Origin of the sequence: Streptomyces flavotricini (genome assembly GCF_020639365.1) — a bacterium.
Taxonomy (GTDB): domain Bacteria; phylum Actinomycetota; class Actinomycetes; order Streptomycetales; family Streptomycetaceae; genus Streptomyces; species Streptomyces flavotricini.
In genome coordinates, this window is the sequence record NZ_JAINUL010000001.1 from 6,622,867 (window position 1) to 6,738,209 (window position 115,343).

Below are 115,343 nucleotides of genomic sequence, written 5' to 3' on the forward strand. Positions count from 1 at the left end.
GACGACGACCGCGGCGGTTTCCGCGGCGGCCGTGACGACCGTGGCGGCGACCGCCCGTCCTACCCCCGCCGCGACGACCGCGGTGAGCGTCCCTCCGGCGGTGGCGGCGGCTTCCGCCGTGACGACCGCGGTGGCGACCGCCCCTCGTACCCCCGTCGCGACGACGACCGCGGTGGCTTCCGCGGCGGCCGTGACGACCGTGGCGGCGACCGCCCGTCCTACCCCCGCCGTGACGACCGCGGTGAGCGTCCCTCCGGCGGTGGCGGCGGCTTCCGCCGTGACGACCGCGGTGGCGACCGCCCGACCGGCGGCGGCTTCCGCGGCCGCGAGGACCGTCCGTCCTACCCGCGCCGTGACGACCGTGGCGGCGACCGCCCGTCCTACCCCCGCCGTGACGACCGTGGTGAGCGTCCCTCCGGCGGTGGCGGCGGCTTCCGCCGTGACGACCGCGGTGGCGACCGTCCGTCGTACCCCCGTCGTGACGACGACCGCGGCGGGCGCCCCTCGTACCCGCGTCGCGACGACGACCGCGGCGGTTTCCGCGGCGGCCGTGACGACCGTGGCGGCGACCGCCCGTCCTACCCCCGCCGCGACGACCGCGGTGAGCGTCCCTCGTACCCGCGTCGCGACGACCGGCCTGCCGGTGGCGGTTTCCGCCGTGACGACCGGGGCGAGCGGCCTGCCGGTGGCGGCTTCCGCCGCGATGACCGCGGTGGCGACCGTCCGTCGTACCCCCGTCGCGATGACGACCGCGGTGGCTTCCGCGGCGGCCGTGACGACCGTGGCGGCGACCGCCCGTCCTACCCCCGCCGTGACGACCGCGGTGAGCGTCCCTCCGGCGGTGGCGGCGGCTTCCGCCGTGACGACCGCGGTGGCGACCGCCCCTCGTACCCCCGTCGTGACGACGACCGCGGCGGGCGCCCCTCGTACCCGCGTCGCGACGACGACCGCGGTGGCGACCGCGGCGGTTTCCGCGGCGGCCGTGACGACCGTGGCGGCGACCGCCCGTCCTACCCCCGCCGCGACGACCGCGGTGGCGACCGTGGCGGGTTCCGTGGCCGTGACGACCGCGGTGGCGACCGCGGTGGCGACCGTGGCGGCTACCGTGGCGGCCGCGACGACCGCGGCGGCGACCGTGACTACCGTGCGGACCGCGACCGGGACCCGGTCAAGCGCCTTCCGATCGACGAGGACGTCACCGGCCTCGAGATCGACGCCGACGTGCGCCAGGAACTCCTGAGCCTGCCCAAGGGCCTGGCCGAAGAGGTTTCCAAGAACCTCGTCATGGTGGCCCGGCTGATCGACGAGGACCCCGAGCAGGCGTACGCGTACTCGCGGATCGCCCTGCGCCTGGCCTCCCGCGTCGCCGCCGTCCGCGAGGCCGCCGGCTTCGCCGCGTACGCCACGCAGAAGTACAGCGAGGCGCTCGCGGAGTTCCGCGCCGCCAAGCGCATGACCGGCTCCGTCGAGCTGTGGCCCGTCATGGCCGACTGCGAGCGCGGCCTCGGCCGCCCCGAGCGCGCGCTGGCCATGGCCGGCGAGCCCGAGGTGCAGAAGCTGGACAAGGCCGGCCAGGTCGAGATGCGCCTGGTCGCCGCCGGTGCGCGCCGGGACATGGGGCAGCTGGACGCCGCCATCGTGACCCTGCAGAGCCCGGAGCTGGCCTCCAACTCCGTCCAGCCGTGGACCGCGCGTCTGCGGTACGCCTACGCGGACGCCCTGCTGGCGGCCGGCCGTGAGGACGAGGCGCGCGAGTGGTTCGCCAAGACGGTCGAGGCGGACAAGGACGGGGCGATGGACGCCTCCGACCGGCTCGCCGAGCTGGACGGCGTCGAGTTCGTCGACGCGCTCGGCGGCGATGAGCCGGACGAGATCGACGAGATCGACGACGAGGACGACGAGGACGACGAGCAGGACTCCGCTGAGGTGGCCGCCGCCGAGCGCGCCTCCGACCAGGCCGAGTACTACGACGAGGACGACGAGGAGTACGAGCCTCTGGAGCGGTCCGCCGAGGCGGACGCCGACGTCGACCTCACCGACGAGATCGTCGTCGTCGAGGACGAGGACGACGCGCAGGCCCGCGACAAGGCCTGAGCGCTGAACCGGCTCTCATGAGAAAGGGCGGTACCCCGGCCGGGGTACCGCCCTTTCTCGTGTCCGCGATCGGCCCGGCCCGGCCGATCGCGTCAGTCGAGGCTGCGCAGGACCAGGCCCGTGGCCGGCTTCGGGCCGAAGGACGTGGACTTGCGGGGCATCGTGACGCCCTGGCGGGCCAGGTTCCGGACGACTTCCTCCCGTACGGGGTGCAGCAGGACCGCCGTGCCGCCGTGCCGCTCCGCCATGGCGACGGTGGCCGCCGCGTCGTGGATGTACGTGATCTGGTCCGGGGTGTCCGGGATCTGCCACAGGGCGTCCAGCAGCGTCGCGTGCAGCACCGTCGCGTCCAGCCGGCGCCAGGCCTCGGGGCGGTCGTGCCGTACGGTGCGCTCCAGGAGGTCCAGGTCCGGGTCGGTGACCAGGTGGAAAGTGCCGTCGCCGGCCAGGAGGAAGGCGTTGCCGCGCTCCGCGGCGTCGCCGAGCGCCTCCAGGGCGAGCGGCAGCGGGCCGTCGACCGGGCGGACCAGGAAGTGGCCCGTCACGGCGGCCAGGGCGTCCGCGACCGGGAGGCGGCGCAGCATCCGGTGGATGGCGCGGACCTGGAGGGGGTAGCGGGCGGTGTCGACGAGGAGGACCAGGCCGAAGTCCCAGTCGGTGGGGGACTGGTGTTCCTCCTGGAGGCGCAGGTACGTCGCCCAGCGGTGGTGGCCGTCGGCGATGAGGGCCTGGCGGTGGCCGAGGTCGGCGGTGACGGCGGCCAGGTCCGCGGGGTCGGTGATGGCCCACAGCCGGTGCCGGAAGCCGTCCTCGGTGGTGGTGGCCAGCAGGGGCGGGCGGGCGGCGGTCCGCTCGACGACCGCCGTCGCGCCGGCCGCGGGGTCGCCGCCGAGGTAGGTGAGCAGGAGGGGCTCCAGATTGGCCGAAGCGGCCCGCATCAGGCCGGCCCGGTCGGTGACCACGTCGGGCATGACGTCCTCGTGCGGGAGGACGATGCCGGCGTCGGGCTTCGAGAGGGCCAGGGCGCCGATCAGGCCGCGCTGGAGCACGCCGCCCTTGCGCTGCTCGTAGACGTACAGCGCGGGCTCGGGGTCGGCGCTGAGGACGCCCTTGGAGAGCCAGTCGCGCAGGGTGTGCGCGGCCTGTTCGTTGCGCTCGGCGGGGGTGCCGGCCTGCGGGAGGATCAGGCGGACGATGTTGTGCGGGTCGGCGGACTCCAGGTGGTCGACGCCGTCGGGCCGCACGACCACGTCGTACGGCGGTGAGGTGACGGCGGCCAGGCTGCCGACACGCTCCGGGACGTAGCGCAGTCCATGGAAAGGGATCAGGCGCAGCCCGTCGTCCGCGGTACCAGATGTGGTCATTGGTGCATGGTAAGACGCGTCTCGCGATGCGGGATGATCGGGTGAGGAAGACCGCAAGTCGCATGCGTTCGGTATCGGTCACGGGCGGACGGATGCGACGGACGGACCGTCGAGGATCGAGCGGACAGGGAGCCGACAGGATGACCCGGCAGAGCAGGACGAGTCCGGCGGGCAGCGAGCGCAGCCTGCACCAGGCGTACGACACGGCCCTGCTGGACCTGGACGGCGTGGTGTACGCGGGCGGCGAGGCGATCGGGCACGCCGCGGAGTCCCTGGCCGCGGCCCGGGCCGACGGGATGCACCTCGCGTACGTCACGAACAACGCGCTGCGGACACCGGAGGCGGTCGCCGAGCACCTGGGCGAGCTGGGGATCCCCACCGAGGCCGGCGAGGTGATCACCTCGGCGCAGGCGGTGGCCCGGCTGATCTCTGAGCAGGTGGCGCCGGGGTCGAAGGTGCTGGTGATCGGCGGGGAGGGGCTGCGGGTCGCGCTGCGCGAGCGGGGGCTCGTACCGGTGGAGTCCGCCGACGAGGAGGGTCTCGCGGCGGTCGTCCAGGGGTACGGGGGCCCGGATCTGCCGTGGTCGCGGTTCGCGGAAGCCTCGTACGCGATCCACCGGGGGGTGCCGTGGTTCGCGTCGAACACCGATCTGACGATCCCCGGGGCGCGGGGAATCGGGCCGGGCAACGGGGCCGCGGTGGAGGTCGTACGGATCGCCACGGGCGCGGAGCCGCAGGTGGCGGGGAAGCCGCTGCCCCCGATGCACCGGGAGACGGTGCTGCGGACCGGGGCGGAGCGGCCGCTCGTCGTCGGGGACCGGCTGGACACGGACATCGAGGGCGCGTTCAACGGGGACGTGGACTCGCTGCTGGTGCTGACCGGGGTGACGGACGGGGCGCAGCTGCTGCGGGCCGAGCCGGCGCACCGGCCGACCTACGTGGACCGGGACCTGCGCGGGCTGCTGACGGGGCAGCCGGAGGTCGTGGCGTCGGGGGAGGGCTTCCGGTGCGGGGGCTGGACCGCGGTGGCGGCGGCGGGCGTACTGGAACTGCGGGGCGAGGGCGATCCGAACGGCTGCGTCGACGCGTTGCGGGCGCTGTGCGCGGCCGCGTGGACGCAGGCCGGGGACGGCTCGTGCACGCTGGACGCGGGGAAGGCGCTGGCCCGGATCGGGCTGTAGGGGGTCTTCGCCACACAGCGCCGTCCGCCCGGAGAGCGGCCGTGCCGGGCGGCGCGGGGAGGGTCGTTCGCGGGTCCTCCCCGCGCCGACCCGACCCGGGCCCCCCGCCGCGGCCGCGCCCGGGACGCCGTCGTGCGTGGTTCGAGGGGATCCCCGGATCCTCAGGGCCAGTTCGGGCGCAGGGTAGGCTAACCTAACTTTCGTGTTGGTCGAGAGTCCCCCTGAACAGAGCGCGGCGCCGGTCGCCGCCATCCGCCCGCGGCACGCCGCGCGCGCCGCCGGTCTGCTCGGCGCCCTCGCGGTGCTGGCCCTGATCGCGGTGGCGAGCATCGCCGTGGGCGCCAAGCAGATGCCCCTCGACCAGGTCTGGCACGGCCTGTTCCACTACGCGGGGACGCCCTCCGACGTGGTGGTGCGCGATCTGCGGGTACCGCGCACCCTCCTCGGGCTGATGGTCGGGCTCGGCCTCGGCCTCTCCGGCGCCGTGATGCAGGCGCTGACCCGCAATCCGCTGGCCGAGCCCGGCATCCTCGGCGTCAACGCGGGCGCCGCGGCCGCCGTGGTCTCGGCGATCACCTTCCTCGGTGCCTCCACGCTCAGCGAGTTCGTCTGGTGGGCCTTCCTCGGCGCCGCCGTCGTCTCCGTCGTGGTCTACGTACTCGGCGGCAGCCGCGGCGCGACGCCGGTGCGGCTCGCCCTCGCCGGTACGGCGGCCAGCGCGGCCCTGGTCGGCTACATCAACGCCGTGCAGCTGATGGACAGCAAGGCGCTGGACAAGCTGCGCTTTTGGACCGTGGGCTCCCTGGCCTCCGCGAACATGGACACCGTCCGGCAGGTCGCTCCGTTCCTGCTGGTGGGCGCGGTGATCGCGCTCAGCCTGGGCAGGCCGCTCAACGCGATGGCCATGGGCGACGACACCGCGCGGGCCCTCGGCGCGCACCTGACGCGGACCCGTATCGGCGCGATGGTGGCCATCACGCTGCTGTGCGGGGCGGCGACCGCAGCCTGCGGGCCGATCGTCTTCATCGGGCTGATGATCCCGCACCTGGTGCGGATCATCACCGGTCCCGACATGCGGTGGGTCCTCGCCTACTCGGCGGTCCTCTCCCCGGTGCTGCTGCTGGGCGCGGACGTCATCGGCCGGGTCGTCACCCGGCCCGCCGAGCTCCAGGTCGGCATCGTCACCGCGCTGATCGGCGGACCCGTCTTCATCCACCTCGTCCGGCGCAAGAGGATGGCCCAGCTGTGACCGTCGACCTTCGGGCGGACAAGCCCGGATCCCGTGCCCTGCGCGGCCCCGGCGGGCTGTCCCTGCGGATGGAGCCGCGTGCGCTGGCGGTCGGGCTGCTGCTCACCGCTGCGGCGCTGGCCATGGCCGTCGTCCTCATCGGCACCGGCGACTTCGAGATCGCGCCGTGGGACGTCGTGCAGACCCTGCTCGGCAACGGCTCCCCGGCGAACGACTTCATCGTCAACGACCTGCGGCTGCCGCGGGTGCTGGTCGCCGTGTTGGTGGGCGCCGCGCTCGGCATGGCCGGCGCCGTCTTCCAGTCCGTCTCCCGCAATCCGCTCGGCTCCCCGGACCTGCTCGGATTCAGCTACGGCTCGGCGGTCGGCGCGCTCACCGTGATCGTCCTGTTCAAGGGCGGCGCGACGGCGGTCGCCGCGGGCGCGCTCGTGGGCGGCCTGCTCGCGGGCGCCCTCGTCTACCTGCTGTCGTACCGGCGCGGCATCCACGGCTACCGGCTGGTGCTGGTCGGCATCGGCACCTCCGCGATGCTCGTCGCCGTCATCAACTACCTGCTGACCAAGGCCCAGCTCGTCGAGGCCACCCGCGCGATGGTCTGGCTGACCGGCTCGCTCGCCGGCCGGGACTGGAGCCAGGTCTGGCCCCTGCTGGCGACCTGCGCGGTGCTGTTCCCGCTGGTCCTCGGACAGGGCCGGGCCCTGCGGATGATGGAGATGGGCGACGACGCCGCGTACGCCCTCGGGGTGCGGGTGGAACGTACGCGGATGCTGCTGATGCTGGCGGCGGTCCTGCTGACCACCGCGGCCGCCGCGGCCGCCGGCCCCATCTCCTTCGTCGCCCTGGCCGCGCCCCAGCTGGCCCGGCGCCTGACCCGCTCGCCCGGGTCGAACCTGCTCACCGGCGCGCTGATGGGATCCGTCCTGCTGCTCGTGTCCGACTGGGCCTCGCAGCGCGCCTTCGGCGCCGACCAGCTGCCGGTGGGCGTGGTGACCGGGCTGGTCGGCGGCGTCTACCTGCTCTGGCTGCTCGTCACCGAGCGCAAGGCGGGACGTATATGAGCACGGACACGAGCAACTCAAGGAGTACGCAGGTGCAGCGGCTGACCGCGCAGAACGTGACCCTCGGCTACGAGCAGCGGGTCATCGCCGAGAACCTGTCGGTGGAGATCCCGGACCACTCGTTCACGGTGATCGTCGGGCCCAACGCGTGCGGGAAGTCCACGCTGCTGCGCGCCCTGTCGCGGATGCTGAAGCCGTCCGCGGGGCAGGTGCTGCTGGACGGGCACGCCATCGGGTCGATGCCGGCCAAGAAGGTCGCCAAGACGCTGGGGCTGCTGCCGCAGTCCTCGATCGCGCCGGACGGGATCACGGTCGCCGACCTGGTCTCCCGCGGCCGGTACCCGCACCAGGGGCTGCTGAGGCAGTGGTCGGCGGAGGACGAGCGGATCGTCCTGGAGTCGATGGCCTCGACCGGGGTCGCCGAGCTCGCTGACCGCTCGGTGGACGAGCTGTCGGGCGGGCAGCGCCAGCGGGTGTGGATCGCGATGGCGCTGGCGCAGCAGACGCCGCTGCTGCTGCTGGACGAGCCGACCACGTACCTGGACATCCAGCACCAGATCGACGTGCTCGACCTGTGCGCCGAGCTGCACGAGGAGCAGGGGCGGACCCTGGTGGCCGTGCTGCACGACCTCAACCACGCGGCCCGCTACGCCACGCACCTGATCGCGATGCGCGGCGGCGAGGTCGTGGCGGAGGGGCCGCCGGCCGAGGTGGTCACGGCGGAGCTGGTGGAGAAGGTCTTCGGCCTGCGCTGCCAGATCATCGACGACCCGGAGACGGGCACCCCGCTGGTGATCCCGGCCGCGCGCAAGCCGAAGCCGTCGGCCGGGCTGCTGACGGGGACTACAGCAGGCTCTTGAGGCGGAGCAGGTCGCGGAAGCCGGCCTCCAGGCGGACCCGGCCGGAGGCCCAGGCCTTGGCGAACTTGAGCTCGCCCGCGACCATCGCCACCAGGTCGTCGCCCGTCATCGCGAGCCGGATCTCGGCCTTCGCGGCGGGCGGGCCGGGGGAGACCGCGTCCACCCGGATCCGGCCGTCTTCGAGGCGGCCGGTGAAGGTCCGGTCGAGGTCGGTGATGTGACAGCTCAGGGAGCGGTCCATCGCGGCGGCGCCGCGCACGCCGCCGTCGGCCCGTGCGAGGTTGCCGGAGAGTCTGTCGAGTGCGGCTCGGCACTCATCGATCGTAGCCATCGTGATCTCGACCGTACCGCAGAGCCGTGCGTGGCCGCCCGGGTGCTTCGGGGTAGCGTCGGGGCATGACCGACGACATGGCCGAGGTACCGCAGGCGGGGGACGCGGCGGACGTACCGCGCGCGGCGGAGGCGGCGGACGCACCGGAGGCCTGCGGGGAGGCGGCGCCCGAGCCCCTGGGCCTCGTCCGTACGCCCACCGGCCACGCCGGAGTGGACGCGCACCTGGAGCGGCTGGCCGACGCCGACCGCCTCACGGCGGACGGACACGTCGCGGTGTACGAGGATGTGCACAGGGGGTTGCGTGACGCGCTGACCGCGCTGGACGCACCGCCCGTCCCCGGACCGTACGAAAACAGGAGCTGAACCGAACGTGGCAGGAGTGGCACGCCGCCGCCTGGACGCCGAACTGGTACGCCGCAGCATGGCCCGCTCGCGCGAACACGCCGCCCAGCTGATCGCCGCGGGCCGGGTGACCGTCGCAGGCGCCACCGCGACCAAGGCGGCCACCCAGGTCGAGACCAGCGCGGCCCTCGTCGTCCTCAAGGACGACAGCGACCCCGACTACGTCTCCCGGGGCGGCCACAAGCTGGCCGGCGCGCTCGCGGCCTTCCAGCCGCAGGGGCTGGCCGTGGAGGGCCGCCGCGCGCTGGACGCGGGCGCCTCCACCGGCGGGTTCACCGACGTGCTGCTGCGCGCGGGCGCGGCCCACGTCATGGCCGTCGACGTCGGCTACGGGCAGCTCGCCTGGTCGCTGCAGAGCGACGACCGGGTCACCGTCAAGGACCGTACGAACGTCCGCGAGCTGACCGTCGAGCAGCTCGACGGGGTTCCGGTCGACCTCGTGGTCGGCGACCTGTCCTTCATCTCCATCGGCCTGGTGCTGCCGGCCCTGGTGCGCTGCTGCGCGCCGGACGCGGATCTGGTGCTGATGGTCAAGCCGCAGTTCGAGGTCGGCAAGGACCGGCTCGGCAGCGGCGGCGTCGTGCGCAGCCCGGAGCTGCGGGCGGAGGCCGTGCGCGAGGTGGCGGCCCGGGCGGCGAAGCTGGGGCTGGGCGTGCTCGGGGTGACCGCGAGTCCGCTGCCGGGTCCGTCGGGGAACGTCGAGTACTTTCTGTGGCTGCGGGCGGGGGCACCGGCACTCGACCCGGCGGATGTGGACCGTGCAGTGGCGGAGGGGCCTCAGTGACTGATTCAGCGGACAGGTCGTCGGACACTACGAACAACTGGAACAACGCGCACGACGCGGACCCGGGCGTTCCGGGGCAGGGGCGGACCGTCTTCCTGCTCGCGCACACCGGGCGGCCCGCGGCCATCCGCAGCGCCGAGCTGGTCGTGCAGGGACTGTTGAAGAACGGCCTGGGCGTACGGGTCGTCGAGTACGAGGCGCGGGACCTTCCGCTGCCGCCCGAGGTGGAGCTGGTGTCCGAGTGCACCCCCGCGGTGCTCGAGGGCTGCGAGCTGCTGATCGTGCTGGGCGGCGACGGGACCCTGCTGCGCGGCGCCGAGTTCGCGCGCGGCTCGGGGGTGCCGATGCTCGGCGTGAACCTGGGCCGGGTGGGGTTCCTCGCGGAGGCGGAGCGGGACGACCTGGACAAGGTCGTGGACCGGGTCGTGACGCGGGAGTACGAGGTCGAGGAGCGGATGACCCTCGACGTGCTCGTACGGACGAACGGCGACGTGATCCACCGGGACTGGGCGCTGAACGAGGCCGCGGTCCAGAAGGTGTCCCCCGAGCGGATGCTCGAAGTGGTCCTGGAGATCGACGGGCGCCCGGTGTCCGGCTTCGGCTGCGACGGGATCGTCTGCGCGACCCCGACCGGTTCGACGGCGTACGCCTTCTCCGCGGGCGGGCCGGTGGTCTGGCCGGAGGTGGAGGCGCTGCTGATGGTGCCGATCAGCGCGCACGCGCTGTTCGCGAAGCCGCTGGTGACCTCGCCGGACTCGGTGCTGGCGGTGGAGGTGCAGCAGGGCGTCCCGCACGGGGTGCTGTGGTGCGACGGCCGCCGGATGCTGGAGCTGCCGGCCGGGGCCCGGGTGGAGGTCCGGCGGGGTGCGGTGCCGGTGCGGCTCGCCCGGCTGCACCACGCGTCGTTCACGGACCGGCTGGTCGCGAAGTTCGCGCTGCCGGTGTCGGGGTGGCGCGGGGCGCCGCACTGAGAGCCCACCCAATAGCACACGTGTTCGGGAAACTCCCCGCGGGTGACGTCACATGGCATAGGTGAAACCTCGGTATCGTCGTCCCGTGCTTGAGGAGATGCGGATACGGTCGCTCGGGGTCATCGACGACGCGGTGGTCGAGCTGTCGCCCGGTTTCACCGCGGTGACCGGCGAGACCGGCGCGGGCAAGACGATGGTCGTCACCAGCCTCGGCCTGCTGCTCGGCGGTCGCGCCGACCCGGCCCTGGTGCGGATCGGGGCCAAGGCGGCGGTCGTGGAGGGCCGCATCGTCTTGCGCCCCGGCGCGCCCGCCGCCCTACGGGCCGAGGAGGCCGGGGCCGAGCTCGACGACGGGGCCCTGCTGATCAGCCGGACCGTGTCCGCCGAGGGGCGCTCGCGCGCCCACGTCGGCGGCCGGTCCGTGCCCGTCGGCCTGCTCGGCGAACTCGCGGACGACCTGGTCGCCGTACACGGGCAGACCGACCAGCAGGGGCTGCTGCGCCCGGCCCGGCAGCGCCAGGCCCTCGACCGGTACGCGGGCGACGCCGTCGCCGTACCGCTGGAGAAGTACGGGTCCGCCTACCGGCGGCTGCGCGCGGTCGCCGTCGAACTCGACGAGATCACCACCCGGGCCCGGGAACGGGCCCAGGAGGCCGACCTGCTGCGCTTCGGCCTGGAGGAGATCGCGGCCGTGGAGCCGCTGGCCGGCGAGGACGCCGAGCTGGCGGCCGAGGCCGAACGGCTCGGCCACGCCGAATCGCTGGCCTCGGCGGCGCAGATCGCGCACGCGGCCCTCGCCGGGGACGTCGAGGACCCGGAGGGCGTCGACGCCAACACGCTCGTCGCGGGCGCGCACCGGGCCCTGGACGCCGTACGGTCGCACGACCCGGCGCTCGGCGCGCTCGCGGAGCGGATCGGGGAACTCGGGATCCTCCTTGCCGACGTGGCCGGGGAACTGGCCGGATACGCGGACGACCTGGACGCCGATCCCCTGCGGCTGGCCGCGGTGGAGGAGCGGCGGGCGGCGCTGACCCAGCTCACGCGCAAGTACGGCGACTCGATCGACTCCGTCCTGGAGTGGGCCGAGCGCGGTGCGGCGCGGCTGCTGGAACTCGACGGCGACGACGAGCGGATCACCGAGCTGACCGCCGAGCGGGACGGTCTGCGGGCCGAACTGTCCCTGCTGGCACAGGCGCTGACGGACGCGCGGGTGGAGGCGGCGACGCGGTTCGCCTCGGCCGTCACGCAGGAGCTGGCGTCGCTGGCGATGCCGCACGCGCGGGTGACGATCGACATCCGGCAGGTGGAGGACCCCGAGGGGGTGGAGGTCGACGGCCGTCCGGTCGCGTACGGGCCCTCGGGCACGGACGAGGTCGAACTGCTGCTGGCCCCGCACCCGGGCGCCCAGCCCCGGCCGATCGCCAAGGGTGCCTCGGGCGGTGAGCTGTCGCGCGTGATGCTGGCGGTGGAGGTCGTCTTCGCGGGCTCCGACCCGGTGCCGACGTACCTCTTCGACGAGGTCGACGCGGGCGTCGGCGGCAAGGCGGCCGTCGAGGTCGGGCGGCGGCTCGCGAAGCTGGCCAAGTCGGCTCAGGTCGTGGTCGTCACGCACCTGCCGCAGGTGGCCGCCTTCGCGGACCGGCAGCTGCTGGTGGAGAAGACCAACGACGGATCGGTGACCAGGAGCGGCGTCAAGGTCCTGGAGGGCGAGGACCGGGTCCGCGAGCTCTCGCGCATGCTGGCGGGCCACGAGGACTCGGTCTCGGCCCGGGCGCACGCCGAGGAACTCCTGGCGGCGGCGCGCGCGGACGCGTAGGACTCGTGCGGGGCCTTCTCCGGCGTGCCGCCGCGGAAGGCCCCCACCGTCACTCCTCGCCGGCGATCCGTCTGCGGGCCATGTCGTAGGCCCAGGCGTAGGTCGACGCCTTCTTGTCGACGGAGAAATGACGGCCGGTGGCGGTGTCGAGCACCACGTGGAACTCCTCCATGAGGCGGGGCCAGTCCGCCTGCGCGAAGTCCTCGTCGGACCACCCGTACAGCCGCCGCAGCTCGTCCTTGACCTCGGCGAAGAACGTCCGCGCGGGGCGCGGGGGCAGCCCCACCTTCACACCGAGCGCGCGCAGGCGCGCCTGTTCCTCCTCCGAGGCCTGCAGCCACTTGGATCCGCCGTCCCGCAGCTCCGCGTAGTCGACCCAGGCCCAGAAACTCTCGGCGTCGGCGACATCGGGCGCCTCCTGGTGGTGCTCGCGGCACAGCAGCGCGAAGTTCCTGACGTCCATGGAGCCGCCGAGGGAGGCGGGGACCACGTGCGCGCGCTCGACCGGGGTGGCCCAGCAGATCAGGCAGCAGGCCTCGCTCATGCCGAGGTACTCGGCTATGGCCTTGACGCCGGGCGGTGACCTGCGGTCGGCCGGGGCGTGCTCACGCGGCCTCAGGGGAAGGCCGGCGTGATCGTACTCGTGACTGGTGCCGTCCTCCGGCGGCCCGATCAGCAGGGCCTGCGGAAGGTCGTCGCGCTGCGGCCTCGGGTTGGCGACATGGAGGAGCGGGGTCCGCGCTTCGGTGAGGAACGGCATCAGATAGCCGAGGGTGAACTCCTGCATCAGCTCCAGGGCGTCGCCGTCGTAGCCCCCCGCGGCGTTCCGGTGACCCTGGACGTCGAGGTAGAGGATGCGGGGCGTGCCGGGGAAGCGGAGCCGGGCGGACCGGACCATGAGGAAGATCCGCTGCGCGGCGCGCTCGAAATCCTCGTACACCGCCATGTCGTGGTAGATCGCGATCGGCTTGCCGGTGCCGGTGCCGGTGCCGGTGCCGCTCCGGCTCCCGCCCCGCCGCTTCTTCCCCGTCTTCTTCTTGCTCATCCGCCGCATCCGCCCGGGGTTCGTAAGTTTGTGTCCATGGCGTCCAGGGTTTCAGGCACCACTGACAACCGGTCCCGGAGGGCGGGGCGTTAGGCCGTGTGGGTGAGGCTCGGGGGCGTGTGGCGGTATCTCGCGCGGGATCCGTACCCGTATGGTCCCGGAACGTGCGTGCGGACTGGCATCCTGGGCGACGACTCTGCCTCCCTCACCCACCCTGGAGCCTCGGCCCGTGAGCAGCTCCCCGGTCTCGATCCCGGTCCCCCCGCAGCCGTACGGGCGGCCGCCGCTCCGCACCGTCCAGGTACTCGGCGGCGCGGGCGCGGGCAGCAGCGCGCACGTACGGTCGCTGACCACCGGGCTCGCCGCGCGCGGGGTGCGGGTCACGGTGTGCGCGCCCGTGGAGGCGGAGGGGGAGTACGACTTCACCGGAGCGGGGGCGCAGTTCACACCGGACGCGGTGAGCGCGCTGCGGGCCGTGTGCGCCGGGGCGGACGTGGTGCACGCGCACGGGGTGCGGGCCGGGGCGAGGGCCGCGCTGGCGCTGCGCGGGCGCCGGGTGCCGCTGGTGGTGACCTGGCAGGGCGGCGGGCCGGCCGCCGAAGGGACGTTCGGACGGCTGGGGCGGGTGCTGGAACGGCACGTGGCGCGGGCGGCGGCGGTGGTGCTGGGCGCCTCCTCGGACCAGGTGGACCTGGCACGGGCGCGGGGCGCGCGGGACGCGCGGCTGGCGCCCGTGGCCGTACCGGTGGCGCCGGCCGGACCCGACGCCGGGACGGACCCCGGCAAGGTGCGGGCGGAACTCGGAGCGGTGGAGCGGCCGTTGCTGATCGCCGTCGGGAGCCTGGTGGAGCACCGGGGCTACTCGGTGCTGCTGGACGCGGCGCGGGCGTGGCGGGTGCTGGAGCCGCTGCCGCTGGTGGTGATCGCGGGGGAGGGCCCGCAGCGGGCCGAACTGGCCCGGCGGATCGAGGCGGAGGGGCTGCCGGTGCGGCTGCTGGGGCGGCGCCGGGATGCCGCGCAACTGCTGGGGGCGGCGGACGTGGCGGTCCTGCCGAGCCGGTGGGAGGCCCGCTCCCTGCTGGCGCAGGAGGCCCTGCGGGCGGGGGTACCGCTGGTCGCCACCGCGGTCGGTGGCGTACCGGAGCTGATCGGGGACGCGGGGGTGCTCGTCCCGTACGGGGACGCGGCCGCACTCTCCTCGGCGGTGACGGACCTCCTCGCGGACCCGCCCCGCCGCGCCGCCCTGAGTGCCGCGGGCCGCGCCCAGGCGACCACCTGGCCATCGGAGGACGACACGGTGGCCCAGATCCTGTCGGTCTACGACGAGTTGATGGACCGCCGCAGATAGCCCCCGGGGCCGGCTTCCGCGTGCCGCTCGGCACCCCGTGGCGGCGCGGCCCGGCGGAGCCCGGGAGGGCCGCCGGGCCCGAGCGGTGCGGGGAGGGCGTCAAGAGGGCGTGTGGCGGCGGGCGCGGAGGGCCAGGCTCAGGGACAGGACCGTCTCCGGATCGTCCAGGTCCGTGCCGAGGAGCTCCGAGATGCGGGCCAGCCGGTTGTACAGGGTCTGGCGGTTGAGGTGGAGCTCGCGTGCCGTCTCCGCCTTGCGGCCCGCGTGGGCCAAGTACGTCTCCAGGGTGGGCAGGAGCGGGGGGCGGGACGCCGCGTCGTGCACGCGCAGGGCGCCGATCGCGCGGTCCACGAACGCCGCCAGGTCGGGGTGCTCGCGCAGCCGCCACAGGAGCAGGTCGATGTCCAGGCGCCGCGCGTCGTACCAGGGCCGGGCCGGGAGGCCGTGCGCCGCCGTGGCGGTCTCCGCAGCGTGGCGCAGGCCTGCAGAGGCGGCGGCCCAGCCGCCCGCCACGCCCACCACCACCGCCGGCGGGGCCGCCGCGCGGTCCAGGCCGGCCCGTTCCACACCGGCCCGCAGGGCGGCGGCCACGCGGTCCGCCACCGTCGTGCGTTCCGATTCCGAGCGGAGCGAGACCAGGAGCGGGACCCGGCCTTCCACCGGGCGCACGCCCAGGAGGACCGGGACGCCCACCGAGCTCAGCTCCTCCAGGACCGCCCTCGCCAGCACCGCCCAGTCGCCCGACGGGCCCAGGGAGGAAGACAGCCGCATGACCACCGGCAGGAGAGGGCCCGCGCCCGGCTTGAAGCCCAGGACGCGGGCCTGTGCCGGGGCGTCCTCCGCCGAGATGCGGCCCTCCGCCAGGTCCGTCAGGAAATCGCCGCGGCCGCGTGCCGCCAGTTCGTCCTCCTGCCGCGCCTGCATCAGTACGACCGCCAGCACCCCCGCCGTCCGTTCCGCCGCCATCCGGTGGACGGGCAGCAGCGGCGCCGACACGCCCAGCAGCACCACCCTGGCGCGGACCGAGCCCGTGCCGTGGCCCCCGCCCGGGACGTCGATCAGGACCGCGTTGGCCGACGGCTCCGCCTCGCGCTGCCCCCGCAGCCCCTCCCAGACCTGCAGCGGGTCCGCCGCGGCCTCCCCGGAGACCGGGCCCGCCGCGTACAGGAGCTGCCCGTCGGGGGTCTCCAGGAACACCGGATTACCGGTGAAATCGGCCAGGATGTGCAGGACTTGGGGGATCCCACCACCGCTGAGCAGGGCCTCGGTACACCGCCGGTGCACCTCCTCGGCCCGCTGGAGCAGGGCGTAGTGGTGGTTGACGATCTCGGTGTGGACCTCCTCCGTGACCGCCACGAACGGCACCTCGCGGTGCAGTTGGACCAGGGGCAGACCGGCCGCCCGCGCCGTCTCGACGAGCGTCGCCGGGAGCCGGGTGAAGCGCGGACCCAGTTCGACCACCAGCGCGGCGATCCCGCGGTCCGCGAGGCGTCGTACGAAGGCACGCTGCTCGGCGGGCCGGGTCCCGAGGCCCAGCCCCGTGGTCAGCAGCAGCTCCCCGCCCTTGAGCAGGGACGCGATGTTCGGCACCTCGCCCGCGTGCACCCAGCGCACGGTCCGGCCCAGGCGGTCGGCGCAGGCCACCACCTCCGGCAGCCCGCTGCGCAGTCCGGGCAGCTCCAGCGCCCGCTGAACGGTGATCCCGCCCTGGTTGTCCATGTCGCGGGACGCTACCAGGGGGTCAGGCCGGCTTGATGTTGTGGTTGAAGCGGAAGACGTTGTCGGGGTCGTACGCCCGCTTCACCGCGCCCAGCCTGGCCAGATTCTCCGCGCCGAGACCGGCGGCCACACGCTCGGAGCCCTCGTCGCCGGTGAAGTTGAGGTAGACCGCGCCGCTGCTCCACGGCTGCACGTGGGCGCGGACGTCCTTCACCCACGAGACGGCCCGCTCGTCCTCGGCCGGGTCCTCCCAGATGCCGAACGGGTGCACGGCCCAGGGCGAGTCCCGGTACGGAACGGGGAACTCCGAGGGCCCGTCCGCGATGGCCCCGCCCAGCGGGAACAGCACGTGCTGGGTCCCGCCCGCCGGCATCACGTCGCCGAGCGCGCAGAAGACGCTGACGAGTTCGTCCGGCAGACCGGTCAGGTACTCCGCGGACCAGTAGTTCCGCAGCCCCGGCGGATCGTCCAGCATGCACTGGAAGTCCGCGTACGGGAGGGCGGTGAGCACCTCCACCTCGTGCGGCAGCGCGAGCAGCGGTGCGGCGAGCCCGCGCAGCGCCTCCTCGCCGCCGGCGTACGTGAGCAGCGCGCCCGCCATCAGGGTCCCCACCAGGTGCTCCGGTACGAAGGGCTCCGGCGGGGCCGTCAGGTAGATCATGCCGCCGCCCGCCTCGGCGGGACCGTTCTCGATGATCTCGCGGTAGGTGCGCAGGACTTCGGGGCCGGCCTCCACCGGGTAGAGCAGCAGGCAGATCGCGAACTCGGGCAGCTCGTGCAGGCGCAGCGTGATCGAGGTCGCGACCCCGAAGTTCCCGCCGCCGCCGTGCAGGGCCCAGAACAGCTCGGGGTTGTCCTCGGCGGTCGCCGTCAGCGTGCTGCCGTCGGCGGTGACCAGGTCCACGCCGAGCAGGTTGTCCACGGCCAGCCCGAACCTGCGGTCCAGCCAGCCGGAGCCGCCGCCGAGGGTGAATCCGGTGACGCCCGTCGTGGAGACCCGGCCGCCGGTGGTGGCGAGCCCGTACGGCTGGCAGGCGCGGTCCAGCATGCTCATCACCGCGCCGCCCCCGACGCGTACGGCCTTCGCCCCGGGATGGACCGTGACCTCCTGCATGCCGCGCATGTCGACGACCACGCCACCGTCGTTGAGGGACATCCCGGCGACGCTGTGGCCGCCGCCGCGTACGGCGACGGGCAGGTCCAGATCGCGGGCGAAGCGGACGGTGGTGACGACGTCCGCCTCGCTCTCGCACCGGGCGATGACCGCGGGGCGGCGGTCGATCATCGCGTTGAAGACCGACCGGGCCTCGTCGTACCCGGGATCGCCCGGGGCGAAGACCTCACCGGCCAGATCCTCGCGGAGCGCGGTCAGGGCCTGGCCGGCCTTTGACGGGGGAGCCATGGCTGAGGCCCTCCTTCCGGAGGAGGCACGGGACCTCTCCAGCGTAGGCGGGGCCGGCCTGCCGGGCGCGGGGAGCCGGGGGCGCCGCCCCCCGCGCCCCCGGCCCGCAGGAAAGACGTCGCCTAGCCCCCGTACGCCCCGCTCGCCGTCAGACGCAGCGCCGTGTCGATCAGGGGGACGTGGCTGAAGGCCTGGGGGAAGTTGCCGACCTGGCGCTGCAGGCGCGGGTCCCACTCCTCCGCCAGCAGCCCCAGGTCGTTGCGGAGCGCCAGCAGCCGCTCGAACAGCTGGCGCGCCTCGTCGACCCGGCCGATCATCGCGAGGTCGTCCGCCATCCAGAACGAGCACGCGAGGAACGCCCCCTCGTCGCCCTCGAGGCCGTCCACGCCTGCCTCGCCGCCCGTCGTCGGGTAGCGCAGGATGAACCCGTCGGGCGTCGACAGCTCGCGCTGGATCGCCTCGATCGTCCCGATCACCCGCTTGTCGTCCGGCGGCAGGAAGCCCATCTGCGGGATCAGCAGCAGCGAGGCGTCCAGTTCCTTCGATCCGTACGACTGCGTGAACGTGTTGCGTTCCTTGTCGTAGCCCTTCTCGCACACGTCCTGGTGGATCTCGTCGCGCATCTCGCGCCACCGCTCCAGCGGGCCGTCCGCGTCGCCGCTCTCGATCAGCTTGATCGTGCGGTCCACGGCCACCCACGCCATCACCTTCGAGTGCACGAAGTGGCGGCGCGGGCCGCGCACCTCCCAGATGCCCTCGTCCGGCTGGTCCCAGTGCTCCTCCAGGTAGCGGATCAGCTTCAGCTGGAGCACCGAGGCGTAGTCGTTGCGCGCCAGGCCCGTCATGTGGCCCAGGTGCAGGGCCTCGGTGACCTCGCCGTACACGTCCAGCTGGAGCTGGTGCGCGGCGCCGTTGCCGACCCGGACCGGCCGGGAGCCCTCGTACCCGGGCAGCCAGTCCAGCTCGGTCTCGCCGAGCTCCCGCTCGCCCGCGATCCCGTACATGATCTGCAGGTTCTCCGGGTCCCCGGCGACCGCGCGCAGCAGCCACTCGCGCCAGGCCTGGGCCTCCTCGCGGTAGCCGGTGCGCAGCAGCGAGGAGAGGGTGATCGCGGCGTCGCGCAGCCAGGTGTAGCGGTAGTCCCAGTTCCGGACGCCGCCGATCTCCTCCGGGAGGGAGGTGGTGGGCGCGGCGACGATGCCGCCGGTGGGGCCGTACGTGAGCGCCTTGAGGGTGATCAGGGAGCGGATCACGGCTTCGCGGTAGGGGCCGTGGTACGTGCAGTGGTCGACCCACTCGCGCCAGAACGCGGCGGTGGTCGCCAGCGCCTCCTGCGCGTCGGGGGTGTCCGGGGCGCCCTTGTGGGAGGGCTGCCAGCTGATGCAGAAGGCCTTGCGGTCGCCGGGGCCGACGGTGAAGTCGGAGTACGTCGTCAGGTCCTTGCCGTACGTCTGCGCGTCGGTGTCCAGCCAGACGGAGTCGGGGCCCGCGACGGCGACGGTGCGCCCGTCGACCTTGTGCACCCAGGGCACGACCCGGCCGTAGCTGAAGCGCATGCGCAGTGCGGAGCGCATCGGGACGCGGCCGCTGACGCCCTCGACGATGCGCACCAGTTGCGGTGCGTGGTCCTCGCGGGGCGGCATGAAGTCGGTCACGCGGACCGTGCCGCGCGGCGTGTCCCACTCCGATTCCAGGATCAGCGAGTCGCCCTGGTAGCGGCGCCGGGTCGCCGCGGGGGCCGCGGCGCCCCCGGGGAACGCCGGGCCGATGCGCCAGAAGCCGTGATCCTCCGTTCCGAGGATGCTCGCGAAGACGGCATGGGAGTCGAAACGGGGCAGACACAGCCAGTCCACCGATCCGTCCCGGCAGACCAGCGCGGCGGTCTGCATGTCCCCGATCAGTGCGTAATCCTCGATGCGCCCGGACACGTTAGATCTCCCAGTCGAACGGCCACGTCCGCCCCGAAGGGCGCTTGCATTGCGCGGTTGCGCGGTCCCGTGGGTATGGATCCCCGCACTGAGCTCATGATTCCGGATGCGGCCGGGTTACGCCGTCTGCCGGACTGCTCGGCGGCGATGTGATGCGATATCCGAGCAGGATATGACGGCACCCTAGTGATCTCCTGAAGTCTGAGGACAATGTGTCTAGTCCGAACGGGTGACCTGGGTGAATGAGGGCGTGACCGGCCCCGCGGCGATCGGTGGCGCTGCGTCGAGCAGTCGTGGCGGCGCGTGGCCGGAGGCGGACGGGCCCGGGCGCTGATAGGCTGGTACCCCGTGGACCGGTGGTCTGCCTGTGCAAATCAGGAGCCCCGAAACCGCAGCTTCGGCGCCCCCTGAGAGCCTCCGGTTCGACGGTGGCCGGCGCCGGACGCACCTCACCTTCGCGACCACGGGAGCCCCCTCTTGGCGACGCCGCCCGCTGCTTTTCGAAACAGCACAGCCATGACGACCAAGCACATCTTCGTCACCGGGGGTGTCGCTTCGTCCCTCGGCAAGGGCCTGACGGCCTCCAGCCTGGGTGCGCTGCTCAAGGCGCGCGGCCTGCGGGTCACGATGCAGAAGCTCGACCCGTACCTGAACGTCGACCCGGGCACGATGAACCCCTTCCAGCACGGCGAGGTGTTCGTCACCAACGACGGCGCCGAGACCGACCTGGACATCGGCCACTACGAGCGCTTCCTCGACGTCGACCTCGACGGCTCGGCCAACGTCACCACCGGCCAGGTCTACTCGCAGGTCATCGCCAAGGAGCGGCGCGGCGAGTACCTCGGCGACACCGTGCAGGTCATCCCGCACATCACCAACGAGATCAAGCACCGCATCCGCCGCATGGCGACCGCGGACGTCGACGTCGTCATCACCGAGGTCGGCGGCACCGTCGGCGACATCGAGTCGCTGCCGTTCCTGGAGACCGTCCGCCAGGTCCGCCACGAGGTCGGCCGCGACAACGTCTTCGTCGTGCACATCTCGCTGCTGCCCTACATCGGCCCCTCCGGCGAGCTGAAGACCAAGCCGACCCAGCACTCGGTCGCGGCGCTGCGCAACATCGGCATCCAGCCCGACGCCATCGTGCTGCGCGCCGACCGCGAGGTCCCGACCTCCATCAAGCGCAAGATCTCGCTGATGTGCGACGTCGACGAGGCGGCCGTGGTCGCGGCGATCGACGCCAAGTCGATCTACGACATCCCGAAGGTGCTGCACACCGAGGGCCTCGACGCCTACGTCGTGCGCAAGCTCGACCTGCCGTTCCGCGACGTCAACTGGACGGTGTGGGAGGACCTGCTGGACCGGGTCCACAACCCCGACCACGAGGTCAAGGTCGCGCTCGTCGGCAAGTACATCGACCTGCCCGACGCCTACCTGTCGGTCACCGAGGCGCTGCGCGCCGGCGGTTTCGCCAACCGGGCCCGCGTCCAGATCAAGTGGGTCACCTCCGACGACTGCAAGACCCCGGCCGGCGCCGCGGCGCAGCTGTCCGACGTGGACGCGATCTGCGTGCCCGGCGGCTTCGGCGACCGCGGTGTCAACGGCAAGGTCGGCGCGATCACCTACGCCCGCGAGAACAAGATCCCGCTGCTCGGCCTGTGCCTGGGCCTGCAGTGCGTGGTCATCGAGGCCGCGCGCAACCTGGCGGGCATCGCCGAGGCGAACTCCACCGAGTTCGACGCCTCCACCCCGCACCCGGTGATCTCCACGATGGAGGAGCAGCTGGCCTTCGTCGAGGGCGCGGGCGACCTGGGCGGAACGATGCGCCTGGGCATGTACCCGGCGAAGCTCGCCGAGGGTTCGATCGTGCGCGAGGTCTACGGCGACCAGGCGTACGTGGACGAGCGCCACCGCCACCGCTACGAGGTCAACAACGCCTACCGCGGCGAGCTGGAGAAGAAGGCGGGCCTCGTCTTCTCCGGCACGTCCCCGGACAACAAGCTCGTCGAGTACGTCGAGTACCCGCGCGAGGTGCACCCCTACCTGGTGGCCACCCAGGCCCACCCGGAGCTGCGCTCGCGCCCGACCCGGCCGCACCCGCTGTTCGCGGGCCTGGTCAAGGCCGCGGTGGAGCGCCAGCAGGCCGCGAAGGCCAAGTGACGGTCTGACCGCATAACGTAGACGGCCGGGGCACGCATCGTGCCCCGGCCGTCGCGTTCACGGCGCGTCTCGCGACGTGTCCTGCGCGCGTTTCTGTCTCGCTTTCGGAAGGCACGGGGTACGGGTCATGGCCATGGGCATCGCAGACGGCGGGGAGTCGTGGGAGGTCATCGCCTCACGGACCCCGTTCGAGGGCGCGAAGACGGCGGTCCGCTCGGAGCAGGTGAAGATGCCGGACGGATCGGTGGTGCGCCGGGACTACCAGGTGCACCCGGGATCGGTGTGCGTGCTGGCCCTCGACGAGGACGGCGGCGTGCTCGTACTGCGCCAGTACCGCCACCCCGTACGCCACAAGCTGTGGGAGCTGCCGGCCGGGCTGCTCGACGTACCCGGTGAGAACCCGCTGCACGCGGCGCAGCGGGAGCTGTACGAGGAGGCGCACGTCAAGGCGGAGGACTGGCGGGTGCTCGTCGACTTCTTCGCGTCCCCCGGCGGCTCGGACGAGGCGATCCGGATCTTCCTCGCGCGCGGCCTCTCCGAGGCGGAGGGGGAGCGGTACGAGGTCTCGGAGGAGGAGGCGGACATGGAGATCGCCCGCGTCCCGCTCGCGGACCTGGTCCGCGGGGTCCTGGAGGGCCGGCTGGGCAACCCGGGCCTGGTGACGGGCGCCCTGGCGCTGTCCGCCGCACTCGCCGCCCCGGGCGGCCTGGACGCCCTGCGGCCGGCGCAGCCCCCGTGGCCGGCCCGCCCGTACGAGGTGTGATCCTCCCTCTCCGGGCCCGTGGGAGCGTGGTGTGACGATCCGCTGATCCGATTGGGCGATGTGTCCGCCGCGCTCCACACGGGTCGTCGCTCTGCGTGAACTACGCTCGCAACCCGAAGGCAGGGAGAGGAGCGGATCCGTGACGGATTTCGTCGGGCGGCGGCGTGAGCTCAAGGAGCTGCGCGAGGACATCGCACGGACCGGGCTCGACACCCTCTCGGGACGCAAGGCCAAGTCGCCCAGGGCGCGCGTGCTGCTCGTCGCCGGGCGCCCCGGATCGGGGCGCACCGCCCTCGCCGAGGCGTTCGTCCGGGAGGTCGGCGAGGACTACCCCGACGGGGTCCTGCGCACCCGCCTCACCTCCCCCGGCGGGCAGACCGTCACCACGGAGCGGGCGATCCGGACCCTGCTGGAGGGGCTCGGGGAGCCCACGCCCCCCGGCGCCGCCGAGGACGAGCTCAGCTCCGCCCTGCGCGCCGCCCTCGCCCACCGCAAGGCGATCCTGCTCGTCGACGACGCCGCCGATCCGTACCAGGTCGACGCCCTGCTGCCGGACACCCCCGAATGCCTCGTCGTGATCACGGCCGAAGGGCCGCTCACCGGGATTCCGGATGTCCGCCCCTGCACCCTCGGCGGGCTCGACACCCCCTCGGGGGTCCAGCTGCTGGCCCAGCGCATCGGGGACACCCGGATCACCGTCGACCCGTGCGCCGCCGAGGCCCTCGCCGAGGAGTGCGGGGGCCAGCCCGCCGCGCTGGCGCTGGTCGGCGGCTGGCTCGCCGCGCACCCCAAGGCTGCCGTCTCCGACGTGGCCAAACAGCTCCACGACATGCCGCCGGGCACCAGCGGACCGCTCGGCCGCGGCTTCCGCCTCGTCTACGAATCGCTGCCGCAGCCCGCCCAGCGCACCCTCCGGTTGCTGCCGCTCGCCCCCGCCGGGATCGTCGACTCGCACACCGCCTCCGCCCTCGCCGGCTGCTCCGTGGCCGCCGCCCAGTCCACCCTGGACGACTTCGCCGGGCTGGGCCTCCTGCGCCCGGCCTCCGACGGGCTCTTCCTGCTGCCCGGCTGCCTCGTGCCGCTGATCCAGGCCCTGCTGGAGACCAAGGAGCGCGCCGGCGAGGTCGAGCTGGCCCGGGCCCGGATGCTGGAGCGCACCGTACGCCTGCTGCACTCCTGCCGGGTCATGGCCGAGCCCGACGACGACGGGGCGGACGGGGCGGACGTACGCGAGAGGCTGGAAGGGCTGCCGCGCGCGCTGCGCTTCCCCGACCGGCGGGCCGCCGCCAAGTGGCTCGACACCCGGCTGCCCGCGCTGTCCGCGGCCGCCTCCCTGGCCGTGGCCGACGGCGGGCTGGACACCCTGGCCCGCCGGCTGGTCGCGGCCCTCGTGCGGGCGCTGGCCGAGCACCGCGGCACCGCCGGGGCCGCCCCCGAGCTGTACGGGCTGCACCGGCTGGTCCTGGACGTGGCCGAGCGGCGCAGCCTGCACCGGGAACAGGCCGCGGCCCTGCTGAACCTGGCCGACCTGGACGCCGAGACCGGCCGCACCCAGGAGGCGCTGGAGCGCTACCGGGCCGCGCTGGACGCGGGTCGGGCGGCGAACGACCCGTACGCGACGGGCCGCGCGATGGAATCCGTAGGCGGTGCGTACCAGGAGCTCGCGGACTGGCACCGGGCCGCCGACTGGTTCGGCCGGGCCCTGTCCCAGGCGCTCGCGCGCGGGGAGCGGGCGGACGAGGCCCGGCTGTACGGACGGCTCGGCAACGTGCACACGTACGCGGGCCGCTACGGGGACGCGCTGCGCAGCTGGCGGACCGCGGCCGCGGGGTACCGGAAGCTGGCCGATGTACCCGGCCAGGCAAAGGCGTTGAGCGAGATGGCGCGAATCCAGGAGTACGCCGGGCGCCCCGAGGAATCGCTGCACACCTGCCGGGAGGCGGTGGAGCTCGCGCGCAGGGCCGGAGACCTGCGGCTTCAGGCCGCGCTCCAGGTGCGTCTCGCGGACACCCTCGACCGCCTCGGCGACCCGGCCGCGGCGAGGCTGCACCGGTCCGCAGCCGACAGATTGCTGGGAGACGACCCCGCAGCCTGCGAAATCCGTAGTGGTTCCGACTGAGATTATTGGTTTGCAAGGCTAGACAGCGCGTCGTCCTTCATTAGACTGGCTTCACCACGACATCCCGTGGTGCATCCCGTTGCGCGTTCTTGTGGGCGGGTATGTATGGAAGTGCCCCGAAAAATCCCCTGAGCCAAGGACCGTGATCGACGATGAAGGTCGGCATCCCCCGCGAGGTCAAGAACAACGAGTTCCGGGTCGCCATCACGCCTGCCGGCGTGCATGAGCTGGTCCGTAACGGCCACCAGGTCTTCGTCGAGCAGAACGCCGGTGTGGGTTCCTCGATCACGGACGCCGAGTACGTCTCGGCCGGCGCCGAGATCCTGGGCACCGCGGACGAGGTCTGGGCGACCGCCGACCTGCTGCTGAAGGTCAAGGAGCCCATCGCCGAGGAGTACCACCGCCTCCGCAAGGACCAGACCCTCTTCACCTACCTGCACCTGGCGGCCTCCCGCGAGTGCACGGACGCCCTCCTGGAGTCCGGCACCACCGCCATCGCGTACGAGACGGTCGAGCTCGCGAACCGCGCGCTCCCGCTGCTCGCCCCGATGTCCGAGGTCGCGGGCCGCCTGGCCCCGCAGGTCGGCGCCTACCACCTGATGCGCTCGGCCGGCGGCCGCGGCGTCCTCCCCGGCGGCGTGCCCGGCACCCACGCCGGCGAGTGCGTGGTCATCGGCGGCGGCGTCTCCGGCTGGAACGCCGCGCAGATCGCCATCGGCATGGGCTTCCACGTGACCCTGCTCGACAAGGACATCAACAAGCTCCGCGAGGCCGACAAGATCTTCGGTACGAAGATCAAGACGATCGTCTCCAACGCCTACGAGCTGGAGAAGGCCGTCGTCGAGGCCGACCTCGTCATCGGCGCCGTGCTGATCCCGGGTGCGAAGGCCCCGAAGCTGGTCACCAACGAGCTCGTCGCCAAGATGAAGCCCGGAAGTGTCCTTGTCGACATTGCGATCGACCAGGGCGGCTGCTTCGAGGACTCCCGTCCGACCACCCACGCCGAGCCGACCTTCCAGGTCCACAACTCGGTCTTCTACTGCGTCGCCAACATGCCGGGCGCGGTGCCGAACACCTCCACCTACGCGCTGACCAACGCCACGCTGCCCTACATCGTGCAGCTCGCGAACCTCGGCTGGGTCGAGGCGCTGCGCCGTGACCCCGCGCTCGCGCTGGGCCTCAACACCCATGACGGCCAGGTCGTTTACGGTCCGGTCGCCGAGGCGCACGGCCTGCCGACCCTTGAGCTGGGCACGCTGCTCGGCTGATCGGTCAGACCCCGTCAACGACTGACGTCAATCTCACGTATCCGGCCGGACCTTGCCCCCAAGGTCCGGCCGGAGGCGTTTGCGGGGTGCGGGCGGTCACGGCTCAACTCGCCTCGAACGTAACCCTTTAACCCTTTCGCACACCCGCGAAACTTCGCGGTGACGGCCTGGACGCCCTTGACAGAGTGGTGTTCGGTTGCCGACACATCGTTGCCGGTCCGACGGATTGTGTTGCCGCTGAGTGGTGACACGCCATAGAGTCGCCAACCGTCGGCATGGTGCCACGCTGACCTATCGATAAGTGTCCTGGTCACGTCCGAGGAGGTAAGACGACTTGTGAATGAGTCGACATTTGCTCCCGGGGGTGGTCGAGCAGGGACGCCAGACCGGGGCCAAGGATCCGGCGGGCTCGAAGCGGTCGGCTCCGTCGCGATCCGCACCTTCGCAAACCACCAGCACATGACGACGCCCCAAAAGAGCATGGACGGCCTAGACGTGAACTCCAGGGCCGGCGACCTGAGCGGCGAAAAGCCCGTGGGTTTCGCCGACTACGAAAACGTGCCCGAAGGGCACTTCTACGACCCGGACGCGGAGTACGAACCCGACCCCGAGTACGCGGCCACCCTCGCCCCCGACGCTGCCCGTCAGCGCCGGGAGCGGATCGGCCCGACCGGACGGCCGCTGCCGTACTTCCCGATCCCGGGTCCGCTGACCGACCACGGTCCGGCGAAGATCATCGCGATGTGCAACCAGAAGGGCGGCGTGGGCAAGACCACGTCGACCATCAACCTGGGCGCCGCGCTCGCCGAGTACGGGCGCCGCGTGCTGCTCGTCGACTTCGACCCGCAGGGCGCACTGTCCGTGGGCCTCGGCGTGAACCCGATGGAACTCGACCTGACGGTCTACAACCTGCTCATGGAGCGGGGCATGTCGGCCGACGAGGTGCTGCTCAAGACCGCGGTTCCGAACATGGACCTGCTGCCGAGCAACATCGACCTGTCCGCTGCGGAAGTGCAGTTGGTCAGCGAGGTCGCGAGAGAGTCGACGCTGCAGCGGGCGCTCAAGCCCCTGATGGCCGACTACGACTACATCGTGATCGACTGTCAGCCCTCGCTCGGCCTGCTGACCGTGAACGCCCTGACGGCGGCTCACAAGGTCATCGTGCCGCTGGAGTGCGAGTTCTTCGCACTGCGCGGTGTGGCGCTGCTGACCGAGACCATCGAGAAGGTGCAGGAGCGGCTCAACCCGGAGCTGGAGCTCGACGGCATCCTCGCCACGATGTACGACTCCCGTACGGTGCACAGCCGCGAGGTGCTGGCGCGCGTCGTCGAGGCCTTCGACGACCACGTCTACCACACGGTCATCGGCCGTACGGTGCGCTTCCCGGAGACCACGGTCGCCGGCGAGCCGATCACCACGTACGCCTCCAACTCCGTCGGAGCCGCCGCCTATCGCCAGCTGGCCAGGGAGGTGCTCGCCCGGTGTCACGCCGAGTGAGTCTGCCCGGAGCCGACGAACTGTTCCGTACGACCGGGGGGATGGCGCTCCAGTCGTCCTCGCCGCGGCGGGGCCCGGAGGAGTCGGGCGCCGGGGAGCACGCGGCGACGTCGGCGGAGGGCACGGCGGGCGAGGGCCGCAGCCGGGAGGCCGCGGTGGCCGGCCCGGAGTCGGTGGTCGCACCCCGGCGCCCGCAGGAAGGTTCTGTCAGCCCGGAGCCCCGGCGGGGCAAGGGCCAGGGCCGCGGGGCGAACCGCAGGCCCAGCGGGCGCGAACGGCACGACGAGAAGATCACGGTCTACGTCTCCGCCGAGGAGCTCATGGACCTGGAGCACGCGCGGCTGGTGCTGCGCGGCGAGCACGGGCTGGCCGTGGACCGCGGCCGCATCGTCCGCGAGGCGGTGGCGGTCGTGCTCGCGGACCTGGAGTCCCGCGGCGACGCGAGCATCCTGGTCCGCAGACTCCGCGGCCGCTGACCGCCTGACCGGCGGGGTGCCGCCCGCCTGACCGGCCGGGGCGGTGACCGCATGGCCGCGGGCACTGCCGGGATGCGGGAGGTGGGCGGTGCCGGGACGGTGGCCCACCGCGCCGGGCCGTGGTGACGGCGGTGCTTCCGGCGGGGCGGCGCCGGTGGAGTGCGGGGCACGACCCCGCGGGCAGGCCCGAAGCCGCCCCTGCCCGCCGGGCCTGAGGCCCGACACGGCCTGCCGGCCGTCCTCCCCGCGCCTCACGCCCCCGCCGTCGTTCCGCCCCGTGTGCCCGCCCTGCGCGTCGCTTCCGGGCCCGGCCGCCGTCGTGACGGTGGCTGACGCCGACCCGGCGGGGATTTCGGGCCGGTGGACCCTCCTACCCGTGGTGGCCGGGGGCACGGGCGGCGGGCGGGCCCGTGCCGGGCGGTCTCAAGGCGCGGAGGGCGGGCCACCGGGCCTGCCGCCCCCGGCACCCCGGTGGGGATTTCCCGCTCCCGCCCCCGCGTCTCCCGGCCCCGGCTCCGCCGGTTGCCACCGAACTTCCCCCGGCGGCTGTCGCCCCCGGCTCCGCCGGTTGACCTGTCGCTCCCGCCCCTGCCGCTCCCGCCCCTGCCGCTCCCGCCCCCGCGGCTTTCCTCCCCCGGGCGGGTCCGGGGGAGGGAGGTGGGCGGAGCGTGGCAGCCTTGGGGTTGGCTCCGGCCGACCGACACCCCTTCCGTACCGCCTTGGACCCTGATGCCCCTTCCCGCAGATCCCGGCCGCCCCGCCCGCCGCAGTCTGGGGCGCGGACCCGGCGCCCGGGCCGAGTCCGCGCCCCGAGAGGCTCACGTGCCTCCTGAGGGGCCCGCGGCGGGCGGGCCGGGCGGGGAGCCCGAGCAGCCCCCCGCGGCCGCCGACGCGCTCGCTGAGCCCCGTACGCCCGCCGCGGAGGACCCGGTGGCCACGGCGGGGGCCGAGGCCGGCCAGAAGGGCGTGGAGGCGCCTGCCGAGGCTCCTGCGGCCGCCGGGGTGCCCGAGGGAGGTCCCGGCGAAGCCGGCGGGCGGTTCACGTTGCGGCTGGCCAACTTCGAGGGGCCCTTCGACCTGCTGCTCCAGCTGATCTCCCGGCACAAGCTGGACGTCACCGAGGTCGCCCTCTCCAAGGTCACCGACGAGTTCATGGCGCACATCCGCGCCATGGGCCCCGACTGGGACCTCGACCAGACCACCGAGTTCCTCGTGGTCGCCGCCACCCTCCTCGACCTCAAGGCCGCCCGCCTGCTGCCGGCCGCCGAGGTCGAGGACGAGGCCGACCTCGCCCTGCTCGAAGCCCGAGACCTGCTCTTCGCCCGGCTGCTCCAGTACCGCGCGTACAAACGGATCGCCGAGATCTTCGAGCTGCGCGCCGAGAACGAGGGCCGCCGCTACCCGCGCACCGTCGGTCTCGAGGACCACCACGCCGAGCTGCTGCCCGAGGTGGTCATCAGCATCGGCGCCGAGGGGTTCGCCCGGCTCGCGGTCAAGGCCATGCAGCCCAAGGCCAAGCCCCAGGTCTACGTCGACCACATCCACGCGCCGCTCGTCAGCGTGCGGGAGCAGGCCGCGGTCGTGGTCGCGCTGCTGAAGGCCCGCGGCGAGGCCACCTTCCAGGAGCTGACCGAGGACGCCGACGACACCCTCACCGTCGTCGCGCGCTTCCTGGCCCTCCTGGAGCTCTACCGCGAGAAGGCGGTGGCCCTCGACCAGGAGGAGGCCCTGCGGACGCTCACCGTCCGCTGGAGCGGCGGGGACGGCGACGGGATGCCGACCGTCACCGACGAGTTCGACCGGATCGTGGAGGTCAAGGAATGAGCGACGTGGCCCGGCTCGCGCTGAAGCCCGCCCTGGAGGCCGTCCTCATGGTCGTGGACGAGCCCGCGACCGAGGCGCACCTCGCCAAGGTGCTGGACCGCCCCCCGCGCGAGGTCGCCGACGCCCTGCGCGAGCTGGCCGACGAGTACACCGTCCAGGGGCGCGGCTTCGAGCTGCGGCTCGTCGCCGGCGGCTGGCGGTTCTACACCCGGGCGGAGTACTCCGACGCCGTCGAGCGCTTCGTACTGGACGGGCAGCAGGCCCGGCTGACCCAGGCGGCCCTGGAGACGCTGGCGGTGGTCGCGTACCGCCAGCCGGTGAGCCGATCGCGGGTCTCGGCGGTCCGCGGAGTGAACTGTGACGGGGTCATGCGGACCCTGCTCCAGCGCGGTCTGGTGGCCGAGGCGGGCACGGAACCCGAAACAGGTGCGATCCTGTACAGGACGACGAACTACTTTCTGGAGCGGATGGGCCTGCGCGGCCTGGATGAGCTCCCGGAGCTCGCGCCCTTCCTCCCCGAGGCGGACGCGATCGAAGCCGAGACGCAAGAGGGTGTTCCGTCGTTCGATCCGGATGCACCGGATACCGATGAAGACGACAAGACGACGGAACTTTGATGCGAAGCAGCGGCAACGGCAACGGTGGCAACAGGAACAGCGGCGGCGGTGGCGGCGGCGGGCGTGGTAACTCCCGCGGCGGCAGCTCCAGCGGCGGCGGGGGTGGCTACCGCGGTGGCGGCTCCGGCGGCAGCGGCTCGGGAGGCGGCTCCCGCGGTGGCGGCTCCGGCGGCGGCTACCAGGGCGGCTGTGCCCGCGGCGCGGCCGACGGCAACCGCGGCGGCGCCCGCGGTGACGCGGCGCGCGGTGGCGCCAAGGGCGGTCCCCGCACCTCCAAGACCCCCGGCATCGGCGGGGCCGGCGGCCCGCGCCGCGGCCCCGGCAGCCGCAGCGGCCAGTCCCGTCCCCGCGAGCTGGACGCGCGGATCGAGGAGCGCGTGCGCGACCGGTACGCCGACAAGCCCGAGATCAAGACCCCGAAGACCTTCCCCGGCGCCGAGCAGGAAGGCGAGCGCCTGCAGAAGGTGCTCGCCCGTGCCGGCATGGGTTCGCGCCGCGCGTGCGAGGAGCTCATCGAGCAGGCCCGCGTCGAGGTCAACGGCGAGATCGTGCTGGAGCAGGGCAAGCGGGTCCAGCCGAAGGACGAGATCAAGGTGGACGGCCTGACGGTCGCCACCCAGTCGTACCTGTTCTTCGCGCTGAACAAGCCCGCCGGCGTCGTCTCCACCATGGAGGACCCGGACGGCCGCCAGTGCCTCGGCGACTACGTCACCAACCGCGAGACCCGCCTCTTCCACGTCGGCCGGCTCGACACGGAGACCGAGGGCATCATCCTCCTCACCAACCACGGTGAGCTGGCCCACCGCCTCACGCACCCGAAGTACGGCGTGAAGAAGACGTACGTCGCCGCCATCACCGGCCCGCTGCCGCGCGACATCGGCAAGAAGCTCAAGGACGGCATCGAGCTGGAGGACGGGTACGCCCGCGCCGACCACTTCCGCGTCGTCGACCAGGTCGGCAAGAACTACCTGGTCGAGGTGACCCTCCACGAGGGCCGCAAGCACATCGTCCGCCGGATGCTGGCCGAGGCCGGCTTCCCGGTCGAGAAGCTCGTACGGACCTCCTTCGGCCCGATCGAGCTGGGCGACCAGAAGTCCGGCTGGCTGCGCCGCCTGACCAACACCGAGGTCGGCATGCTCATGCGCGAGGTCGGTCTGTAGCCCTCGCCCAACGGCTGGGAGAAGCCCGCAGTGCCCACGTGGCACTGCGGGCTTTTCGCTTGTCAGGGACCCGTCCCGCTGTTTATAGTCAACGTGACTATTAAAGAACGAGGGGGGTCGGCCGTCATGAGCTGGACCGAAATCCTGGGCTTCGCCACCGGAGCCCTGTGCGTCTGGCTCGTCGCCCGGCAGCACGTCGCGAACTGGCCGATCGGCATCGCGAACAACGTCTTCTTCATCGTGCTCTTCGCCCGGTCCGGCCTGTACGCCGACGCCGGGCTCCAGATCGTCTTCATCGCCCTCGCCGCGTACGGCTGGTGGTCCTGGACCCACGGGGGTGGACCAGGAACCGCCGACGCCCTGCCGGTGCGCCGCACCACGCGCACCGAATGGGCCGTGCTGGCCGCGGCGGGGGCGGTGGGGGTGCTCGGGCTCACGCTGCTGCTGAGCCGGGTCTCCGACTCCACCGTCCCGTTCTGGGACGCGCTGACCACCGGGCTCTCGCTCATGGCCACCTACGGCCAGTGCCGCAAGCTCGTCGAGTCGTGGTGGCTGTGGATCGCCGCCGACCTCGTCTACATCCCGCTCTACGCGTACAAGGGGCTGTACCTGACCTCGGTCCTGTACGCCGGCTTCCTCGTGCTCTGCGTGGTCGGCCTGCTCGGCTGGCTCCGTACGCTCCCGGCGCGGGGCGCCCGTACGGCGGCGGAGGCGACGGCATGAGCGGCGCGAGCGGTACGAAGCGCTACGCCCACGGCCTGGTCCTCGGCAAGTTCTACCCGCCGCACGCCGGCCACCACCACCTCGTGCGCACCGCCCAGGAGCAGTGCGAGCGGCTGACCGTGCTGGTGTGCGCGGCCTCCGTGGAATCGGTGCCGCTCGCCGACCGGGTGGCGTGGATGCGCGAGGCGCACCCGGGGGCCGAGGTCGTCGGCGCGGTCGACGACATCCCGGTCGACCTGCGGGACCCGGCGGTCTGGGAGGCGCACATGGCGGTCTTCCGGGGCGCGGTGCCGGGGCGCGTCGACGCCGTCTTCACCTCGGAGGAGTACGGGACGGAGCTCGCCCGGCGGTTCGGGGCCGAGGAGGTCCGCGTGGACCCGGGGCGGACCCGCTTCCCCGTCTCCGGTACGGCGGTCCGGGCGGACCCGGTCGGGAACTGGGAGTTCCTGGGTCCCGGCGTACGCGCGGCCCTGACCCGGCGGATCGTCGTGCTCGGGGCCGAGTCGACCGGTACGACGACCCTGTCGCGGGCGCTCGCGGCGCACTACCGGGCGCGCGGCGGGGTGTGGGCCGGGACGGGCTGGGTCGCGGAGTACGGGCGTGCGTACAGCGAAGAGAAGCTGGCGGCGGCGCAGGCGGCGAACCCCTCCGCCACCTGGGAGGACGTGTCCTTCCGGTCGGATGAGTTCCCGCTCATCGCCCGCCGCCAGGACGCGGAGGAGGAGCGGGCGGCCCGGACGGGTTCGCCGGTGCTGATCTGCGACACCGACTCCTTCGCGACCGGCATCTGGCACGAGCGGTACACGGGAGGGCGCAGCGAGGAGGTCGAGAAGACCGCCGCGCTGACGCACCGGGACCTCTACCTCCTCACGGACCACGCGGACGTGCCCTTCGAGGACGACGGTCTGCGCGACGGCGAGCACCTGAGGCCGTGGATGACGGACCGCTTCCGTGAGGAACTCACGCGCACGGGCAGGCGTTTCCTGGTCGTGCGCGGGGACCGCGAGACCCGGCTGAAGACGGCGGTCGCAGCCGTGGACGAAGTGCTGGCCGAGGGACGGCACTTCGCGGACCCCCTCCCGGAGAACCGATGAAGGGGTACGATCCGCACGCGTTCGAACCGTTCGCGGTGACGGTGGACCTGGCGGTCTTCACGGTGCGGGGCGGCGCGCTGAACGTCCTGCTGATCCGGCGCGGCCAGGACCCGTACGCGGGGGCCTGGGCGCTGCCCGGCGGCTTCCTGCTCCCGCGGGAGTCGGCCGAGACGGCGGCCCGCCGGGAGCTGGCCGAGGAGACCGGACTGGCGGAGGCGGTCGTCGCCGCGCTGCACCTCGAGCAGCTGCGCACGTACAGCGATCCGGACCGCGATCCGCGGATGCGGGTGGTCTCGGTGGCCTTCGCCGCGCTGGTCCCGGACATGCCGGAGCCGGTGGCTGAGGGCGGCGGGGACGCGGCGCAGGCGCGCTGGGTGCCGGTGGGGGAGACCGGGCCGCTGGCCTTCGACCACGCGCGGATCCTGTCCGACGCACGCTCCCGCATCGGGGCGAAACTCGAATACACCTGCCTGGCCACGGGGTTCTGCCCGCCCGAATTCACCCTCGGGGAGCTCCAGTCCGTCTACGAGACCGTCTGGGACACCGCCCTGGACCGCCCCAACTTCCGCCGCAAGGTCCTGGCGACGCCCGGCTTCGTCGAGGCGGTGCCGGGGGCGGCCCGGCTGACCGGAGGCCGCGGCAAACCGGCCGCGCTGTACCGGGCGGGCCCGGCGACCGCCCTCCACCCGCCCCTGCTCCGTCCCACGGAAGGACACGCTCAATGACCCTGGCCCCGACATCGAGGAAGCGGCCGGCGACGGGGGCCCTGATGGGCCTCGCGCTGGGTGACGCACTGGGCTTCCCCACGGAGTTCAACGACGTCCCGTCGATCCTGGCGAAGACCGGCCCGTGGCGGTCCATGCCCCTGCCCCGCCCGGCGATCGTCACGGACGACACCCAGATGACCCTGGCCCTGGCGCGCGGCATACGGACGGCGGCGGAACGGGGGCCCCTGGACCCTGATCTCCTCGCGGGCCCGATCCGGGAGGAGTTCGTGGCCTGGTACCACTCCCCGGAGAACAACAGGGCCCCCGGCAACACCTGCTTGCGAGCCTGCAGCCTGCTGAACGACCCCTCCCGGGACTGGCGGGACGCGAGCCAGACCGGCTCGAAGGGCTGTGGGGCGAACATGCGGGTGGTCCCGGTGGGCCTGGTCCCCGGCTGGACGGAGGAGGAGCGCGCCGGCGCGGCCCAGCTCCAGTCGGCCCTCACCCACGGCCACCCGACGGCCCTCGCGGCCTCCGACCTGACGGCCCGGGCGGTCCACCTCCTCGCGCAGGGCACGGAGGTGACGGGCCTGGTCGGGCAGCTGCGCTCGTACGCCCTCGACAACCGCACCCGCTATCACGAGCGCTGGCTCGGCGACCTGTGGATGCGTACGGCCTCGGACGCCTCGCCGGAGTCCTTCATGGCCCGGGGCTGGGACGACTGCCTGGCGGTCCTGGACCGCCTGACGGCGGCCCTGCGCTCCCCCTCCCCGGAAACGGACCCGTGCCTGACGACGGGCGACGGCTGGATCGCGGAGGAGGCCCTCGCCACGGCCCTGCAGTGCTTCCTCCTCTTCCCGGACTCCCCCCTCACGGCCCTGCGCCGCGCCGCCTGCACGAAGGGCGACTCGGACTCGATCGCCTGCCTGGCAGGCGCCTTCGCGGGCGCCCACCTCGGCGCGTCCGTCTGGCCCGAAGACTGGACGTCCCGCATCGAATACCGCGACGACCTCCTCAGCTGCGGCACCCTCTGGGACGCGTGAGGCACCCGTAGCGCGGAACACACGGCGAGGCGAGGAATAGCGCACCCGCACACCGGAGTGCCCCGGTCCGGAATCCCGGACCGGGGCACTCATCCTCTTGTCAATTTATGGCGACGAAGTCGGGAACTCCAACCAAAGAATCCGGATCGTCGAACGATTTGAAATCGACGGACAGTGGTGCCTTGGTCCGCGAAACCCTGATTCCATGGAGGCAGTTACCGCACCAGGTCATGCTGAACCCGATTCTGGTTTCGGGATCCCCGACGTAGCGCAACTTCAATTGCGCTTCACCGCACCTCGGACAGCTCACGGCAGGGCTTCCGTCGATCAGCGCAGCCAAAGCCGACATCCATTGTGCGCGATCATTTTTTGGCATCGACTACTCCGACCCGATCCTCGAATTCTGTGTGCGGCGGGTGTCCGTCACGACGAGCCACCCTTCGACTTGAAATACTGCCAGAAGGAAGGTTCGATGGCGTGAGCGGTGTCCTCGTACGCTCGCCCGCCAACGGTGTCCTCCGCGCCCGGTCCGTAGAGTTCGAGCTGCATCACGTGCGTCCGTTCATGGCCGATCGTCTTGACCATGTTCTCCTCGGATGAGAACGCGTCCGGATAGAAAGTTATCTTCTTCGTGAGGGGATTCGTATGGCCGTAAAGGTCTTTCCCTATGAGCTCCGACTGCCTGTTGATGGTCCATTTTACTCCGGACAGGCTCGCGCCACCCAGCTCGGCGTATTGCTTCACGGTCCTACGCTGCATCGGGAGGGCCAGTCCGGAAAACTCGCCAATGTTTACCCCTCGTCGAAAGAGTGCAGCCTGCGAGAACTTCGCTGCGGCCGAGGCTTCCGGAGCGACCGGACCCAAGGGAAGACTCGCAAGGGCACCGCCCTGACCGACACCCATGTCGAAGGCTGCGCTGCTGACATCCACGCCGTCCGCTGCGAACTCCTTGCGCATTGCATCACCGGCGCACTCCACCTCTCCGAAGAGCTTGAAACCCTGGCAGGCGAAAGTTAGGCCCTCCACGATTCCGGTGAGGATGCCGTGCCCGTAATCGCGGTCATTGCCGAGGGGCTGATCCACCCACTTTCCGCTGCAGCCCGCACGATTGCAGGTGACCTTCCGGTGTCCGGTCTTCGAGGAGCCGCCAGAGGGTTTGCCGCCCTGCGGAGCCGTCTGCTGCCGCCGCTTTCGTTCGACGTAATCGGGGGCGAGGGTGCCGCCGACCGCCTCGACCTCGGTCTCGTAGCGGTTGCCGTAGTCGTACGGGTCGTTGCCGTTGTGGCACTTGTACATGCCGCTGGCGCACTCCTGGAGGGCCAGACCGGTGGGGTCCCAGTAGGTCCAGGGGTTCTGGTTGGCGTACGTGTAGCCGTGGAGTTGCTGGGAGTCCTTGAGGTCCATGATCGGGTCGACGGATATGAATCGGCCGATCAAGGGGTCGTAGTCGCGGGCTCCGATGTGCGTGAGGCCGGTGTCGGTGTCCTTGGTGCCCCCGACGAAGGTCTTCTCGCCCGCCCAGCCGGTCGGCTTGGTGCCGCGCTCTCCACCGAACAGTCCGGTCTTGCGGCGGGTGACAGCCTGCGTGGCGTCGGCGGTGATCTGGGTGGTTCCGGTGTTGTGGTGGTCTGCCAGCACGAAGGTGAGCTTGCCGCCGGTGCGCATCGCGGTGTCGCCGTAATGGCGGGTGCCCTTCACGGTGCCGGACTTGTCAAGGCGGAGTTCGTTGCCTCCGGGGAGGTAGAGGGTGGTGCCTGTGGAGTCCTTGCGGAGCAGCCGCTGGCCCGAGGGGTCGTACGTGAACGTGTTGCTGCCGGCACCCTGGTCGAGGGACTTGAGGCGGCCCTCGGCATCCCAGGTCAGGTACTGGGTGTCAGCGGTGCCGCTCTTGCGGGTCTTGGTGTTGCCGGACGCGTCATAGGTGAAGACCTCGTCACGGGGGTCGGTGCCGGTCTGGCTGACCTTGGGCAGGTCGTGCTTGCCTCCGGTCGGGGCGGCGTAGGTGCGGACCGTGTCCGCGACCGGGCCGGAGGCCGTCTTGTGCTGGGTCTCGGTCTTGCGGTTGCCCACGGCGTCGAAGGTGTACGAGGTCCAGTACGGGTCCTCACCACCGACCACCGATGAGTTGGGCGCGGGCGCGCACGTCTCGCCCTTGTTGGTCCAGGCCTCGACGATACGGTTCAGCGCACCGAGGCTGACGCACTGGGTGTCGGTCGTGCGGCTACTGTCCTGGCCGAAGGCTGTGGCGATCGAGGTCAGGCTGCCGGCCGCGTTGTAGCCGTACTTCGTGTCCTCGACGCGCTGCGGGGCCAGGTCGCGATCGGTATAGGTGCGGGTGACGGCGCCGGTGTGTTCGTCGTACTCCGTCGACCGGTATACGTGTTGGCCCAAGGCGCCCATTTCCGCCCGGGTGGTACGGCCGTAGTGGTCGTAGGTCATCGCCGTGACCAGCCGGCTGCTGCCGGCGGCCATGTTGTTGAGGAGGCCGGAGACCGACTTGTAGGTGCTGCCGACGGTCTCTGCAGGCAGGTCGCCCATCGCCGGCTGCTTCGTCGTCAGTTGTTGTCCGGTGATGTTGTACGTGTTCGTCCACTGGTAGGTGCCCGCCAGCGCGCCCGTGTCCGGGGTGGAAGGGATGGTCACCTTGGTCGTTAGTGGCTGGTACGCATCGTTGAAGAGCAGCACCTCGGACTCGAACGCTTTGCCGTCCACGTACCGGGTCGACTTCGTGAGCTGTCCCTTGGCGACCGTGTCGTAGACCGACGAGGTCAGGAGCGTGGCGCCCTGCTTGATCGCGGTGACGCGGCCCAGCTCGTCGTAGTCGCTGTGCAGCGTGACGCCTCGGGCGTCCGTGACGTCCGTCGCTCGACCGCCCAGGTCGTAAGTGGTCTTGGTGACTCCCTTGTCCGGGTCACTCGTCTCGATCTGCTGGCCGCGCACGTCATACGTGTACGTCCACTTGGCATTACTGGCGTCCGTTACCTGCCCCAGCTGTCCGAGCCTGTTGTACGTGTACAGCGTGGACTGCGAGGCCGTTCGCGCAGGGTCCGTGTACTCCTTGGTCTCGACCGTGCGCCCGAGGGCGTCCACCACGGTCGTGGTGGACGTGCCGCCCTGAGGGGGCACGACCGTGGTCGTGTCGCCGGTGTACGTGGTGGTGGTGCGCTTGGTCTCCGTGCCGAACTTCTTCGCCACGACAGCCGTCACCCGGCCCGCACCGTCGTACTCCGTGTCCGTGGATGAGGGGTACGCCGTCTGCTGACCCGTCACCAGGTCCGGTCCCGGGGCCCCTTCGGCGTAGAACGTGCCGGAACTGCGCCAGGCCTGGCCGAGGGTGTTGAAGAACGATTCCGTGATCAGACGCCCCGCCAGATCGGGTGACTGCGTCTGGGTCTGCCGCTGGCGCAGCAGACCGTCCAGGATCGCGTAGCTCTGGGCGTACTTGTAGTCGTGCGTGAGGGTCTTCGACGTCACCACGACCGGACCGTCATTGCGCACCAGGTACTCGAAGGACCGGCTCGGGGCCTGCGGGTAGGTCGAGGCCGGCCGGTTCGGGCTCCATGCCTTCGTCAGGCGGCCCAGTGCGTCGTACTCTGTGCTGCTGACCTTTCCGTTCGCGTCGGTGACCTGCAGAGGTTGTCCGCGGAGCGGATCGAGCACTGAGGAAGCCGTGTGGCCCTTCGGGTTGGTCGCGACCGTCGCCGTCGGGGCTTCACCGGTGGCCGGCGTGTAGCCGGTCGTCGTCACCTGCCCGTACGCGTCCGCGGAGGCCAGCTGACGCCCGTAGATGTCGTAGCAGAGCTGGTCCCGGTTGGCACCGCAGGTGCTGGGGATGTAGGAGCCGGTGTCGTAGTTGTCGCCCTTGGCATTGATCGCCTCGGTCTTGCTGACCCAGCCCGCCCCGGGGACGGTGCCCAAGGTGCCGCCGTCGAAATAGGTACGCACGTCCTTGATGACGTCGGTCGGCCGGTTGACCGCTGTGCCGCACGGCACCGCCACGGTTTCCACGCGACTGACGCGGTTGACGATCCACTTGTCTGTATTGCGGGCGTAGTAGGTGGTGCTGCAGCTCTCGTCGCCGACAACGGCCGTGTCACCGGTCTCGGAGACCGAGTCGATCATCCCGTAGTCGTCGAAGCGGTTGGTCGTTTCGAGAGTGTGGACGCCACCGGTCACCGTGGTGCGGCTGGCCTTCTTCTCGGTACCCGTCTTGTAGGACACCAGGTCCGGTAGCCCCGGGCGCTTCCTCGTGGCCACCGGGGAGGACCGCCACGGCGTGTAGGAAATGCTGGATACGGGCTTGGCGGTGTCGTCACCGTTGTACGTGGCCGTCTCGCGCGGGCTGCCCGCGAACTCCGGCCGGTCGGTGACGGCGAAGCCCGCCGAGTCCTTGACGTCCCGGCCGTCCAGGCCGCGGAAGTAGCGTGCCTCCGCAAGCGACTTGGGGTCGCCCGCCGCACCCATGCGGGTCTGGACCCGCTCGTATCCACGGGCGATGGAGTGCACGCGGTTCTCGGGCTTGGTGAACTCGTCCGTGCTCTTGTCCCAGGCAGCCCCGCCGAGGTAGGCGTACGAGGTCACGGAGTCGGGGGTGTCGGCCAGGTTGTCGCCCTCGACGACCTGCGTGACCACGTACGTGTTGAACCAGTCCAGCTTGGCCGTGTCACCCTCGAACATCCACTTCACCGGGTAACAGCGCGTGGTGTTCGTCTCGTCCGGCTTGGGCAGCGTCGCGGCGGTGCAGTCGGGCTGGGAGTAGGTGACACCGATGGTGCCGCCGGTCTCCGTGGTCACTTGGTACATCCGAAGCCGGATGAAGGGAGCGAGGCCGTCGCCGGTCTTGTCGACGCGGTTGGGCCGCTGCTCGCCGGCGAACGTGACCGGCGGGAGCGTGATGTCCGGGGCGTCGCCGGCCTTGCCCGTGCGCTGGATGGACTTCAGCCACATCGGGGTGGAGATGCCGTCACCTGAGGGAGGGAAGTTCTGGTCCAGCTTCCAGGAGTCGACGTCCTGGTACGCGCCGCCGGTGAGGATCTTGGTATTGATGCCGGTCAGACGGATACGGGACCAGAACGTGGGGGAGAACTGGTTCTTGCACTCGGTCGAGCCGTCCTTGCAGAACTGGTCGTACGGTGAGTCGGGCCAGTTCTTGGCATTGGCTTCGTCGAAGGTGCCGCAGGTGCTCAGGCACCGCTCGGCCACGTCGAACGTGACTTGCCCCATGGCCTTGGCCGTGTAGACGGAGTCCGCGCGCAGGCCGTAGTCGAGGTGGTCGAGCCAGCCGCCGCGGATGTACGGGGTGACCGTGCCCTTGCCCGTCGTCGAGGAGACGTTGCGGGTGTAGTTGTTGGTCTCGGTCTTCCAGTAGTACGCCATCGCGTCCCCGCCGGGGGCGACGACGTAGTCGAGCTGCCAGCGCCAGGCCTGCTGGCACCAGCCGCTCGCGAAGGAGGCGTTGTAGCAGGGCTCGCCCGCCTGGTTGCCGAACACCGGAACGGTCCACGCTGAGTTCGTCGTCGGTGTCGACGCGTCCTTCCAGCCCGGCAGCCGGTTCAGGCCGAAGAAGTACTGCGTACCGTCGGTCGTGGTGATCTTCCAGTGCTCACCGTCGTTGTCACCGTTGTTGGCACCGGTGAGCTTCTCGACCTTCTCACCCGAGTCCGTGGCCGGGTGCCAGCCCTTGCCCTGCTCGTACACCAACTCCGAGGACTTGCCGCCCAGCGACAGGGTCACGTTGTCGTTGAACCAGCACAGGTCCCCGACCTTCGTCGTGTTCGTGCCACCGGTCTTGTCGTCCTCGCAGGATTTGTACCGGCGCTCGATGAACCCCGGCTCCCACGACCAGCCGTCGCCGATCCACGAACCCTGCGTGTTCGACGCGGCCGTACGGCCGTCCACGGCCTGGGAGCTGTAGCCCAGGCCGATCGTCGGCCGGAGTCCGGCCGGCACGCTCGGTACGTCGACCTTGTACGACCAGGAGAACGCCCCGGTCGGGCTGCCGGAGGTCCACGCCCCGGACGGCTGGAGCGACGTCGCCTTGTAGTCGCCGGTCGGGCCGGACGCATCCGCCGTGGCCGCGAGGACCATGGCGCCCGGTGCGGCGGCCGCCGCGGACATCGACTTCTGGGCCGGCTTGCCTGCGTTCGCCGTCGTGCCGGGGGTGCTGATCTGGGCGGAGAGCCTGCCCGTGCGGGTGTCGTTCTTCGTCTTCAGCGGCTTCTGCGTACGGCACTCCGCGCGGTCGGGAGTGGTCAGCGCGCAGGCCGGGAGCTCCACCAGGTGCAGACGGGCGGCGTAGTCGCCGCCGTACGCGCCGCGGAAGGAGTCGTAGTCCACCTCGACCTTGGCCGGGACGGAGTTCGGCGAGCCGTCCGAGCGGCCGACCGACAGCAGTACGCCGTCAACGCCCGCCTTGCGAGCGGATTCCTTGTCTGCCACCGAGACCTTGACCCGGCCGGGATCGGTGACGCCGGTTGCCGGACTGCTCCGCAGCAGGGCCGACTTCGCCAGTCCTGCATCGGCAGGGGAGACCTTGACCGGCAGCTTGCCGGCCCGTCCTCCCGTGGACAGGGAGACCTCGGCCGAGCCGGGAGCCGGCCAGCTCGTCTTCGGCTTCTGCTTCTTCGCGGCCGCGTCCGGGCGCTTCGCACCACCCGTGGCGACCTTCGCCACCGGAACGGCCTTCGGCTGCTTGGGTCCCGGCAATGGCGGGCCGTTCTTGGCCTCTGCCGCTACTGCTGCGCCGGGCAGCGCACCAGCGAGAACCACGGCAGCCAATGCTGCCGAAAGCCCTCGCGTGCTAAATCGTCTCACACCCCACCCCAACTGCTCGATTGAAATTATCGGAGCGCAGGCTAACAGGGTTTATCGGTGATATCGGACGTACCGTCAGATCGCATTAATCAACACTGTTCACGCTGAATGAATGCAAAGGTGATCTTCCCGTGTCAAAGTGGACATGTCTGTGTTGATCAGGTGAAGTCGCAGGTGGTGGTGGGGGGTGGGGTCCTGAGCCGGGTAGTGTCGCGCCCGGTATCAGCCAAGTTTTAAGGCATGGGGAGTTTGCGTGGTGGAGGGGATATTCCGTCGGGGGCGAAGAGATAGGCGGCTTATTCGGGCCGGTATCTCTTTCGCTCTTGCGGGGGGAATGGCCGCGACGGGATTGTTGGTTCTCGAGCCGCGAGCGGCTGTCGCGGCGTCGGCGGATCCTGTCGCCGACGGCTCGATGAGCGCCGAGGACTTCGCGCTGAAGAAAGCCAAGGAGACCGGGCAGCCTTACGAACTGGTGAAGGCGCGCACGCAGTCCTCGGACACATGGGCCATGCCGACCGGCAAGTGGTCCGTGAAGCGGTACGGAACCCCCGTGCGCGTGCGGCGCGGCGGTGCCTGGGTGGCGACCGACCCGACGCTGCAGTTCACGGCGAACGGGGCGGTCGCCTCGAAGGCGGTCGCCGGTTCGGTGACGTTCTCCGGCGGTGGTACCGGGCCGTTCCTGTCGGGTGTGAAGGACGGCCGGACGTTCTCGCTGACGTGGCCGAAGGCCCTGCCGAAGCCGACGCTGGCCGGGAACGTGGCGACGTACGCGAACGTGCTGCCCGATGTGGACCTGCAGCTGAAGGCCGAGATCGAGGGCTTCTCCCAGCTTCTGATCGTGAAGACGGCCGCGGCCGCCAAGCACCCCGATCTCGCGACGCTGAGGTTCAAGCTCGACACGGTGGGCCTCAACGTCTCCACGGACGGGACGAGCGGGCTCATCAAGGCGGTCAACCCGGCCGGACAGGACGTGTTCACCGCGTCCGCGCCGATGATGTGGGACTCCACGACCACCGCGGGCTGGGCCTCCGCGGCCAAGAGCACCGGGGCCCGTGCGCAGGTGGCGGCGGAAGGCACCCCGCCGGCGCCGTCGGACGTGTTCGTGCCGCCGTCCGGCGCCAAGGACGCCCAGATGCCCACGACGGTGTCGGGCGGCAATCTGGAGATCAAGCCCGACCAGGCCCTCCTGACCGGCGCCGCCACGAAGTACCCCGTGTACATCGACCCCTCGGTCGCGTGGAGCGAGCACCACGACTGGGCCTGGGCCTACCGCAGCTGGCCGAACAACTCCTACTGGAACACCAAGCAGGACGTCCGCGTCGGCTACGAGAGCGAGACGAACGGGCTCTCCCGCTCCTTCTTCCAGCTCGACACCGCCAACATCAAGGGCGCCCAGATCACCAAGTCCACGTTCCGCATCAAGGAGACGTGGTCCTGGTCCTGCACGGCGACCCCGGTCGAGCTGTGGAGCACCGAGGCGATCTCGTCGGACACGACCTGGAACCACCAGCCCAAGCAGCGCCGCATGCTCGACACGGTGAAGGCCGCCAAGGGCCGCGCCGAATGCGCCGCGGGCAATCTGGAGTTCAATGCGACCTCCATCGCGCAGGAGGCCGCCTCCAACGGCTGGAACTCCCTCACGCTCGGCCTCTACGCACCGAACGAGAGCGACCAGTACCAGTGGAAGCGCTTCGACCCGAAGACGATCGTGCTGGAGACCGAGTACAACAACCCGCCCGCAACCCCGACCGGCCTGGGCACCTCGCCCGCCACGTCGTGCACCGAGGGCGGAGTGATCGGCAATACCCGCATCGCCCTGTACGCGAAGGCCGAGGACGCGGACGGCGGCAACCTGCAGGCCGAGTTCCAGCTCTTCAAGGCAGGCCAGAGCGCCCCGGTCGCGACGCAGGCGCTTCCCGCGCTCAGGGGACGCGTGGTGACGTGGTCCGTCCCTGACGCGACCTTGGTGAGCGGGTCCTACAGCTGGAAGGTCCGCATCACGGACCAGGACAACGCCTCCTCCGCCTGGTCCTCCACCTGCACGTTCGCAGTGGACCGGGACAGGCCCAGCCATCCGCCCGTGATCGGCTCCGCCCAGTTCCCCGATGGCTCGGCGGGATGGCCCGCCACGACCGGGGTGGCCCGTACGCCCGGTTCCTTCACCTTCGGCGCCAATGGCGAGACGGACCTGAAGGAGATCTGGTACTACACGGATGACCAGCCGCGGCTGAAGTCGGTGGCACCCGACGCCAGCGTCACCATCGTCCCGCCCGGTGCCGGTCCGCACCACGTCTACGCCTACGCCATCGACAAGGCCGGCAACCGCTCCGACACGGCCACGTACACGTACTACGCCAAGCGCTCGAACCTGTTGGACGGTCCGGGGGACCTCAACGGCGACGGCAACCGGGACATCTGGACCCTCGACGCCAAGGACCAGCTCCTCACCTACACCGGACAGGGGAACGGCACCTTCGTCCGGGCCAAGTCGGAAGACGGCGGTGCGGCGTTCGGCGGAGCCCAGATCGCCTACCAGGGCGACTGGGACGGCGACGGGGACAACGACCTCGTCTCCCTCCAGTACAACTCGGTCCTGGGCAAGAAGCAGCTGACGACGTACGCGAACACCGGTATGGGAACGGTGGACAACCCCACCGGTCTGGACGTGAGCAACCACGAGAACAACCACTGGTCCAACGCGGAACAGATCATCGCCTCCGGAGACCTCGACGGGGACGGGCTGCAGGACCTGCTGGTCAAGCAGGGCAAGCAGCTCTGGGCGTACTACGGCACCGTCTTCAACATCCTTGACGACAAGGAACCCGTGCTCGTCGGCAACGGCGACTGGGACAAGTTCACGGTCATCGCCGCGGGCGACCTGAACGGCGACAAGGTCCCCGACCTGTGGCTGCGGGAGAACGCCACCGGCGACCTGTTCCGCACCTACGGGAGCAAGGGGCCGGACGGCAACCTCGACCCCACCGCCTGGGGCAGCACCGCCACACGCGTCAAGGTCGGAACAGGGTTCGACGAAGCCACCTATCCGAGCCTGGCCTCGGTCGGTGACATCACCGGCGACGGAATCCCCGACCTGTGGGCGCGCAAGGGCGGCAAGGTCGTCGCGTGGCCGGGCAAGCAGCCCGACGCCAACGGGACGTCCTTCGGTGCCGAGTTCGTGGTCGCCGCCCAGCTCGGCGACGTGCCGGTGGCCGGCACCGAGGTCGGAAACGGCAACGACCGGGTCCGCTGGGCGGACTTCGACGGTGACGGCAGACTCGACTACACCCTGATCGCCGATGACGGGACCGTCTCGGTCTGGGTCAACAACGGCGGCGACGGGTCCGGCGGCTGGAAGCTGCTGGGCCAGGTCTTCAAGGGCGCCACCACCGACCGCTCGCAGGTCCGCCTCGCGGACTTCGACGGCGACGGCAAGTCCGACTACGTGATGATCAATGCCAACGGATCGCTGAGCGTCCGCCTCAACAAGGGCGGCGGCGAGGGCGGCTGGAAGGACATCGGCCAGGTCTTCGCCGGTACGACCACCGACCGTACGAAGGTCCGCCTCGTCGACTTCGACGGTGACGGCAAGTCCGACTACGTGGCCTACGGCGACGCCGGCGACGTGAGCGTCCACCTCAACAAGGGCGGCGACGGGAACGGCGGCTGGCAGGCCCTCGGCAAGGTGGCGGGCGGCGCGACCCCGGACCGTTCCCGCGTGCGCTGGGCCGACTCCAACGGTGACGGCAAGGCCGACTACCACGTGATCAACGACAACGGCGGCATCGAGTCCTACCTCAACCAGGGTGGCGACGGGTTCGGCGGCTGGAAGTCCCTCGGCCAGGTCACCACCGGCTTCACCACCAACCGTCAGCTCGTCCAGCTCGGCGACTTCACCGGTGACGCCAAGGCCGACTACATCCTCGCCGGGCCGAACGACAGCGCCACCGTCCACGCCTGGAACGGCGGCGACACCAGCAGCAGCAACGGCTGGATCGCGCTCGGCACCGTCATGGCGGGATCCGACGCCCACCCCGCTCCCTCATCGGCCTTCTTCCACTCCATCAAGTCGCCGACCGGTGGCTGGGCCCCCTTCAGCCCGCTCGCGGGTGTGGGCGGCGCCGGATACTTCCAGGGATCCGAGAACGCGATCACCTCGACGCCCGACGGGTCGGTCCAGGTACTGGGCACCGGCACGGACGGGAAGCTCTACCACGTCGCCCGGTACCCCAACGGCAGCTGGACCAAGTGGGGGGCGATCGACGGTGCGACGGCCGGCTCGACGTGGGCTTCGCGCGACGAGGCCATCGCGGGCATGCCCAACGGCGACGCGCAGGTCATGTCCATCGGATCCGACGGACGGATCTACCACAACGCCCGCTACAAGAACGGCTCCTGGCAGGGCTGGAACCCCGTCTCGACCTGGAGTGCCCGCGCGGTCGCCGCGACGGGCATGCCGAACGGTGATCTGCAGGTCGTGATCGTCGGTCTCGACGGCAAGCTCTACCACGCGGCCCGCTACGCCAACGGCTCCTGGCAGGCCTGGAACGCGATCGACGGCTATCAGGGAGCCGCCGGGTTCGCCGCCTCGTCGGTGGCCATCGCCGGCATGCCCAACGGTGACGCGCAGTTCGTCGCCGTCGGCAACGACGGGCGCCAGTACCACACCGTCCGTTTCGTCAACGGCTCCTGGCAGGGATGGAGCCCGATCGGCGGAGTGGACAACGCCACCAGCGTCGCCATCACCGGTATGTCCAACGGTGACGCGAACCTCGTGGCCGTGGCCCCGGACGGGATCACCTACCACAACGCCCGCTACGCCAGCCGCAGCTGGCAGGGCTGGGTCGCCCCGGGGTTCGTCGCGAACGACGCGGGAGTCACCGGAACGGGCAACGGAGAGGTCCACGTGCTCGTCAGCCATCGCTGAACCCGTGCGCCCCGTGCGCCCCGTCTGAAACCCGCCCGGCCCGGACTGCTCGCAGTCCGGGCCGGGCGGCCGTTGGCGGCCGGCTATGCCGAGGCGCTCGTGCGGCGGGCGCGGAGGAGGAAGTCCTCCACGCGGGCCAGGTCCGGTTCCGGGGGGAGGGGGGTGGTGGTCAGGGCCGTGTCCGACTCCTCGCGGAGGCGGGCCATCCAGGTGTCCACCTCCGGCCAGGCGAGTTCGCCGTGCTTGGCCGCGAGGAGGCGGTCGCGGTGCTCGGTGGCGTCGATCGTCAGGCGGCCCGTGCGCAGCAGGTCGCGGCAGGACAGGAGGAGGCGCACCAGGTGCATGGCGTGCTTCCAGCGCGGGGCGCCGTGGACGCGGACGTCCGCGAGCAGTTTGGCGTGCTGGGACGTGGCGTACCGGGTGAAGGTGGTGTGCGCCCGGCGGGAGAGGAAGGCCCCCCGCAGGGAGAGCAACTCCTCGCCCGGCGGGGTAAGCCGCTCCACCAGCGGGGAGTGCAGGCACTCCAGGACGTTCGGATTGGCGCGCAGGGCGAGTTCGCACAGGCGCTCCAGCTCCCAGGAGAACTCCTCCTCCCGCGGGCCCTCCACGTGCGTCGGCGGCTTCTCCAAGCGCCAGAACAGCGGCGTCGGGGCGAGGTAGACACCGCGCCGGTCGGTGTCGCTCGCCTCCGTCGCCAAGCCGAACGCCCGGGAGCCCATCACGCACGCGTAGATCGTGTGGTCGCGTACGAGGGCGAGGGCTTCCGGGGACGTGGTCGGCTCGTTCATCCCGGGAGCGTAGGCCGGGCGGACCGGGCTACGCGAGCGAGATATTCCCGTCCGGGGCCACCGTGATCTGCTTCTCCGCCAGGGGACGGGTCGCCGGGCCGTGGGCCACCGCGCCGTCCGTGATCTGGAACTTGCTGCCGTGGCACGGGCAGTCGATGGTGCCGGCCTCCACCTTGTTCACGAGGCAGCCCTGGTGCGTGCACACCGCCGTGAAACAGCGGAAGGACCCGGCCGTGGGCTGGGTGACCACCAGCTTCTCGTCCTTGAGGACCGTGCCGCCGCCCACCGGTACCGCGGAGGACTTGAGCAGCGCCTTGCCCGTTCCTGCCGCGGGGGAGGACGGGGCGGCGGTCTCGGAGGTCGAGGGGCTGCCCGGCTCGCTCTTCGGGCTCTTCGCCTCGCCGCCGCACGCGGTGAGCGTGCCGCCGCCCAGCGCGACGGCTGCTCCTGCCGCCAGTACCGTACGGCGGGCCGTCGGCGTGGGGTCGCTCATGGGGTGCTCCTTGATCGGGTCGCTCCGGGATGGCGTGCAGCATCTTGGTCCCTCCCGGGCCCCAGGAGAAGCCCCCGCGCCACCCGGCTCAGGAGCCGTGCTCCCACGGGACCAGTTCCGCCGGGCCGCCCGGCGTGCGCGCGACCTCCCAGAGGCGGACCACGGCCGCCCGGTCCAACGGGCCGTGGACGTGCGGGTAGCGGCCGCCCGATTCACCCTCGCGGCGGACCTCCGAGGTCAGGGCCCGCTCGTCGAGCTCGACGGCCAGCAGCGGACCCGGTACGTCGCGGTAGTGCGCCTCCGCGATCGCGAGCACCGTCGGGCGGTCCGCCGAACAGTGCACGAAGCCCTCCGATTCGAGCGAGGAGGGTGCGTACGGAAGCTCGGGCGCGGCGGTCCAGTCGGCGAGCGGCACGATGTGGAAGATCATGCCGGCCGTTCTATCGCACCCGCCCCGGACATTCCGCATCAAGTGGCAGCTTGAGGCGGATCGAGTGACATTGTCCGTGTCTCGAACCCTCTCGAAAGGCATGGACGATGGCGGGCAACGACCTCGGCTCCCTCCTGGGCGGCCTCCTCGGAGGCGGCAGCGGCGGCCAGGCGGGTGGCGGTGGCGGTGGCGGTGGCAACATCCTCGGCGCGCTGCTCGGAGCCCTCATGGGCGGCGGCGGTGCGGGCGCGGCCCAGGCGGCCGGAGGCGGGAACGATCCGCTCGGCGGGCTGATGGACATGCTGGGCAAGTCCGGTCTCGCCGACCAGGCACAGTCCTGGATCGGTACGGGAGACAACAAGCCGGTCAGCGGTGCCCAGATCGCCGAGGCGCTGCCGGACGACACCCTGCAGCAGGTCGCCGAGCAGGCGGGCGTCAGCCCGCAGGAGGCCGCCGACCAGATCGCGCAGTCGCTGCCGCAGGCCGTGGACAAGCTGAGCCCGGCCGGTTCGATCCCGAGCGGTTCCCTCGAGGACATCATCCGGCAGCAGAACCTCTAGTACGCACCTCTGGTCCGGGCCTCTGGTCCCGCACCTCTGGTCCGGGCCTCTGGTCCCGCACCTCTGGTCCGGGCCTCTGGTCCGTTCGTCCGCGCCCCGGTGGCGCCGAGGGTCCGGCCGCCGTCCCACATGACGGGCCGCCGGGCCCTCCTGCCGTCTGCGCTGGCTACTCTGGCCCTGACTCACCGTTACCCCTCAGCCACCCGTCACCCGCATCCCTGGAGCGCCCCCGTGAGAACCGCCGTCGTGATCGGAACCGGACTGATCGGCACCTCCGCGGCGCTCGCCCTGACCGCCCGCGGGATCACCGTCCACCTCGCCGACCACGACCCGGCCCAGGCCCGTACGGCCGCCGCCCTCGGCGCCGGCACCGACGAGGCCCCCGAGGGTCAGGTCGACCTCGCGGTCGTCGCCGTACCGCCGGCCCACGTGGCCGCGACGCTGGCCGAGGCGATCGGCCGCGGCCTGGCCCGGGCGTACGTGGACGTGGCCAGCGTCAAGGGCGGCCCCCGCCGGGAGCTCGAGGCCCTCGGCGTCGACGTCACGGCGTACATCGGCACCCACCCCATGGCCGGCAAGGAGCGCTCCGGCCCGCTCGCCGCGACGGCCGACCTCTTCGAGGGGCGGCCCTGGGTGCTGACCCCGACCCGGGACACCGACCACGAGGTGCTCAACCTGGCGCTCGAACTGGTGGCCCTCTGCAAGGCCGTACCGGTGGTCATGGACGCCGACGCGCACGACCGGGCGGTCGCGCTGGTCTCGCACACCCCGCAGCTGGTGTCCAGCATGGTCGCGGCGCGCCTGGAGGAGGCCGACGAGACGGCGGTACGGCTGTGCGGGCAGGGGATCCGGGACGTGACCCGGATCGCCGCCTCCGACCCGCGGATGTGGGTGGAGATCCTCTCGGCGAACCCCGGCCCGGTGGCCGACGTCCTCGCCGGCATCGCCTCCGACCTGGAAGCCACGGTCGACGCACTGCGCGGGCTCCAGTCGGCGGACGTGGAGAAGCGGCGCGGCGGCGCGGCCGGCATCGAGGACGTCCTGAAGCGGGGCAACGCGGGCCGGGTCCGGGTGCCGGGCAAGCACGGCGCCGCGCCCATCGCGTACGAGACGGTCGCCGTGCTGATCAGCGACCAGCCGGGCGAGCTCGCGCGGATCTTCGCCGACGCCGGGCGGGCCGGGGTCAACATCGAGGACGTGCGGATCGAGCACGCCACGGGCCAGCAGGCCGGTCTCGTCCAGCTCATGGTCGACCCCAGGGCGGCCGCTGCCCTCACCGCGGAGCTGCGCGAACGCGGCTGGGCCCTGCGCCAGCAGTAGCCGGCCGGACCGCCTCCGCGGTACTGGGCGGCGCCCGTGTCCGGGGCCGGTAACCTTGGGGAGGGGCGCTTTGGCGCGCCCGGACACGTACGCGCAACCAGGAAGGTGCCCGCACCGTGGAAACCGCAGCTCCGTCCGCCGTGATCGTCGCCATCGACGGTCCCTCCGGCACGGGCAAGTCCAGCACCTCCAAGGCCGTGGCCGCCAAGCTCGGGCTGCGCTACCTGGACACCGGTGCCCAGTACCGGGCCATCACCTGGTGGATGATCACCAACGGGATCGACACCGACGACCCGCACGCCATCGCCGTGGCGGCCGGCAAGCCCGGCATCGTCTCCGGCACGGACCCGGCCGCCCCGACCATCACGGTCGACGGCCTGGACGCCTCCGGACCGATCCGCACCCAGGAGGTCACCTCCAAGGTCAGCGCCGTCAGCGCCGTCCCGGAGGTGCGCACCCTGATCACCGAGCTCCAGCGCTCCATCGCGGCCTCGGCCGAGGGCGGGATCGTCGTCGAGGGGCGGGACATCGGCACCACCGTCCTGCCCGACGCCGACCTCAAGATCTTCCTGACCGCGTCCCCCGAGGCCCGCGCCGCGCGCCGCAGCGGTGAGCTGCGCGGCAAGGAGGCCACGGACCTCGCGGCCACCAAGGAAGCCCTGATCAAGCGCGACGCCGCCGACTCGGGCCGCAAGACCTCCCCGCTGGCCAAGGCCGGGGACGCCGTGGAGGTCGACACCACCGAGCTCACGCTCGACCAGGTCATCGAATGCGTCGTGACGCTGGTGGAGGAGAAGCGGGCGGCGCGCACGTGAGCGCAACGCCCTCCCTCAAGGGTGCGGCGCTCGGCAGGCGGATCGGCATCGGCCTCATGTACGGGCTGTGGAAGCCGCGCGTACTGGGCGCCTGGCGCGTGCCCGCCTCGGGGCCTGTCATCCTTGCCGTGAACCACGCGCACAACATCGACGGTCCGATGGTCATGGGCACCGCCCCGCGGCCGCTGCACTTCCTCATCAAGAAGGAGGCGTACGTCGGCCCGCTCGGCCCGTTCCTGGACGGGATCGGCCAGGTCAAGGTCGACCGTACGGGCGCGGACCGGGGCGCCATAGGCAGGGCGCTCGCGGTGCTGGAGAACGGCGGAGCCCTGGGGATCTTCCCCGAGGGCACCCGCGGCGAGGGCGACTTCGCCTCGCTGCGCGCCGGGCTCGCGTACTTCGCGGTCCGCAGCGGCGCGCCCGTCGTGCCCGTGGCCGTGCTCGGCAGCACCGAGCGCCAAGGGCGGCTGGTCCGCGGACTGCCGCCGTTCAAGAGCCGGGTCGACGTCGTCTTCGGCTCCGCCTTCGACGCGGGCGACGGCACCGGCCGCCGCACCCGTACGGCCCTGGACGAGGCCACCGCACGCATCCAGAGCAGGCTGACCGCCCACCTGGCCGACGCCAAGCGCCTCACCGGGCGCTGAGCGAGACTTGACCTAGTAGTGGAACCGCGCTGCGCGGGCACCACCGATCACCACGAACGACGAGGAACGGACTTCATGAACGACCAGCACGACCACGGAGCACTTGGCGATGCCGAGTACGCGGAGTTCATGGAGCTCGCCGCGGAGGAAGGCTTCGAAGTTGAGGACGTCGAGGGCGCGATCGCGGAGGCCGGCCACGGGCCGCTGCCCGTGCTCGCCGTCGTGGGCCGTCCCAACGTCGGCAAGTCGACCCTGGTGAACCGCATCATCGGCCGCCGCGAGGCGGTCGTCGAGGACAAGCCCGGTGTCACCCGCGACCGCGTCACGTACGAGGCCGAGTGGGCCGGCCGCCGGTTCAAGGTCGTCGACACCGGCGGCTGGGAGCAGGACGTCCTCGGCATCGACGCCGCCGTCGCCGCCCAGGCCGAGTACGCCATCGAGACCGCCGACGCGGTCGTCTTCGTCGTCGACGCCAAGGTCGGCGCCACCGACAGCGACGAGGCCGTCGTCAAGCTGCTGCGCCGGGCCGGCAAGCCCGTCGTCCTGTGCGCGAACAAGGTCGACGGCCAGAGCGGCGAGTCCGACGCGGCCTCCCTGTGGTCCCTGGGCCTCGGCCAGCCGCACCCGGTCTCCTCGCTGCACGGCCGCGGTACGGGCGACATGCTCGACGCCGTCCTGGACGCGCTGCCCGAGGCGCCCGAGCAGAGCTTCGGCGGCGCCCCGGTGGGCGGCCCCCGGCGCATCGCGCTCATCGGCCGCCCGAACGTCGGCAAGTCCTCGCTGCTCAACAAGGTCGCGAAGGAGGACCGCGTCGTCGTCAACGAGCTGGCCGGCACCACCCGCGACCCGGTCGACGAGCTGATCGAGCTCGGCGGCGTCACCTGGAAGTTCGTGGACACCGCGGGCATCCGCAAGAAGGTGCACCTCCAGCAGGGCGCCGACTACTACGCCTCCCTGCGCACGGCCGCCGCCGTCGAGAAGGCGGAGGTCGCGGTCATCCTGATCGACACCACCGAGACGATCAGCGTCCAGGACCAGCGCATCATCACGATGGCCGTCGAGGCCGGGCGCGCGATCGTGATCGCGTACAACAAGTGGGACGAGCTCGACGAGGAGCGCCGCTACTACCTCGAGCGCGAGATCGAGACCGAGATGCAGCAGGTCGCCTGGGCGCCCCGGGTGAACGTCTCGGCGAAGACCGGCCGTCACATGGAGAAGCTGGTCCCGGCGATCGAGACGGCCCTCGCGGGCTGGGAGACGCGCGTCCCGACCGGCCGGCTGAACGCCTTCCTCGGTGAGGTCGTCGCGGCCCACCCGCACCCGATCCGCGGCGGCAAGCAGCCCCGCATCCTGTTCGGCACCCAGGCGGGGAGCAAGCCGCCGCGGTTCGTCCTCTTCGCCTCCGGCTTCCTGGAGCACGGCTACCGGCGCTTCATCGAGCGCCGCCTGCGCGAGGAGTTCGGCTTCGAGGGGACCCCGATCCACATCTCCGTGCGGGTGCGCGAGAAGCGTGGCGCGCAGTACAAGAAGAAGTAGGCGGCGAGGATGATCCGGGGTCAGTAACCCCGGCGCGGAGCGGGCGGCAGGGCCGCCGGGATGTGGTGCATTCCGGTGTGGTGCTGCCGCCCGCCGGCGTATGCGGGGCCGGCGGCGCCGTGGTCGCCACCGCCGGTCGCGGACCCGGCGTACGCGTACGAGGGCTGCGGCGCAGGGGTGTACGAGGCCGGCCACGGGTCGGTCTGCCATGCCGAGCCGTTCCAGCCGCTCCCGTACGAGCCGCCCGCGTACGAGGCGCCGCCGCCCGCGTAAGAGAACGCCGTGAACCCGAGGTCCTCTTCGCCCGTACGGTCGCCCGGCAGGGCCCGGAAGGCGCGCAGGTACTCCGAGTAGAGCGTGTCGTAGATCGGGGTGTGCGAGACGGCGGGGCGCATCGGGGAGACGGCGCTCGCGTGGGCAGGGGCGCGGGATGGGTCGTATGAATGCACGTATCAGCCAACGAACCCGGGGCCCTGCGGATGCGGGCGAGAAGCATAAAAACGCAGATCGCCGGGGGTGCGCGGGATGGACCGCGTACCCCCGGCGCATACCGCACCGCCCCCTCGCCGGGAGCGGTGCGGTGTTCCGGGAATCCCTCGCGTGCGCCCGGGCTCAGACGCCGGAGGTGCCCGCCAGCGGCATCGAGGCCGCCACGAGCTTGCCGCCGGCGGCGGCCTTGTCCAGCGCGTCGCGGAGCAGGTCCTCGCGGGGCTGCTGGCCGATGGAGCCGACCGGAGCGGCGTAGATCAGCACGCGCTGCGTCTTGTTGACGGCGGCCCGCCAGCCGTCGGTGACCGACAGGGCCTGGTGCGCCTGCCACCAGGCGACCTGGCCGCCGCCCTCGGTGCCGGGCTGGAGCACGGCGTGCAGCTGGCCCGCGGCGAGCAGGACCGACCAGCCGGCGAGCGGGGAGGGCAGCTCGGCGGTGTCGGTGACCGGGATGAACCCCTGCTCGATCAGGAGCGGCAGGAAGTCGTCACCGGGGCCGCTGGTGCCGGGGCGGGCGATCGGCGCGGTCGGCTCGACCACGAGCGCCGGGTGCAGCTCGCCGCCGATCAGGACCAGGCCGCTGGTGATGCCGAGGACCGCCTGGCCGCCCGGCACGTTCTGCGGGGCGCTGCCGCCGGCGGGGCTGTCGCCGGTGATGCTGCGGACCGCGCCCTGGAGCTGCTCCTCGGAGACGGTCACCACCTGCGAGGGGATGCAGCCGGCGTGGGCGAAGGCGAGGACGGCCGTCTCCTCGCCGACGAACAGCACCGTGCTGGTGCGGTCGGTCTCGGGGTCCCCCGGGGTGCGGCAGGAGGTGCAGTCGTAGCTGCGCGGTGCGTCGTCGCCGGTGAGCAGCCTCTCGGCTTCTTCGTCACCGATCTCGGCACGTACCTCATCACTGACGTCGAGCATGCGGGGCACGGGCTGGCTCCTCGGACTAGGCGGGCGGGGACGGCCGGGCGGTTCCCGGCTCGCCGGGCTCAACGGCCGAGCGGCGGCCGGGGTCACGCCGTTGGAGGGAACGGAATCGAACCTGGCCCCCGGAGGGGTGAACGGTCGGACCGGTGCTTTCTTTTCGTGCCAACTCTTTTTTGGATGTGCGCAGTTGGTGGTCGCTCCTGGTCGTTTCCGGCGGGGCGGCGGCTCCGCCGACCGGGTGGGCTGCGGGACGGGCCGCGTGGCAAGGCCGGTTGGACCCCGCGGAGCTGCGTAGCGTGACGCGATGCCCGACCTCCGGATCCGGCGGGCCGCCTCGGCGGCCGCTTCCGCTGCCGCGCTGGCTCTCGTCCTCGTACTCCCGTCGGGGGCCGGCGCGGCCCCGCCGCCCCCCGCGCCCGGGCCCGCGGGGGCGGCCCACCCCGGCTCGCCCGGGATCATCGGGACCGGCCCGGGGGACTGCGGTCCCGGCGGGCAGTGGCCCTGGGACTGCGTGGCCGACTGCGAGAGCAGCGGGCGCTGGGCGGTCAACACCGGCAACGGCTTCTACGGGGGCCTGCAGTTCTGGCAGCCGACGTGGGAGGAGTACGGGGGGCTGGTCTTCGCGGCCCGCGCCGATCTGGCCACCCGGGAGCAGCAGATCCGGGTGGCCGAGGACGTGGTCGGGTTCCAGGGGTGGGACGCGTGGCCGGTGTGCTCGAAGCGGTACGGGCTGGCGGGGCGGATGCACGTCGTGCGGACCGGGGACACGCTGGAGAAGATCGCCCGGCGGTACGGGGTGAAGGGCGGCCGCCAGGCGCTGTACGAGGCGAACCGGGAGGTGATCGGCCCGAAGCCGCAGGAGCCGGTGGTCGGCACGCTGCTGGCCCTGCCGCCGTCGCCTCCGGTTCCGGTCCCGGCCAGGACCCCGGCCGCGACGCCGGTCCCGGCCAAGACCCCGGCTCCGGTCCCGGCCGCGACTCCGGTGCCGGCCCCGGTTCCGACGTCTGCGCCCACCCCCGCGGCCGTACCCGCTCCCTGACGGGGGCTCGGCCCCGCGGGGGCGATTCGGACGGGGGCCGGGCTACCGGCAGACTGCTCCGCATGCTGGAGACCTCCGCACGACTGCTCCGCCTGCTGTCCCTGTTGCAGGCCCACCGCGAATGGACCGGCGCCGATCTCGCGGAGCGCCTCGGCGTGACCCCGAGGACGGTCCGGCGCGATGTGGACCGGCTCCGGGAGCTCGGCTACCCGGTGAACGCCAGCCCCGGCACCGGCGGCGGCTACCAGCTGGGCGCCGGGGCCGAGCTGCCGCCGCTGCTGCTCGACGACGACGAGGCCGTCGCCGTCGCGGTGGGCCTGCGGACGGCCGCCGGGAACGGCGTCGAGGGGATCGGGGAGGCCTCCGTCCGGGCGCTCGCCAAGCTGGAGCAGGTGCTGCCGGGGCGGCTGCGGCGGCGGGTGTCGGCCCTCAACGAGTTCACCGTGCCGATGCTGCGCGGCCCGGGGCGGGCCACGGTCGACGCCTCCGTGCTGACCGGACTCGCCGCCGCGTGCCGGGACAGCGAGCGGCTGCGGTTCGACTACCGGGACCACGGGGGCAGCGTCAGCCGCCGCGTGGTCGAGCCGCACCGGCTGGTGTGCACCGAGCGGCGCTGGTACCTGGTCGCCTGGGATCTGGACCGGGAGGACTGGCGGACCTTCCGGGCCGACCGGATCGAGCCCCGCCCGCCGCACGGGCCGCGTTTCACCCCGCGCCCGGCGCCCGCGGAGGACCTCGCCGCGTACGTGTCGCGCGGCGTGGCGCAGGCCGCGTACGCCGCCCGGGCCGTGCTGAGGCTGAAGCTGCCGGCGGAGGCGGCGGCCGCGGTCGTGGGGCCGAGCCAGGGGGCCCTGGAGCCGCTCGACGCCGAGAGCTGTCTGCTGCGGACGGGGGCCGTGAACCTCGACGTCCTCGTCATTCACGTCATGCTGCTCGGCTGTGAGTTCGAGGTGCTGGAGCCGCCGGAGCTGGCGGACCGGATCAGAGCGGCCCGGGACCTTCTCGGGCGGGCCGTGGAGAAGATGTAAGGAAACCGAGGGGGTTCACCCTGCCGCGCCGGGTGCGCCGCGCTATCCCCGGGGAAATTCCGGAGGTCCCGGACGGAATGCGAAACAGGATGTGCGGAGGGCTTGGCGCGGGCCGGAAAAAGAATGGCGCGCGGACGATTTCGCGGCGGCGCGGGCGAAGCCGGGTCCGTCAAAGAACTGTCGACATTCCGTGACCCAAGCGTGACCCGGTACGGACGAACCTCCGGGCGCTGCGCTGACGTTCCGGTCGGGCGTGCTGTGGGAATCACCGAAATGGCCGAGGCGGGCCGGGTGGTGACCCGGTCCGCCTCGGTGGTGCGGGGTGAGGTGGTGCGTACCGCCCCGCGGTGTGTCGTACGGCCTGCGTCGCCCCGTACGGGCGTCAGCCGCCGGTGGCCGGTCGGGCCGCGGCCCGGGCCGCCGTGGCGGGCCGTTCGGTGTGGGCCGGGCGGCGGCTGCCGTTCGGCGTGACCGGGGTCCGCTCGGACCGGATCAGGTGCGGTCGGCCGGAGATGTGCGCGGCGGGCCGGGGCACCGGGGCGTGCGCGGAGCCCGTGGCGGCCGCCTGCGCGGTCGCCGGGACGGGCGCGGCGGCGGGCTCCTGCGGACCGGCGGGGCCGGTCGAGGGGGCGCCGTCGGCGAGCCGCAGCTGCCACTTGCCTCCCGCGGAGAGCAGCGGGGTGAGTGCGGTGGCGACCGGGACGGGCACGGTTCCGGTCTCCAGCCGGCGGCGCAGCCGCTCCCGCAGCGCGAAGACGCGGGCCTCGACAGCGGCGATCAGCGGCTCGAACCAGGGCAGCGCCAGCATGATCAGCAGGCCGGCGGTCCAGCCGAGCAGGACGTCGCTCACCCAGTGGGTGCCGAGGTACACGGTGGTGGCGCCGACGCTCAGCGAGACGACCGCGGAGAGGATGGACAGCACCCGGCGGGTGACCGTGGTGGACGCCAGGTAGGCCAGGATCCCCCAGGTCACGACGGCGTTCGCGGTGTGGCCGGAAGGAAATATATCGCCGCCGGCGAAGAGTTCGGCGGAGCCGATCTGCGTGGCGTAGTGGGGACCGAGCCGGCCGAGGCCGAGCTTCACCGAGCCGACCGTGATGTTGAGCAGGAGCAGGGCGACGCCGAGGGCGATCAGCGGGCGCAGGGTGTGCTGGCGCCAGGAGCGCCAGCCGAGCCAGGCCGCGACCATCACCGCAGTGGGCCCGCGCTGGCCGAGGACGACCAGGTAGTCGAGAAAGGCGTGGATCTGCGGCCACTGCTCGTAGGGCCGGAAGAACATGACCTGCCAGTCCAGGCGGACGAGCCAGGACGTGGTCAGGACGGCCACCACGATCGCGAGGTAGAACGCGAGGGTCGATCCGAGGAGCACGACGCGGTGCCGGCTCATCTGCGGTGTTTGCAGATGAGCCGGTCGCTCTGGTTCCCGGTCCAGCCGGGCGAACACCCGCTCCAGACGGGTCAGGATTTGGTCGGTACGCACTCAATCGACGTTACCGCGCGCCGATGGGCGGCCCGGTCGAATCACGGGCTTTGTGATGACCATGTGATGTGGAGTTGGTCTCACGTGGAGCTTAATTCCGGGGATTCCGGCATTAGTTGGAGCCGTCTTGATCCAATGCCCTGGCCATTCTTTCGCATACCTAGCCGCGCTTTATCACCGCAGCTCAATTACTTTGCTGAAAGATGGATCGGAATGATCCATTCCGTTACGTGGCCCGGCCGTGGGCTCCACCGACCGTCCCGCCGCGGGCGCCGGGGCGGTCCCTACGGAGGCCCCGACCCGTTCAGCCAGAAGGCCCCGTACACCGCCGACGCCAGCGCCGCCGCGCCCAGCACCGCGACCGCCCGCCCGGTCCGCCACCGGGCCAGCGCCACCGCCGCCGGCAGCAGCAGCGGGAACGCCGGGAGCAGCAGCCGCGGCTTGGAGCCGAAGTACCCCGACGCGCAGAGCGCCAGCGCCACCACGATCCCGCAGTAGACGAGGAGCGCGGCCGGCTGGCGCCGCCGTACGCACAGCCCGTACAGCCACAGCACCAGCACGACCCCCGCGATCAGCCCGATCCCGGCGGGCGCGGCGGAGGAGGCCAGCTTCGCCCCGATGAACCGGGCGAACGCCCAGCCGCCGTCGAAGCCGTTGCCCCAGCCGCCCTGCACGTCCAGGTAGCCGAGCAGCCCGCCGCCGGTGCGCGCCCCGACCCACCACACGTACGCGGCCGCGCCCAGCGGAGCCAGCGCCGACCCCGCCGCCATCCGCCAGGACCGCTCACCGCCCCGCCACGCCAGGGCGGCCGCCACCCAGACCGCCGCCACCACCGCGGCGCCGACCGGGCGGGTCAGCCCCGCCCCGGCCGCGAGCAGGCCGGCCGTCAGCCACCGGCCGCGCAGGGCCCCGTACAGCCCCCAGGCGGCCAGCGCCGTGAACAGCGACTCGCTGTAGGCCATGGACTGCACGATCCCGACCGGCAGCGCGGCCCAGACCCCGGCGGCGAACACCCCGGCCCGGCGGCCGTGGAGGAGATCGCCGACCGCGAAGATCCCCCAGGCCGCGAGCCCGGCCACCACCGAGACCACCAGTCCCGCGGACCCGTACGACAGCCCGGTCGGCGCCGCGACCAGCCGCTCCAGCCAGGGCAGCAGCGGGAAGAAGGCCAGGTTCGAGTGCACGTCCCCGTTCGGGAGGTGCACCTCGTACCCGTACCCCTCGGCGGCGATGCGGGCGTACCAGAGCGAGTCCCAGCGCGCCGACAGCAGCGTGTGCGGGCTGCTGCCGGCGGCCGCGCACCACAGCGCGAGCACGGCCAGCCCGAGCAGCCGGACCGCCGCGAAGACGGCCAGGGCGGGCGCGGCCCGACGAAATCCAAGATCCTTCACGGGCATGATTATCGGTGGCGTCCGCGCGTGCCGTCGGCGCAGAACCACGCGCCGTGACCAGGCGTGTACGCGGTGGAGGGGGGAGGGGTCGGGCGGGGCGGGGCGAGTGGCACACACCACACCGCGGTCGCCGCCGGGGTGAGAGCTTGGCCACGTGTCGGACAGACGAACTCGCGTACGCTGTCGCTTCACTCGCGTGTCGATGCCGGACCCCGTAGGACGCCGCTCAGTGCACCACCACCGTGGCTCCGCAAACGCTGGTCCGCCGAGTGCGAGCGATCATCTGGGAGGTACATGCATGTCGGGGACGAACGCGGCCGCCCTCCGGCTGAGGCTGCGCGCCGCATCCGGCGGGACCAACCGCTGGCTCGTCCTCGCGGTCCTCTGCGTCAGCCTGGTCCTCGTCGCGCTCGACGCGACGATCCTGCACGTCGCCGTCCCCTCCGTCACCGAGGACCTGCGCCCCGGCTCGATCGAGCTCCTGTGGATCGTCGACGCCTACCCGCTGGTCTGCGCGGCCCTGCTGATCCTCTTCGGCACCCTCGGCGACCGGGTCGGCCGCCGCCGGATACTCCTGCTCGGTTACGGGCTCTTCGGCGCGGCCTCCGCGCTGGCCGCCCTGGCCGACAACGCCCAGGTCCTGATCGCCGCCCGCGCGCTGCTCGGCGTCGGCGGCGCGATGATCATGCCCGCCACCCTGTCGATCCTGCGGCAGGTCTTCCCCGACCGGCGCGAGCGGGCCCTCGCCATCGGCATCTGGACCGCCGTCGCCGCCATCGGCGCGGCCAGCGGCCCGGTCCTCGGCGGCTTCCTCGTCCAGCACTTCTGGTGGGGCTCGGTCTTCCTCATCAACATCCCGCTCATGGCGCTGATCCTGCCGATCGGACGCTGGCTGCTGCCGGAGTCGCGCGGCACCGCCGACGGGCCGTGGGACGTGGCCGGCGCGCTCATGGCCGCCGCCGGCGTGCTGGGCTTCGTCCTCGGGGTCAAGAGGATCGGCGCGGAGCGCCGGCTCTTCGACGCCGAGGCGCTGGTGCCGCTGCTGCTCGGCGTGGCGCTGCTGATCTTCTTCGTACGGCGGCAGAAGCGGCGCACGCACCCGCTGATCGACATGCGGATGTTCTCGCGCGCCACGTTCTCGACGTCCGTCGGGTGCATCGTGCTCGCCATGCTGGCGCTGGTCGGGCTGGAGCTGATCGCGGTCCAGTACCTGCAGCTGGTGCTGCACCTCAGCCCCTTGGAGACCGGGCTGCGCCTGCTGCCGCTGACCTTCGCGGCCATGGCGGCCGGTGCCACCGGGTCGTACACGCTGGCCCGGGTCGGGCCGCGGACGATGGTGTCGCTGGGCTTCGTACTGACCGCTTTCGCCGTGCTGCTGCTGACGTTCATGGGGCAGCACGACCGGCCGGTGCTGCTCACGGCCGGGTTCATCCTGCTCGGCTTCGGTCTGCAGACCACGCTGTTCGCGGCGTACGAGTCGATGCTGAGCGAGGCGCCCGCGGCCACGGCCGGCGGGGCGGCCTCCATAGGCGAGACCTCGTACCAGCTGGGCGCGGGGATGGGCATCGCGCTGCTGGGCAGCGTCATGAACGCGGCCTACGCCCCGGGACTGACGCACGTGCCGGGGGTGTCGGCGTCGGACGCGGCGGGGGCCGCGAACTCCCTGGGCGAGGCGTACCAGATCGCCGGAGCGCTCGGGGGCGCGGCGGGGGAGTCGCTGTACGCCGCGGCGCGGCAGTCGTTCGTGCACGGACTGCACGTGACGCTGGTGGTCAGCGCCGGGCTGTTGCTGGCCGGGGCCGTGATGGCGCTGAAGCTGCCGCGGGTGATGGAGTGCCCGGAGGACGCCGAGTCCGATGCCGACGCCGAGCCGGTGCGGCTCCCCGCCCAGGCGGGCCCCGACGCCGCGCGCGTCCCCGCCGCCGCGCAGCAGGACCGCGACCCGGCGGCCCGCCCGGCCTGACCGCCGCGCGGGCGGGTGGGGGGTGGACCGCGGGCGGCCGCGAGGACAAACTTGCACCGCTAGGTTTCGAACCGCAGGTCCGCACCAGGAGGCGCCGTGCCCTTCGTACCCACCGATCCGCTCGGGATCGACGAGCTCCTCGCGCCCGAGGACCTCGCCATCCGCGACACCGTGCGCGGCTGGGCCGCAGACCGGGTGCTGCCGCACATCGCCGGGTGGTACGAGAGCGGCGAGCTGCCCGGGATCCGGGAGCTGGCGAGAGAGCTCGGGGCCCTCGGCGCGCTCGGGATGTCGCTGGAGGGGTACGGCTGCGCCGGGGCCTCCGCCGTGCAGTACGGGCTCGCCTGCCTGGAGCTGGAGGCCGCCGACTCCGGGATCCGGTCCCTCGTCTCCGTGCAGGGCTCGCTCGCGATGTACGCGATCTGGAAGTACGGCTCCGAGGAGCAGAAGCAGCGCTGGCTCCCCGGCATGGCCGCGGGCGACCTGATCGGCTGCTTCGGGCTGACCGAGCCCGACGTCGGCTCCGACCCGGCCGCCATGCGCACGTACGCGAAGCGCGACGGCACCGACTGGGTGCTGAACGGGCGCAAGATGTGGATCACCAACGGCAGTGTCGCGGCCGTGGCCGTGGTGTGGGCGCAGACCGACGAGGGGATCCGCGGTTTCGCCGTCCCCACCGACTCGGCCGGGTTCTCCGCACCCGAGATCAAGCACAAGTGGTCGCTGCGCGCCTCCGTGACCAGCGAGCTGGTCATGGACGACGTACGGCTGCCCGCGGACGCGGTGCTTCCCGGGGTCACCGGGCTCAAGGGGCCGCTGGGCTGCCTCAGCCACGCGCGGTACGGGATCATCTGGGGGGCCATGGGCGCGGCGCGCGCCAGCTTCGAGGCCGCGCTCGACTACGCGAGGACGCGCGAGCAGTTCGGCAGGCCCATCGGCGGCTTCCAGCTCACCCAGGCGAAGCTCGCCGACATGGCGCTCGAACTCCACAAGGGCATCCTGCTCGCCCACCACCTGGGCCGGCGGATGGACGCGGGCACCCTGCGGCCGGAGCAGATCAGTTTCGGCAAGCTCAACAACGTCCGCGAGGCCATCGACATCTGCCGCACCGCGCGGACCATCCTCGGTGCCAACGGGATCTCGCTCGAATACCCCGTCATGCGGCACGCCACGAACCTCGAGTCGGTGCTCACCTACGAGGGCACCGTCGAGATGCACCAGCTGGTGCTGGGCAAGGCGCTCACCGGGCTCGACGCCTTCCGGTGAGGGCCCTGCTCAGCTCTGGTTGAAGAAGTCGCGCGAGCGGCCGCCGGGCTCGCCGCTCACGATCTGGGTGTCGGCCGGGGTCAGGAGGAAGACCCTGGTCGCCACCCGCTCGATCGAGCCGCGCAGGCCGAAGGTCAGACCGGCCGCGAAGTCGACCACGCGCTTGGCGTCGGCCGGGTCCATGGACGAGAGGTTCACGATCACGGGGACGCCCTCGCGGAACAGCTCGCCGATGCCGCGCGCGTCACGGAAGCCGTCCGGGGTGACCGTCGCGATCCGCCGGCCCTGCTCGACGGCCGACTCGGACGCGACCTTGACGCGGGGGTCGGTGACCCACTGGTCGCCGGGGCCCGAGACGGAACCCTGTGCGGCCTCCGCGTAGTCGTCGTCGTAGTAACGCTCGTCGTCGCTGTCCTCCACGAGACCCAACCAGGCACTCGCCTTGCGTACCGAACCCATGGACGCCTCCTTTCACCGCGGTCAGTTGTCTTCTCTCCGCTGCCCCTATCGTCGTCCATGATGCTGACAACGCGCCAAGTGGATAGCCGCCGCGCAGGGGTTTCGTGACGGTACTGGTGCAGAACATCCGTTGCACCGTCAAGCATTCTGGCGGCTACCACTGCTGACTGAGTGAAAATACGACCGCTGCCGCCGAGTGGGTGACCGACACGGACGTATGGGTGAACGATCCCGCTCGATACGATGCGCAATCACGCACGCGTATGACACACGGGGGACCGGTTTGTTCGGCATCGTCAGACCCTGCTCGCACCGGCTGGGAGAGCGCTTCAAGACCGAGTGGATGGCCCATCTCTGCGGGCTCTGCCTGGCACTTCGAGCGGACCACGGACAGTTCGCCCGGATCGTGACGAACTATGACGGTCTGCTCGTCTCCGTTCTGACGGAGGCTCAGTCCGGACCGGCGCCCGGCGCGCGGCGCACGGCCGGCCCCTGCCCGCTGCGCGGGATGCGGACCGCGGCGGTGGCCAAGGGAGAGGGTGCCCGGCTCGCGGCCGCCGTCTCGCTCGTCCTCGCCTCGGCGAAGGTCCGGGATCACGTGGCGGACCGGGACGGGCTGTTGGCCCGCGCTCCGATCGCCGCCGCCGCGCGCAAGGTGGCCCGCGGCTGGGACCGGGCCGGCGCCCGCGCCGGGGCCCGGATCGGCTTCGACACGGCCGTCCTCGTCGACGCCGTGGACCGGCAGGAGGGCATCGAGGCGCTCGCCGGGCCCGGCACGCCGGTGCTCGTGGTGACCGAGCCCACGGAGACCGCGACCGCCGCCGCCTTCGCCCATACCGCGCAGCTGGCGGGACGGCCAGGCAACGCCCCCGCGCTCGCCGAGGCGGGCCGCTACTTCGGGCGTCTCGCGCACCTGCTGGACGCCGTCGAGGACCAGGCCGCGGACGCCGCCGCGGGCGCCTGGAACCCGCTCACGGCCACCGGGACCCCGCTCGCCGAGGCCCGGCGGCTGGCCGACGACGCCCTGCACGGCATCCGGCTGGCGCTGCGCGAGGTCGACTTCGCGGACGCCGGGCTGGCCCACCGGCTGCTCGTGCACGAGCTGAAGACCTCGGTGGACCGGGCCTTCGGGGTCAGCGGCTGCGCGCACGCGGGCGGGCACGCGGGCGTGAACGCCGCGGGTCAGGGCGGCCACGGGGCGCCGCCGCAAGGTTACGGCCCGGGGCAGGCGGGCCCGTACGGCAGTGGTCCTTACGGCAGTGGTCCGTACGGCGGCCAGGGCGGCCAGGGGGGCACCCCGTACGGCGGGAATCCGTACGGCGGCGGCGGCGCGGGCGGGCCCGGCGGGCCCTGGATGCCCGGGCCGCCCGTGGGACCCGGCGGCGGCCTGCCCCCGCAGAAGCCGCGCCGCGGGCTGCTCGCCGGCTGCGCGGTCTCCATCGGGCTGTTCTGCACCTGCCAGCTGTGTTGCACCGACCACGAGGGCCCGTGGTCCCGCAAGAAGCGGGACGCGTGGTGCGATGCCTGCGACTGCGGCAACGGCTGCCCCGACTGCAGCGGCTGCGGTGACTGCTGCAGCTGCGACGGGTGCTGCTGCGACGGCTGCGGCTGCGACTGCTGAGCCCGCGACGGCTTGAGGGTCCGTCAGACATCCACGGGGCCGGACGGCGTACAGGGAGATTCCCGTCCGGGTCCGTGTGGAAGGGTTGAGCGGCATGAGCGATGACGCAGATGACGCAGACGATCCGAAGACCGCCTGGCGGAAATGGCACGAGCACCGGGTGGCTTCCGTGTCCGCCCCCTACGGTCCCCTCTCCCTCATCGGCACCCACTGGCTCTCGGACTACACGGAAGGTCGAATTCCGGCCGTTCCGGGGCGTTGGCGCGCCACCGAGGGCGGGGTGGCGCTGAGCGCCTCCGCCGAGGACGGCCTCAGCCTCGACGGCGAGCCCTTCACCGGTGACGCCGTACTCGCCGCCGACGAGGCCCCACCCGCGCACTCCCGGGTCGCCGCCGCCCACGAACTCCGGATCACCGTGATCCGGCGCGAGGGTGAGTGGGCGGTCCGGGTCTTCGACCCCGGCTCCGCGGCGCGGCGCGCCTTCGCCGGCATCGAGGCCACCCCGTACGACCCGGACTTCGTACGGCCGGGGCGCTTCCGCCCGTACGGCGAGGACCGGACCGTCCAGGTGGCGAACGCCGACGGACGGGAGCGCGGGTTCGGGCTCGGCGGCGAGCTGAGCTTCGCGTACCGGGGTGCCGAGCACACCCTGCAGGTCGCCGTCGACGAGGACGACGGCAGCCTCTGGGCCGTCATCGGCGATGCCACCGCGGGGAGCTCCAGCTACCGCTTCCGCTTCCTCAAGCCGGGGGTTCCGGATCCGGCGGACGGCTCGATCACCGTCGACTTCAACCGGACCGTGCTGCCGCCCTGCGCCTTCGCCGACCACTTCATCTGTCCGTTCCCGCCACCCGGGAACACCCTGCCCTTCGAGGTCGCGGCGGGGGAGCGGAGGCTGAAAGATGCCCTTGCCGCCCGAATCTGACGCCGAGACACTCCCGACAGCGCCTTCCGAGGGGTTGTCAGGGGCACGACGAAATCCTGTGCGCCCGCCGTACCCCCGGCTGCGCCTCACGGGCTCCGGCGCCCCCCACTGTCCGCCGGGCCCCCGATCCCTCCCGGGAGGACGAGAAGTGAGGATCAAGAGCATCACCCGTACCCGGCTGCTCGCCGTGGCCGCCGGCCTGGCGGCCGTCGCCGGGCTCGCCGCCCCCACCGCGGCGAGCGCGGACAGCGGCTTCAGCGCGGCGCGGCTCGCCGCTGCCGGAGCCTCCGTCCAGCGCGCCGACGTCGCCGGCACCGCCTGGTACACCGACCCCGCCGCCGGAACCCTCGTGGTCACCGCCGACTCCACCGTCTCCGCCGCGGACATCGCCAGGATCCGCAGCGAGGCCGGTGCCGACGCCGGGGCCCTGCGCATCGAGCGCACCCCCGGCAAGCTGCGCAAGCTGATCTCCGGCGGCGACGCCATCTACACCTCGGGCTGGCGCTGCTCGCTCGGCTTCAACGTGCGCAGCGGGAACACGTACTACGTGCTGACCGCCGGGCACTGCACCGACGGCGCCGGCACCTGGTGGACGAACTCCTCGCACACCACCACCGTCGGTTCGACCGTCGGATCGAGCTTCCCGACCAACGACTACGGCCTGATCAAGTACGCCAGCAGCTCGCCGGTGCCGCCGGGCACCGTCGGCAGCCAGGACATCACCAGCGCCGCCAACGCCACCGTCGGGATGTCCGTCACCCGGCGCGGCTCCACCACCGGCACCCACGGCGGTTCGGTGACCGGCCTCAACGCCACCGTCAACTACGGCGGCGGCGACATCGTCTACGGCATGATCCGCACCAACGTCTGCGCCGAGCCCGGCGACAGCGGCGGCCCCCTCTACTCCGGCACCCGCGCCATCGGCCTCACCTCCGGGGGCAGCGGCGACTGCACCTCGGGCGGCACCACCTTCTTCCAGCCCGCGGTCGAGGCCCTCAACGCCTACGGCGTGAGCGTGTACTGACCCGTCCGCCCTGCGGCACAATGAGCCCCCGCCCAACTCCCGGGCGGGGGCTCGCCTTTCGGGGGAAACGGGGTAGCGCACATGGCCAGTGCACCTTCCGCGCGGGGAGGTTCCGCACCCGACGCGCAGCGCCGGATCCGGCGCAACCGCTGGCTGTTCACCGCACCCCTGGTGCTGCTCTGCTTCCTGGGCGTCGTACTCGTCTGGGAGATCGTGCGGGGGAACCTGTCCGAAGCCACCCGCGCCCACTGGCCCTGGCGGCTCCAGCTGATGGGCGCCGAACCCCTCGCGAGCCTGCTGGCCGTAGCGGCCGGCGCCGTCCTGGCCCGCGCGCAGTACGCGCGTACGGTACGGCCCGCACTGGGATGGCGGGCCGAGTTCGTGGCGGGCCACCTGCCCGGCCCCGGCAAGGACTGGAGCGTCGGCGTCCTCAACGGGGGTCAGCACAACGTGGTGGTGGAGCACGTGGACTATCGGCTGACCCTGGCCCGCGCCCCGGCCGCCGGGCAGCCCGGCGAGGACGACGGGTGGACGGGCCTGGCGGGCGTCGGCGAGCAGCTGGTCGCCGCCGGACTGCGCCCCACGGTGGACTTCCGCCTCGTCGGGATGGGGGCGGGATACCCGCTCGTTGCCACCGGTACCTACGAGACCGTCGGCGTGGGGGTGTTCTCGAAGCGGTTCCTCGACGAGGTGCGGGCCTTCCACATGCGCATCCAGGTCATCGACAGCGTCGGCGACACCCACGAGCGGATTGTCCAGTGCCTCGAAGGCGCCCGGGAGGCGGTCGTGGCGCCCGTCGAGGAGGCGCATCCCGTCACGCATTCCGTCACAACAGCCACTCCAGAGCTTCCGGCTGCGCGTACTGAGCAGCGAAGTGACCGGCCCCCGGCTTGAGTACGGCGGTGCTCCGGTCGATGTGCCCGGCCAGCCATCGGAAGTGCCCCAGCGGAGAAAAGGCGTCCTCGGCGCCGTGCCACAGCAGGACTCGGCCCTGGATGGAGCCGGGGTCGAAGCCCCACGGGCGGCAGAAGGCCAGACTGTCGTCCAGCCAGCCGTACGCGGAAGTGCGCAGCGCCTCACGGTAGTTGTCCATCAGCGCCTGATGCACATCGGGGTCCGAGAGCACCGGCAGGTCGGCTTCGGACAGCCCCGCCCGCAGCTCCTCCAGCAGCCTGCCCGGATCACTGCCGATGGCCGCAGCCCGGGGAGTGAGCCGGCGCTCCAGAGCTGCCGGGTCGCGGACGGCGAGGGCGTAGTGCTCCACGTTGTGGGCGGTCATCCCGGCGAACCAGTCGAGCCCGGCCCCGCCCCAGGGTGCCAGACTGACCAGGGCCGCGGTCCCTGTCACCCGCTCCGGGAGCAGCGCCGCGCAGGCCAATGCGTGCGGACCGCCCCCGGAGCGGCCCACGACGGCGAAGGTGTCCAGGCCCAAGGCGTCCGCCACGGCGGCGGAGTCGGCCGCGGCATCGGCCACCGTACGACCCCGGGAGCGGTCGGAGTCCCCGTAGCCGGGCCGGTCGTAGGCGAAGAACCGGATGCCCGGACAGCGCTCGGTGACGTCGCCCAGGGTGGTGCCGAGGCGGCTGCCCGGGGTGCCGTGGTGCAGCAGGACGGGCAGCCCGGCCGGGTCCCCCCAGTCCTCGGCGACGAGCCTGCGGCCGTCCCTTGCCCTCACCTCGACACGCACCACGCCTCCGCGGTCTACCGGCTCCCTGCGGATGTCTCTAGTCTCATCCCGACAGCTCTCTCGATGTCCTGATGGAAGCACAGCCACGACCTGGAGGGGGAACCGTGACGCCCATTCAGAAGCACCATCCCGCAGCCGTACCGGTTGACGAGGAGCACGACGGCCGGCCCTCGCCGGCTTCCCTGGCCACCCTGGCCGCGCGCGGCGGCGCGGACACGGACCGGCGCATCGACCGAGTACTTCCCGGCGGGGTCGGCGCCGACGCGGTCCGGACGGTCACCTTCAACTCCTCCCTCTGAGCGCGGCGCCCCCGCCGCGATGGAGCCCACCGGGGCCGGTGCCACCGCACCCCTCATCCCGTTCCGCGAGTTCGTGGTCAAGGTGCACAGCAGATGCGATCTCGCATGCGACCACTGCTACATCTACGAGCACGCGGACCAGAGCTGGCGGCAGCGGCCCACGGTGATCCCCGGTGCGGTCGTCGAACGCTTCGCGGAGCGGCTCGCCGAGCACGCGCGCACCCACGCACTGCCGTCGGTGACCGTCATCCTCCTCGGCGGCGAGCCGCTGCTGGCCGGACCCGCCCGGCTGCGACGGCTGTGCGAGGCGCTCACCCGGGCCCTTGACGGGGTGGCCGGCCTCGATCTGCGCGTGCACACCAACGGGCTGCGGCTGAACGAGTCCTTCCTCGCGCTGTTCGCCGAGTACGGGGTGGGCGTCGGGGTGTCCCTCGACGGAGACCGCGCCGCCAACGACCGGCACCGCCGGTACGCGAACGGCCGCAGCAGCCACTCCAGCGTGCTCGACGCGGTCCGTCTCCTCGGCGAGGACCGCCACCGCCGCCTCTACCAGGGGCTGCTCTGCACGATCGACGTGCGCAACGATCCCACCACGGTGCTCGACGCGCTCCTCGCGCTCGCACCGCCGCGCATCGACTTCCTGCTTCCGCACGCCACCTGGGAGACGCCCGCGCCCCGGCCCGACGGCCGCCCGGATGCCTACGCCCGCTGGCTGCTGCGGCTCTTCGACCACTGGGACGGGCAGGGCCGGCCAGTGCCCGTACGCCTCTTCGACTCGCTGCTGAGCACCCTGCGGGGCGGGCCGAGCCTGACCGAGTCCCTGGGCCTGACCCCCACCGACCTTGTCGTCGTCGAGACCGACGGCACCCTGGAGCAGGCCGATTCCCTCAAGACCGCCCACGAGGGAGCCGCAGCGACCGGATTCGACGTCTTTCGGCACTCCTTCGACGAGGTGGCCCTCCACCCCGGCATCCGGGCCCGGCAGCTGGGTCTCGCGGGCGTCAGCGCCGAGTGCCGCGCCTGCCCGGTGGTGCGCTCCTGCGGCGGCGGCCTCTACGCCCACCGGTACCGCCCCGCAAACGGCTTCGACAACCCGTCCGTCTACTGCGCCGACCTGAAGGCGCTGGTGGAGGGCGTAGAGCAGCGCACCGCCCGGGCCGCAGTCGCCCCCGAGGTCACCGATCCGGCCGCGCTCGCCGCTGCCCAGCAAGAGCTGACCCGGGCACTGCTGGTCCGGCTGCACACGGAGCTGGGAGGCCGTGGTGATGCGGACTGGCAGCGGGCCTGGGAGCTGGTCACGGCCGTCGAGGCCGAGACGCCGGACGCGCTCGCCGCCGTACTGAACCACCCGTACACCCGCACCTGGCTGCTCGCAGCCCTGGGTGCCGTACGGCAGGGCAGGCCACCGGGTGCGGAGCCCGGGCGCAGACTGTCCGCGCTCGCAGCCGCGGCCGTGGTGCGCGGGCGGTTGGAGCTGCGCGCGCCCGTGTTCCTCGGGGGCGGCGGACTGTACCTGCCCACCCTTGGGCTGCTGCGCGCAGATCCGGGGCGGGCCGAGGTCCGGGCCACCGTGGAGGGGTTCTCCGTACAAGGGGAGGGCGGCGGCGTACGGAACTTCGGGCCGGGCACCGAGACCGCGGACTGGCAGCCGGTCCGGTTCCTGGCGGGCGGAGCCGGGGCGGGCGCGCCCCCGGCCCTCCTGGCGCTGGAGGACCTGGACCCCGACCGGGGCTGTTTCGCCCTGCCCCCCACACCGAGGCTGGACCCGGTGGGGGCCGAGCGCTGGGAGCGTCGCCTGGCCGAGGCCTGGGACCTGCTGCACGGCACGGTGCCGTCTCTGGCACGGGAGACGGCGGCCGGGCTGACCACACTGACCCCGCTCATGGGCGCGGTGGCGCCGGAGGAAGAAGTGCGACGCGGGCCGGGCGCGCTGGGCGTGCCGCTGGAGGCGGACGTACGGGAGACTTCGCTCGCGTTGCTCACCGGCCAGCGGCGGGCTCGGCTGCGTGAGCTGACGGAGGTGGCAGACCTGTACGCGTCGGACGGGGAGTGGCTGCACCCGTCGCCGTGGCGCAAGGAGCCGGTGTCCGTATCGCGGCTGCTGGAGGACGCGCACGCGGCAGTGGCGGCGGAGGCTTTCTGCCAGGCGGGCGGAGGGTCGGGCGGCCAAGGCGGGATCGGCCGCGCCCTTGACCGGCTCGAGGGCGCGGCGGAACTGACGGTGAGCGGCAAGGCGGTGGTGGCGATACTGCGCCGGGAGGCAGGATCGGAAATGTGAGGGGTGCGGTCGGGAAATTTTTGTGGATGCCTTCACAAGCATGCAGGAGGCTTTGGGCCCTGCCTGAAGCCGCAGTTCAGACGCCCCTTTGCTGAGCTCGTAACTCGTCCAGCGGGCGCTGACGGCGCTCGGCCGGTTCGAGGCGTTCGACCAGGAGCAGGTCGACCACATCGTCATGAAGGCCTCGCTGGCCGCCTTGGGGCAGCACGGCGAACTGGCCCGGCTCGCCGTCGAGGAGACCGGCCGCGGGCTGTTCGAGGACAAGGCCGTCAAGAACCTCTTCGCGTGCGAGCACGTCGTGAACTCGATGCGCGGCCTCAAGACCGCGGGCGTCATCCGGCGCGACGAGCTGAACGGCATCACCGAGATCGCCGAACCCGTCGGAGTCGTCTGCGCGATGACCCCGGTCACCAACCCGGCCTCGGCCACCGACTTCAAGGCGCTGATCGCCCTGAAGACCCGCAACCCGATCATCTTCGCCTTCCACCCCTCCGCGCAGCGCTGCTCGGCCGAGGCGGCCCGGATCGTCCGGGACGCCGCCGTCGAGGCCGGCGCCCCCGCCGACTGCGTGCAATGGGTCGAGCAGCCCTCCATGGAGGCCACCGGCGCCCTCATGAACCACCCGGGCGTCTCCACCCTTCTCGCCACCGGCGGCAATGCGTGGTCAAGGCCGCCTACTCCTGCGGCAAGCCCGCCCTGGGCGTCGGCGCCGGCAACGTGCCCGCGTACGTCCACAAGAGCGCCAAGCTGGACCGTGCGATCCACGACATCGTGCTCTCCAAGGCCTTCGGCCACGGCATGGTCTGCGCCTCCGAGCAGGCCGTCGTCCTCGACGCCGAGATCTACGAGCGGGGCCTCGCCGAATTCCGGCGGCTCGGCGCCCACGTGGTGAGCGCCGCCGAGAAGACCAAGCTGGAGGAGTTCGTCTTCGGTACGACGGCCTGTGCCGCGAACTGCGCCGGCGCCGGGCTGAACGCGGCGGTCGTCGGCAAGTCCCCGCACTGGATCGCCCAGCAGGCCGGGTTCAGCGTCCCCGAGGACACCTCCCTGCTCCTCGCCGAGTGCAACGAGGTCGGCGACGGCGAGCCGCTGACCCGCGAGAAGCTCTCCCCGCTCCTGGCCGCGCTGAAGTCCTCCGACACCGAGCACGGCCTCGAGCTGGCCGCCGCGATGGTCGAGTTCCACGGACTGGGCCACAGTGCCGCCATCCACGCCGAGGCCGACGCGCTCGTCGAGGAGTTCGGCAGGAAGGTCAAGGCGATCCGCGTCATCGCCAACTCGCCCTCCACCTTCGGCGGGATCGGCGACGTATACAACGCCTTCCTCCCCTCGCTGACCCTCGGCTGCGGCCCGTACGGCCACAACTCGGTGTCGGACAACGTCACCGCGGTCAACCTGATCAACATCAAGCGGATCGGACGGCGGGGCAACAACATGCAGTGGTTCGAGGTCCCGCCGGAGATCTACTTCGAGCGCAACTCCATCCGCCACCTGGGTGAGACGACGTCGAGCCCAACCCGGAGCTCGCCACCGTGCGTGCGGGCGGGCGCCGCGCTGATGCGCGAGTTCCGGCCGGACACGATCATCGGCCTCGGCGGCGGGTCACTGGCCGCCGCCCGGAAGTACGCGCTGGCCCACTACGCGCCGACCCCGGACGTCGCCATCACCGACCCGGTGCTCCCGATGGGGCTCCGGGCCACCGTGACCGCCGACTCCGGCTTCGACGCCCTGACGCACGCCACCGAGGCGTACGTCTCCGCCTACGCGAACGACCACACCGACGGGCTGTGCCTCCAGGCCGTCAAACTCATCTTCGAGAACCTCGAACGCTGCGTGGCGGACGGGCCGAACGACCCCGAGGACCGCGAGAAGACGCACCACGCCGGTGCGGTGGCGGGCATGGCCTTCGCCAACGCCTTCCTGGGCCTGGTCCACGCCATGGCGCGCACCCTGGGCAACACCTTCCGCGCGGCCCACGGCCGGGCCAACGCCCTGCTGCTGCCGCACGTGATCCGGTACAACGGGACGGTCTCGCACGAGGCCACCCCGTGGCCGAAGGCCGAGGTCTACCGCGCCCCGGAGCGCTTCCAGGAGATCGCGAGGATGCTGGGCCTGCCGGCCGCGACCCCGGCCGAGGGCGTCGAACCGTACGCCCGCGCCGTCGAGGAGCTGCGCGCCGAATGCGGGATCCCGGCCTCGTTCGCGCCGGAGGGCGTGGACGAGCGGGCCTTCCTGGAGGCCCTGCCGGCGCAGGCCGTGAACGCGTACGCCGACCAGTGCGCGCCCGCCAACCCGCGGATGCCGATGATCGACGACATGCAGCGGCTGATGCGGCAGGCGTACTACGGCAACACGGAGGGCGCGCCGACCGCCTGACCGCCGATCACCGAGGACGGGAAGGGCCCGCCCGGGCGCACGGAATCGCTCGGGCGGGCTTTCCGCTCGTGCGGGCTTCCTGCGTGCGGCCTAGGTGTGCGGGACGAGCAGGGCCGCCGCCGAGCGGGCCCGCTCCAGGGACGCGGCCCGGTCGGCGCCGCGCTGCCCGAGCACCACCCGGGTGCTCAGCCCGTCCAGCAGCGCGAGCAGCTCCGAGGCCCGGGCGGGTACGTCGAGGGCGGCGGCGAAGCGGCCCTGGTCCACGCCCTTCGCGAGCAGGGCCTCCAGGTCCCGCTGCCAGCCGTCGTCGATCTCCTGCTGGGCGGCGCGCAGGTCCTCGTTGGCGGGGGTGCGGGCCCACAGCTCGATCCACAGGGTCCAGCGCGGATCGCGGGGGCCGCGCGGCAGGTACAGCTCCAGGAAGAGCGCCAGCTTGCGGTGCGCGGTGACCCGGCGTGCCAGCAGCCGCGTGCGCTCCGCGGCGAGCCGGTCCTCGCTCCAGCGCAGGGCGGCCAGCAGCAGCCGGTCCTTGCTGCCGAAGTAGTAGAGGATGTGGCCGCCGCTGGTGCCGAGCCGCTCGGCGAGCGCGGACATCGTCAGCTCCGCCAGACCGCCCTCGGCGATCGCCGCCATGGCCTCCTCCAGCATCCGCTCCTGGGCGATCCGCCCGTCGCGCCGCCGTGCCGACCCCGCTGCCCCGGCTGCTCCCGCCACCCCTGCCGCCTTCCCGATCTTCGTGGCCCGACCTTATCCCGGACAGGGTCTTGACGCGGTCCCGATCGGCGGCGCATCTTGAATGCCATTCAAGAACTTAGAACGTCATTCAAGGTTCAGCGGGTTCACAGTCAGGGGTACGGCGCATGACGCAGCAGGGCGCGACGCAGGAGACGACGGCCGACGTCGACGAGGTGTTCCGGGTCGAGACCCACGGCATCGACCCCATCCCCGACGCCGAGCGGCACGGCGGCGCCCAGGACCTCTTCTGGCTCTGGTTCGGCTCCAACCTCACCTTCACCTACGTGATCAACGGCGCCCTCGCCGTGGCCTTCGGCCTCTCCTTCTGGCAGGCCACCGCCGTCGTCGTGATCAGCGGACTGTCCTTCTTCGCGGTCAGCGCCGCAGGCCTCAGCGGCATCCGCACCGGCACCGCCACCCTCGTCATCTCCCGGGCCGCCTTCGGCGTCCGCGGGAACTTCCCGGCCGGCGTCCTGAACTGGGTGGTGAGCATCGGCTACACCATCGTCAACACCGTGGTCGGCACGCTCGCCCTGGAGGTGTTCTTCGCCGAGGTCGGCCTCGGCGAAGGCACGGCGGCAAGGGCCCTCGCCCTCGGCATCACCCTCGCGCTCACCTTCGCCGTCGCGATGTGGGGCCACGCCACCGTCCAGTTCGCCGAGCGCTGGATGGCCTACGTCCTCGCCCTCGGCTTCGGCGCGCTGCTCGTCTTCCTCCTGCCCGGCGCCCAGACCGGGGCCCCGGCCGGCGCAGGAGCCCCGGGCCTGTCCGGCTGGAGCCTGGCCTTCGTGGTGATGCTGGCCGGGCCCTTCTCGTACCTGCCGATGCCCGCCGACTACACCCGCTACCTGCCCCGGACCACCTCGCTGAAGTCGATCACCTGGATGGGCGCGCTCGGCGGGTTCGTCTCCTCCGTCGCCCTCGGCGTCGCCGGGGTCGCCGCGGCCACCCAGACCGACATGACCGACGCCGTCGCGGGGGCCGAGAGCCTGCTCCCGGGCTGGTTCAAGCCGGTGTTCCTGGCGCTCGTGCTCGGCGGCTCCGTCACCAACTCGATCATCACCCTCTACTCCTCCAGCCTGAACCTCCAGGTCCTCGGCATCCCGTGGAGCCGGGCCCGCGCCATCGTGATCAGCGCCGCGGTCACCGCCGCCGGATCGCTCGCCGCGCTCTTCCTCACCGACTTCACCACCTCGCTGCTCTCCTTCCTCTCCCTCCTGATCATCGTGTTCGCGCCCTGGGGCGGGGTCTTCCTCGCCGACATGCTGCTGCGCCGCTGCCGCTACGACTCGGACGCGCTGCACGCCGGGAGCGCGGGCGCCTACTGGTACCGGGCGGGCTACCACCCCGCCGGCATGGCCGCCCTGCTGGCCGGCATGACCTTCGCCGCGCTGACCTGCGATTCCGAGCTGTGGACCGGCCCGCTGGTGGCCCCGCTCGGCGGCGCCGACCTGACCCTGCTCGGCTCGGTCGTCTCCGCACTCACGTACGGGGTCCTCGTCCGCCGGGTGCCCGCGCACGTCCCGGCCGCCTGACCCCCCGTACCGCCCCCCGCCCCCTCTGCCCCTCTCTGCCCCCTCTGTACAGGAGCACCACCGATGCCGCACCCCTTCCCCGCCGACCTGCTGCTCACCGGAGCCCGGATCCACACCGTCGACCCGGACCTGCCCGAGGCCGAAGCCCTGGCCGTGTCCGACGGCCGGATCGTCTGGCTCGGCCCGGACGCGGAGGCCGCCGCCTGGTCGGGCCCGGACACCGAGCGGATCGACGCGGGCGGCCGGCTGGTGCTGCCCGGCTTCGTCGACGCCCACAACCACGTCCGGCTCGGCTCCGACGACGCCTGCGTACAGCTGGCCGGAGTGCGCACCCTGGAGGCGATCCTCGACCGGATCGGGGCCTGGCGGGAGGCGCACCCGGACGCCGAGTGGATCGAGGCCGAGGCCTTCGACTACTCCGCGATCCCGGGCGGGCGGATGCCCACCGCCGCCGACCTGGACCCGGTCACCGGGGAGGTCCCGGCGATCGTGCTCTCGTACGACGTGCACACCGCCTGGCTGAACACGGCCGCGATGCGCCGGCTCGGGGTCGCGAAGGACCGTACCGACCTGCCCTTCGGCACCGCGGCCGTCGATCCGGAGACCGGCGAGCCCACCGGCTTCGTCAAGGACTTCGCGATCAAGGGGCTCTCCCGGGACGGCCACCGGGCGCTGCGCGAACTCGGCGTGCCGTGGGCCTCGCCGGACCGGCAGTACGGGCGACTCGCCAAGAGCCTGGACGATGCGATCGGCTTCGGCATCACCACGGTCGTGGAGCCGCAGAACTCCCTGGACGACCTGGAGCTGTACGAGCGGGCCCGCGCCGAGGGCCGGCTGCGCTCGCGGATCGTGGCGGCGCTGTTCCACCCGCGCGGCACGACCGAGGAGGAGCTCGACGCGTTCGCCGCGGCGGCCCGCAGGTACTCCGGGGACCGGCTGCGGGTCGGGCCGCTCAAGCTGTACATCGACGACGTGGTCGAGCCGCGCACCGCCGCGCTGCTGGAGCCGTACACCGGGTGCGGGGCGCACCGGGGCGAGACCTTCTACCCGGCGGAGGAGTTCGCGGAGCTGCTGGCGCGCCTCGACGCGCGCGGGTTCCAGTGCTTCGTGCACGCCACGGGCGACCGGGGGATCCGTACGGTCCTCGACGCCGTCGAGCACGCCCGTACGGTCAACGGGCCGCGGGACGCCCGCCACCAGGTGGTGCACGTGGAATGCCTGGACCCGGCGGACGTGCCGCGCTTCGCAGGGCTCGGCGTGGTGGCCTGCATGCAGCCGCGGCACTGCGCGCCGGAGATCGCCGGGCCGGGCCAGGACTGGGCGGAGAACGTGGGCGAGGACCGCTGGCACAAGGCGTGGCCGATGCGGAGCCTGGCCGAGGCGGGGGCGGTGCTGGCGTTCTCCAGCGACTGGAACGTGGCCGAGATGGACCCGATGATCGGGATCTACACGGCGGTCACCCGCCGCCCGCTGGACGGCGGGGACCCGTGGCAGCCGGCCGAGACGGTGGACGTGGCGACGGCGGTGTACGGCTACACGATGGGCTCGGCGTACGCCAACTTCCTGGAGGCGGACCGGGGGTCGCTGACGGTGGGCAAGGCGGCGGACTTCGTGGTGCTGTCCCGGGACATCCTGGCCGTGGCCCCGGAGCGGATCCCGGGCACGGTGGCCGAGGTGGTGGTGGTCGCGGGCGAGGTGGTCCACAAGGACTGAGGTGTGGCGGGGGCGTCGGCGGCGTCCGGGGTGTCCGGGGCGTCGACGGCGTCCGGGCGGGCCGGTCAGGCCTCCGGGTGCTCCTCCGGGGCGGGGAAGCGCCCCATCGGGAGCACCTGGCGGCCCCAGGTGCTCGTGCTCGCCATGATCTGCCCGGCCAGGAGGTACGTGGCCCCGAGGGCGGCGGGCAGTCCGCTCCAGCCGGTCACCCGGAGCCAGGTCCGCGAGCCGGTGAACCCGCTCACGGTCATCCCGACGAAGACGACCAGGACGCGGGTGAAGGTCGACAGCCGCTGACGTCCCCGCGCAGCGCCGGGTCGGTGGCCGGCAGCACCCATTGCAGCAGGCAGGCCTTGGACATCCAGAACAGGCCGAAACCGCCGAAGACGGTGGCGTGCCAGGTGTCGCCGCGCTGGGCCTGGGCGCTGGGCTCCATCGGCTTGACGGAGACGGCCTGGGCGGCGGGGCCCCTGGCGGTTGCGGAAGCCGAGGGGGCCGTTGCCGCGCTCGCCGTGCTCGCCGCCGCTCGTGCCGCCGCTGCCCGGGGCGCTCATCGGGCCGTCGCGCCTTGACCGTCCGTCGCGTCGTCCGGGAGCCCGCTGCCCACGGCGGCCCCGGCGCGGCCCCTGCGGAAGACCGCGCAGGTCACGGTGACGGCCGCGCCGAGCACCGCCCAGGCGGCCAGCACCAGCATCGGCCCGGCCGCCGCGTTGCCCTCGAAGTACGTGATCGAGCGCGCGGCGTACGTGCCCGCGCCCGGTGGCAGGGCCGGGCCGATGGCCCTCCAGAACGGCGGCAGCAGCGGATACGGGTAGGCGCCGCCCGCGCTCGGATTGCCGAACACCACCACCAGCAGGATCGCCAGGCCGATGCCGACGACGCCCGCCACCCCCTGGAAGGCCAGGGTGATCGCCCCGACCGCGAAGACGACGAGGGTGCCCAACCCCCACAGGGCCATGATGCCGCCGGGCAGCGCGCCCAGGACCGGGCCCGCGATGACCGTGCCGAGCAGCCCGGCGGCGATCGCGTACAGCAGCAGCGCGCCCAGCCGGATGAAGGCACGGTGGGAGTTGGCGGGCCGGGCGCCGGCGCTGATCGCGAGGATCGCGGCGCACAGGTAGCCGCCGACGCACCAGCCGATGACGAGGTAGAAGGCGCTCAGGCCGCGTGCGTCGCCCGCGGCGGCCGGGGCCACGTCGACGACCCGCACGGCCCTGCCCCGGGCCTGCTCGACGCGGCCGACCACCTGTTCGAGGGCCTGCGAGAGCGAGGCGCCGGCGCCGCTCGCGACCAGCAGCCGGTCGGCCGGGCCGGCCGGGTCGATGACCAGCGCCCCGTCCACCTCCCGGTCCTTCACCTCCGCCGTCGCGGCCGCCTCGTCCTGGACCGCGTGCGGGTCGAGCGGTTTCCCGGGCAGGTCGGCGAGCTGCTGCGCGGACTGCTCGGCGACCTGCCGGGCGGGGGCGGCCACGGCGATCGGGATCTCGCTGGGCTCCGGTTGGTGGAAGGCCCCGATGTACGAGGTGATGAAGGCGAGCTGGAGCGCCAGCACCCCCACGAGGAGCAGGGCGGCCCGGACGGTCACGGCGTCCTTGACCTCGGCGAGGAACCCGGCGGACGGAGGTGGGGAGGTGGGCTGGGTCATGACTCACACGCTCGGCGTACGGGGGGCGGCACGCAGCAGGGGCGGGCCGAATGGATGACGGGCGGAGGCGGCCGGACCAGCGGGGCCTTCGAACGAATGTTTCGCACGGGTATTCGAATTGCTCTATGGTGGAGACGGGGGTGGTGTTCACGTTCGAGCGAAGCAGGAGGCCGCGGGTGCCTGGTTTTACGCATCTGCACACCGTTTCGGGGTTCTCCATGCGCTACGGAGGCTCCCACCCCGAACGGCTGGCGGAACGCGCCGCCGACCGGGGCATGGATGCCCTCGCCCTGACCGACCGCGACACCCTCGCGGGCGCCGTCCGGTTCGCGAAGGCCTGCGCCAAGGCCGGGATCCGGCCGCTGTTCGGGGTCGACCTGGCCGTGTCGCACGCGGCGGGCTCCGCGGGGCCGGGGGGCTCCGCGGGACCGGCCGGACCGGGCGGCTCCGGCGAGCCGTCCCACCGGCGGCGGAACCCCGTGGCCGGTGGAGCCTTCGTCGACGAGTCCGCACCCCGGGCCACCTTCCTGGCCCGTGACGGCGCCGCCGGCTGGGCCGAGCTGTGCCGCATGGTCACCGCCGCCCACGCCGCGGCCGGCGACGGTCCGCCGCTGCTTCCCCGGGCGCAGCTGCGCGGCGAAGGGGTGTACGTACTGCTCGGGCCGGGCTCCGAGGTGGGGCGGGCGCTGGCCGCCGGCCGGCCGGACCGGGCCGCCCGGCTGCTCGCGCCCTGGCGGGAGGTCTACGGGGACTCCCTGCGCCTGGAGGCCGTCGACCACGGCCGCACCGGCACCGGCCCCGGCTCGCTGCGCCTGGCCGCCCGTACGGTCGGCTTCGCCGCCGAGCAGGGTGTCCCGGCCGTGCTGACCAACGCCGTCCGGTACGCCGACCCCGGCCAGGGCCCGGTCGCCGACGTCCTCGACGCGGCCCGCCGGCTCGTCCCCGTCGACCCCCGCGGTCTCGACGGCGGGGAGCGCTGGCTCAAGGACCCCGCCGCCATGGCCGCGGCCGCCGACCGGATCTGCCGGGCCGCGGGCCTGCGCCCCGCCGACGCGCGCGGGCTGCTCGCGCAGACCCGGCAGACCGCCGAGGCCTGCGTGGTGGACCCCGAGGACGACCTCGGCATGGGCTCCGTGCACTTCCCCGAGGCCCACCTCGTCGGCGCGGCCCACCGCACCGCCCAGCGCGTCCTCGCCTCCCGGGTCTCCGCCGGCATGGTGCTGCGCGGCTACGCCGACGACCGCGCGTACTGGGAGCGGATGCACCACGAACTGGACATCATCGCCTACCACGGGTACGCCTCGTATTTCCTGACGGTCGCCCAGGTCGTGGACGACGTACGGGAGATGGGCATCCGGGTGGCCGCCCGCGGCTCCGGCGCCGGCTCCCTCGTCAACCACCTCCTCGGCATCGCCCACGCCGACCCCGTCGAACAGGGCCTGCTGATGGAGCGGTTCCTGTCCAAGCGCCGCCACGTCCTGCCCGACATCGACATCGACGTGGAGTCCGCCCGCCGGCTGGAGGTCTACCGGCGGATCATCGACCGCTTCGGCACCGAGCGCGTCGCCACCGTCTCCATGCCCGAGACCTACCGGGTCCGGCACGCGATCCGCGACGTCGGTGCCGCCCTGTCCATGGACCCGGCCACCGTCGACCGGCTCGCCAAGGCCTTCCCGCACATCCGGGCCCGCGACGCCCGCACGGCCCTCGCCGAACTGCCGGAACTGCGCGGCGTACACGGCGACGTGCGCGGGGAGGAGCACGGGCGGCTGTGGGAGCTCGTCGAGGCGCTGGACGCGCTGCCGCGCGGGATCGCCATGCACCCGTGCGGGGTGCTGCTCTCCGACGCCTCCCTGCTCGCGCGCACCCCCGTGGTGCCCACCAGCGGCGAGGGCTTCCCCATGTCCCAGTTCGACAAGGACGACGTGGAGGAGCTCGGGCTGCTCAAGCTCGACGTGCTGGGCGTACGGATGCAGTCCGCGATGGCGCACGCCGTCGCGGAGATCCGGCGCGGCACGGGGGAGGAACTCGACCTGGACGACCCGGCGCAGGTGCCGCCGGGCGACCCGGCGACGTACGAGCTGATCCGCTCGGCCGAGACGCTCGGCTGCTTCCAGATCGAGTCCCCGGGCCAGCGCGACCTGGTGGGGCGGCTCCAGCCCGCCACCTTCCACGACCTGGTCGTCGACATCTCGCTGTTCCGGCCCGGGCCGGTCGCCGCCGACATGGTGCGGCCGTTCATCGAGGCGCGGCACGGGCGGGCCCCGGTCCGCTTCCCGCACGCGGACCTGGCGGACGCGCTGCGCGAGACGTACGGGGTCGTGGTCTTCCACGAGCAGATCATCGAGATCGTGCACGTCATGACCGGCTGCGGGCGCGACGAGGCGGACCGGGTGCGGCGCGGGCTCTCCGACCCCGGGTCGCAGGCGCGGATCAAGGTGTGGTTCGCGGCGAAGGCGGGCGAACGGGGCTACTCGGCCGAGGTGATCGGCCGGACCTGGGAGATCGTCGAGGCGTTCGGCAGTTACGGCTTCTGCAAGGCGCACGCGGTGGCCTTCGCGGTCCCGACGTACCAGTCGGCGTGGCTGAAGGCGCACCACCCGGCCGCGTTCTACGCCGGGCTGCTCACGCACGACCCGGGGATGTACCCGAAGCGGCTGCTGCTGGCGGACGCGCGGCGGCGGGGCGTACCGGTGCTGCCGCTGGACGTGAACCGGTCGGCGGTGAACCACCGCATCGAACTGGTGTCCGAGATCGGGGCTCCGCCGGTGTGGGGGCTCCGGCTGGCCCTGGCCGACGTCCACGGCATCAGCGAGGCGCAGGCCCGCCGGATCGAGGAAGGGCAGCCGTACGGATCGCTGCGCGACTTCTGGGACCGGGCCCACCCGGGCCGGCCGGTCGCGGGGCGGCTCGCGCAGGTCGGGGCGCTGGACGCCTTCGGCGCCAACCGGCGCGACCTGCTGCTGCACGTGGCCGAACTGCACGGCGCGCAGCGCTCGGCGGGGGCCCGGCCGGGCAATGTCCAACTCCCGCTGGACGGCGGGCGGTCCACGGCCCCGGTCGGCCTGCCCGACCTGAACGAGGCGGAGCGGCTCAGCGCGGAGCTGGGCGTGCTCGGCATGGACGCCTCGCGGCACCTGATGGGGGACCACCACGCCTTCCTCGCGGAGCTGGGGGTGGTCCCCGCCCGCAGGCTGCGCGAGGTGGAGCACGGCCGGACGGTGCTGGTCGCGGGGGCCAAGGCGGCCACCCAGACCCCGCCGATCCGGTCCGGGAGGCGGGTCATCTTCACCACGCTGGACGACGGGACGGGCCTGGTCGACCTGGCCTTCTTCGACGACAGCCACGAGGCGTGCGCGCACACCGTCTTCCACTCGTTCCTGCTGCTCGTACGGGGTGTCGTCCAGCGGCGCGGACCGCAGAGCCTGAGCGTGGTCGGCGCGGCGGCCTGGGACCTGGCCGAGCTGGTGGAACTGCGGGCGGCGGGCGGCCTGGACGCGGTCGCGGCCCGCCTGGCGGAGCCCCTGCCGGGTGACGGGGACGGGGCGGGCGCCGCCGGTCCGGGGCGCCGCATCCACCTGTCCACCGGGTACGAGATGAACCCGTGGGCCGACCTCCAGCCGGCCGGAGACCGCGCCGCCACCGGCCGCAAGCTGTGGCACTCCAGCCCGGGGAGCGCGGGATGACCCCGGCGGGCGGCGTCCTGCACGTACGGTGCGCTCCGGCGCTGGCCGAGGAGGGGTACCGCGAAGTCCTGGAACTCCTGCGGGAGTTCTCCCCGACGGTGCAGGCCCTGCCGCCCCGGGCGGCGCTGGTGCACGTACGCGGCGCGCAGCGGTACTTCGGCGCGGACGCCGGCCGGATCGCCGAACTGGTGCGGCTGCGCGCGCTCGCCCGGCTCGGCACCGACGTACGGATCGGGGTCGCCGGGACCTGGGCGGTGGCGGCGACGGCCTCCGCCCGGATCCCCGGGCCCGGCGGGGTCCTGGCCGTGCCCGAGGGCGGGGCGGACGCCTTCCTGGGGCCGCTGCCGGTGGAGGCACTGCACGGCATCGGCCCCAAACAGGCGCAGGCGCTGCGCGGGTACGGACTGCACACGGTCGGCGCGGTCGCGGCCGTCTCCCCGGGCACCGTCGAACGGATCCTGGGGCAGCGGGCGGGCCGGCTGGCGGCGGAACGCGCCCGCGGGATCGACCCGCGCCCCGTCACCCCGAAGGACCTGCCCCCGTCGGCCGCCGTCCGCAGCGGCTTCACCCGGCACGAGCTCGACGGCCCGCACGCCCGGGCCGTGCTCCTCGCCCTGGTGGTCCGCCTCGGCGCGGTGCTGCGCGGGCGCCGCCAGGCCGCCCGGGCCCTGTCGCTGACGCTGCAGTTCGCCGGCGGCACCCGCTGGGAGCGGACCCGGCGGCTCCCCGAGGCGTCCGGGCACGACGAGGACCTGCGGGCGGCGGCGTACCGCCTGCTGGACGCGGCCGGGCTGCAACGGGCCCGCCTGACCGGCATGGTGCTGCGCGCCGAGGACCTCACGGGCGCCGAGCGGGCCTCCCGGCAGATCTCGCTGGACCCGGTCCGCGAGGCCCGCCTGACGGTGGAGGCGGCCGTCGACCGGGCGAACGCCCGCTTCGGCCCGGGCACGGTCCGCCCGGCGGCCACCTTCCGCCGCGCGGCCTAGATCGTGTCGTGCGGGGCGGCAACGCGTGCGCATCGGGCGCGACTTGACGGACGGTCGTCCCGGCCTCGCGCCGGGAGCCCGACACGCATTTTTTACTGACGCGTAACTTTCAAGTTTTGCTACTCGCCCGTAATTTGGCCGAAGCAGCACCCCCTTGTGATCCGGATCACGGGACGAACCCCCACGTATTTCCCTGACCCGCAAGGAGATCACCCGATGCTGCCTTGGCGTCGCCTGCTCCGCCCGCTGGCCGTCCTCACCCTCGCCGCCGCCCTCGTCGCCCCCGCCGGCGCCGCGCAGGCCGCGTCCGCACCCAGCAGCGGCTGGAACGACTGGTCCTGCAAGCCCTCCGCCTCCCACCCGCGCCCCGTCGTCCTCGTCCACGGCACGTTCGGCAACTCCGTGGACAACTGGCTCGGATTCGCGCCGTACCTCGTGCACCGCGGGTACTGCGTCTACTCGCTCGACTACGGGCAACTGCCCGGCGTGCCCTTCTTCAACGGGCTCGGCCCCATCGACAAGTCGGCCGGCCAGCTCCAGGTGTTCGTCGACAAGGTGCTGGCCTCCACCGGGGCCAAGAAGACCGACATCGTCGGCCACTCGCAGGGCGGCATGATGCCGAACTACTACCTCAAGTTCCTCGGGGGCGCCCCCAAGGTCAACGCCCTGATCGGGCTCGCCCCCGACAACCACGGCACCACCCTGGACGGGCTCACCCAGCTGCTCCCGTACTTCCCCGGCGCCGAGGACCTGATCAGCTCCGCGACCCCGGGGCTGGCCGACCAGATCGCCGGATCCCCCTTCGTCACCAAGCTGAACGCGGGCGGGGACACCGTCCCCGGGGTCCAGTACACGGTCATCGCGACGAAGTACGACGAGGTCGTCACGCCCTACCGGAGCGCCTTCCTCCAGGGGACCGGCTCCAACGTGCGCAACGTCGTGCTCCAGGACCTGTGCCCGCTGGACCTCTCCGAGCACGTCGCCATCGGGCTCACCGACCGGATCGCCTGGCACGAGGCGGTCAACTCCCTCGACCCGGCGCACGCGTCCCGGACCACCTGCGCGTCGGTCTTCGAGTGACGCGCAGGTGACGGGCCGAGGCCGGTGAAGCCCTCCGGCTAGCGGCCGTGTCGGCCCGGCGTCGTCGCACGGCGTCGGGCCACACCGAACAGCACGGCCGCTCCGACGGCCAGTACGCCCGCCCCGGCGACCGCGATCGCCGGGGTGGCGGCGCTGCCGCCGGTCTCGGCGAGGTTGGTGCCGGCCGGGGACTGGGACTGGCCGGGGACCGGGGCGAGGGCGGTGCTGCCGTTCGTCCTCGGGTCGTTGTCGCCGTGGCCGTTGTGCTCGACGGTGGACTTGCTCTCGCCGTCCGCGATCTGCTGGTCCGTCGGGGCCTTGGGAGCCTCCGAGGGGCGCTCGCCCCCGGTCGAGGGCTTGGCGCCGGGCTTCGTACTCGGCTTCGTGCCCGGGGTGGTGCCGGCGCCGCCGTTCGCGCCCCCGTTGCCCCCGTTCCCGCCGTTGTCCTTGCCGAACACCACGTCCGAGCAGGTGTAGAACGCCTCCGGGCTGTCCGAGCGCTGCCAGATGCTGTAGATCAGGTGCCGCCCGGACTTGTTCGGCACGTTGCCGGAGAACACGTAGTCCCCGTTCTGCATGCCGGGGTCGGTGGCCTTCGCGAACGGAGCCGGCTCCAGGTCCGACCACTTCAGCGGCTTGGCGGGGTCGTAGCCGTCCTTCGTGACGTACAGCTCGAAGGAGCCCTTGTGCGGGGCGGTCCCCTTGTACCGGAAGGTGTGCGCGCCCGAGGTCATCGGGCTGGCCGGCCAGTCGGCGCGGGCCAGGTCCAGGCCCCGGTACTTGTCGTTGCCGGCGGAGCAGAGCTGCCCGTTCGGGATCAACGAGCGGTGGTTGCCCGCCGCGTTGGCGATGTTCACCGCGTTCCAGTCGTAGAACGCCTGCGCCCCGCTCGCCGCCACCGCCGCCTTGCAGGCCGCGGACTTCGGCGACTCCGGCCCCTCCGCGTAGCAGGCCGCCACCCGGCTGACCGGGTCCGTCATCGAGCCGTGTGCGGCCGCGGGGCCGGCGGCGTACGCGGCCACCGCGAGCGGGGCGAGGCCGACTGCGGCGATACGGGTCACGGTGCGGCGGCGGCGTGCGGGCATGGGCGGATCTCCTTCGGAGCGGTGATGGGGCACCACGGTCGTGGGCGCGGCGGGAGCCGGGCCGGGCGGCGCCGCCCCCCGTGGGATCCGACGCCGCCCCGTGCCCTCCTCGGCCCCGCCAAGCTAGCCCGCGTCGCCCCCGCCACCACCCCGTTCAGCCCCCTCCCGAAGATCCTTACGCTCCGCTTAAGGCACCGGTAAGCAGGGCCCAAGGAAGCGGCCCCGCGGAGCGGCCCCCTCCCACTTCGGCGGCTCTTCGAGCCCACTCCGTTGCCGAGGAACAGGAGGCGAGCCACAGGGCCTCGGGCATGTCGAGGATGATCCCGCCGATCGACGGAGTGGCCGCGGTCCCCCGGAGCCCGGTCAGGTGAGGAGGGCGGTCAGGCCCTGCGGGGTGTGGGCCTGGGCGGCCAGGGCGTCGAGGGCGCGGACGGCTTCCGCCGCCGCCCGCGGGTCGCTCCGCGCGAGGCCGCTCTGTGCGAACTCGTCCTCGTCCAGGCGCAGGACGGTCGCTCCGTCCGCCGAGACCCACAGGTCCAGGTCCAGGTCCTCGACGAGGATCCCGCCGTCCAGGACCTCCGCCGGACGCGTGACGTCGCAGTACCAGCCCTTGAGTACGCCCTCGCCCGTCCGGACCTCCTTGACGGCGTACCAGCGGGTCCGCCAGAAGTGCTCGGTGAACACGTCGCCGGGCTCGAAGCGCACGAAGCCGAAGTCCCGTACGCCGTCCGCCGCCCAGGGCGCCCGTACGGAGATCCGGTCGCCCGTGTCGGCGACCAGGGCGGCGGGGTAGCGGATCTTGGTTCGGCCCGCCTTGGTGAGGGTGACGGTGAGGCGGTCGGTCATGTCCTGTCCTCCGGTCGCGTCTGCTTCCTGGCGAAGCGCGACTCGGTCGCGCAGATCTCGTACCCGAACCACTCGTTGACGGCGAGCATCGGCTCGTTCCCCGCGTCGTTGCCCGTGAAGGCCTCCGTGTAGCCGGCGGCACGGGCCCGGCGGAGCGAGTCCGTCTTGGCGAGCTTGGCCAGCCCACGGCCGCGGAAGGCCCGCAGGGTGCCGGTCATCGCCGAGCCGTAGCGGGTGGCGCCGTCGGTGCGGGCGGCGCAGAACGCGGCCACGACCCCGTCGACCAGGACGACCCGGGTCAGCTCCCGGTCCAGGGTCGGCTCGTTCCAGACGCTGCGCAGCCAGTCCTCGTAGTCGTCCAGCACCTCCGGTACGTCACCCGGCTCGTCGGCCGACACCGCCGCGTCGGCCTCGAACAGCGGGCGCGGGTCGGCGGCGAAGGCCGAGGCCGGGCGCAGCTCGACCCCGGCGGGCAGGACCGCCGGGAGCTCCGGCAGCGGGCCGGCGGCCAGGTCCAGGCGCAGGAAGTGCGCGGAGCGGGAGGCGCGGTAGCCGCGCCGCTCGGCGAAGGCGCGGTGGGCCGGCTCGTCGAGGACCCAGGCGTACGTCTCCACCGCGCCCTCCGCGGCCAGGTACTCCTCCGCCGCGTCCAGCAGCGCGGACCCGGCGCCGAGACGACGGTGCGCGGGGTCGACGTAGGCGTTGACGAAGGCCTGGCCCCGCTCGGGGCTGCGGTGCGCGAGTCCGAGTTCGGCGGTGCCCACGACGAGGCCGTCCCCGGTCTCGGCGGTGAGGACGCGGTAGCGCTTGCCGGGGTGCGCGGTGGCCAGCTCGTAGGCCACACCGGCCGGTGTGGTGATCATGAAGGGCAGGGCCGTGCGGCGCACCCGCGCGACGGACTCCGCACCCCGTGCATCGCCCGGGCGGAGCTCGCGGATCTTTACGGTCATGGCGTCGACCGTAGGCGCGGGGACGGGGCGAATGCCTCCTAATTTCCCGGAGGATGGGGGAGAATCGCCGGGTGACCTCGACGAACCTGAAGATCCGGATCGACGGCGCGGCCGGCGCCGCAGCCCCGTACGAGCAGCTGCGCGCGCAGATCGCCCAGGCGGCGCGGTCGGGGGAGCTGCCGGTCGGTTACAAGCTGCCGACGGTGCGCGCTCTCGCCGAGGAACTGGGGCTGGCGGCGAACACGGTCGCGAAGGCCTACCGGGCCCTGGAGGGAGACGGGGTGATCGAGACCCGCGGCCGGAACGGGACCTTCGTCGCGGCGGCCGGCGACGGGGCCGCCCGCGAGGCGGCCTCCGCCGCCCAGGCCTACGCGGAGCGCGCGAAGCGACTGGGCCTGAGCTTCGACGAGGCGACGGCGGCGGCCCTGGACGCCCTGCGCGCCCGCTACGGGAATTAGGGGGTGTCTTGCCGATCAGGTTCGGGTGGGCCGCGCCCTAGCCCTAGCGCCGCAGCAGCTGCGCACGGAGGTGGTGCTGCAGGGGCTGTCCCATCGCCGCCATGTCCTGCTCGATCGTCAGCTCCCCGTCCCCGAAGGCGTACCGGCGCCGCATGGCCGTGACCTCCTTGGCCTTGGGGGTGCGTGCCACGGTCTCGGTGGCGATCTCGATCTCCGTCCCGGACACCCGGCCGACGTACGTCTCCACGATGCCGGTCGGGTGCGCGAGGACCACCTCCAGCGAGGCGTCGGGCAGGACCCGCCACCACCCCGACTCGCGCCCCGACGGGCGCAGCACCGTGCCGGACCCGTCGATCAGCCAGGCCCGCGACTCGTAGCGCAGGAAGGGCCGGCCGTCGTGACTGAAGGTGATCTCCTGCTCGTACCGGAACCCCTCTTCCAGGGTCGGGTACTCGCCCCGGCCCCGGCCGTGCCAGCGCCCGAGGAGGGACAGCACCGGCCGCAGCTGCGGGTGCGGTTCGGGGCCCTCGCCGAGGACGTGGCTGTCGGGGTACGGATTCTCCTGCGCCGGCTCGGGCACGTGCACTCTCCTGCTCGGTGGGTGTCCCCGGCCGCTCCGGCCGGGTCCGCCGCCCATTGTCTTCGGCGCGCGGGCGCGGCCGGTGCGCGCCCCGCCCGCGAGGGCACTACAGGTAGAGGCCGGGCTCCGAGCCGTGCAGGCCCTGCGGCGGCAGCAGCGACGCGGGGCCCGCGCCCCGGCGCAGCGCGAACAGCTCGGCCAGCGTGGCGCCTTCGCGTGACACCCCCTCGTCCGTGCCCAGCCATTCCACGGCCTCGCCGTGCGTCAGCCGGCCGACCTCGATGCGGGCCAGGCAGCGGCCCGGCCGGACCACCGCCGGGTGGAGCCGTTCCAGATCCTCGTTCGTGGTCACCCCGACCAGTACGTTGCGCCCTTGCCCCAGCAGCCCGTCCGTCAGGTTCAGCAGCCGCGACAGCGCCTGGCCGGCCGTGTGCCGGGCCTCGCCGCGGATCAGCTCGTCGCAGTCCTCCAGCAGCAGCAGCCGCCAGCGGCCCTTCGCGGTGCCCTCGTCCTCGCCGATCGCGATGTCCATGAGGTAGCCCACGTCGTTGAACAGCCGCTCGGGGTCCAGGACGCAGTCCACCTGGCACCAGTCCCGCCACGACCGGGCCAGCGTCCGCAGTGCGGAGGTCTTGCCCGTGCCCGGCGGCCCGTGCAGCAGGAGCAGCCGGCCCGCGATGTCGTCCGGGGTCACCTTCATCAGCCGGTCCATCGCACCGGCCACCGGCGCGGTGTAATTGGGCCGGACGTCCGCCCAGGTGCCGGCGGAGATCTGGCGGGTCGTCCGGTACGGGCCGCGGCGCGGGGAGACGTACCAGAAGCCCATCGTGACGGTCGAAGGCTGCGGTTCGGGCTCGTCCTGCGCCCCCTCCGTGGCCTCGCCGAGCACGCCGGCGGCGAGTTCGTCGCTGACCGCCGTCACCGTGACGTCCGCGCCGCGGCTCCAGCGGGAGACGAGCATCGTCCAGCCCTCGCCCTCGACGAGCATGGCGCTGCGGTCGGAGTCGCGCGCGGAGCGCAGCACGGTGGCCTCGGGCGGCATCAGGGTCGCCTCCGCCTTCACCCGCTCGATCGTGACGCTGTGCGAGTACGGCTGCTCGCCGGATGCGAACCGGCCGAGGAACAGCGCGTCCACGACGTCAGACGGTGAATCGCTGTCATCGACATTGAGCCGGATCGGCAGCGCGTCATGCGGGTTGGCTGGCATGGCGCCCATGATCCGGCACGAAGTGGCCTCGTGCACCCGTGTTTCGCTGGATCGGGTGCCCAAGTTCCCTCTTCAAACGCGCCGGTGGTGAAGGTTCGGGGCGCAACTCCGCGCCGAAAATTCTTGGCATGAGCACTTCCGGCCATGCCCGGCTCCCAGTACCACGGACTCAGGAGTAACTCCCGAGTAACCCCCGTGTACCTCCCCCCACAAGGAGCCGCACACATGAGCATGAAGATGTCGCGCTTCGCCGCCCTGACCTCCTCCCTGTTACTCGCCGCGAGCGCCGCCCTGTTCGGCGCGGGACAGGCGGCCGCCGCCACGGCCGACTTCGGCTACGTCGCCCTCGGCGACTCGTACTCCTCCGGCGTCGGCGCCGGCAACTACGACAGCGGGAGCGGCAACTGCAAGCGCACCACCCGCGCCTACCCGGCCCTGTGGGCCGCCGCCCACGCCCCGCAGACCTTCTCCTTCGCCGCCTGCTCGGGTGCCCGTACGGGTGACGTCCTGTCCGGCCAGCTCTCCCCGCTGAACTCCGGAACCGACCTGGTCAGCATCACCATCGGCGGCAACGACGCGGGATTCTCCGACGTCATGACGACCTGCGTGCTCCAGTCCGAGTCCACCTGCGTCAGCCGCGTCAACCAGGCCAAGGCGTACGTCGACTCCACCCTCCCCGGCCAGCTCGACCAGGTCTACGACGCGATCCACGGCCGGGCTCCCGGCGCCCACGTCGTCGTCCTGGGCTACCCGCGCTTCTACAAGCTGAACGGAACCTGCACCACCGGGCTCACGGAAGGGGAGCGCTCCGCCATCAACGGCGCGGCCGACTACCTGAACGCCGCCATCGCCAAACGCGCCGCCAACCACGGGTTCACCTTCGCCTCGGTGGCAGGCGCCTTCACCGGCCACGAGATCTGCTCCGGCGACGCGTGGCTGCACAGCGTCAACTGGCTCAACATCGGCGAGTCGTACCACCCCACCGCCGCCGGACAGTCCGGTGGCTACCTGCCCGTGTTCACCAACGCCGCCTGACCGGGGCTACGAGTCGCCGGCCTCCGGGCCGGCCGCTTCCGGCGCCGGAGCCTGCGCCTCCGGCGTCGTCGGCCCCGCGGGCACCGGCCCCGCAGACACCGGCCCCGCGGACCCCGGCCCCGCCGTCACCGGGGCGGCCGGCGTACCGCTCGCACCGGGGGAGGGGGTGGCCCCGCCCGGCGGGGTCTCCCCCTCCCCTTCCGCCGCCTCGCAGGTGACGGAGAACTCCATCCACTCCGAGGCGGCCGGAGCAGCCCCCCGCACCTCCAGCCGGACCGCGTCGTTGAAGGTCGCGCTCGGGTAGTACGTGAGCTCGGTGTGGTCCAGCTGCCGGATCGAGGGGCCGTCCGCCCCGTACGTGACGGACTGCCAGCCGGGGTCCGAGGTGACCCCGCTGCGGGTCGCCCAGCGGTACTCCAGCACGGCGGGCGTACGGTCCGCCTCGACCGTCGCCGTGAAGGCCGGAGCCTGCTCGGCCGGCGGCGGGCACGTCCCGCGGTACTCCTCCCGCAGGGCGTGCACCGCCACGGCGAACTGCGGGGCGGGCGTGGCCGACGGGGAAGCGGACGGCGACGGCGACGGCGACGGGGAGCGGGGCGCGGAGGGCGACTGCGATGCGGACGCGCTCTCGGACCCCCGGGGCGAGGCGGTGGCCGGGGCCGTCGCGCCGGTGCCCCCGGTCCCGCCCGGATCCTCGCGGTCCTTGAGCAGCAGCCACCCCAGGGCGATGACAGCCAGCAGCAGCACCACGATCCCGGCCGTCAGCAGCGCCCCGGCCCGTCCCTCGCGCGGCGGCGCCCCGCCGCCGGGCCCGCGGCCCGCCGGAGCGGGCGCCGCCGCGGACCCGGACAGGGGCATGGGCATCGGCGGGGTCGGCCCGTCCTGGCGGCCGCCGTCCCGGTGGTGCGCCGTGGCCGTCGGGGAGTCCGGGCCCGACACCGCGCCGCCGAAGGCCCGCAGGATCCCGCCCGCGCCGACGATCCGCAGCATCCGGGCCGCCTCCGCCGCGGTCAGCCGCTCCTGCGGGTCCTTGCGCAGCAGCCCCTCCAGCACCGGCGTCAGGGGGCCGGCCCGGCGCGGCGGCGGCAGCTCGTCGTCCACCACCGCCCGCAGGGTGGACAGCGGGGTGTCGTGCCGGAAGGGCGTGACGCCCTCGACGGCGGCGTACAGCATCACCCCGAGCGACCACAGGTCCGACTCGGGTCCCGGGGCGCGCCCGAGGGCCCGCTCCGGCGCGAGGTACTCGGGGGAGCCCACCACCTCGCCCGTCATCGTGATCGAGGACGAGCCCTCCAGGCTGGCGATCCCGAAATCGCTCAGCACCACCCTGCCGTCGTTGGCGATCAGCACGTTGGCGGGCTTCACGTCCCGGTGCAGCACCCCCGCCTCGTGCGCGGAGCGCAGCGCGGCCAGCACCTGCTCCCCGAAGTGCGCGGCCCGCTGCGGGGTGAGCGGCCCGTCGGCCTCCAGTACGTCGGCCAGCGAGAGTCCGCGTACGAGCTCCATCACGATCCAGGGCTTGCCGTCCTCCGTGGCCACGTCGTAGACGGTGACGACCCCGCGGTGCGAGACCCGGGCCGCGGCCCAGGCCTCCCGTTCGAGCCGCCGGTACATCCGCCCGATCGTGGCACCGTCCAGTCCGGCCGGGGCCCGTACCTCCTTGACGGCCACCTCGCGGCCCAGCACCTCGTCGCGGGCCCGCCACACGGTGCCCATGCCGCCCCGGCCCAGCTGGTCGATCAGCCGGTACCGGCCCGAGACGACACGCCCCGGGGCGGATTCCCCGCCCGGTTCACCCATGTTGTCACTCACGCGAGCCCCCAGGTGTGTCCGTGTGTCGGCGGGCGGTCACTCCAAGTTAGCGCAGTACGTCCCGCGTGGCCCCGGTCCGCGGCGGGACGCGCGCGCCCGGCCGCCGAACAGCCCGGCGGGACGCCGGCGGAGAGGCCGCCGGGGCCTCGCGCGGGGTTGTCGAACCACCCGCCTCCGTGCGGAGAGTGACGGTCGACTCCGCTGAGTAACCGTCAACTCCCCGTCCCCATAGGGGTAATTCACACCACCGGGATACCCGAGCACGACGTGGGGGCGATAGGGTTACCCTGCCCGGGCCGGGTGCCCTCGTACGGGTGGGGAGAGATCATGGAACAGATAGCAATGCGCAGCAGGCCGCCTCGCGTGCCTGCCATCACCTGCGGGAGCAGTGCGACCAGCTCGCGCCTCGACCGCCACCTCGCCGTGCTGGGTGGACCCGCCGTCCCCCACCGCGAGGTCGCGGAGGCGACGCTGCTGATGCGCGAACTGACGTCCCGCGACCACACGCACCGTCTGCGGAGCCGGAGCGCGCGCGTCTCGCTCTTCGCGCCGCTGCGCCGTCTGCGTCGCACGCTCTTCGGCAGCCGCCGCTCGTAACAACGTCCCCGACCGTCATTGGTTTCGCCCCGGCCCTACGCAACCACACCATCCCGGCGCAGTGTCGTGATCTGCGCGCCCGTCATCCCCAGGGCGCGCAGCAGGGCCTCGGTGTGTTCGCCGAGCGCGGGCACCGCACCCATGTGCGGTGCCGCGCCTCCCGGCAGTCCGATCGGCGGCAGCAGTGCCCGCAGCGGACCGGCCGGTGATCCCACCTCGCGCCAGCGGTCCCGCGCCGCCAGCTGGGGATGCCGCGCCAGCTGCGCCACGGAGTTCAGCCGCGCGCAGGCGATGCCCGCCGCCTCCAGCCGCCCGACCGCCTCGTCCGCGCCGAGCCCGGCGAGCGCCTCGGCGACCACGGCGTCGGTCTTCTCCCGGCCCCGGGTGCGCGCCGCGTTCGTCGCGTACGCCGGATCCTCGGCCAACTCCGGCCGTTCCAGTACCTGTTCGGCGAGCCGCCGCCACTCGCGGTCGTTCTGCACCGACAGCAGCACCCGGTCCCCGTCCGCCGTCGGGTAGGCGTCGTAGGGGGAGATGACGGCGTGCGCGAGGCCCGTCCGCACGGGCTGCTCCCCGCCGTGCATGGTGTGGTGCAGCGGATGGCCCATCCACTCGGCCAGCGCGTCGAGCATCGAGACCTCGACCCGGCCCCCGCGCCCGGTGACCCCGCGGCGCAACAGGGCCGCGAGGACCCCGGAGAAGGCGTACATGGCCGCCGCGATGTCCGCGGCCGGGATGCCCGCCTTGACGGGCTGCCCCGGGGTGCCGGTCACCGAGACCAGCCCCGCCTCGCACTGCACGAGCATGTCGTAGGCGCGCTTGTGGGCGTACGGGCCCTCGGGCCCGTATCCGGAGATGTCGACGGCGACCAGCCGCGGGTACCGCGCGCACAGCGCGGCCGAGTCGAGCCCGAGCCGGGCGGCGGCTCCGTGGGCGAGGTTCTGAACGAACACGTCGGCCCCGTCGAGCAGCCCGTGCAGGACCTCCAGGCCGCGCGGGTCCTTCAGGTCGAGCGCGATCGACTCCTTGCCGCGGTTGGCCCAGACGAAGTGCGAGGCCAGTCCGTGCGCGGCGGTGTCGTAGGCGCGCGCGAAGTCACCGCCGTCGGGCCGCTCGACCTTGATCACCCGGGCGCCGAGGTCGGCGAGCTGCCGGGTGGCGAAGGGGGCCGAGACGGCCTGTTCGACGGCGACGACGGTGACACCGTCGAGGGGGAGCGGTTCCACGGGGAGCGGTTCCCCGGGGCGTGCGGGTGCGGGCGAGTCGGCTGTCATGACAGCCTGCCTACCTTCTGGGACCCCGGCTTGTCACCAGGCAGGGCGCCGGGACCACCGCCGACGCCGACCGCGGGCGGGCCCGCGTGCCGTCAGAGCAGGGCGAACTGGCCGCCCGGGCCCTCCTCGTGGTGGTCCAGTACGGAGGCCGGTCGCCGGGCCCAGCGCGGCGGCGGCAGCACCCCGGCCGCCGCCAGCTCGGCGGCGGGCAGCGGCGTCCCGGCGGTGAACGCCGCGCGCTCCGGGGCCAGATCGGCCAGCAGCGCCAGGGTGGTCACCAGCGCCAGCAGCTCCGAGGTCCAGGACTGCGGCCACGCCGCCGGCCCGAGCGTCTCCAGCCCGTCGGCCTCCGGATCCCGGTGGGCGGTGCGGGCGGCGAACCAGGCCTCCAGCACCCGCGTACCGCCCTGCACCTCGTACTCCCAGGCGCCCGGCGGCACGGGGGAGACCGTCCCGGTACCCAGGCTCAGGATCTCGGTCTCCGGGTCGTACGCGAGCCCCTCCGGCCAGGCCTGGACCGCCGAGCGGACGTACGGGCGGCGCCCGCCCGGCAGCCGGGGCGGCTCGGAGCCGGGCCCGCCGCGCAGCTGGACGGTGAGCAGCCGGTGCCCCAGCTCCAGCCCGGCCCGCCAGCGCCCGGGATCGACGGTCAGCGGGACCTCGTACCCGCGGGGACCGGGGCGGCCCGCCGCGAGGATCCAGCACAGCACGTCCTGCGGGGTGACCCAGCCGCCGTAGCGCTCGCCCAGCAGCGGCAGCAGGCCCGGCGCGAGATTGGGCTCGGCGCCGCCGGGGCGGCGGTGCAGTGGGCGGATCCGGCCCAGCCGGCCGACCGGGAGGTGTGCGGTGACCAGCAGCTCCGGGGTCTCGACGGCGAAGAGCTGGTGCTCGTCCAGGACCCGCCACAGCTCCGGCCGGGCCAGGTCGATGAGCCGCTGGTCGGGCAGCAGCCACTGCTCGTCGAAGGGATCGCGCAGCACCCGTACGGGCTCCGGGCAGGGTCCCGGCGCATCGGCGAAGCGGGCGGTCGACGGCGAGCGCCGGCCGGGCAGGGCCGCCGCGCCGGTGGTGGGCGTACGGCTGCGGGTCGGGCGGAACAGCCGCTCCCGCTCGATGCCCTCGGCGCCGGTCAGGGCCGCCCAGCGGGCCCGCAGGGCCGCGGGATCGGGGGCCGCCACCCAGGCCCGGCCCAGGCGCAGTCCGCCCACGGCCCAGGGCATCAGATCGTCCAGCAGCGGTACGTCTTCGCTCACCCGGCAGATGGTAGCGACGGGAGACGGCGGCCGGGGGCGCGGGCGGGGTCGCGGGCGGGGCACGGACGCGGTCGTGTGCGGGACGTGTGCCCGGCCTGGCCGGGCTGGGTGCGGGTCGAAGAGCTACGCTCCCTATGTACGGATATGTTCCGATGTCGAGGAGGAGGCGGAGATGAGTCATTACGACGAGTACACGACTCCGTCGCAGGCAGAGGGCGAGCGGCTCGACGAGGACATGGACGAGAAGGAGAAGCTGCAGCACCACCACCCCGAGACGATGCGGACCACGCCGTCGCAGGCAGAGGGGGAGCGCAGCGCGGACGACGAGGGGAAGTGACCCCCGCGGGGTGTGGCGGCCCGGCCGTCAGGTGGCGTCGACCGTCACCGTGAACGAGAACCGGTCACCCCGGTACCGGATCCGCGCCACGTCCACGACCCGTCCGTCCTCGTCGTACGTCACGCCCGTGTAGTGCAGGATCGGGCTGAGCAGCGGCACCTGGAGCAGTTCGGCCGTCTCCGGGTCGGCGAGCCGCGCCTCGACCGTGTCGGTGATCCGGCTGATCCTCACGCCCACCACGTCACGCAGCACCTTGGTCATCGGCCAGCGCGCCAGATCGGCCAGGTCCACGGCCTCGGCGAGTTCCGGGCGGATCGCGTTCTCCGCCCAGTTCGTCGGCTCGCCGCTCTCCCCGTCGTGGCGCAGCCGGCGGTACGTGACCACTTCGGCCGTGTCCGGGAAGTGCTCCAGCAGCTCCCCGGACACGACCGTCCGTGCGTGGCCGAGGATCGTCGTACGGTCGCCCGACTGCTGCGCCACGATCGCGTCGACCGATCCCAGCAGCCGTACCGGCGCCCCGCGCCGCGCGCCCGGCTCGATGAACGTGCCGCGCCGCCGGTGGCGGCTGATCAGCCCCTCGCCCTCCAGCTCCTTGAGCGCCTGGCGCATGGTCAGCACGCTGACCCCGTAGTGCTCGGCGAGCTGCTCCTCGGTGGGCAGGCGCAGCGAGGCGTCCGGGGCGCGGCCCAGTATCGAGGCGCGCAGCGACTGCGACACCTGGTACCACAGGGGCAGCTTCCGGTTGAGCACGAGCGAGTCGGGGGCGAAGGCGGTCACGGGTGGTTCTCCGTACGGACGGGGCGTGGGGCGCGTGCTCCGGGGTGTGCCCGGGGGGTGCCTTGCCGGCCGGGCCGGCGGCGTGACACCCCCGGCGATATTAGGCGCGGAAGTGGCGCTGGAGCCCCTGCCAGACGTCGTCGTATCCGCGCTGGAGGTGATCGGCGCCGGCCGCCTGGGCGGTGGCGGTGATCGGCCAGCGGGTCTCGAACATGAAGGCCAGGCCGTCCTCGATCTTCTGCGGCTTGAGCTCGGCGGCGCTCGCCTTGTCGAAGGTCTCCCGGTCCGGTCCGTGCGCGGACATCATGTTGTGCAGCGAGCCGCCGCCGGGGACGAAGCCCTCCGCCTTGGCGTCGTAGGCGCCCTCGATCAGGCCCATGTACTCGCTCATGACGTTCCGGTGGAAGTACGGCGGGCGGAAGGTGTCCTCGCCGACCAGCCAGCGCGGGGCGAAGACCACGAAGTCCACGCCCGCCAGCCCCGGGGTGTCGGAGGGCGAGGTCAGCACCGTGAAGATCGACGGGTCCGGGTGGTCGTAGCTGATGGAGCCCATGACGTTGAAACGGCGCAGGTCGTACACGTACGGGGTGTGCGTGCCGTACCACGCGACCACGTCGAGCGGGGAGTGGTCGTAGGTGGCGGTCCACAGGTTGCCGCAGAACTTGTTGACCACCTCGGTCGGGCGCTCGACGTCCTCGTACGCGGCCACCGGGGCCCGGAAGTCGCGTGCGGCGGCGAGGCCGTTGGCGCCGATCGGACCGAGGTCCGGCAGCTCGAAGGGGCGGCCGTAGTTCTCGCAGACGTACCCGCGGGCGTCCTCGTCCAGCAGCTCCACGCGGAAGCGCACGCCGCGCGGGATCAGGGCCACCTCGCCGGGGCCCGCGCTGAGCAGGCCGAGCTCGGTGCGCAGCAGCAGACCGCCGCGCTCGGGGACGATCAGCAGCTCGCCGTCGGAGTCGCTGAACACCCGGTCGGTCATGGAGGCGTTGGCGGAGTAGAGGTGGATGGCCATGCCGCTGCGCTGGGTGGCGTCGCCGTTGCCGCCCAGGGTCCACAGGCCCGCCAGGAAGTCGGTGCCGGGGGCCGCATCGGGGAGCGGGTTCCAGCGGAGCCGGTTGGGGTCCGCGGGGGCCTCGGTGAAGGGCGCGGAGCGCAGGGCGCCGTTGTCGGTCCGGGTGAAGGGCGGGTGGGCCGCCGAGGGGCGGATCCGGTAGAGCCAGGAGCGCCGGTTGTGCCTCCGGGGCTCCGTGAAGGCGCTGCCGCTGAGCTGCTCCGCGTACAGGCCGAGGGGGGAGCGCTGGGGCGAGTTGCGGCCGGCCGGCAGGGCGCCGGGGACGGCCTCCGAGCTGTGCTCGTTGCCGAAGCCGGTGAGGTACTCCAGTGCCTCGGCCGTCTTCCTGGCCTGCTCGGCCTGCTCGCTCATGGGTGCTCCCGCTCTGTGCAGTCGAAGGAATCCTATGGTTGACAGTAGGATTCCGTGGCTCGCGCGTCAATGGCACCCGGGATTTCGCGCTGCCGTGGGGGATCCAAAAAGATGAACATTGCTCTACTCTCACGCGCATGTCGTGGACCCGCAGGTTCCCTGCCGTGCCGGCGGCGCTCCTCGCCGCCCTCCTCGCGCTCCTGTCCCTCTTCGCCGCCGCGCCCGCCGCCCGCGCGCACGAGGAGCGCCCCGTGACCCTGCCGGACGGCTCCGGGTCCGTGCCCCGGTACCGGACGGCCGAGCCCGATCTGGTGGTCTGCAAGACCGACCGGCCCGCCTTCGAACGCCGGATATCCGCCTTCCCCGCGGAGCTCAGGCAGCGCAACCTGGCCCTGTACGAGCGGTGCGAGAAGAGCGGCTACCGGCACCTCCAGGAAGCCGTCGACGCCGTGGACCGGCCGGGCATGAACATCGCGATCCTGCCCGGCCTGTACGAGGAGGAGCCCTCGCTGCCGAAGCCGACGGGGGAGTGCGCCGCGCTCAAGGCCCCCAACTCCTCGCTCGGCTACCAGATCCTCACCTACGAGCAGCAGGTGCGGTGCCGGCACAACCAGAACCTCGTCGCGATCCTCGGCAAGACGGACCTGCAGATCGAGGGCACGGGCGCGAGCCGCCAGGACGTGGTCATCGACGCCAAGTACCAGAAGCTGAACGCCATCCGCGCCGACAAGTCGAACGGCATCTACTTCCGCAACTTCACCGCGCAGCGGACCACCTTCAACTCGCTGTACGTGCTCGCGGGCGACGGGTTCGTCATCGACGACGTCCTGACCAGGTGGAACGACGAGTACGGCTTCCTGACCTTCGCCAGTGACCACGGGCTGTACAAGAACTGCGAGTCGTACGGGAACGGCGACTCCGGCATCTATCCCGGCAGCGCCTCCGACATCAACGACGGGCGCGGCTACGAGGTCCCTCGCTACTCCATCGAGATCACCGGCTGCCACAGCCACCACAACATGGTCGGCTACTCCGGCACGGCGGGCGACTCGGTCTGGGTCCACGACAACGAGTTCGACGCGAACATGGGCGGCGCCTCGATGGACAGCGCCTTCCCGGGACACCCGGGACTCCCGCAGAACCACGCCAAGTTCGAGCGGAACCTGATCCACGACAACAACGCCGACTACTACGGGTACGTCGCCGACGGCACCTGCGCCAAGCCGCCGATCGAGCGCGGCTACGAGCAGGGGGTGGTCTGCCCGCAGATCTCCATGCCGCCGGGCACGGGGATCATCACGGCGGGCGGCAACTGGAACGTGTACGAGGACAACTGGGTGTACGGGCACCGGCGCGCGGGCTTCTTCCTCTCGGCGGTCCCGGCCTTCATCCGGGGCGAGGAGTCCTGGGGCAAGCAGGCGGACACCTCCCACCACAACCGGTACGCCGGGAACGTCCTCGGCAAGGACAAGTCCGGCGCCTCCCGCCCCAACGGCATGGACGTGTGGTGGGACGGCCAGGGCCGCGGCAACTGCTGGCAGTCCGGACCCGACGGCTCCACCCCGGGCACGCTCCCGCACTGCGGTGACCGCCGCGGCGAGGTGTCGGGAGCCTCCTCCCGGCTGGTCGGCGAACCGGTGAAACTCGCCCAGCTCCTCGTCTGCGCCGACTACAGCGTCCAGGCGCGCAAGCTCCCGGCCGGCTGCGACTGGTACGGCGCACGCGGCCTGGAGAGGGTGGAGACCCAGATCGCGCTGGCGGTGGCGGCGGTCCTGCTCCTCGTCGGCGGGGTGCTGTGGTGGCGCCGCCTGCGCGGGTCCCGCGCGGGCACGGCGGCCTCGCTGCTGGGCCTGGCCGGGCTGGCCCTGGACGTGGCCGGCTCCACGACGCCGCTCGTGGACACCGCCGTGCCGGCCGTGGCCCTGCTCCTGCTGGGCCTGTGGTGGACGGGCGCGGGCCTCGCCCTGCGGCCCGCCCGCCCCTGGTTGGCGCGGCTGACCCTGCTCCTGGCGGCCCTCACCCTCCTCGACGCCTTCGACAAGGCCGTCCTGATGATCCCCTGGACCCCGATCGGCCCCTCCTGGGCGCGGGCCCTCGTGGCCGTGGTCTGGGTCCTGTGGGCGGTCGTGGCCTCGGCCCGCCCGACCACCCCGGGCCCCGGCCCCAGGGGCGACCGCGGCGGCGACCGCGTGCCGGCGCCGGCGGCCCCGACCCAGGCGCCGCACGCCGAGGCCGCCCCGGACCCGGCATGACCCCCTGCCCCGCCGCACGCGGGCACGCCCCACCCCGGACCCGGCCCGCGCGAGGCGACCCCCGGGGGGGGCGTCGGCCCCCGGGTTCGCCGGGGCGCCCGAAGCGCAGGTGACCCCGGAGACGCTGCCGGCCCCGGATCCGGCACCGCGCACCCCGCCCTGGCAGCGCCGAACACAGGAGGCCATCCGTGACCGACCGGCCCGAGAGCCCGTACGACGACCGCCCCGCGCACCGGGTCCGGTGCCACGCCCGCGCTGTGCCGCCCCGCCCGCCCCGCACGGCCCGCGGGCACGGCCGAACCACCCGAACCGCGGCGCTGCTCACCGCCGCCCTCCTGCTCGTCGGCGGCGCGGCCGCGGGCTGCGGCGGGCGGGCCACCACTCACCACAAGCCCGGCACCAGCCACGAGCAGGCCACCGGCAGCGTCGGCACCCTGCTCGATGCCCAGGACCCCACCGGCCACCGGCTCCGCGAGGTCCCGGCCGAGGGCGCGCCGCAGGTGCAGCTCGCCGCCCGCCCCGACTCAGAGGACGGCTGGAACCTCCAGCTGACGGTGAAGAACTTCCGCTTCACCCCGGACAGCACCGGCGGCGCCGCCCTCCCGGGCGCCGGCCACGCGCACCTCGAGCTCGACGGCCGCAAACTGGCCCGGCTGTACGGCCCCTGGTTCCACCTGCCGGCGGCTCAGGCGCCCGAGGGCGCGCACACCCTGACCGTCCGCCTCTACGCCGACGACCACACCGCCTGGGCCGTCGCCGGCAAGGCGATCGAGGGCACGCTCGAGCTCACCGCCGGCGCCGGCGCCCCCGGCCAGGCCGGCCACAGCCACACCCCGCCGTCGGTGCCCCCCTCACCGCCGTCGTCGCAGGCGCCCGCCGACCGCACCGTGACCATCGCCGTCCGGGACGGCAAGGTCACCCCGCCCCCCGGCCGCACCGAGCTGCGGCGCGGGGAACGCCTCGCCCTGCGCGTCACCAGCGACCGTGCCGACACCCTGCACGTCCACGGCTACGACAAGGAACTCGCCCTGCCGGCAGGCCAGGAGGCCACCCTGGTCCTGACGGCCGACCGTACGGGCCTCTTCGAGGTCGAGACCCATGGGTCCCGCCTCGTCCTGACCCAGCTCCTCGTCCGATGACCCCGCCCGCGACCCGCCTGGCCCGGTTCCCCTTCCGCGGAGGGCAACAAGGCCGTACGGGCGCACCGTGGTGACCCCGGTAGCGCCGAGTCTCGGGCTCGGTCTCGGTCTGGGGCCCAGGCTCGGGCCCGGGCCCGGCGCGGGCGGGGGCCGGGGCGCGGTCCTTCGCCCGGCCGATCCGCTCACCACGCTCGCGCACGGGATCGGGTCCCAACACGATCTGCCGATCTCTCCCTTCTACGCCTTCGCCGGCGCCTTCGCCGCACTGTTCGTCTCCTTCCTCGCGCTCGGTCTGCTCTGGTCCTCCTCCCGATTCCGCGGCGACCGCTCGGGCCTCGCCCTGCCCGCCGCCCTGGAGCGGATCGCCGACGCGCCGGCCACCCGCACCGCCCTGCGCGGACTCGGCCTCGCCGCCGCCCTCGCCGTCCTCCTCTCCCTCCTCCTCGGTCCCGACGACCCCGCGCGCAACCCCGCCCCCGGCGCCGTCTACGTCCTCCTCTGGGTCGGCCTCGTGCCCGCCTCCCTCCTCCTCGGCCCCGTCTGGCGCCTGCTCAACCCGCTCCGCACCCTCCACCGCCTGTGCCACCGGCTGCCCCGCGCCCGGCGGCGGCACGCGCACGCCCCCCTTCCCGCCCGGCTCGGCCAATGGCCCGCCGCCGCCGGGCTGTTCGGCTTCACCTGGCTCGAACTCGCCGCTCCGGATCCTGCATCCACCACCACCCTCCTGATCGCCCTCGCCCTCTACACCGCCGCCCACCTCGCGCTCGCCGCCCGCTTCGGAGAGCGCTGGTTCGCCGACGCCGACGCCTTCGAGGCGTACTCCGCCCTCCTGGCCCGGCTCTCCCCCCTCGGCCGCCGCAGCGACGGCCGCCTGGTGCTCCGCAACCCCTTCCACGGACTCGACGCGACACCCGAGCGGCCCGGACTCGTCGCCACCGTCTGCGTCCTGCTCGGCTCCACCGCCTACGACGGCTACTCCGACGACCCGTCGTGGATCAACACCCTCCAGGCCTCCCCCCTCGGCCGCACCCCCACGGCCACGCTCGGACTGCTCGCCTCCATCGCCCTCGTCGCCACCCTGTACTGCCTCTGCGCAGTGGCCACCCGCCTCGTCTGCGGCCCGCACCCCGGCCCGCTGACCGCCTTCGCCCACTCACTCGTGCCGATCGCGCTCGGCTATCTCGTCGCCCACTACTTCTCCCTCCTCGTCACCGAAGGACCACGCACCGTAATCATGGCAGCGGGCACTGACAACGCCCCAGAACCCTTGCCGCCACTGGGCCCCGGGGGTCTCGCCGCCCTCCAGGTGATCGCCGTCGTCACCGGCCACGTACTCGGAGTGATCGCGGCCCACGACCGCTCCGTACGCCTCTTCCCGCCCGCCAGGGCCGTCGCCGGCCAGCTGCCGCTGCTCGCGCTCATGATCACTTACACGATCGGGGGCATCGGCCTCCTGCTGAACTGAGACCGCGGCTGAACCGAGGAGCCAGGAGCGGCATGATGGACCCCGTGCCCCCCGCCCACCCCCTGCGCCGGACGCCGATCCAGCAGCGCAGCGCCGACCGGCTCGCCCGGATCCTCGACGCCTGCGCCGAACTGCTCGACGAGACCGGGTACGAGAACCTCAGCACCCGGGCCGTCGCCCTGCGCGCCGGCGTGCCCATCGGCTCGGTCTACCGCTTCTTCGGCAACAAGCGGGCCATGTCCATCGCCCTCGCCCACCGCAACCTGGACCGGTACACCGACGCCATCGCGGACCGCCTCGACGGGCTCCCGGCCGGCGACTGGCGGCCCGTCGTGGACGCCGTGCTCGACGAGTACCTCGCCATGAAGAGGACCGTCCCCGGTTTCGCGTTCGTCGACTTCGGGGTGCCCGCCCCGCCCGCCGCGGGCCCGGCCGCCGACCCCAACGGGCTGGTCGCCGTACGCCTCACCGAACTGCTCGGCGCCCACCTCGACCTGACCCCGGACGCGGCCCTGCGGCGGGCGGTCCTGGTCGCCGTCGAGGCCACGGACGCGCTGACGAAGCTGGCCTTCCGCGCCGATCCGGCCGGCGACCCCGACATCGTGGCCGAGATCCGGGCCATGATGCACGCGTACCTGTCCCGCGTACTGGACTGACCCGCACGCGGGAGCACCGCGCGCGCATCCCGGCCCCTCCCCGCAGTCCCCTCCCCACCGTCCCAACCGGTCGGTATGCTCGGACGTGCCCGCGTGTACGTGTCGCAGCCTGCCGCCCCTGGAGGGCCCATGCCCCGCACCGCCCTGCGCATCTGCCCCCTGTGCGAAGCCACCTGCGGCCTCACCCTCACCATCGAGGGCACCGCCGTCACCGGCGCCCGCGGGGACCGCGAAGACGTCTTCAGCCGCGGCTTCATCTGCCCCAAGGGCGCGGCCTTCGGCGCGCTCGACGCCGACCCGGACCGCCTGCGCACCCCCCTCGTCCGCCGCGACGGCCGCCTCCGGGAGGCCACCTGGGAGGAGGCGTACGAGGCCATCGCCGCTGCCGTCCCGGCTCTCGTGCGGGAGCACGGAGCCCAGTCCGTCGGAGTCGTCCTCGGCAACCCGAACGTGCACACCATGGCGGGCAACCTGTACCCGTCGCTCCTGCTCAAAGCCCTCGGCACCCGCAACTTCTTCACCGCCAGCACCCTCGACCAGATGCCCAAGCACGTCTCCAGCGGGCTCCTCTTCGGCGACCCCTTCGCCATCCCGGTCCCCGACCTCGACCGCACCGACTTCCTGCTGCTCCTCGGCGCCAACCCGGTCGAGTCCAACGGCTCCCTGTGCACCGCGCCCGACTTCCCGGGCCGGCTCAAGGCACTGCGCGCCCGCGGCGGCACCCTGGTCGTCGTCGACCCGCGCCGTACCCGCACCGCCAAGCTCGCCGACCTCCACCTCGCCCCGCGCCCCGGGAGCGACGCCCTGCTGCTGGCCGCCCTCGCGCACACCCTCCTGGCCGAGGGGCTCGCCGCGCCGGGCACCCTGGAGGAACAGGCCGAGGGGCTCGGGGAACTCGCCGACGCCCTCGCGCGTTTCACTCCTGAGGCCGTCGCCCCCGCCTGCGACCTCACGGCCGCCGAGATCCGCGACCTCGCCCGCGCCCTGACGGCCGCGCCCACCGCCGCCGTCTACGGGCGGATCGGCAGCTGCACCGTCGAGTACGGCACGCTCGCCAGCTGGCTGGTCGACGTGCTGAACGTCCTCACCGGCAACCTCGACCGACCCGGGGGAGTCCTCTTCCCGCTCCCGGCCGCCGGCCCGCGCCCGCGCCCCGCCGGGCCCGGCAAGGGCTTCACGCTGGGCCGCTGGCTCAGCCGGGTCAGCGGCCATCCCGAGGCCAAGAGCGAACTGCCCATCGCGGCCCTGGCCGAGGAGATCGAGACCGTGGGGGAGGGGCGGATCCGGGCCCTGATCGCCATCGCCGCCAACCCGGTGCTGTCCGCCCCCGACGGGCGGCGCCTCGACGCGGCCCTGTCCGGGCTCGACTTCATGATCAGCGTCGACCCGTACCTCAACGAGACCTCCCGCCACGCCCACGTCGTGCTGCCTCCGCCGCCGCCCTCGCAGAGCGCGCACCACGACTTCGCCTTCAACGGCTTCGCCGTCCGCAACCAGGTGCGCTACAGCCGTCCTGCCGTCCCGCTCGAAGCGGGCCGGCTCGACGAGTGCGAGATCCACGCACGCCTCGTCCTGGCCGTCTCCGGCAGGTACGGATCCGCCGACCCGTCCGCCGTCGACGAGATGGTGATCCACGGCGTCCTCGCCAAGGAGACCGCCGACCCGAGCTCCCCGCTGCACGGGCGGGACCCGGCGCGCCTGGCCGGCCTGCTCACCGGGGAGAACGGCCCCGAGCGGCGGCTCGACCTGATGCTCCGACTCGGGCCGTACGGTGACCGGTTCGGCGCCGGCCCCGCCCCGCAGGCGGGACCGGGCGAGGGCGAGTGCGAGGGCGAAGGCGCCGGTACGGGTACGTACGCGGGCGGAAGCGGAGGCGAGGGGCTCAGCCTGGAGCGGCTGCTCGCGCACCCGCACGGCATCGACCTGGGCCCGCTGCGGCCCCGGCTCCCGGGCGTGCTGAGGACGCGCAGCGGCAGGATCGAGCTGCTCCCGGACCCGATCACGGCCGAGCTCCCCAGGCTGCGCGCGGCGCTCGCCGACCGCCCCGCCGCCCTGGTGCTCGTGGGCCGCCGCCATCTGCGGTCCAACAACAGCTGGTTGCACAACGTCCCGGCCCTCACCGGAGGTTCCAACCGCTGCACCCTCCAGGTGAATCCCGAGGACGCCGGCCGGCTCGGCCTCACCGAGGGCGGCCTGGCGCGGATCACCGCGGACGGCGGCAGCCTGGAAGTCCCCGTCGAGGTCACCGACACCGTCCGCACCGGCGTCGTGAGCCTCCCGCACGGCTGGGGCCACGACCGCGACGGCGCCCGGCTCTCCGTCGCCTCCGCCGCTCCCGGAGTCAACGTCAACCAGCTCCTCGACGGCTCCCGGCTCGACCCGCTGTCCGGTACCGCGGTGCTCAACGGCTTCCCCGTCGAACTGACACCCCTGCCCTGAGCTGGGGTTTTGCTCGTATTGCTCACGCGCTGACGTCTTGTTGACGCGAGGAGGGGGCACCTACGTTCCCTGCATGCTGACCTTCCTCGGCTTCGCCATGATCGCCACCTTCCTGGTCCTGATCATGATGAAGAAAATGTCGCCCATCGCGGCGCTCGTCCTCATCCCCGCGCTGTTCTGCGTGTTCGCAGGAAAGGGCGCCCACCTCGGCGACTACGTCATCGACGGCGTCGGCAAACTCGCACCGACCGCCGCCATGCTGATGTTCGCCATCGTCTACTTCGGCGTGATGATCGACGTCGGCCTGTTCGACCCGATCGTGCGGGGCATCCTGCGCTTCTGCAAGGCGGACCCGGTGCGGGTCGTGGTCGGCACCGCGGTCCTCGCCGCGATCGTCTCGCTCGACGGCGACGGCTCGACCACCTTCATGATCACCGTCTCGGCCATGTACCCGCTCTACAAGCGGCTCGGCCTCAGCCTGGTGGTGATGACGGGCGTGGCCGCCACCGCCAACGGAGTCATGAACACCCTGCCCTGGGGCGGCCCCACGGCCCGTGCCGCCACCGCCCTCAAGCTCGACGCCTCCGACATCTTCGTCCCGATGATCCCCGCCCTCGCGGTCGGCCTGCTGTTCGTGTTCGCCCTCGCCTACGTCCTCGGCCTCAAGGAACGCCGCCGGATCGGGACGCTGGTCATGCCCGGGGAGGCGGAGCGGGTGGCGGCGGAGGCCGAGGAGCCCGCCGAGGAGCGCCTGCTGGTCGCCACCGCCACCGCCGCGGGGTCCGCAGACACCGGGACCGTCGCCGGCTCCGCGGGTTCCGCCGGTTCCGCCGGTTCCGGGGCTCCGGTCGAGCCGTCCGCCCCCTCCGCGGGCTCCGGCTCCGGTGACGGCTCCGGCTCGGGCCCCGCTGACGCCTCCGCCGCGCACGAGGGCGGCTTCCAGGGCCTCGACCCCCGCCGGCCGACCCTGCGCCCGCGCCTCTACTGGTTCAACGCCGGCCTCACCGTCGCCCTGCTCACCGCGATGATCGCCGAGCTGCTGCCCATCCCGGTGCTCTTCCTCCTCGCCGCCGCCCTCGCCCTCACCGTCAACTTCCCGCACATGCCCGACCAGAAGGCCCGGATCGCCGCCCACGCCGACAACGTCCTGAACGTCGCCGGCATGGTCTTCGCCGCGGCCGTCTTCACCGGCGTCCTGAGCGGCACCGGCATGGTCAAGCACATGGCCGACTGGCTCGTCGGCGCCATCCCCGAGGGGATGGGCCCGCACATGGCGCTGGTCACCGGCCTGCTCAGCCTGCCCCTCACCTACTTCATGTCCAACGACGGCTTCTACTTCGGCGTCCTGCCGGTCCTCGCCGAGGCCGGCGCCGCCCACGGGGTCTCCCCGCTCGAGATCGCCCGCGCCTCGTTGGTCGGCCAGGCCCTGCACATGTCCAGCCCGCTGGTTCCCGCCGTCTACGTCCTCGTCGGCATGGCCAAGGTCGAGTTCGGCGACCACACCCGCTTCACCGTGAAATGGGCGGCCCTCACCTCCCTCGTCGTGCTCGGGGCGGGGATGCTTTTCGGCATCATCTGACCCCCGGGGCACTGGCGGGCCGAAAACTACCGGCGGTAGTTTGTAGGGTGGTCGAACGAGGTCAGGTCTACGCGTCCACGTGTTCGCGCGTGCTCGGGAGGAAAGCCATGAAGGCCCACGACGGGATGTACATCGACGGCGCGTGGCGGCCCGCCGCCGGACGCGAGCGGATCGAGGTGGTCAACCCGGCCGACGAGCAGGTGATCGGCGGGGTCCCGGCCGGGAACGCCGACGACGTGGACGCGGCCGTGCTCGCGGCGCGCGCCGCCTTCCCCGCCTGGGCTGCCACGGCCCCGGCCGAGCGGGCCGCCCTGATCGGGGCGCTCCGTGACGTGCTGGTCGCCCGCAAGGACGAGTTCGCCGAGATCATCACCGCCGAGCTCGGCTCCCCGCGGGGCTTCTCGGAGATGGTCCACGTGGGGGCGCCGATCGCGGTGTCCTCCTCGTTCGCCGAGCTGGGGGCCTCGTACGCCTTCGAGGAGCGGATCGGCAACTCCACCGTGCTGCTGGAGCCGGTCGGTGTCGTCGGGGCCATCACGCCCTGGAACTACCCGCTGCACCAGATCGTTGCCAAGGTGGCACCCGCTCTCGCCGCAGGCTGCACCCTCGTCCTCAAGCCCGCCGAGGACACCCCGCTGACCGCACAGCTCTTCGCCGAGGCCGTGCACGAGGCGGGCATTCCGGCGGGCGTGTTCAACCTGGTGACCGGGACCGGCCCGGTCGCCGGCCAGGCGCTGGCCGCGCACGACGGGGTCGACCTCGTCTCCTTCACCGGCTCCACCGCGGTCGGCAAGCAGATCGGCGCCACGGCCGGCGCCGCCGTCAAGCGCGTCGCCCTCGAGCTCGGCGGCAAATCGGCCAATGTCATCCTGCCCGGGGCCGATCTGGCCAAGGCCGTCGCGGCGGGCGTGGGCCACGTCATGAACAACTCCGGCCAGAGCTGCAACGCGCTCACGCGGATGCTCGTCCACCGCGACCAGTACGAGGAGGCCGTCTCGCTCGCGGCCGCCGCCGTCGCCAAGTACCCCTCGGGCGACCCCGGCGACCCGGGCACCCGCCTCGGCCCGGTCATCAACGCCAAGCAGCGCGACCGCATCCGCGGATACATCACGAAGGGCGTCGAGGAGGGCGCGCGGCTCGTCGCGGGCGGCCCCGAGGCGCCGTACGAGCAGGGGTACTTCATCGCCCCGACCGTGTTCGCGGACGTCACGCCCGAGATGACCATCGCGCAGGAGGAGATCTTCGGCCCGGTGCTGTCGATCCTCCCCTACGAGGACCAGGACGAGGCCCTGCGCATCGCGAACGGGACCGTGTACGGGCTGGGCGGCGCGGTCTGGGCCGAGGACGAGGAGACGGCCGTCGCCTTCGCACGCCGCATGGACACCGGCCAGGTGGACATCAACGGCGGCCGCTTCAACCCGCTCGCGCCCTTCGGCGGCTACAAGCAGTCGGGCGTCGGCCGCGAGCTCGGCCCGCACGGCCTGGCCGAGTACCTCCAGACCAAGTCGCTGCAGTTCTGAGCCGACAGCACCCGCACCAGCACCAGCACCCGCTCCAAGCCACCGCCCCGCACTCCTGAGCCCGAGAGACGGAATCGACCATGGTCCGCGCCGCCATCCTGCCCGCCGTCGGAGCCCCGCTGGAGATACGGGAGATCGTCCTGCCCGATCCCGGCCCCGGCCAGGTCCGGGTGCGGATCGCCGCGGCCGGTGTCTGCCACTCCGACCTCTCCCTCACGAACGGCACCATGGTGGTCCCCGTCCCCGCCGTCCTCGGCCACGAGGGAGCGGGGACGGTCCTGGCCGTCGGTCAGGGCGTCACGCACGTCGCCCCCGGTGACGCCGTGGTGCTCAACTGGTCCCCGTCCTGCGGGGAGTGCCACCACTGCTCGATCGGCGAGGTCTGGCTCTGCGCCAAGGCGCTCAGCGGGGTCGGGGCCGTCTACGCCCACGACGCCGCGGGCACGCCGCTGCACCCGGGGCTGAACGTGGCCGCGTTCGCCGAGGAGACCGTGGTCGCGGGCAACTGCGTGCTGCCCGCACCCGCCGGGATCCCGCTCACCGAGGCCGCCCTGCTCGGCTGCGCCGTCCTCACCGGCTACGGCGCGGTCCGCAACAGCGCCCGGGTGCGCCCCGGCGAGTCCGTCGCCGTCTTCGGTGTCGGCGGGGTGGGCCTGGCCGCGCTCCAGGCGGCGCGGGTGGCCGAGGCGGGCCCGATCGTGGCCGTCGACGTCTCCCCGGCCAAGGAGGAGCTGGCCCGGGCGGCCGGGGCCACCGAGTTCGTGCTCGCCTCCGACACCACCGCCAAGCAGATCCGCGCCCTCACCGGCGGGCAGGGCGCCGACGTCGCCGTCGAGTGCGCGGGCCGGGCGGAGTCCATCCGCGGTGCCTGGGACTCCACCCGCCGCGGCGGCCGTACCACGGTCGTCGGCATCGGAGGAAAGGAGCAGAAGGTCGGCTTCCACGCCCTGGAGATCTTCCACTTCGCCCGCACCCTCACCGGCTGCGTGTACGGCAACAGCGACCCGGCGCGCGATCTCCCGCTGATCGCCGACCACGTCCGCGCGGGCCGCCTCGACCTCGGCGCCCTGGTCACCGACCGCATCACCCTGGACGGCATTCCGGCCGCCTTCGAGGCGATGCTCGCCGGCAAGGGCGGCCGCTCGCTCGTGGTGTTCTGACCGCCATCCGTTTCCACCGGCGTCTGTCCCGGCCGCACTCCGTTCCCACCGCCTTGCGGCCTAGCCGCCCGTCACCCGCCCCGTCAACGCCTCGTGCTGGAGGGCCAGTCCGTCCAGCAGAGCGGCCAGGCCCGTCTCGAACGCGCCCTCGTCCACCTCGTGCCGGCGCTCCGCCAGCAGGTGGGCCTGGCCCAGGTGGGGGTAGTCCGACGGGTCGTACGCGGCCTCGTCGTCCACGAAACCGCCGGCGAACGAGCCCACCGCCGAGCCCAGGATGAAGTACCGCATGAGCGCGCCGATCCGGGTCGCCTGGGCCGGCGGCCACCCGGCCTCCGTCATCGCGCCGAACACCGCGTCCGCCACCCGCAGTCCCGCCGGGCGCCGGCCCGGACCGCGCGCCAGCACCGGAACGATGTTCGGATGGTCGGACAGTGCGTCCCGGTACGAGTGCGCCCAGTCGTGCAGGGCGCCCCGCCAGTCCCGGCCCGCTCCCGGCTCGAACATCGACAAGTCGACCCGCGCGCTCACCGCGTCCGCGACCGCGTCCAGGATCTCGTCCTTCGTGCGGAAGTGGTTGTACAGCGACGGCCCGCTGACTCCCAGCGCGGCGGCCAGCCGCCGCGTCGACACGGCCCCCAGCCCCTCCGCGTCCACCAGCGCGCCCGCCGCCTCGACGATGCGGTCTCTGCTGAGGAGGGGCTTGCGCGGTCTGGCCATGCGCCACATAGTAGGGCCTGCCCGCCATAAACTACCGGTGCTAGTTAACCTGCTGGTCGACCCGGCGCCGGACCGCCCGGAGGTGCCCGGTGAATCTGGAACTGAGCGAGGAGCAGGAAGCCGTGCGCCGGCTGGCCCGCGAGTTCACCGAGCGCGAGATCGTCCCGTACGCCGCCGAGTGGGACCGCGCCGAAAGTGTGGACCGGGCCATCGTCAAGAAGCTCGGCGACCTCGGCTTCCTCGGCCTGACCGTCCCCGAGGAGTACGGCGGCTCCGGCGGCGACCACCTCGCCTACGTCCTCGTCACCGAGGAGCTCGGCCGCGGGGACTCCGCCGTGCGCGGCATCGTCTCCGTCTCCCTCGGCCTGGTCGCCAAGACCCTCGCCGCCTGGGGGACCGAGGAGCAGAAGCGGGCCTGGCTGCCCCGCCTCTGCTCCGGCGAGGCGCTCGGCTGCTTCGGCCTGACCGAGCCCGGCACCGGCTCCGACGCGGGCAGCCTCACCACCCGCGCCGTGCGCGAGGGGGACGCGTACGTCATCAGCGGCAGCAAGATGTTCATCACCAACGGCACCTGGGCGGACGTGGTCCTGCTCTTCGCCCGCACCGGCGACGAGCCCGGCCACCGCGGGATCTCCGCCTTCCTCGTCCCCGCCGACGCCCCGGGACTCACCCGCCGGGAGGTCCACGGCAAGCTCGGTCTGCGCGGCCAGGCCACCGCCGAACTCGCCCTCGACGGGGTCCGCGTCCCGGCCTCCGCGATGCTCGGCCCCGAGGGCAAGGGCTTCTCCGTGGCCATGTCGGCCCTCGCCAAGGGCCGGATGTCGGTCGCCGCCGGGTGCGTCGGCATCGCACAGGCGGCGCTTGACGCGGCCGTCTCGTACGCGGCCCAGCGCGAGCAGTTCGGCAAGCCGATCGCCCACCACCAGCTGGTCCAGGAGCTGATCGCCGACATCTCGGTCGACGTGGACGCGGCCCGGCTGCTGACCTGGCGGGTCGCCGACCTCATCGACCGCGGGCGGCCCTTCGCCACCGAGTCCTCCACCGCCAAGCTCTTCGCCTCCGAGGCCGCCGTGCGCGCCGCGAGCAACGCCCTCCAGGTCCACGGGGGTTACGGCTACATCGACGAGTACCCGGCCGGCAAGCTGTTGCGCGACGCCCGCGTGATGACCCTCTACGAGGGCACCAGCCAGATACAGAAGCTGCTGATCGGCCGCGCCCGCACCGGAGTGTCGGCCTTCTGAGCGGGCACGGGTGCTGAGCGGGCACGGGTGCTGAGTAGGCGTCCGAGCCGAGTGCGCTCCGTTCTGAGTACGCACCTGAGTACGTGCACGGAGGTGGCCCGGCCGCCTCCGGCCGATGCTGGGCCCATGAACGAGACACCGGTCAAGCAGCGCAATTCGGCGGCCTACTACGGTCAGGCCCTCGCCTCCTTCGCCGTCGCCATCTGTGCCGTCTCCGTGGGGATCTACCACCTCCAGGTGGACGGCTGGGTCCGCGCGTTCCTCGGCATCGCGGTCCTCTACCTCACCACCTCGGCCTTCACCCTCGCCAAGGTGATCCGGGACCGTCAGGAGCTCACCCAGATCGTCACCCGGGTCGACCAGGCCCGGATGGAGAAGATCATGGCCGACTACGACCCCTTCCAGCCGAAGGTCTGAGCGGTGGCCGCCGTGTCTCCCAAGGCTGCTAAGCGCTTGCTCACCCTCCGGTAAGGTGTTCCTTCCACAGGACGAAGAGGGTGAGCGAGCGATGGACAGCGCGGAGGAGACGACCGGCGGCTACCGGCCGTGGTCGGAGGTCACCCCCGACGCCGCACGGCGGCTGCTCGTCGCCGCGGTCGAAGCGTTCGCGGAGCGCGGGTACCACGCCACCACCACGCGGGACATCGCGGGACGGGCCGGTATGAGCCCGGCCGCGCTCTACATCCACTACAAGACCAAGGAAGAGCTGCTCCACCGGATCAGCCGGATCGGCCACGACAAGGCCCTGGAGATCCTGGAGACCGCCGCTTCCGGCCCGGGCTCGGCCGCCGGGCGGCTCGACGCGGCCGTACGGTCCTTCGTGCTGTGGCACGCGGCGCACCACACCACCGCGCGCGTGGTCCAGTACGAGCTCGACGCCCTCGCCCCTGAGCACCGCTCCGAGATCGTGGAACTGCGCCGGCGGAGCGACGCCGCCGTACGCCGCATCCTCGCCGACGGGGTCGCGGCGGGGGAGTTCGACGTCCCGGACGTCCCCGGCACCACCCTCGCCGTCCTGTCCCTCTGCATCGACGTGGCCCGCTGGTTCAACACGGCCGGCCGCCGCACGCCCGAAGAGGTCGGCGCGCTCTACGCCGACCTCGTCCTGCGCATGGTCGGGGCCGCCCCGGAAGCGGCTCAGAAGTAGTAGCGGGACACGGACTCCGCGACGCACACCGGCTTGTCGCCGCCCTCGCGCTCGACCGTGACCGTCGCCGTGACCTGGACCCCGCCGCCCGCCTCCGTGACCTCCGTGATCACGGCGGTGGCGCGCAGCCGCGAGTCGACCGGGACCGGAGCCGGGAAACGCACCTTGTTCGTGCCGTAGTTGATGCCCATCTTCATCCCCTCGACCCGCATGACCTGCGGGACCAGGCTCGGCAGCAGCGACAGCGTCAGATAGCCGTGGGCGATGGTGGAACCGAAGGGTCCGCCCGCCGCCCGCTCGGGGTCCACGTGGATCCACTGGTGGTCACCGGTGGCATCGGCGAACAGGTCGATCCGCTTCTGGTCCATCTCCAGCCACCCGCTCGGACCGAGCGGTTCCCCGATCCCTGCGCGCAGTTCCTCGGCGGACGTGAAGATCCTCGGCTCGGCCATGCGTCTCCCTCTCCCTGGCGATGTCGGGCGAATAAGCGCTTGCTCAGCGCGCTGCTCAGCATGCTGGGGCCGTATGTATCTGTCAACGACACGTCCGTCAGCGAATGTCGGACCGGCCGACTACCCTCGGCCTCGTGCCGCAGATTCCCGAAAAAGTCCACGAGCTCACCGTCGGCCAGCTGTCCGCCCGCAGCGGCGCGGCCGTCTCCGCGCTGCACTTCTACGAGACCAAGGGCCTGATCAGCAGCCGCCGCACCGCCGGCAACCAGCGCCGCTACAGCCGCGACGCCCTGCGCCGGGTGGCCTTCGTACGCGCGGCCCAGCGCGTGGGGATCCCGCTCGCCGCCATCCGCGAGGCCCTCGCGCAGCTCCCCGAGGGGCGTACCCCCAACCGGGAGGACTGGGCCCGGCTTTCGGAGGCCTGGCGCACCGAGCTGGAGCAGCGGATCACCCAGCTGGCGCGGCTGCGCGACCACCTGACCGACTGCATCGGCTGCGGTTGCCTCTCGCTGAAGAACTGCGCCCTGTCCAATCCGGACGACGTCTTCGGCGACCGGCTCACCGGCTCCCGGCTGTAGCCGAGGCACCGACGATCTCGCGGGCCGCCGCCACCAGCTCGGCGTTCGACCGCGCCGGGCGGCCGTCCGGCAGGCGCAGTACGTCGCCCACGCCGGTCCGCGCGCCCGCACCGCACCGCGCGGCCAGCCGCAGCACCGGCCAGGCGGCGGCCTCCTGACCGAAGAGCTGCAGCGGCACCGGTGGCAGCCACCTCAGCCCCGCCACCAGCGCCGGATCTGCCGAGGCCAGCTCCACCGCGAGCCGTATCCGCGCCGGATCCCGTACCGGCCAGGCCAGGAACCGCGCCAGCGGCCCGGGCTCGCTCCCCGGCCCGGCGCCCGGCTCCGCCGCGAGCCGGCCGCCCGCCTCCCCGCCCAGCGGAACCACCGCGTCCACGGCCACGCCCCGCGCGAGCAGGGCCCGCGCCAGCTCC

The 115,343-nt window shown here is 72.9% G+C and carries 94 protein-coding genes and 1 pseudogene (1 of these 95 running past the window's edge); 62 read left to right on the forward strand and 33 right to left on the reverse strand.

Features of this window, described 5'->3' with window-relative positions:
• Positions 1-1,221: 1,221 nt before the first annotated feature.
• Complete coding sequence (locus K7B10_RS41355) at positions 1,222-2,094, forward strand: tetratricopeptide repeat protein (protein WP_308284692.1); 873 nt, start codon at positions 1,222-1,224, stop codon at positions 2,092-2,094.
• A 92-nt stretch (positions 2,095-2,186) separates the two neighbouring features.
• Here the strand turns inward: K7B10_RS41355 and K7B10_RS30240 are convergent, their stop codons facing one another.
• Positions 2,187-3,458: a DUF1015 family protein gene (locus K7B10_RS30240; protein WP_229340894.1), complete on the reverse strand. Its 1,272-nt coding sequence runs from the start codon at positions 3,456-3,458 to the stop codon at positions 2,187-2,189.
• 140 nt (positions 3,459-3,598) lie between these two features.
• Between K7B10_RS30240 and K7B10_RS30245 the strand changes: the two genes are divergently transcribed.
• The 4 genes from K7B10_RS30245 (at position 3,599) to K7B10_RS30260 (ending at position 7,806) form a co-directional block, all read left to right on the forward strand.
• A complete protein-coding gene (locus K7B10_RS30245; protein WP_229340896.1) occupies positions 3,599-4,639 on the forward strand; it encodes an HAD-IIA family hydrolase in 1,041 nt (346 codons plus the stop codon).
• 202 nt (positions 4,640-4,841) lie between these two features.
• On the forward strand, positions 4,842-5,888 hold the full coding sequence (locus K7B10_RS30250) for a FecCD family ABC transporter permease (RefSeq protein ID WP_372481485.1): 1,047 nt from the start codon (positions 4,842-4,844) through the stop codon (positions 5,886-5,888).
• 68 nt (positions 5,889-5,956) lie between these two features.
• Entirely contained in the window at positions 5,957-6,946 is a 990-nt protein-coding gene (locus K7B10_RS30255; protein WP_229345522.1) for a FecCD family ABC transporter permease, read from the forward strand.
• Positions 6,943-7,806, forward strand: coding sequence for an ABC transporter ATP-binding protein (locus K7B10_RS30260; RefSeq protein WP_229340898.1), 864 nt, complete (start codon positions 6,943-6,945; stop codon positions 7,804-7,806). Before K7B10_RS30255 ends, K7B10_RS30260 begins: the two co-directional genes overlap by 4 nt.
• Here K7B10_RS30260 and K7B10_RS30265 read toward each other — a convergent pair.
• Positions 7,790-8,137 (reverse strand): SCP2 sterol-binding domain-containing protein, encoded by a 348-nt coding sequence (locus K7B10_RS30265; protein ID WP_229340900.1) that lies wholly within the window; start codon positions 8,135-8,137, stop codon positions 7,790-7,792. The genes K7B10_RS30260 and K7B10_RS30265 overlap by 17 nt on opposite strands.
• 65 nt (positions 8,138-8,202) lie before the next feature.
• Between K7B10_RS30265 and K7B10_RS30270 the strand changes: the two genes are divergently transcribed.
• From K7B10_RS30270 to recN, 4 genes are all read left to right on the forward strand, one after another.
• Positions 8,203-8,502, forward strand: coding sequence for a hypothetical protein (locus K7B10_RS30270; protein WP_229340902.1), 300 nt, complete (start codon positions 8,203-8,205; stop codon positions 8,500-8,502).
• Between the two features lie 7 nt (positions 8,503-8,509).
• On the forward strand, positions 8,510-9,325 hold the full coding sequence (locus K7B10_RS30275; protein WP_229340903.1) for a TlyA family RNA methyltransferase: 816 nt from the start codon (positions 8,510-8,512) through the stop codon (positions 9,323-9,325).
• Positions 9,322-10,296 (forward strand): NAD kinase, encoded by a 975-nt coding sequence (locus tag K7B10_RS30280; RefSeq protein WP_308284646.1) that lies wholly within the window; start codon positions 9,322-9,324, stop codon positions 10,294-10,296. Before K7B10_RS30275 ends, K7B10_RS30280 begins: the two co-directional genes overlap by 4 nt.
• 97 nt (positions 10,297-10,393) lie before the next feature.
• A complete protein-coding gene (gene recN / locus K7B10_RS30285) occupies positions 10,394-12,112 on the forward strand; it encodes a DNA repair protein RecN (RefSeq protein ID WP_229345524.1) in 1,719 nt (572 codons plus the stop codon).
• A 49-nt stretch (positions 12,113-12,161) separates the two neighbouring features.
• Here recN and K7B10_RS30290 read toward each other — a convergent pair whose 3' ends face one another.
• Positions 12,162-13,157, reverse strand: coding sequence for an HNH endonuclease (locus K7B10_RS30290; RefSeq protein WP_229340905.1), 996 nt, complete (start codon positions 13,155-13,157; stop codon positions 12,162-12,164).
• 229 nt (positions 13,158-13,386) lie between these two features.
• Between K7B10_RS30290 and K7B10_RS30295 the strand changes: the two genes are divergently transcribed.
• On the forward strand, positions 13,387-14,505 hold the full coding sequence (locus K7B10_RS30295) for a glycosyltransferase family 4 protein (protein WP_229340907.1): 1,119 nt from the start codon (positions 13,387-13,389) through the stop codon (positions 14,503-14,505).
• Positions 14,506-14,604: 99 nt separating this feature from the next.
• Here the strand turns inward: K7B10_RS30295 and K7B10_RS30300 are convergent, their stop codons facing one another.
• The 3 genes from K7B10_RS30300 to K7B10_RS30310 form a co-directional block, all read right to left on the reverse strand.
• Positions 14,605-16,224, reverse strand: a complete 1,620-nt coding sequence (locus K7B10_RS30300) for a PucR family transcriptional regulator (protein WP_229340909.1) — start codon at positions 16,222-16,224, stop codon at positions 14,605-14,607.
• A gap of 22 nt (positions 16,225-16,246) precedes the next feature.
• Entirely contained in the window at positions 16,247-17,626 is a 1,380-nt protein-coding gene (locus K7B10_RS30305) for an FAD-binding oxidoreductase (RefSeq protein ID WP_229340911.1), read from the reverse strand.
• A gap of 122 nt (positions 17,627-17,748) precedes the next feature.
• Positions 17,749-19,515: a glycoside hydrolase family 15 protein gene (locus tag K7B10_RS30310; RefSeq protein WP_229345526.1), complete on the reverse strand. Its 1,767-nt coding sequence runs from the start codon at positions 19,513-19,515 to the stop codon at positions 17,749-17,751.
• A 555-nt stretch (positions 19,516-20,070) separates the two neighbouring features.
• On the opposite strand from K7B10_RS30310, the gene pyrG reads away from it, so the two are divergent.
• The 13 genes from pyrG to K7B10_RS30375 all read left to right on the forward strand — a co-directional run bounded on the left by pyrG (position 20,071) and on the right by K7B10_RS30375 (position 35,005).
• Entirely contained in the window at positions 20,071-21,714 is a 1,644-nt protein-coding gene (pyrG, locus tag K7B10_RS30315) for a CTP synthase (protein ID WP_229340913.1), read from the forward strand.
• Between the two features lie 133 nt (positions 21,715-21,847).
• On the forward strand, positions 21,848-22,477 hold the full coding sequence (locus K7B10_RS30320; protein WP_229340915.1) for an NUDIX domain-containing protein: 630 nt from the start codon (positions 21,848-21,850) through the stop codon (positions 22,475-22,477).
• 58 nt (positions 22,478-22,535) lie between these two features.
• A complete protein-coding gene (locus K7B10_RS30325; RefSeq protein WP_229340917.1) occupies positions 22,536-24,596 on the forward strand; it encodes a tetratricopeptide repeat protein in 2,061 nt (686 codons plus the stop codon).
• 152 nt (positions 24,597-24,748) lie between these two features.
• Complete coding sequence (ald, locus tag K7B10_RS30330) at positions 24,749-25,864, forward strand: alanine dehydrogenase (protein ID WP_229340919.1); 1,116 nt, start codon at positions 24,749-24,751, stop codon at positions 25,862-25,864.
• A 459-nt stretch (positions 25,865-26,323) separates the two neighbouring features.
• Complete coding sequence (locus K7B10_RS30335) at positions 26,324-27,361, forward strand: ParA family protein (RefSeq protein WP_229340921.1); 1,038 nt, start codon at positions 26,324-26,326, stop codon at positions 27,359-27,361.
• Positions 27,346-27,837 carry a hypothetical protein gene (locus K7B10_RS30340; protein ID WP_229340923.1) on the forward strand — a complete coding sequence of 164 codons (492 nt, stop codon included), beginning with the start codon at positions 27,346-27,348 and terminating at the stop codon, positions 27,835-27,837. Before K7B10_RS30335 ends, K7B10_RS30340 begins: the two co-directional genes overlap by 16 nt.
• A gap of 729 nt (positions 27,838-28,566) precedes the next feature.
• The gene (locus K7B10_RS30345) at positions 28,567-29,661 is read left to right on the forward strand and encodes a segregation and condensation protein A (RefSeq protein WP_229340925.1); all 1,095 of its coding nucleotides are present in this window, start codon (positions 28,567-28,569) and stop codon (positions 29,659-29,661) included.
• Positions 29,658-30,278 (forward strand): SMC-Scp complex subunit ScpB, encoded by a 621-nt coding sequence (gene scpB / locus K7B10_RS30350; RefSeq protein ID WP_229340927.1) that lies wholly within the window; start codon positions 29,658-29,660, stop codon positions 30,276-30,278. Before K7B10_RS30345 ends, scpB begins: the two co-directional genes overlap by 4 nt.
• Complete coding sequence (locus K7B10_RS30355) at positions 30,278-31,438, forward strand: pseudouridine synthase (protein WP_229340929.1); 1,161 nt, start codon at positions 30,278-30,280, stop codon at positions 31,436-31,438. Before scpB ends, K7B10_RS30355 begins: the two co-directional genes overlap by 1 nt.
• Before the next feature lie 126 nt (positions 31,439-31,564).
• Positions 31,565-32,161 (forward strand): nicotinamide riboside transporter PnuC, encoded by a 597-nt coding sequence (gene pnuC / locus K7B10_RS30360; protein WP_229340931.1) that lies wholly within the window; start codon positions 31,565-31,567, stop codon positions 32,159-32,161.
• Complete coding sequence (locus K7B10_RS30365; RefSeq protein ID WP_229340933.1) at positions 32,158-33,255, forward strand: AAA family ATPase; 1,098 nt, start codon at positions 32,158-32,160, stop codon at positions 33,253-33,255. Before pnuC ends, K7B10_RS30365 begins: the two co-directional genes overlap by 4 nt.
• Positions 33,252-33,980 (forward strand): NUDIX hydrolase, encoded by a 729-nt coding sequence (locus tag K7B10_RS30370; RefSeq protein ID WP_229340935.1) that lies wholly within the window; start codon positions 33,252-33,254, stop codon positions 33,978-33,980. Before K7B10_RS30365 ends, K7B10_RS30370 begins: the two co-directional genes overlap by 4 nt.
• Positions 33,977-35,005, forward strand: coding sequence for an ADP-ribosylglycohydrolase family protein (locus K7B10_RS30375; RefSeq protein ID WP_229340937.1), 1,029 nt, complete (start codon positions 33,977-33,979; stop codon positions 35,003-35,005). Before K7B10_RS30370 ends, K7B10_RS30375 begins: the two co-directional genes overlap by 4 nt.
• A 423-nt stretch (positions 35,006-35,428) precedes the next feature.
• Here K7B10_RS30375 and K7B10_RS30380 read toward each other — a convergent pair whose 3' ends face one another.
• Positions 35,429-41,773 carry an RHS repeat domain-containing protein gene (locus tag K7B10_RS30380; RefSeq protein WP_229340939.1) on the reverse strand — a complete coding sequence of 2,115 codons (6,345 nt, stop codon included), beginning with the start codon at positions 41,771-41,773 and terminating at the stop codon, positions 35,429-35,431.
• Positions 41,774-42,230: 457 nt separating this feature from the next.
• On the opposite strand from K7B10_RS30380, the gene K7B10_RS30385 reads away from it, so the two are divergent.
• The gene (locus K7B10_RS30385) at positions 42,231-46,742 is read left to right on the forward strand and encodes an FG-GAP-like repeat-containing protein (protein ID WP_229340941.1); all 4,512 of its coding nucleotides are present in this window, start codon (positions 42,231-42,233) and stop codon (positions 46,740-46,742) included.
• Between the two features lie 83 nt (positions 46,743-46,825).
• Here K7B10_RS30385 and K7B10_RS30390 read toward each other — a convergent pair whose 3' ends face one another.
• The 3 genes from K7B10_RS30390 to K7B10_RS30400 form a co-directional block, all read right to left on the reverse strand.
• Positions 46,826-47,530 carry a nucleotidyltransferase domain-containing protein gene (locus tag K7B10_RS30390; protein ID WP_229340943.1) on the reverse strand — a complete coding sequence of 235 codons (705 nt, stop codon included), beginning with the start codon at positions 47,528-47,530 and terminating at the stop codon, positions 46,826-46,828.
• 28 nt (positions 47,531-47,558) lie between these two features.
• A complete protein-coding gene (locus tag K7B10_RS30395; protein WP_229340944.1) occupies positions 47,559-48,023 on the reverse strand; it encodes a Rieske (2Fe-2S) protein in 465 nt (154 codons plus the stop codon).
• Between the two features lie 88 nt (positions 48,024-48,111).
• Positions 48,112-48,453: a DUF952 domain-containing protein gene (locus K7B10_RS30400; RefSeq protein WP_229340946.1), complete on the reverse strand. Its 342-nt coding sequence runs from the start codon at positions 48,451-48,453 to the stop codon at positions 48,112-48,114.
• A gap of 107 nt (positions 48,454-48,560) precedes the next feature.
• Here K7B10_RS30400 and K7B10_RS30405 point away from each other — a divergent pair, with 107 nt between their 5' ends.
• From K7B10_RS30405 to der, 5 genes are all read left to right on the forward strand, one after another.
• Complete coding sequence (locus K7B10_RS30405; protein WP_229340948.1) at positions 48,561-49,013, forward strand: YidB family protein; 453 nt, start codon at positions 48,561-48,563, stop codon at positions 49,011-49,013.
• Positions 49,014-49,244: 231 nt separating this feature from the next.
• A complete protein-coding gene (locus K7B10_RS30410) occupies positions 49,245-50,333 on the forward strand; it encodes a prephenate dehydrogenase (RefSeq protein ID WP_229340950.1) in 1,089 nt (362 codons plus the stop codon).
• A gap of 116 nt (positions 50,334-50,449) precedes the next feature.
• Positions 50,450-51,148: a (d)CMP kinase gene (cmk, locus tag K7B10_RS30415; RefSeq protein ID WP_030870623.1), complete on the forward strand. Its 699-nt coding sequence runs from the start codon at positions 50,450-50,452 to the stop codon at positions 51,146-51,148.
• On the forward strand, positions 51,103-51,792 hold the full coding sequence (locus tag K7B10_RS30420; protein WP_229340952.1) for a lysophospholipid acyltransferase family protein: 690 nt from the start codon (positions 51,103-51,105) through the stop codon (positions 51,790-51,792). The genes cmk and K7B10_RS30420 overlap by 46 nt, the downstream gene beginning before the upstream one ends.
• A gap of 75 nt (positions 51,793-51,867) precedes the next feature.
• Positions 51,868-53,328 (forward strand): ribosome biogenesis GTPase Der, encoded by a 1,461-nt coding sequence (gene der, locus K7B10_RS30425; protein ID WP_229340954.1) that lies wholly within the window; start codon positions 51,868-51,870, stop codon positions 53,326-53,328.
• A gap of 20 nt (positions 53,329-53,348) precedes the next feature.
• Here the strand turns inward: der and K7B10_RS30430 are convergent, their stop codons facing one another.
• Together K7B10_RS30430 and K7B10_RS30435 are read right to left on the reverse strand one after the other, a co-directional pair.
• Complete coding sequence (locus K7B10_RS30430) at positions 53,349-53,723, reverse strand: hypothetical protein (protein ID WP_229340956.1); 375 nt, start codon at positions 53,721-53,723, stop codon at positions 53,349-53,351.
• A 217-nt stretch (positions 53,724-53,940) separates the two neighbouring features.
• Complete coding sequence (locus K7B10_RS30435) at positions 53,941-54,738, reverse strand: DUF8842 C-terminal domain-containing protein (RefSeq protein ID WP_030870611.1); 798 nt, start codon at positions 54,736-54,738, stop codon at positions 53,941-53,943.
• A gap of 301 nt (positions 54,739-55,039) precedes the next feature.
• On the opposite strand from K7B10_RS30435, the gene K7B10_RS30440 reads away from it, so the two are divergent.
• Together K7B10_RS30440 and K7B10_RS30445 are read left to right on the forward strand one after the other, a co-directional pair.
• On the forward strand, positions 55,040-55,774 hold the full coding sequence (locus K7B10_RS30440) for a LysM peptidoglycan-binding domain-containing protein (protein WP_229340958.1): 735 nt from the start codon (positions 55,040-55,042) through the stop codon (positions 55,772-55,774).
• 62 nt (positions 55,775-55,836) lie between these two features.
• Positions 55,837-56,802 carry a helix-turn-helix transcriptional regulator gene (locus K7B10_RS30445; protein WP_229340960.1) on the forward strand — a complete coding sequence of 322 codons (966 nt, stop codon included), beginning with the start codon at positions 55,837-55,839 and terminating at the stop codon, positions 56,800-56,802.
• A 382-nt stretch (positions 56,803-57,184) separates the two neighbouring features.
• Here the strand turns inward: K7B10_RS30445 and K7B10_RS30450 are convergent, their stop codons facing one another.
• Positions 57,185-58,282, reverse strand: coding sequence for a phosphatase PAP2 family protein (locus K7B10_RS30450; protein WP_229340962.1), 1,098 nt, complete (start codon positions 58,280-58,282; stop codon positions 57,185-57,187).
• A 284-nt stretch (positions 58,283-58,566) separates the two neighbouring features.
• Positions 58,567-59,679 (reverse strand): putative hexosyltransferase, encoded by a 1,113-nt coding sequence (locus K7B10_RS30455; protein WP_372481487.1) that lies wholly within the window; start codon positions 59,677-59,679, stop codon positions 58,567-58,569.
• A gap of 292 nt (positions 59,680-59,971) precedes the next feature.
• Between K7B10_RS30455 and K7B10_RS30460 the strand changes: the two genes are divergently transcribed.
• Positions 59,972-61,636, forward strand: a complete 1,665-nt coding sequence (locus K7B10_RS30460; protein WP_229340966.1) for an MFS transporter — start codon at positions 59,972-59,974, stop codon at positions 61,634-61,636.
• A gap of 96 nt (positions 61,637-61,732) precedes the next feature.
• Positions 61,733-62,902 (forward strand): acyl-CoA dehydrogenase family protein, encoded by a 1,170-nt coding sequence (locus K7B10_RS30465; protein WP_229340969.1) that lies wholly within the window; start codon positions 61,733-61,735, stop codon positions 62,900-62,902.
• A gap of 9 nt (positions 62,903-62,911) precedes the next feature.
• Here K7B10_RS30465 and K7B10_RS30470 read toward each other — a convergent pair whose 3' ends face one another.
• Positions 62,912-63,361: a cell division protein SepF gene (locus K7B10_RS30470; protein WP_048475656.1), complete on the reverse strand. Its 450-nt coding sequence runs from the start codon at positions 63,359-63,361 to the stop codon at positions 62,912-62,914.
• Between the two features lie 283 nt (positions 63,362-63,644).
• On the opposite strand from K7B10_RS30470, the gene K7B10_RS30475 reads away from it, so the two are divergent.
• The 4 genes from K7B10_RS30475 (at position 63,645) to K7B10_RS30490 (ending at position 67,825) form a co-directional block, all read left to right on the forward strand.
• Entirely contained in the window at positions 63,645-64,982 is a 1,338-nt protein-coding gene (locus tag K7B10_RS30475; RefSeq protein ID WP_229340971.1) for a DUF5685 family protein, read from the forward strand.
• A gap of 94 nt (positions 64,983-65,076) precedes the next feature.
• Positions 65,077-65,907 carry a DUF1684 domain-containing protein gene (locus K7B10_RS30480; protein WP_229340973.1) on the forward strand — a complete coding sequence of 277 codons (831 nt, stop codon included), beginning with the start codon at positions 65,077-65,079 and terminating at the stop codon, positions 65,905-65,907.
• Between the two features lie 148 nt (positions 65,908-66,055).
• Positions 66,056-66,931, forward strand: coding sequence for a S1 family peptidase (locus K7B10_RS30485; RefSeq protein ID WP_229340975.1), 876 nt, complete (start codon positions 66,056-66,058; stop codon positions 66,929-66,931).
• Positions 66,932-67,012: 81 nt separating this feature from the next.
• Positions 67,013-67,825: a hypothetical protein gene (locus tag K7B10_RS30490; protein WP_229340977.1), complete on the forward strand. Its 813-nt coding sequence runs from the start codon at positions 67,013-67,015 to the stop codon at positions 67,823-67,825.
• Here the strand turns inward: K7B10_RS30490 and K7B10_RS30495 are convergent.
• Positions 67,758-68,618 (reverse strand): alpha/beta fold hydrolase, encoded by an 861-nt coding sequence (locus K7B10_RS30495; RefSeq protein ID WP_229345528.1) that lies wholly within the window; start codon positions 68,616-68,618, stop codon positions 67,758-67,760. The two genes, K7B10_RS30490 and K7B10_RS30495, sit on opposite strands and share 68 nt — an antisense overlap.
• Before the next feature lie 104 nt (positions 68,619-68,722).
• Between K7B10_RS30495 and K7B10_RS30500 the strand changes: the two genes are divergently transcribed.
• The 4 genes and pseudogenes from K7B10_RS30500 to K7B10_RS30510 all read left to right on the forward strand — a co-directional run bounded on the left by K7B10_RS30500 (position 68,723) and on the right by K7B10_RS30510 (position 73,571).
• Positions 68,723-68,917, forward strand: coding sequence for a hypothetical protein (locus K7B10_RS30500; protein WP_229340979.1), 195 nt, complete (start codon positions 68,723-68,725; stop codon positions 68,915-68,917).
• Positions 68,918-68,936: 19 nt separating this feature from the next.
• Positions 68,937-71,195: a radical SAM/SPASM protein FxsBH, inactivated beta-hydroxylase extension form gene (gene fxsBH / locus K7B10_RS30505; protein WP_229340981.1), complete on the forward strand. Its 2,259-nt coding sequence runs from the start codon at positions 68,937-68,939 to the stop codon at positions 71,193-71,195.
• 118 nt (positions 71,196-71,313) lie between these two features.
• Positions 71,314-71,796 (forward strand): annotated as a pseudogene (locus K7B10_RS41690) (aldehyde dehydrogenase family protein); the annotation flags it as partial.
• Positions 71,797-71,855: 59 nt separating this feature from the next.
• Entirely contained in the window at positions 71,856-73,571 is a 1,716-nt protein-coding gene (locus tag K7B10_RS30510; protein ID WP_372481488.1) for a bifunctional acetaldehyde-CoA/alcohol dehydrogenase, read from the forward strand.
• Positions 73,572-73,661: 90 nt separating this feature from the next.
• On the opposite strand, the gene K7B10_RS30515 is transcribed toward K7B10_RS30510, so the two are convergent.
• On the reverse strand, positions 73,662-74,219 hold the full coding sequence (locus tag K7B10_RS30515; protein ID WP_229345530.1) for a TetR/AcrR family transcriptional regulator: 558 nt from the start codon (positions 74,217-74,219) through the stop codon (positions 73,662-73,664).
• 212 nt (positions 74,220-74,431) lie between these two features.
• On the opposite strand from K7B10_RS30515, the gene K7B10_RS30520 reads away from it, so the two are divergent.
• On the forward strand, positions 74,432-75,841 hold the full coding sequence (locus K7B10_RS30520) for a purine-cytosine permease family protein (protein WP_229340983.1): 1,410 nt from the start codon (positions 74,432-74,434) through the stop codon (positions 75,839-75,841).
• A gap of 63 nt (positions 75,842-75,904) precedes the next feature.
• On the forward strand, positions 75,905-77,554 hold the full coding sequence (locus tag K7B10_RS30525) for an amidohydrolase (protein ID WP_229340985.1): 1,650 nt from the start codon (positions 75,905-75,907) through the stop codon (positions 77,552-77,554).
• Between the two features lie 65 nt (positions 77,555-77,619).
• Here K7B10_RS30525 and K7B10_RS30530 read toward each other — a convergent pair whose 3' ends face one another.
• The 3 genes from K7B10_RS30530 to K7B10_RS30540 all read right to left on the reverse strand — a co-directional run bounded on the left by K7B10_RS30530 (position 77,620) and on the right by K7B10_RS30540 (position 79,199).
• Positions 77,620-77,799, reverse strand: coding sequence for an acetate uptake transporter family protein (locus K7B10_RS30530; protein WP_229340986.1), 180 nt, complete (start codon positions 77,797-77,799; stop codon positions 77,620-77,622).
• Positions 77,800-77,801: 2 nt separating this feature from the next.
• Positions 77,802-77,990 carry an acetate uptake transporter family protein gene (locus K7B10_RS30535; RefSeq protein WP_229340988.1) on the reverse strand — a complete coding sequence of 63 codons (189 nt, stop codon included), beginning with the start codon at positions 77,988-77,990 and terminating at the stop codon, positions 77,802-77,804.
• Positions 77,991-78,104: 114 nt separating this feature from the next.
• Positions 78,105-79,199 carry a YhgE/Pip domain-containing protein gene (locus tag K7B10_RS30540; protein ID WP_229340990.1) on the reverse strand — a complete coding sequence of 365 codons (1,095 nt, stop codon included), beginning with the start codon at positions 79,197-79,199 and terminating at the stop codon, positions 78,105-78,107.
• A gap of 176 nt (positions 79,200-79,375) precedes the next feature.
• Between K7B10_RS30540 and K7B10_RS30545 the strand changes: the two genes are divergently transcribed.
• The 3 genes from K7B10_RS30545 (at position 79,376) to K7B10_RS30555 (ending at position 84,951) form a co-directional block, all read left to right on the forward strand.
• Positions 79,376-82,885: a DNA polymerase III subunit alpha gene (locus K7B10_RS30545; RefSeq protein WP_229340992.1), complete on the forward strand. Its 3,510-nt coding sequence runs from the start codon at positions 79,376-79,378 to the stop codon at positions 82,883-82,885.
• Positions 82,882-83,871, forward strand: coding sequence for a DNA polymerase Y family protein (locus K7B10_RS30550; protein ID WP_229340994.1), 990 nt, complete (start codon positions 82,882-82,884; stop codon positions 83,869-83,871). Before K7B10_RS30545 ends, K7B10_RS30550 begins: the two co-directional genes overlap by 4 nt.
• A 216-nt stretch (positions 83,872-84,087) precedes the next feature.
• Complete coding sequence (locus K7B10_RS30555; protein ID WP_229340996.1) at positions 84,088-84,951, forward strand: esterase/lipase family protein; 864 nt, start codon at positions 84,088-84,090, stop codon at positions 84,949-84,951.
• Positions 84,952-84,989: 38 nt separating this feature from the next.
• On the opposite strand, the gene K7B10_RS30560 is transcribed toward K7B10_RS30555, so the two are convergent.
• The 3 genes from K7B10_RS30560 to K7B10_RS30570 form a co-directional block, all read right to left on the reverse strand.
• Positions 84,990-86,036 carry a lytic polysaccharide monooxygenase gene (locus tag K7B10_RS30560; protein ID WP_229340998.1) on the reverse strand — a complete coding sequence of 349 codons (1,047 nt, stop codon included), beginning with the start codon at positions 86,034-86,036 and terminating at the stop codon, positions 84,990-84,992.
• Between the two features lie 363 nt (positions 86,037-86,399).
• Positions 86,400-86,882 carry a ribonuclease FAU-1 family protein gene (locus K7B10_RS30565; protein WP_229341000.1) on the reverse strand — a complete coding sequence of 161 codons (483 nt, stop codon included), beginning with the start codon at positions 86,880-86,882 and terminating at the stop codon, positions 86,400-86,402.
• Positions 86,879-87,832: a GNAT family N-acetyltransferase gene (locus K7B10_RS30570; RefSeq protein WP_229341002.1), complete on the reverse strand. Its 954-nt coding sequence runs from the start codon at positions 87,830-87,832 to the stop codon at positions 86,879-86,881. Before K7B10_RS30570 ends, K7B10_RS30565 begins: the two co-directional genes overlap by 4 nt.
• 53 nt (positions 87,833-87,885) lie before the next feature.
• On the opposite strand from K7B10_RS30570, the gene K7B10_RS30575 reads away from it, so the two are divergent.
• Positions 87,886-88,290 (forward strand): GntR family transcriptional regulator, encoded by a 405-nt coding sequence (locus K7B10_RS30575; protein WP_229341004.1) that lies wholly within the window; start codon positions 87,886-87,888, stop codon positions 88,288-88,290.
• 43 nt (positions 88,291-88,333) lie between these two features.
• Here K7B10_RS30575 and K7B10_RS30580 read toward each other — a convergent pair whose 3' ends face one another.
• Together K7B10_RS30580 and K7B10_RS30585 are read right to left on the reverse strand one after the other, a co-directional pair.
• The gene (locus tag K7B10_RS30580) at positions 88,334-88,870 is read right to left on the reverse strand and encodes a heme-binding beta-barrel domain-containing protein (RefSeq protein ID WP_229341006.1); all 537 of its coding nucleotides are present in this window, start codon (positions 88,868-88,870) and stop codon (positions 88,334-88,336) included.
• Positions 88,871-88,976: 106 nt separating this feature from the next.
• Entirely contained in the window at positions 88,977-90,077 is a 1,101-nt protein-coding gene (locus K7B10_RS30585) for a DUF5925 domain-containing protein (protein WP_372481489.1), read from the reverse strand.
• A 231-nt stretch (positions 90,078-90,308) separates the two neighbouring features.
• Here K7B10_RS30585 and K7B10_RS30590 point away from each other — a divergent pair, with 231 nt between their 5' ends.
• Entirely contained in the window at positions 90,309-91,112 is an 804-nt protein-coding gene (locus tag K7B10_RS30590) for an SGNH/GDSL hydrolase family protein (RefSeq protein WP_229345532.1), read from the forward strand.
• Between the two features lie 6 nt (positions 91,113-91,118).
• Here the strand turns inward: K7B10_RS30590 and K7B10_RS30595 are convergent, their stop codons facing one another.
• Positions 91,119-92,912, reverse strand: a complete 1,794-nt coding sequence (locus K7B10_RS30595; protein WP_229345534.1) for a serine/threonine-protein kinase — start codon at positions 92,910-92,912, stop codon at positions 91,119-91,121.
• 339 nt (positions 92,913-93,251) lie between these two features.
• On the opposite strand from K7B10_RS30595, the gene K7B10_RS30600 reads away from it, so the two are divergent.
• A complete protein-coding gene (locus K7B10_RS30600) occupies positions 93,252-93,521 on the forward strand; it encodes a hypothetical protein (protein ID WP_030870537.1) in 270 nt (89 codons plus the stop codon).
• A 35-nt stretch (positions 93,522-93,556) separates the two neighbouring features.
• Here K7B10_RS30600 and K7B10_RS30605 read toward each other — a convergent pair whose 3' ends face one another.
• Positions 93,557-94,795, reverse strand: coding sequence for a CaiB/BaiF CoA transferase family protein (locus K7B10_RS30605; RefSeq protein ID WP_229341010.1), 1,239 nt, complete (start codon positions 94,793-94,795; stop codon positions 93,557-93,559).
• Positions 94,796-94,887: 92 nt separating this feature from the next.
• The gene (locus tag K7B10_RS30610; RefSeq protein ID WP_229345536.1) at positions 94,888-96,015 is read right to left on the reverse strand and encodes a type ISP restriction/modification enzyme; all 1,128 of its coding nucleotides are present in this window, start codon (positions 96,013-96,015) and stop codon (positions 94,888-94,890) included.
• Between the two features lie 205 nt (positions 96,016-96,220).
• Here K7B10_RS30610 and K7B10_RS30615 point away from each other — a divergent pair, with 205 nt between their 5' ends.
• Positions 96,221-96,385, forward strand: a complete 165-nt coding sequence (locus K7B10_RS30615; protein WP_229341012.1) for a hypothetical protein — start codon at positions 96,221-96,223, stop codon at positions 96,383-96,385.
• A 27-nt stretch (positions 96,386-96,412) separates the two neighbouring features.
• Here the strand turns inward: K7B10_RS30615 and K7B10_RS30620 are convergent, their stop codons facing one another.
• Together K7B10_RS30620 and hmgA are read right to left on the reverse strand one after the other, a co-directional pair.
• On the reverse strand, positions 96,413-97,162 hold the full coding sequence (locus K7B10_RS30620; protein ID WP_229341014.1) for a GntR family transcriptional regulator: 750 nt from the start codon (positions 97,160-97,162) through the stop codon (positions 96,413-96,415).
• Between the two features lie 100 nt (positions 97,163-97,262).
• Positions 97,263-98,585 (reverse strand): homogentisate 1,2-dioxygenase, encoded by a 1,323-nt coding sequence (gene hmgA / locus K7B10_RS30625; protein WP_229341016.1) that lies wholly within the window; start codon positions 98,583-98,585, stop codon positions 97,263-97,265.
• Positions 98,586-98,722: 137 nt separating this feature from the next.
• Between hmgA and K7B10_RS30630 the strand changes: the two genes are divergently transcribed.
• From K7B10_RS30630 to K7B10_RS30665, 8 genes are all read left to right on the forward strand, one after another.
• Positions 98,723-100,837, forward strand: coding sequence for a right-handed parallel beta-helix repeat-containing protein (locus K7B10_RS30630; protein ID WP_229341018.1), 2,115 nt, complete (start codon positions 98,723-98,725; stop codon positions 100,835-100,837).
• A 257-nt stretch (positions 100,838-101,094) separates the two neighbouring features.
• Positions 101,095-101,976, forward strand: coding sequence for a cupredoxin domain-containing protein (locus tag K7B10_RS30635; RefSeq protein WP_372481570.1), 882 nt, complete (start codon positions 101,095-101,097; stop codon positions 101,974-101,976).
• A 202-nt stretch (positions 101,977-102,178) separates the two neighbouring features.
• Positions 102,179-103,441, forward strand: coding sequence for a hypothetical protein (locus K7B10_RS30640; RefSeq protein ID WP_229345540.1), 1,263 nt, complete (start codon positions 102,179-102,181; stop codon positions 103,439-103,441).
• 35 nt (positions 103,442-103,476) lie between these two features.
• Positions 103,477-104,097 carry a TetR/AcrR family transcriptional regulator gene (locus K7B10_RS30645; RefSeq protein WP_229345543.1) on the forward strand — a complete coding sequence of 207 codons (621 nt, stop codon included), beginning with the start codon at positions 103,477-103,479 and terminating at the stop codon, positions 104,095-104,097.
• A gap of 129 nt (positions 104,098-104,226) precedes the next feature.
• Positions 104,227-106,536: a molybdopterin-dependent oxidoreductase gene (locus tag K7B10_RS30650; RefSeq protein ID WP_229341020.1), complete on the forward strand. Its 2,310-nt coding sequence runs from the start codon at positions 104,227-104,229 to the stop codon at positions 106,534-106,536.
• Positions 106,537-106,609: 73 nt separating this feature from the next.
• Positions 106,610-108,115 (forward strand): CitMHS family transporter, encoded by a 1,506-nt coding sequence (locus tag K7B10_RS30655; RefSeq protein WP_229341022.1) that lies wholly within the window; start codon positions 106,610-106,612, stop codon positions 108,113-108,115.
• Between the two features lie 107 nt (positions 108,116-108,222).
• Positions 108,223-109,635, forward strand: a complete 1,413-nt coding sequence (locus K7B10_RS30660; protein WP_229341024.1) for an aldehyde dehydrogenase family protein — start codon at positions 108,223-108,225, stop codon at positions 109,633-109,635.
• 80 nt (positions 109,636-109,715) lie between these two features.
• Positions 109,716-110,795, forward strand: a complete 1,080-nt coding sequence (locus K7B10_RS30665; protein ID WP_229341025.1) for a Zn-dependent alcohol dehydrogenase — start codon at positions 109,716-109,718, stop codon at positions 110,793-110,795.
• A 60-nt stretch (positions 110,796-110,855) separates the two neighbouring features.
• On the opposite strand, the gene K7B10_RS30670 is transcribed toward K7B10_RS30665, so the two are convergent.
• Positions 110,856-111,512: a TetR/AcrR family transcriptional regulator gene (locus K7B10_RS30670; RefSeq protein WP_229341028.1), complete on the reverse strand. Its 657-nt coding sequence runs from the start codon at positions 111,510-111,512 to the stop codon at positions 110,856-110,858.
• 89 nt (positions 111,513-111,601) lie between these two features.
• On the opposite strand from K7B10_RS30670, the gene K7B10_RS30675 reads away from it, so the two are divergent.
• The 3 genes from K7B10_RS30675 (at position 111,602) to K7B10_RS30685 (ending at position 113,900) form a co-directional block, all read left to right on the forward strand.
• Positions 111,602-112,753: an acyl-CoA dehydrogenase family protein gene (locus K7B10_RS30675; protein ID WP_229341030.1), complete on the forward strand. Its 1,152-nt coding sequence runs from the start codon at positions 111,602-111,604 to the stop codon at positions 112,751-112,753.
• A gap of 126 nt (positions 112,754-112,879) precedes the next feature.
• Complete coding sequence (locus K7B10_RS30680; protein ID WP_030860375.1) at positions 112,880-113,170, forward strand: YiaA/YiaB family inner membrane protein; 291 nt, start codon at positions 112,880-112,882, stop codon at positions 113,168-113,170.
• A 91-nt stretch (positions 113,171-113,261) separates the two neighbouring features.
• A complete protein-coding gene (locus K7B10_RS30685) occupies positions 113,262-113,900 on the forward strand; it encodes a TetR/AcrR family transcriptional regulator (protein WP_229341032.1) in 639 nt (212 codons plus the stop codon).
• On the opposite strand, the gene K7B10_RS30690 is transcribed toward K7B10_RS30685, so the two are convergent.
• Positions 113,891-114,352 carry a MaoC family dehydratase gene (locus K7B10_RS30690; protein ID WP_229341034.1) on the reverse strand — a complete coding sequence of 154 codons (462 nt, stop codon included), beginning with the start codon at positions 114,350-114,352 and terminating at the stop codon, positions 113,891-113,893. The two genes, K7B10_RS30685 and K7B10_RS30690, sit on opposite strands and share 10 nt — an antisense overlap.
• Positions 114,353-114,486: 134 nt before the next feature.
• Here K7B10_RS30690 and soxR point away from each other — a divergent pair, with 134 nt between their 5' ends.
• The gene (soxR, locus tag K7B10_RS30695; RefSeq protein WP_308284648.1) at positions 114,487-114,930 is read left to right on the forward strand and encodes a redox-sensitive transcriptional activator SoxR; all 444 of its coding nucleotides are present in this window, start codon (positions 114,487-114,489) and stop codon (positions 114,928-114,930) included.
• On the opposite strand, the gene K7B10_RS30700 is transcribed toward soxR, so the two are convergent.
• Positions 114,911-115,343, reverse strand: partial view of a 3-keto-5-aminohexanoate cleavage protein gene (locus K7B10_RS30700; protein WP_229341038.1) — the 3' portion only. The gene runs 329 nt beyond the window's last position; 433 of the gene's 762 nt are visible here — the last part of the coding sequence; its start codon lies off the right edge, out of view; the stop codon is at positions 114,911-114,913. The genes soxR and K7B10_RS30700 overlap by 20 nt on opposite strands.

Excerpts from the sequence above, each read along its gene's own strand:
- K7B10_RS30240 (WP_229340894.1), bottom strand. The coding sequence starts at position 3,458 with ATGACCACATCTGGTACCGCGGACGACGGGCTGCGCCTGATCCCTTTC.
- K7B10_RS30245 (WP_229340896.1), top strand. The coding sequence starts at position 3,599 with ATGACCCGGCAGAGCAGGACGAGTCCGGCGGGCAGCGAGCGCAGCCTG.
- K7B10_RS30255 (WP_229345522.1), top strand. The coding sequence starts at position 5,957 with ATGGAGCCGCGTGCGCTGGCGGTCGGGCTGCTGCTCACCGCTGCGGCG.
- K7B10_RS30260 (WP_229340898.1), top strand. The coding sequence starts at position 6,943 with ATGAGCACGGACACGAGCAACTCAAGGAGTACGCAGGTGCAGCGGCTG.
- K7B10_RS30265 (WP_229340900.1), bottom strand. The coding sequence starts at position 8,137 with ATGGCTACGATCGATGAGTGCCGAGCCGCACTCGACAGACTCTCCGGC.
- K7B10_RS30270 (WP_229340902.1), top strand. The coding sequence starts at position 8,203 with ATGACCGACGACATGGCCGAGGTACCGCAGGCGGGGGACGCGGCGGAC.
- recN (WP_229345524.1), top strand. The coding sequence starts at position 10,394 with ATGCGGATACGGTCGCTCGGGGTCATCGACGACGCGGTGGTCGAGCTG.
- K7B10_RS30290 (WP_229340905.1), bottom strand. The coding sequence starts at position 13,157 with ATGAGCAAGAAGAAGACGGGGAAGAAGCGGCGGGGCGGGAGCCGGAGC.
- K7B10_RS30300 (WP_229340909.1), bottom strand. The coding sequence starts at position 16,224 with ATGGACAACCAGGGCGGGATCACCGTTCAGCGGGCGCTGGAGCTGCCC.
- K7B10_RS30305 (WP_229340911.1), bottom strand. The coding sequence starts at position 17,626 with ATGGCTCCCCCGTCAAAGGCCGGCCAGGCCCTGACCGCGCTCCGCGAG.
- K7B10_RS30310 (WP_229345526.1), bottom strand. The coding sequence starts at position 19,515 with ATGCAGACCGCCGCGCTGGTCTGCCGGGACGGATCGGTGGACTGGCTG.
- pyrG (WP_229340913.1), top strand. The coding sequence starts at position 20,071 with ATGACGACCAAGCACATCTTCGTCACCGGGGGTGTCGCTTCGTCCCTC.
- K7B10_RS30320 (WP_229340915.1), top strand. The coding sequence starts at position 21,848 with ATGGGCATCGCAGACGGCGGGGAGTCGTGGGAGGTCATCGCCTCACGG.
- K7B10_RS30325 (WP_229340917.1), top strand. The coding sequence starts at position 22,536 with ATGTGTCCGCCGCGCTCCACACGGGTCGTCGCTCTGCGTGAACTACGC.
- ald (WP_229340919.1), top strand. The coding sequence starts at position 24,749 with ATGAAGGTCGGCATCCCCCGCGAGGTCAAGAACAACGAGTTCCGGGTC.
- K7B10_RS30335 (WP_229340921.1), top strand. The coding sequence starts at position 26,324 with ATGACGACGCCCCAAAAGAGCATGGACGGCCTAGACGTGAACTCCAGG.
- K7B10_RS30345 (WP_229340925.1), top strand. The coding sequence starts at position 28,567 with ATGCCCCTTCCCGCAGATCCCGGCCGCCCCGCCCGCCGCAGTCTGGGG.
- scpB (WP_229340927.1), top strand. The coding sequence starts at position 29,658 with ATGAGCGACGTGGCCCGGCTCGCGCTGAAGCCCGCCCTGGAGGCCGTC.
- K7B10_RS30355 (WP_229340929.1), top strand. The coding sequence starts at position 30,278 with ATGCGAAGCAGCGGCAACGGCAACGGTGGCAACAGGAACAGCGGCGGC.
- pnuC (WP_229340931.1), top strand. The coding sequence starts at position 31,565 with ATGAGCTGGACCGAAATCCTGGGCTTCGCCACCGGAGCCCTGTGCGTC.
- K7B10_RS30365 (WP_229340933.1), top strand. The coding sequence starts at position 32,158 with ATGAGCGGCGCGAGCGGTACGAAGCGCTACGCCCACGGCCTGGTCCTC.
- K7B10_RS30370 (WP_229340935.1), top strand. The coding sequence starts at position 33,252 with ATGAAGGGGTACGATCCGCACGCGTTCGAACCGTTCGCGGTGACGGTG.
- K7B10_RS30375 (WP_229340937.1), top strand. The coding sequence starts at position 33,977 with ATGACCCTGGCCCCGACATCGAGGAAGCGGCCGGCGACGGGGGCCCTG.
- K7B10_RS30385 (WP_229340941.1), top strand. The coding sequence starts at position 42,231 with ATGAGCGCCGAGGACTTCGCGCTGAAGAAAGCCAAGGAGACCGGGCAG.
- K7B10_RS30390 (WP_229340943.1), bottom strand. The coding sequence starts at position 47,530 with ATGAACGAGCCGACCACGTCCCCGGAAGCCCTCGCCCTCGTACGCGAC.
- K7B10_RS30395 (WP_229340944.1), bottom strand. The coding sequence starts at position 48,023 with ATGAGCGACCCCACGCCGACGGCCCGCCGTACGGTACTGGCGGCAGGA.
- K7B10_RS30400 (WP_229340946.1), bottom strand. The coding sequence starts at position 48,453 with ATGATCTTCCACATCGTGCCGCTCGCCGACTGGACCGCCGCGCCCGAG.
- K7B10_RS30405 (WP_229340948.1), top strand. The coding sequence starts at position 48,561 with ATGGCGGGCAACGACCTCGGCTCCCTCCTGGGCGGCCTCCTCGGAGGC.
- K7B10_RS30420 (WP_229340952.1), top strand. The coding sequence starts at position 51,103 with ATGCGTCGTGACGCTGGTGGAGGAGAAGCGGGCGGCGCGCACGTGAGC.
- der (WP_229340954.1), top strand. The coding sequence starts at position 51,868 with ATGAACGACCAGCACGACCACGGAGCACTTGGCGATGCCGAGTACGCG.
- K7B10_RS30430 (WP_229340956.1), bottom strand. The coding sequence starts at position 53,723 with ATGCGCCCCGCCGTCTCGCACACCCCGATCTACGACACGCTCTACTCG.
- K7B10_RS30440 (WP_229340958.1), top strand. The coding sequence starts at position 55,040 with ATGCCCGACCTCCGGATCCGGCGGGCCGCCTCGGCGGCCGCTTCCGCT.
- K7B10_RS30445 (WP_229340960.1), top strand. The coding sequence starts at position 55,837 with ATGCTGGAGACCTCCGCACGACTGCTCCGCCTGCTGTCCCTGTTGCAG.
- K7B10_RS30455 (WP_372481487.1), bottom strand. The coding sequence starts at position 59,679 with ATGCCCGTGAAGGATCTTGGATTTCGTCGGGCCGCGCCCGCCCTGGCC.
- K7B10_RS30460 (WP_229340966.1), top strand. The coding sequence starts at position 59,972 with ATGTCGGGGACGAACGCGGCCGCCCTCCGGCTGAGGCTGCGCGCCGCA.
- K7B10_RS30470 (WP_048475656.1), bottom strand. The coding sequence starts at position 63,361 with ATGGGTTCGGTACGCAAGGCGAGTGCCTGGTTGGGTCTCGTGGAGGAC.
- K7B10_RS30480 (WP_229340973.1), top strand. The coding sequence starts at position 65,077 with ATGAGCGATGACGCAGATGACGCAGACGATCCGAAGACCGCCTGGCGG.
- K7B10_RS30490 (WP_229340977.1), top strand. The coding sequence starts at position 67,013 with ATGGCCAGTGCACCTTCCGCGCGGGGAGGTTCCGCACCCGACGCGCAG.
- fxsBH (WP_229340981.1), top strand. The coding sequence starts at position 68,937 with ATGGAGCCCACCGGGGCCGGTGCCACCGCACCCCTCATCCCGTTCCGC.
- K7B10_RS30515 (WP_229345530.1), bottom strand. The coding sequence starts at position 74,219 with ATGCTGGAGGAGGCCATGGCGGCGATCGCCGAGGGCGGTCTGGCGGAG.
- K7B10_RS30520 (WP_229340983.1), top strand. The coding sequence starts at position 74,432 with ATGACGCAGCAGGGCGCGACGCAGGAGACGACGGCCGACGTCGACGAG.
- K7B10_RS30525 (WP_229340985.1), top strand. The coding sequence starts at position 75,905 with ATGCCGCACCCCTTCCCCGCCGACCTGCTGCTCACCGGAGCCCGGATC.
- K7B10_RS30535 (WP_229340988.1), bottom strand. The coding sequence starts at position 77,990 with ATGGAGCCCAGCGCCCAGGCCCAGCGCGGCGACACCTGGCACGCCACC.
- K7B10_RS30540 (WP_229340990.1), bottom strand. The coding sequence starts at position 79,199 with ATGACCCAGCCCACCTCCCCACCTCCGTCCGCCGGGTTCCTCGCCGAG.
- K7B10_RS30550 (WP_229340994.1), top strand. The coding sequence starts at position 82,882 with ATGACCCCGGCGGGCGGCGTCCTGCACGTACGGTGCGCTCCGGCGCTG.
- K7B10_RS30555 (WP_229340996.1), top strand. The coding sequence starts at position 84,088 with ATGCTGCCTTGGCGTCGCCTGCTCCGCCCGCTGGCCGTCCTCACCCTC.
- K7B10_RS30560 (WP_229340998.1), bottom strand. The coding sequence starts at position 86,036 with ATGCCCGCACGCCGCCGCCGCACCGTGACCCGTATCGCCGCAGTCGGC.
- K7B10_RS30565 (WP_229341000.1), bottom strand. The coding sequence starts at position 86,882 with ATGACCGACCGCCTCACCGTCACCCTCACCAAGGCGGGCCGAACCAAG.
- K7B10_RS30570 (WP_229341002.1), bottom strand. The coding sequence starts at position 87,832 with ATGACCGTAAAGATCCGCGAGCTCCGCCCGGGCGATGCACGGGGTGCG.
- K7B10_RS30575 (WP_229341004.1), top strand. The coding sequence starts at position 87,886 with ATGGGGGAGAATCGCCGGGTGACCTCGACGAACCTGAAGATCCGGATC.
- K7B10_RS30585 (WP_372481489.1), bottom strand. The coding sequence starts at position 90,077 with ATGCCAGCCAACCCGCATGACGCGCTGCCGATCCGGCTCAATGTCGAT.
- K7B10_RS30590 (WP_229345532.1), top strand. The coding sequence starts at position 90,309 with ATGAAGATGTCGCGCTTCGCCGCCCTGACCTCCTCCCTGTTACTCGCC.
- K7B10_RS30595 (WP_229345534.1), bottom strand. The coding sequence starts at position 92,912 with ATGGGTGAACCGGGCGGGGAATCCGCCCCGGGGCGTGTCGTCTCGGGC.
- K7B10_RS30600 (WP_030870537.1), top strand. The coding sequence starts at position 93,252 with ATGGAACAGATAGCAATGCGCAGCAGGCCGCCTCGCGTGCCTGCCATC.
- K7B10_RS30605 (WP_229341010.1), bottom strand. The coding sequence starts at position 94,795 with ATGACAGCCGACTCGCCCGCACCCGCACGCCCCGGGGAACCGCTCCCC.
- K7B10_RS30610 (WP_229345536.1), bottom strand. The coding sequence starts at position 96,015 with ATGCCCTGGGCCGTGGGCGGACTGCGCCTGGGCCGGGCCTGGGTGGCG.
- K7B10_RS30615 (WP_229341012.1), top strand. The coding sequence starts at position 96,221 with ATGAGTCATTACGACGAGTACACGACTCCGTCGCAGGCAGAGGGCGAG.
- hmgA (WP_229341016.1), bottom strand. The coding sequence starts at position 98,585 with ATGAGCGAGCAGGCCGAGCAGGCCAGGAAGACGGCCGAGGCACTGGAG.
- K7B10_RS30630 (WP_229341018.1), top strand. The coding sequence starts at position 98,723 with ATGTCGTGGACCCGCAGGTTCCCTGCCGTGCCGGCGGCGCTCCTCGCC.
- K7B10_RS30645 (WP_229345543.1), top strand. The coding sequence starts at position 103,477 with ATGGACCCCGTGCCCCCCGCCCACCCCCTGCGCCGGACGCCGATCCAG.
- K7B10_RS30650 (WP_229341020.1), top strand. The coding sequence starts at position 104,227 with ATGCCCCGCACCGCCCTGCGCATCTGCCCCCTGTGCGAAGCCACCTGC.
- K7B10_RS30655 (WP_229341022.1), top strand. The coding sequence starts at position 106,610 with ATGCTGACCTTCCTCGGCTTCGCCATGATCGCCACCTTCCTGGTCCTG.
- K7B10_RS30660 (WP_229341024.1), top strand. The coding sequence starts at position 108,223 with ATGAAGGCCCACGACGGGATGTACATCGACGGCGCGTGGCGGCCCGCC.
- K7B10_RS30665 (WP_229341025.1), top strand. The coding sequence starts at position 109,716 with ATGGTCCGCGCCGCCATCCTGCCCGCCGTCGGAGCCCCGCTGGAGATA.
- K7B10_RS30670 (WP_229341028.1), bottom strand. The coding sequence starts at position 111,512 with ATGGCCAGACCGCGCAAGCCCCTCCTCAGCAGAGACCGCATCGTCGAG.
- K7B10_RS30680 (WP_030860375.1), top strand. The coding sequence starts at position 112,880 with ATGAACGAGACACCGGTCAAGCAGCGCAATTCGGCGGCCTACTACGGT.
- K7B10_RS30685 (WP_229341032.1), top strand. The coding sequence starts at position 113,262 with ATGGACAGCGCGGAGGAGACGACCGGCGGCTACCGGCCGTGGTCGGAG.
- K7B10_RS30690 (WP_229341034.1), bottom strand. The coding sequence starts at position 114,352 with ATGGCCGAGCCGAGGATCTTCACGTCCGCCGAGGAACTGCGCGCAGGG.